Raw genomic sequence first — 115,343 nt, forward strand, 5'->3', positions numbered from 1 at the left:
GCTATACTATTTTCTACAAAAAAAGCATTGAAAATAAATTGACTCTATTAAACATGCAAACGCCTTTCCAAATACTCTCTAAGCCACTTCTAAGTCTTGTTAATTTATTTTACCCAAGACTCTGCTTTGCTTGTCAAAAAAACCTCATTTCTGAGCAAACTTCAATCTGCATTCATTGCAATTACAAATTAACACCTACTAACTACCACTGTACTTCCCCTAACCCTGTACTAGAACGTTTTTGGGGAAGAGTAGAATTAGTCCATGCAACAACAGCCTACTCTTTTTCTAAAGGAGGAATATTGCAACATTTGATTCATCAACTTAAATATGAAAACAAGCCTCAAATTGGCATAGAGCTGGGCAAAATGTATGGGAGTATCCTAAAAGATAGCCCTCTTTATAGTACGGTTGATTATATTATTCCTGTTCCTCTACATCCCAAAAAGAAACGACTACGAGGTTATAATCAAGCTGCAATGATTGCCAAAGGATTAGCCATCTCAATGGGTACAAAATGGTCTTCAGAGTATTTAATTCGAACCAATAACACCGAAACGCAAACCAAAAAGTCAAGATTAGATCGTTTCGCTAATGTGGAACATGCCTTTGAGATAGGCAACGGTAACGAAATAGAAGGCAAACATTTATTATTAGTGGACGATGTAATTACAACAGGCGCAACACTAGAAGCTTGCACACAGACATTGCTACAAGTCAACAATACAAAAGTTAGTGTTGCAGCTATTGCTTTAGCCAATTAAGTCCAACAACATATCGCTATAAGAAACAGCCAATAAGTCGTCTTTCTTAATGTTTAGAATATTCATATAGGCATGACATTGCTCTTGCAGCTTAGTTTGTCCTATACTACCATCTTCGTCGATAGCCTCTATTTCTACAAAGGTTCCAAGACCTTCTACTCTATCCAAATGAAATTTGACAGTATCAATAAAAAAGATTTGACGCTTTTTGTCCACAACTACCTTAATTCCTAAAGCAGCTTCTAGAGTAGCTTTTAATGCAGCACTTTCATTGGGTTTGTAATAAGTAATAGAAGATACTTTAGGAGCCGCTTGATTTCCCCTATTGTAATGAATTAAAGCATTTTCAATAGTGCCTTCTCGTAGTTTTAAACGACCTTGGGGTACTTCAAAATAAGTATCTATTTGATGATCCTCTCCTTTATAGTCTGCGTCATACTCTTCAAGTATCTTTCTCAATGCTGCAATATTGGCGCACCTTGCTTTTATTTCTACGTTTGTCCAACTCATAGTCTATTTATTCTTTATACTCCTTTTATTTACTAAAAAGTAATTATTTAGAAAATTTTAAAACCCACTCCAAACTAGTGATTGGCAGTTATATGTTTGTCTATTTCTTCATCCAATCGATAATGTTTTATTCCATCAGCTATTCCATCCATCTCCTTCCTCTTCGTAACGTTCATTATACTCAATTCTAGTCCTTGCTTTTTGTTTTTCTCGTTCAAAAATCAATGCTGCTAGTACTTTGTGGGGAGGTTCAGAGGCTGCTGGATGGAGTGCTCGATGGACTTTTTGTTCGTTAATATCCAAACGATACAACACATAAAACAGCTGTTCCATATTATTATCCAAAAGCTCTAATACAAATTGTTCCAAGAACTGTAACAATTCTTGTTCTGTAACATCTTCGGGGATGTGTTCTACTTCAAAATCTTTTTGTACAAAAGCCGACGTTTGTTGTAGAATGAGTGCCTGTTTTTCTATCATATTTTATCCCTCTTGATTAAATGGCATTGAAACAATAAATGTAGACCCCTTGCCTAGTTCTGATTTTAAGTCAATCGTTCCACCATGAGCCGTTACAATGGCCTGCACATAACTGAGTCCCAATCCAAAGCCTTTAATATCATGTAAATTCCCTGTAGGAACTCGGTAAAACTTATCAAATATATACTTTCTTGCTTCCTTACTAATTCCCAAGCCATTATCTTGAATTTCAAATTGAAAGCCATTGCCAGCATTTCTTGTTCGTATGGTAATAATTGGCTTTTCAGGGGAATATTTGTTGGCATTGTCCAACAAATTGTGAATGATATTGGTAAAATGAGTTTCGTCTGCTTGAATAACCGAATTGTTCGCATTCAGTTCTAGAATAACTTGTCCTCCTTTTTGTTCTACCTGCAAAGCAATTTTTTCAGCAGCATTTAAGATCACATCTTCGGCATAAACTTCCACCAAATTAAGTTTAAACTCTCGCTTATCAATCCTCGCCATTTGTAGAACTTTCCCTACTTGGCTGTTCATCCGTTTATTCTCTTCCTCTATAATATTAACAAAACGCATGGCTTTTTCTGCTCGTCCCTTGTCGATCCACTTTTTGATGGTGTCTGTTGCAATAGAAATGGTGGCAATAGGTGTTTTAAATTCATGCGTCATATTATTTAAGAAATCGTTTTTCATTTCTGACAATTTCTTCTGTTCTACAATGACTTTAATGGTATAATAAAAGCAAAAAATGACAATACCTGTAAAAATAAATGTACTAATCAAATGCAACCACAGTCCACTCCACAAGAAGCTTCCTTTGGCAGGAAAATCCACATAAAGTCGAGCAATTTGTTCGTTAGAATTAGGAAAGAGGCTAATTTTATACCTAAAATTGGAGCGATCTCGATAACGCTCGCCACATTCTTTGGCTACAGGATTGAGCAAAACAAAATCCTCTTCTTTATTCGAATAAACCCCATAAGCGCAAGGTGTTGTAATACCTTTTTCGATAAGTTCCTCTTGTATCAAAGTATCCAAGGACTTCATACTAATTCTTTGTTGTACAGGAATATCTTGAACAATTCCATGGTGTACAAAGAAACGTTCGAAGTGAATCATATACGCCTCTTTATTTCCTTTCTTCCAACTCCTAGTAGTCTCTGTTGTTTTGAAGTTATCCACCAAATGTTCGACTTCTTGCTTGGGCAGTGTATCTACAGAAGAGTATTGTTGTGTAGAATCAGACTCATAATAATCCGAAATTTCATTCACTTCCAAAACCGTTGCAATCTCTCTGGAGTTATTCGTAATAACTGTTGTCAAGCGAGGCAAATCATACAAAGCAGCAGTTTTTTCAATTTCCGTTTGCTCCATTTTAGAGACAATATGGTCTAATGCATTGTTGATATTGCCATCAAAAAGCTCGCTATTCAACTGAAAAGCAGAAATAATAGAATACACTTGCATTCCAAAAATGCCAATCAAAGCACTAGTAACCATTAATACGATTTGCCAAATTGCCTTTTGTGTCATGTTTTGTTTGTTGTTAACGCTAATACGATTTTTAGCAGGCTATAGTAGTTTTTTTGTACAAAAAAATATGCCCTTACTTTGCTTTTAGAGTTCTATTTTCTAAAGTTTGCTTGTACATTAGAATAGCCTTTGCAAGTTGGTCCGCTGCTACTGGATGTTTCCTAAACCACATCTCGGGTTCAATGAGTTCTATCTCAGACAAGACAATTCGGTCATCATTATCCCACACCAAATCTACACGAGCATAAATTGGTTTTTCGGGACAAGCTGCAACTACTTTTTCGGCAAAAGCAATTTCTTCAACATTTGCCTTATAATCTTCTACAGAGCCACCAAAGTCATCCTGAACTCTAAAATCGCCTGCTTTGGCACGTTTTCGAACAGCATGAGTTACCTTTCCATCTATTACCATAAGAGCAATTTCACCCTTCGTAACAATCTGTTTTAAGAAAGGCTGCAAAAGCATCGCCTCTTGCTCAATTAATTCTCTAAAGATTTCCTCATAGGATGCTATTGTTTCTTTTTTGATTCGATATGTATGTCGTCCTCCTGCTGAAACAACAGGTTTTAAAACCATTTCTTCCCACCCCAATTCTTCTTGCCACTCTTGCAATGTTGTTTTAGTTTTTGGCGTAATAATTTTAGTAGGAGGTATCAACACCCCTCGGTCCATCAAATCTTCTAAATAGTGCTTATTAATATTCCACTCAATTTGGGTCGCAGAATTAATTAACTTACTCTGCTTTTTGACGCGTTCTAACCACCTCGAAAATTCCAAATATCGACCAGAATAGTCCCAACAAGTTCTCAGCAATACAAATGTAGTGGCAGACCAATCAAAATCAGGGTTGTCCCAATTCGTTCTGACTACCTTCAAGCCTTGTCTTTCCAATGCTTCTTGCACCAAACGATCTTCAGTCAATACTTGTTCAACATACCAATTAATCTCAGTAGGATTAAGGTAATCAACTGCGGTTATTATTGTAATGTCGTATTGCTTCATAGTATTTTTCTACATTATAACAAAGAGGCTACCCCTTTTGATGCGAAGTAACCTCTACTGTATATATCATAATATTTTTTGATAAGGTTAGATTACTTACACGCCATCGCCTCTTAACTTACGGAATCGTTTTCTAGCTTCAACAATAAACAAAGAACCTGTATGCTCGAATAAGATTTTTTCATACAATTCCATTGCCTTTTTGGAATCCCCCAATCGTTGTTCATAAATTTCTGCCATTCTAAAGATAGCATTATCCACTAATATTCCATCTTCATATTCTTTTGGGATACGCTCCAAATAATTAATTGCTGTTTCATAATCTCGATATTTAAAAGCTATTTCTGCTTTTGCAAACAAAACATCGTCTCCCAATCCATGATCACTATATTGTGTCATAATGCTATCCATAACAGCAATAGAAGCATCAAATTTATTTTGAAAACGCAACAACTCTGACTTTGCAAACATTTCCATAGGACGCGTTGTGGTATCCAAGGCTGAATGTTCCAATATAAATACCGACAAACCAATCGCATCGTTAGAAATCAACTCAGAAGTTGACCCTTTTAAAATATCCAATTGGTCTTGCGCCCATTCAAAATCTCCTTTATAATACGATAATTTTGCATTTTTATAGCGAGCCAATTCACCCAATGGCGCATCTTTCATCTCTTTATCTACTTGAGAGTATAGCAAAGTAGACTCCCAAACTTCTCCTTGCATTAGATAATAATCTCCCAAATCAAGCTTGGCTTCCGATTGAGCTACTCTAGACAATTGAGGCATTTTTACTACCTCTTCTAATACCGTAATAGCCTTGTCTAAGTCATTCAAATAAAACGCTTGCAACTCTGCCATTTCTTGCATGATTGTAGCCGTAGTATAACTACGCCCAAATTCGTCTATATAAGCCTGATATTCGCCTTCTAACAGCACTAATTCTTCTCTAGTATACTTAAATCCTTCTACCAAACGATCTCTTTTGGCTATCAACACAAACCTCTTAGAGTCAATATAATAAGGACTGTCGATTCCTTTTTCGTTGATAATATAGTTATACGCCTCAATTCCTGCATCATATGCTTTCTCACGAATAGCTACTTGTGCCAAACGATAAATTCTATTTCCATTCTCTCCTTGACGCTTATCCAACGCTTTAGCTTGACGTAAGGCATTTTCAAAGTCTCCTTGTTGCTCAAAAACCCAAATCAACATAACAGAGTAAATAGTCACTTCGGGGGCTTTATTTATTCTAGCATACAATTGCTTCTTCAACTCTGTAAAACCATCATTTTGAGACAATTCTCGTTGAAAAAAAGCTTGAATATTGGTCATTCGATTGGGCAAATACTCCAAACAATCCAAGTAACTTTCGATCATTTTAGGAATATCTCCTTTCAAGCGATAAACCGACCCCATTTCATAGGCAAACATATTTTTGATTTTCATCAACTTCGATCCTTTTTCATAGGTCTCTATCGCATATTGGTAGCCTTTGTTTTTGATAAATGAGTTGGCTAGTTTTACGATTTGAACTTGGTTGGGGGCTAATAATTTAATTGCTTTTTGATATTGCTCATTCGCTTTATCTCTATTTCCTTGACGTTCGTACAAAACACCATAACTCACATAACGTTCGACTTTTTCGGGAGAAGCTTTAATTGATTTTTTCATCATTTTCTCAGCTTCTTTGTAATCTTCCAACTCTAACAAGGTGACAAAGTAACGCTCAAAAAAGTAATCGTTGGCTCGATTCTTTTCGTGTAATTCTTTGTACAACGCAGCAGCCTTTTCAAACTCTCCATCAGAAAAATACTTTCGTGCCAATGAAGCCGTTTGAGCTGAAACTTGACTTGTTATCAATAATGTTATAGAAAAAAGAAATAATCTTATCATGTTCATTTTTTTGTATTAATCCTCCTGTTTTCAGCAACAAGAAAGTTTGATGAGGTGTTGGGCTATGTATAAATAGTTGTGATAAAAGCAAGTGCGCTCAATATAACAAGATACGTTTTTAAGCTCAAATAGTTGAAGGCACTTTCTTTCAATAACTAAATTTTAACTTTAGTTTGAACAGCGTTTGTTCCAAAATTTTTCGTTGTGAATCGGCAAACTATCTTGTTGGTATCGCACCAAAGCCTTCTGATAAACAGCACAAGCTTCTACTTCAAGTCCCTTTTGAAATAGAATCTCTGCTCGCATCGATTCATGATTGACAGGGGTTCGATTTTGGTTGATTGCAACAAAACGATCTAGATCATTCAATGCAGCATCGTATTCGCCAGTATTTAGGTAACACAACATTCGATTATAATAAGGGCGTCCTTCTTCATAATCGGCTTGTAATGCAATCACTTTGTTGTAATAAGGAAGTGCCTTTTGAATCGCCTCTACCAAGCTATCCTCCATATATTTTTGATAATGTAATTTGGCTAAGTTATAATTCGTAGCTATGTCATCTGGATCTTTGGCCAAAAAGCTTTCCATTTTTTCTATTATTTGGTTGGATGATTCTTGCGCTGGCATTGGCTGTTGAGACTTCGGATGGTTTTTTATCATTTCTTGCAACTGCTCTTCTGTAAATTCAGGGAATCCATCTGCTCCAATTTTAGGCTCGTCCTTATTATTTGAAGTGCAAGCTGTTAAAAATAACATAAGAAGGAGTAGATAGCCGCTTAATCGTAACATCTTTTTGTAAATTTTAGTATTTTTGTAAAGGTTGCTTTTAACAATTCGTTCGTTGAAGCCATGTAGTAGCAGCGCAGCTAACTACTATTCTAACAGTACTCTATCGAATGGTTACCTTTTGAGGTAAAAAAGCCATTTAAATTTGAGTAACAATTATTCATTGTACAATCTTTATGAATATGGTTAGCAAAAATACTGCTAGAATATTTTTATGACAATATTCCATAACAAAGATAAGTCAAAGTACCAAATTTCTTGGTTTATGTTCTATAAAAAACAAATCGTCTTCTGTTCTCTATGGACTATTTTGCTCCTTTGTGGTCTTCAACTCAATGCACAAATAACAGATAGCACTGCGATCATTTATCCTGCTATTAACGAAAACTTATTTGTTAATACCAAATGGAAATATACGTATACCACTCATGCAGAAAGCAATACAATCATCCATAAGGCAGATGACACCTACGATTACTTTGTTTTTTTTCGATACGACTACGGCTATCAAACCTACTTAAACGGAACACTTTCAGGGGGGCTTTGGCGTTTGAACAAAGAGCAAAATGAGATTATGTACAATTTCCGAAAGGTAGAATGGTGGCGTATTGCTTCTTTTAACGAAGAAGCTTTGATCTTAGAGTTTACCATGAATAGAAAATCTTCTTACCGTTATCATTTTGTACGAGTAGCAGATGCTGATGCTCCTTTTGAGCGCTCTCCCAATGATTTGCCTGACATCAATGTTAACTTTGAAGAAGATGCGATTGTGGCAGAAACAGAAAGTTATACCCAGTTTTTGGAAAAAAGAGGCATCAAATACAACCCCAAAGTCTGGCAACGACGCAAAGAACGCCGCCAACGTCGAGAGGCAAGACGTATTGCTCGCTTGCAAAAAACGGTCAAAGGTCGTGCAAAATTAGCAAAAGAAGAACCTAAGGAAATGATGCAGATTGAATTGGTTGGTGGTGGTTTTTATGGTGGCGTAGATCCTGTTTATCGCAATATGATTTTGATAAAAACCGATGGTCGTGTGATTAAGGAATACCAAAGTCAATTACAAGGTTTGCAGGTTAGCAAACATAATATTTCCAGAGAAACTTTAGAGGAATTAATTACTTTTATAGAAGAAAAGCAGTTTTTTGAATTTGACCAAATCTATACTTGTAATACGCCTGCTTGTATCAAAAGATTGGAAAACAAACCTCGTCCTATTGCCCTTCGAATTGCTATTACCAAAGGAGTTCGCCGAAAAATTATTACCATTCCGATTTGGGATGGTAGAGGCAAGCATAACTCGTTAATTGATTATCCTAAAGAATTAGATGCGATTGTTCAAGCTATTGAAAACATTGCTACGCAACAACCTCAGTAACCTTTGTATTCTGTATTGCTCCAATTCATATTTTTAATTTTAACTTATTTTTCTAGCAATAGCTAGTGCTACTATTTCTAGACGTTGCACCTCTAATTGAACAACAATCATTCTCCCTCTTCATTATAACCACAGCATTTTTCAATAATATCTACTATATTTGCAACTTACTTATTAAACTATATTTCAATGATACGTAAGTGGCATTTAAAAGCTATTATCCAAAAAACCATTTCTTTTATGCCCAATGGGCATAAAATTAACCATTGGTTTCAAAAAAATATTACCAAAGGTGTTTATTTGGGCGATGAATATTTTTATGACCGTCTAGAACATGTAAAACATCATCTTAGTGCCTTTAATAAGCATTGTGGTACGATTGAAGATAAAAGAACATTGGAATTGGGCACGGGCTGGTATCCTGTTATTCCCTTTAGTTTTTTTCTGTCGGGAGCAGCCGAAATTAACACGGTTGATATTTCTAATTTGACCAATAAAGAAAAACTAAAAGATACAATTGGCAGATTTATTGAGTTGATAGAAAACGATACCTTAAAGCAATATATTGATGCCAAACCAGAACGAATTACCGTTCTTCAAGATATTGCCAAAAACTTTGAAACGCTTAGTTTTGAGGATATTTTAGCTAAAATGCACATTAAATATCTCCTTATGGATGCTCGTAATTTAAAGCATTTGGCGGATAATTCTATTGATTTGGTGCATTCTAATAATACGTTTGAACATGTTTATCCAAGTATTTTGAAAGATATTTTGAAAGAATTCAAGCGCATTGTAAAAAAAGAAGGGCTACAGTCTCATTTCATAGATATGTCGGATCACTTTGCTCATTTTGATAAATCCATTAATATCTACAACTTTTTGCAATACAGCAATAAGGCTTGGGACAATGTTATTGACAATAGCATTCAGCCACAAAATAGATGGCGTTTTCCCCAATTTGTTGCTTTATATAACAGTTTGAACATCCCTTTAACAGATCAAGAAATTAGACCTGGAGACATCGAGGCGGTTAAATCCTTGAAAATTCATCCAGATTTTAGTAAATTTAGTACCGAAGAGTTAGCGATTAGTCATTGCTACTTGTATTCAAAAGGGAAATAATCTCAAAAAGTATTTTCTTGCTATCAACGAATTATTAATATTGTCTATATTATGAATAAAAAGATCGTTATTATCCTGTGTGGGTTCTTGCTCTCTGCAAGTATGGTATTTGCTCAACGAGACAGAGCTTCTGCTGAAGCTTTTGGAATGAGTGTTGTTCAAAGCTTTTTTGATCAAAACTGTGACTTTATGTTTGATAATTTGGATCAGCAAATTACCAGTTTTGAAGGAGGTCAAGTGATTCAAATCACTCCTGAACTGCGTCGTTTGTTTTGTTCTGAAAGTCCACTTCGTCCTGATATGGCAGTAACGTTTCAAATGTATCAAGAAAATTACAAACCTGTTGTTTATGACAGAAATGAATTGAGTCAAAAATTTCCTGAATGGGCAAATCATTTAAATTTGCAAGCAGGCGATTTTTTCTTTGATGGAGCCAACCCTATTGCAGCTGGCTATACTCGTGTTTTTAGAGCAGGTGATATGGCACGTTTTGTTATTCGAAAAATTAATGGTGATTGGAAAATTATTGCTCTTTAGGTCGACTACTTCAAACTTATACAACGAACTTTTGTACTTTATAATCCAAAACAATAGAGGGCTGTTCATTTCTTTCACCAAATAGTTATATTGAGTGTTATGTTAGCTTGATAATTCTGATACAAGCATCAAGCCTTCTCTTTTCCAACTTTCTACCTTAATAGACACCGTTTACCCCTCGTCTATTCAACCTTCGTTTGTTTTTATTTTGCTAAAAAGTAAAAAAATGAACAAACTATTCAAAAACTCTTTACTTTTGTGAAAAACACCTCTAAGAATACAAATAAAATAAAAAAAGAGGTGCAAAAACTAGTTTTAAATTATGGGTAGAATCATTGCATTATTAGTCCTTTTCTTGGGCTTAGGAGCTTTTACATTTTGGAAAATCAATAATCCTGGTACTGTAAAAGACACTTATTCAGAAAATCTACATACTATGTTTGCTCTAAAAAACACGGATCAAATACAACGTGTTTTTTTAGTAGATCGCTTTGGCAACGAAGCGTTAGTAGAACGAGTAGAAGAATTAAATTGGACATACACCAATAAAACAACAGGGAAAAAATATAGAGCCAACCCTAGTGCTGTCTATATGCTTCTAGAAACGATCCGAAAGGTTCGTACTAGAGAACCTATCAACAAAGCTGCAATGGATAATGCTGTCAAGTCCTTGGCTGCTAAAGCAACAAAAGTTGAAATTTATGATAAAGATAAAAATAAGCTTCGTGTTTTCTATGTAGGTCCAATGACCAGTGGAGGAACGGGTAATTTGATTATCATGGAAGGCTCTGATCAACCTTATGTCGGGTATATTCCAAATTTCCAAGGAACGATTGACACTCGATTTATTACAACAGAAAAAGACTGGAGGGATAAGGCTATTTTTAGAAATGATGTCGATAAATTAGAATTTGTGCAAGTCGAATATCAAGCTCCCAGTCAAAAGACGCAATCTTTCAAAGTTTCAAAAATTGGATCTGACCAATATACCGTAGATCCTGTTGATCCTTCTTCTCCTGTTTATGATCAAAGTTTGGTCAACCAAGACAATGCGGCTACTTACTTTGAAGATTTTGATGTTATTAGTGCTGAGAAAATTTTTGGTAAAGATTATAAGGAGACTAGAGACTCTATTATTACCACTACACCTTTTGCTGTTGTTACCTACAAAGCAACGTATCACAATGAACCTCAAGTATTCAGATTGTACTCCTTATACAACCCTAATGCAGATCGTGGTGATGGTGAAGTTGGGCATCGTCAAAAAATACAGCGTTATTTTATAGATATTGATGAAGATAACTTCTTCTTAGGGCAACACTTGGTCTTACGTTCTATGCTTTGGGGATACGATTTCTTCTTCCAAAAACAAGCTGTTATCTTAGATGAAGACGAAGCTCAAACAACCCAATCTTTCCCTGAAAACAAAGAGGAAATTCGAGCTGCTCGTGAAAAAAATAAGGAAGCTCAATAATTTTCCTTGCTGTGCTATTGAGCACCATTTAGTCGTTTTGAGCTACTAAAACAATCTTACTCTATCCGTTTTGGTAGCTCAAAACTCCTATGATCTCCTCTATGCCCTCCTATTGTATCAATGGATTTTCACTTCCCCTATTCGACATTTGATCAATATGAGTACTTAAGTTATCCTAAATTTATATCATGAATAGAGAATTTCTTCTAAATTTAGTTTTCCTTATTTTAATCAATTTAATCATAAAGCCTTTTTATGTTTTTGGAATTGACTTGAAGGTACAAAATGTAGTAGAAAATTATAGTCTCTACTTTGCCTTATTGAATTTCTCTTATATTTTTCAAATATTTAGTGATTTAGGTATTCAACAATACAACAATCGCAACATCGCTCAACACGATTATTTGTTTGACAAATATTTTCCCCATATTTTAGGGTTAAAAGGTGGTTTATCACTTGTCTTTTTATTCTTGTCTCTCAGTACCGCATTAATACTAGGCTATGGTTGGAAAGAACTTTATCTATTGTTGTTTTTATTACTCAATCAGATTTTCATCACATTTACCTTCTTTTTTCGCTCCAATATTTCAGGATTACAGTATTATCGCCTAGATAGCATTTTATCCATCTTAGATAAATTGTTAATGATGCTCATTTGTATCCCTTTGTTGTGGGGACCTTGGGTAGCATTTTTTCAAATTGAATGGTTTATTTATGCCCAAACAGCAGCATTTGGTTTAACGGCATTCATTTCGTTTGCCCTTACTCGAAGGTATTTAAAAGGTAAACTGGTCTTATATTGGAATAAACCGCTACTTAGAGCTATCTTAAAACAGAGCATTCCTTTTTCTTTGGTCGTGTTATTAATGAATATTTATACTAGAATTGATGCGGTCATGATAGAACGGTTGCTTTATGATCCTGTTACCAATAAAGGTATTCAAGAGGGCAATATCTATGCTGCGGCCTATCGCTTATTAGATGCTATTAATATGATTTGTTTTTTGTTTGCGGGTTTATTACTACCAATGTTTGCTCGAATGCTAAAAAACAAAGAAGATGTTCAACCTCTTTTGAAACTAAGTAGCAGTATCATGCTAGTTATTACTGTTAGTTTTAGTATTGCTGTTTGTTTTTATGCACAGGAAATCATGCCCTTGTTGTATGTCAATTATAGCCCCTCTATGTCCGAGGTATTGATCTTACTCATGATTGGTTTCAATTCTATAGGTATGATTCATATTGTAGGAACTTTATTAACGGCTAATGGCAACCTTATGTCTATGAACATCGTCTTTGTCGTAGGAATTGTCATTAATATGTGTTCTAATTATTTTTTGATTTTAGAATATGGCGCTTGGGGAGCCGCTATTAGTACCATTATTACACAATCTTTTGTGGCTTTGGCAGAACTAGAACTTGCACGAAGGACCTTCAATTTGTCTACTAACATTCTGTTTTTAGGTCAAATTTTACTATTTGTTATAGGCGTTGGATTAATTAATTGGGGATTGCAAAGGATGGTTATTCCTTGGTTTTGTGGCTTTGTATTGGCAGGGATATGCTCTGTTGGTTGGGCCTTAATAACCAAAATTATAGATGTACGTGGCATTTTAAGAGTTATTAAAACAAAAGCCGCATAATTTTTCTACTTTTGCAAATATAGTAGTTCGTTGATTAGTTCGCTACGCTCATGAGGGCGCAAGCTTAGTTTTTTACTTTTTTACCAAAAAGACAAAAAAGCACATTTATATTAGTTTGATAATCAGAATTTTAACACAAAACACAACAAAGACACAACTTGCTAATTATCAAACTAATAAAGTTTCTCAACGAACTATTGCAAATATTTATCAAAGAGATTTGAACAATGTTCAAAATAGGTTATTCAAATAAAATACAAATACTACAATGAGTAAAGAAAAAAATAGCTATTCTTTATTAGACATTATTGGTATTCTTTACCGATGGAAAAAGCCCTTGCTTATTTTAATTGCTAGCACTACAATTGGGGCTATTGTTGTTACGTTGCTATTAGATGATTATTACACCGCTTATGCTACTTTTGTTCCAACTAATGAGGAACAAAAACTGTTTGACTCTGCAGGTAACTTAACCTTGTATGGTGGCGATGATGCTGTTAGCCGTGTGTTAATTTTTGCCGAATCATCTCCCTTTGTTGATCACATGATTAAAAAATTCAATTTATCAGAGCACTATGGTATTGATGATAGTACTCCCAAAGGGCGCAATAAAATTGAGAAGCACTTTAGAAAACTATATGATATCAAACGAAACAAACATAGTGGTTTAGAGATTTCTATACAAGATAAAGATGCTGAAACAGCTTTTAACATGGTTTTAGCGGCTTTGGATAAAATTGAAGACTTGTATCGTGCTGCTACTTCTGGAAACAAAGGGTTGATTAAAGAAACCTACGAAAAAGCAATCGCTGAAAAAGAAGCAGAATTAATTACGGTAGCAGATACTTTGACAACCTTGCGTAAAAAATTCAATATTTTTGATGTAAACCAACAAAGTAAAACGCTTTCTGGTATGTTGACCGCTTTAGAAGGGCAATTGGCTTATGACCAAGCAAAACTAATTAGTTTTCAAGAAATGAAAGCGCCACGAGATTCTATTATCAACGTAAAAGCTCGTATTGCAGGTGCGTTGCAACAACGTCAATTGATGCGAGGAGGTTCTATTCGAAACCCCGACGTAGAGACTTCTTCTGATATTTATGCCTTTAATGAAGGAAGAGACCCTGTTATTTATTGGGAAACTAAAATTGCTAATTTGAACGAAGAGCTCTCTTTGATTATCACACAATTTGCAAAATTTAAAACCCATGCCTATTCTAATATTGCGGGTATTATTGTCTTGGAGCCCGTGCAAGTTCCGAATCTAAAATCGTATCCAGTCCGTTCTTTTATGGTAGTTGGAGCCATCTTAGTTTCGGTTATTTTAGGAGTCATAGGTGTATTAATATTAGATGCCTACAAACGCATCGATTGGAAAGAAGTCTTATATGAGAAGCCAGTTAGCCATACGTAAATACTCGCACAACTTATTTGTTGGCTATGCTTTTTGTATTGTTGCCTCGATAATGGGGGCGATCTTTCTTGAGACGCCCACTCCATTATTGTTCCCTCTTGCATTAGCATTTGTCTTTCAGGTATTAGTAGATTACGAAAAAATTTATTTTCTATTGTTTCTGTCGATTCCAATATCTACAGAAGTATTTTTGACCGACCATTTAGCAACGGATTTACCAACAGAACCCCTTATTGTGGGGCTTATGTTAATTTATTTCTTAGTTGTCTTAACCAATCCGTTGAGCATAGATCGAAAATACATAAAACATCCTTTATCGATACTAATCTTGGTGCATGTTGCTTGGGTCGCCATTACCACGTTTACATCATCTGCCATTGGTTTTTCGTTTAAATTTTTATTAGCAAAGCTGTGGTACGTCGTAACCTTCTTTTATTTTACAGGTTATTTGGTAAAGGATCAGAAGAAAGTTAATCTCCTACTTTGGTTGATTGCAATTCCGTTGGCTCTTGCAACTACAAAAGTTATTATACACCATGCAACTCTAGAGTTTGGTTTTAAAAAAATCAATGAAGCCTGCCCTCCTTTTTTTAGAAACCATGTTAACTACGCCGCAATTCTTTCGGTATTCATTCCTTTTATGTGTTACCTTTGGAAATGGAGTGTGGGGTTAAAAAAACGCATCTTGGAAATCACATTAGGAGTGCTTGTTTTTGGTGTTCTCACAGCCTATACGAGAGCTGCATATGTAGCCTTAGCAATCATTCCTGTCGCTTATTGGATCATCCGTTTGCGTTTTGTCAAGCTAGCTGCAATTATTGCATCTATTGGTGCTCTTGGTATCTTATCGTTTCTAATTACAGAAAATAAGTTTATGGAACTTGTTCCGACAGATCAAACAATTGCACACACAGAATTGTCAGATATTGTCTCATCTACCTCTGAGCTAAAAGATGTTTCTACCATGGAACGCTATTATCGGTGGATTGCAGGTGCACAAATGATTGCCGAAAAGCCTATCTTGGGTTTTGGTCCTGGCAATTTTTATCATTTTTATAAACATTACACGTTAAATCGCTTTTCGACTTATGTGAGTGATAATCCTGAGAAATCTGGAATTCATAATTATTACTTGATGACAACTTTAGAACAGGGCATTATTGGTCTAATTATCTTCTTGCTCCTTATCTATACAACTATTATTTATGGTGAGCAAGTATACCACCAATCTCCAACAAGAGAGCGTAGGGACCTTGTAATGGCGACTATTTTATCTACCATTGTTATTGATGCCTTCTTGTTGATGAACGATATGATTGAAACGGACAAAATTGGCTCGTTCTTCTTTTTTAATATTGCTATTATTGTCATTATTGACTTAATCAACCAAAAGGAGATAGAACGCTCTGGAATTCATTCCAACGATAAAAAAGATAAAACGTCATAATTATTATCTAATACATAAAATACAAGAGGCTGTCAGAAAATTATCTTTCCTGACAGCCTCCTTTTTTTAGGACGAGACTATACATCTTTAGGGTCGTTAGTAGCTTCCAAAATACCTTCTTAAGAACCACTCCAAAGTCAGCAAACCTAATAGTAAAAAGAAAATCCATTTAAGATGAATCAACGATCGAGTTTTGACAGTATCGTACAAAACTGGTTTTGCAAACCCTTTTGCGGTTATTAATTCTGGCAGCTTCAAGAGTTCGTTAGGCCCTACAACAGCACCACCATTTTTAGTACTAATCAAATTTAGGAGTTGATGATTGGCTGTTGTTTCGAATACCTCTAACTGTATAGATTGTACACTAAAAGCACCTCCTGATTTTAATTCTTCTCCATTAAATACCGTAGAAGCTTCAAACTCGTAACTACCTTCTGGCAATCGTCCTGCATTCAGCGCATAACTAGACTCTGTTTTATTAAATGTAAATGGGAATTTTTCTCCTTTGTCATTTGTAATTACCACCCGTGCTTCGGGGGTATTGATACGTTCGTAATTGCTATTATACAATTCAGCATCAATCGAAATTACTTCATTCTCATTATACAACGTATTGCTAACAAAAGCTCTAAACCTCCGTTTGTCCTCTTTAGTGCTTAAATATTGAATTACCTTGCCCAACAATTCGTCAAATAAATCATGTGACTGATTTTGTACATAATCAAATATACGCCACTTCCAAATTCCTTCACCTGCCAAAACACCTTTTTTAGCCCCTTGTTCTTCTCCCAAGACCAACAATGGATATTCTGTATTAATAGAACCAATTCTTTGACTCAGCATAATGGTTGCATCTGCCTTAGGTTTAAAATCGGCAAAAGGAGTTGTTACAGGTGGAAATTGAGCTATCAAATCCTTGATTCGCTCATCTAATGTAAAAGTATTAAAAGAAGGTTCCAGTACACCTTCTGTATCATTGGTTTGATTACCTCTCCCATTAATCTGAATTAAATCTTGGCTTTGGTTCAAATTAGGCAGATTGGTCAAGGTTCCAACAACAAATAAATGTGGAATCTTCTTTGTTCGAATCGTTGTCAGTACATCTGTAATACTATTTCTAGCACTTGGCAACTGATGCAAGATCACAAAGTCATAACCTGAAACCGACTCCGAAAAATCATCGGCGTATTTTATTTCTACTTCATAATTTTTATTGTTCTTAATCGTCCTCTTAAAAGCAGCCATATCTGGATGGGGTGATTCTGCTAGCAACAAGATTTTTTGACGAGCATCCAAAACATCTATATAAAAGTTTTTAGAATTGTTCGCTTTGGTTGCCTCCCCACCTATTGGACTCAACGAAACGGTGTATTTTTGAACACCACTTCTAGTTGCTTCTAACGTAATTTCTTCTGTTATAAAAAAGTCATTGTTATCAATTGAAATCAATTTTTCTTGTAACTTTTTTCCTCCTTTGGATACCGTTAACTTAGTAGCTCCTGCGCTACAATTAATAGCAGCAACATCTACTTGCACCGTAAACCGATCGCCTAAATAAGTAATTTGATTGTTATATACCTTCTTAAGTACCAAGTCTTTTTTAGGTATAGTATCTCCCAATGCGACACTAAAAACAGGTGTATTTAATTTATTTCCCAAGTAAACAGGATCACTTCCTTGATTATAAATTCCGTCCGAAGCCCAAATAATTGTTCCTATATTTTGGTTGCTATACAAATCATACATTTCTTGCATGAACCCAGCTATATTGGTTGCTTTATCATCAAACGAATAATCAATTCCTTCTCGCACTTCTGCCCCAAAAGAATAGGTTTTTAAGTCATAATCTGCACTTAGTTTTTCTTTAAGTGCTTCCATATCCTTTTGGTATTGCACTTGAGCTTCTTCTGACATGCTTCGCCCTACTGACTCCGAGTTGTCCTGTGCCAAAACGACAATAGGTTGTTGTGTCTGCGTGATCGTTCGTTTAATCACAGGAGCCAACAACAGCAAGCAAATGATTGTTACAGTAACAAAACGCAAGGTTCCAAGCCCTGTATTCAGTTTTTTGGATTGTTCTCCAAAACTTCGGTCTCTATAATACAATGCTAGAGCATACAAAGCTCCCATCAAAACACACAAAAAGATAAACCATGTAGGGTATTGAAATATAATGTTGGATTGCAAGAATAAGTTATTCACTATCTATGGATATATTTACGATCTGTCAAATTAGTTGTCAAATATAGGTTACACCAGACTATTGGGTTCGAAACCAAAAGGAAAAATAAGCATTATATTAGAATAATAGTTCTGATATACACATGCTAAGATACATTTAACACATCAATTTGTTCAAAAAACAACTAAGATTCTCTACTAGGTACTACTTCAAACAAAAAATAACCTTGAAAAGAAGTACGTTTTACGTGAAAGCTCCTTTTCAAGGTTGTTCAATATAACAATAGGACGGCTCAATCTACTTAATTAGCAAGCGCAAAATTTTCATATTTCTTTTCCAACTCACTTTTATTAAACCTAAAAAAGGTATTGTCTTTATAATGTACCAAAACATTAAGTTGCTCATCTAAAAACTTAGTATTAAATACAATACTTGTTTTCTTTAATTTAGCATCTATCTTGTAATATTTCAGTTCCGCAGAGATAGGGCTATAACAAGGGTTCTTAGCAATTGCGCGATAACTACCATCTTTTTCCCGAACCAAATAACTACCACATCCCTCCCCGCAATTTTCTAAATCTGATGGTTTTAGATTATCAAATGGTTCATCTTTTTGCCACTCATAAGCATCTACCTCAACCCCATCTTTTATGCGATAAAACGCAATGAAGGCGGTATCTGGTGAAACCTTGGTAATTTGAGCTATACTGCTAGACAATGCTGACTCGTAGGCTCCTGCCTGAAACCATCCTGAATAAATCCAGTACTCTCCAAAACGGTTCTTTTTCCAAATTCGCCTGCCTATAATTTCTTGTTCTACATTTGTATCGGCATACCCTTTTTCTATAGACATTTTATTAGAAAAATGACCTACCCATAAATTGGTAATGTGCTCTAGCCTATTATTGGTGTTTTTATTAGGATTTTGAGTTAGCTCATCTATATAAATAGATGAATTGGTAGTCGAACAGCTTGCAAAGAAAGAGATGATCGCTATAAATACTAAGCTGGGAATAGATAAAAGCTTTGACATAATGGATGGTTTTAATTGGAACAATGAGGGGTTTTACCAGTAAGTATAAAATAGATACCGTTTAAGTAAACTTAACTTTTTGTTGATATCTATTTCATACTCACTCTATACGGATAACAACCACAAACAAAATTTGTTCTGCTTTTACTTCCATATTTTGCCTTATATAAGACAATTGCATATCTGCAATCATTGTCATCAAAGCTCTATAATTTATGACATCGTTTTTCCTTCTTTTCTCAACTCTCGTTTAATCCCCTCTCGGATGTCCTCCATTGCAACGGCATCGCTGCCTCTTCTCAACGCACTTAAAGAACAATACCGCAAGACATTAATAATACTACCTCCTGTTATTTTATGTTCATTCGCAATAATAGAAAAATCTACATCAGACTCTTTTTTTACAGTTTTAAAACTGTTTTCCCACAACTGCTGACGCTGCTCTACATTGGGGGCTGGAAAGTAAATAATCGATTGAAAACGACGTGTAAATGCAATATCCATATTTGCTTTAAGATTCGTCGCCAAGATAACCACTCCTGAAAAATCCTCTACTCGTTGTAGCAAGTAAGCCACCTCTTGATTGGCATGGCGGTCTTTGGAGTCAGAAGTAGCCGTCCGTTTTCCAAACAAGGCATCCGCTTCATCAAAAAACAAAATCCAATTTTTGTTTTCAGCTTGATCAAAAATATTCGACATATTTTTCTCTGTTTCTCCAATATACTTAGAAACGACCTGCGACAAATCTACTCGATAAACATCTAGCCCCATTTGCTTTCCAATCAAACAAGCCGTTAGCGTCTTTCCTGTTCCTGGAGGTCCATAAAACAGAGCTCGGTAACCTCTCTTTAATTGCTTGCTTAACCCCCAATCATTCATAATAGTATTTTGGTGCTCTAACCAAGCGGATATTTCTGAGATTTCCCCCAACACATACGGGTCCAAAACTAAATCTGACCAATCTAATTTTGTAGACAAATGCTTGGCAGGAAAATTAGTACTAAAGTCTGGTTTATATGGATTTCCAGAAGTAAAAAAGCTCAAATACTCCTCACTCAACTCCAAACCACTACTAAATAGTGGTTCACTTCCTTGATTCAAATCAAGCTTTAATATATTATTTTTGTAAAAATAATGTTGAGGCTTGAATAAATCAATAATTCTAATTCGCTCTTCAATATCTCGTCCTGCAATCAAAAAAGCTGCCGTTTCACCAGTCGGCAAAAAACCACTGTGGTAACGTCCTTTTAAGCCTCCAAATTCCGTATAAACACGATCATATATCTTATTTTTCAGAAAAAAGCGATCCAACAATTGTGGGCGGACATGAGGTGCTATACTCAGTGCCAAAATAACTCTTTCTTTAAAACCGAAATTGCAAAACTTAATAATCTTTGCATAAAACGATTCATCATTTTCCACAGAAGGCATTGGAACCTCATAGACACTCGTATATTCACTTTCTTGCCCAAATCGTAGGTCCATACGGGTCATAATTACTTTATTTAGCCAAGAAAGTTCGGCTTCTAGAGTTTTAGCATTTAATTCTAATGGTGATAATTTCATAGTATTCTATCAATGTGTGTTGTATATAGAGAAGTTTTTAAGCGATTGGTATTGATTCATACTTCGTGAATTTAAAAAATAAATATTCCCTCCCGTTAGTATGGTCATTCACTTAACACAAAAAAGGCAATTTTTACTGCCAAGTTGTTGGTAAGATGTATCGAAGTGTCAAGGCGCCTCTTGCCAAACTAAATCGAGGAAAACCAAAAATAGGCTTCCAATCAATACTTAGACTAACAGGAGCATGTGAAAAAGTATATTCGACTCCCACTACAGTTGTAAAACCACCACCAAAGAAAGGAGTCCGTCCTGTTTCAGTGTAAGCCCCTAAATAACCTCCAGCACCTGCAAAGCCTGAAAAGTTAGTATCAAACCCCAAATCTAAATGAAAGACCCATAGTGCTTCAAAGACATACCCGTTATTTTGAGGCGCATCGTATAATATTCCTGGAAAATAAATCCCTTCATCTATCTGAAAACCTGCCAGACCTTCTATCGCTTGTTGAATATTAGGCGTATAAAAAATAAAACGCTTGTAGCTTAACTCTAGAGATGTGCCTGCTCTAAAACCAAGTGTTTGGTCATAATACTGTCCTTTGACCTCGGTTTGCCCTACAATAAGTAACCCTATGATTAAACAAAAAAAGTACCTCATCATTTTGAATATTTTTTGATGTAATGCCCAAATAGTTGGCAATTTTTTGCCACTGATTTTGGCTTTTTAACAAGGAGATCCAAAGCCATGTTTTGTCCTTCTTGAAAATAGTTCAAATAATTTGCTTTTGTGCGCTCACTCAAGCCCAAGGTATTCTTTTCCTCATCTTCATTAAAATGCAATTGCAAGAAAATAAGTTCTCGACATCTTTGGGTTTGAATTGGAGTAGTGATATAACGCCAAGGCTTACAAATATATTCTAAATCTTCTATATTCCGTAAGTTCAAGCCGACTCGTGGCGTTTTTTTAAATGCTCTGTTTTTTTTGTACGGTAATTTACACAAATAAAAGCCACTTTGTGTTTCTACAATGCCTTTTTGCTGAATCAGCCGCTCTATAGTGTTCCAAGGACCATCAATGTATCCCTCATTGACAGGGATATAGTCTTGATTCAATAACTGAATTCCACGTATCAATATTCCTCCGTAATGTGTTTCATTTTTCAATACAATATCCACTCCTGCCCCATGCAATCGCCAAGTACCATTTTTATATTCCTTTTTTCGATGGTCATGCGCAAAATTATCCATTGTTTGTGATGTATTGTTATAATAAAATTCCAATTCTGTTGCCTGATAAAAGGACGAACCAGTGCTGATTGCATATTCATTAAATAACTGTATGGCAATTTGGTCAAAAAAATGTTCTATATTGTCTGAATCTATTCTTAAATTGAGCATATTTATATTTTGTACTGTATAAAAACTATAAGTATACAATAAAGTAATTGTTCCGTAAAGTTATACAAATAATAGTCACCTCAAATCATACTATAAAACCTTGGCAAAGAAGGAAAATAAACATATCATTGAAACTCAAATCATCAACCTCGAAGTTTTTGGGATGGATGATGAGAAAGAAATTAATCAATTGCAACAAAATTTTCTATACTTCTTCAAAGAACGTATAGGAAAAGCACTAAATGACATTTTTGATAAACTGGCTCCTCCTGGTGTTCACATTCAAATCGATGAACTTGAGTTGGACTTGGGCTCTATCAACTATAAAGAACCTGCTGATTTGGAACGGGCTATTGCCACCAAAATAAACAGCATCATCGAAAAAGCTCTTAAGGAAAAAATGCACCAAATGCGGGCGCAAAGTAGTACGGTTAGTGGTGGTCGCAAACAAAAGTTTTCTAAAGAAAACTTATTGGAGTTCTTTTTGCAAAAGGGCTATTATCCTTCTTGGGCAAGCCCTGAAAACGGTACTATTAGCGATATTTTCGATGACTTAACTAGCCGCAATGCAAGAACTTTTGTACAGCGAATTTTTCAGTTGCGCAAAGATAAAAAAGTCCGAGAAAGGTTGTACCAACAATTTTCTGTCAAACAATTGCAATTGCTTTTTGATTTGATTTATAAAAACAATACAGCTCTTGCCAAAAAACAGATAGAAACCTTAAAAAAACGCTTGGGGAATGCATCTGAAAAAGCCATTATTAGTGCTGCTATTAACTATGCCTTGGATCGCAGCACATCAACGGGGACGGTTCAATACAATGAACGATCATTTACTCAGCAGGTAATTGAGGAAGTACAAAACCGAAAACTACCTAGCAAACAAAAAACAAGGGTTCGAGCTGGATTTGAAACACAACATCAAGACATTCAAATCCTTGAATATTTTCTAGAATTTGGCGCCATTCCAGATTGGGCAGATGTTGATTCTCAAAAATCACTTCAAGAACTTTTTGAGACACTCCTAGAGCATCAATTGGTTCCAATACAGCGAATGATTGAGCGCCTCATTGAGCAGCCCAATTCGATGCGCCGATTGATTTTTCAGTTTCCTTCTGATCAAATATTAGAACTGCTCACCCCAACTCCTAAAGAGAACATACAGTTTATTGCAAATACCATCAATGACTTTAAATTTCTAACTTCTTCTCGCCAAAATGTCAAAAAAACCATTACTAATTCAAAGGTAAAAGAAGTCGTTCTAACAGAAGTTTTAGAGTATTTTTTTCTACAAAAGAAGCATAAGTTTGTCAAAAAAACATTTATAAAATCCGTTTTAGAAACATTCTCTACGGTTACTCAAACAGACTATACAACTCTAGTCAAAGAAAGCTATAAAAATGTTCGTAGAAAGAAGAAAGCAACAGCCATTCGTTCTACGTTAGAAGAGTTAGACAAAAATGTGCAAACCAAATTAGATAAAGAACGTAAGGAACTACGCTTAGCCAAAAAAGAATATCAACAGTTAGAACGGACGTTAAGAAAACTTATTGACAAACAAACGAAAGGTACCCTGTCGGATAATGAGGCAAAAGAGCTCAAAACACTAACAAAAAGCATTCAACAGCTCGAGAAAAACATGGAAGAGCTAAGAGATATAGATATGCCTTTGGAAATTGAGGTCTTACTAAAACAACGTTTGTCTCTAAAAAATCAACTAAACATTGCCAAAGACCACGAAAAAGCCAAACTCGAAAAGCGTCTGAACAATACAGAAAAAGAATTTGCCAAACTACAGGATGTCTTAAAAAAAGAGGTTGCGGCGTTGTTGGCTGATCAACAAAAATTGCACACAGAAGTGCATGGCGTTGCCAAATACAGAATAAAACAAACCAACAACCGAATGAGAAGGCACCATCGTGCCATCAATAATGTATTGCAACAACTCAATTTAGATAAAAAAGATATCGAACTCTTTTTGGCGGATATTAACCGTGCCTTGCGTAGCCCTATTACCTCCGAAGAAAAGCAGCAATTGCGCTTACAAAGAGCTGCCTTACAAAAAGAGTATGTTCAACTAGAAGCTTATATTAAAGATTTAGAGGAACAAGCCAAAGCGCTCGATACGGCTCTAAAAGATACATTGGATGTACTAGAAGGCAATACAGTAGAACCCGACAAAATAGAACCGACAGGAACTTCAAAATTAGATGCCTTGGTTTTTATGCTCAAATATGGCTCTACACCTTGGTGGGCAGAGGATTTACCTAGGCAATCTATCGAAGAATTATTTTTAGAATTTGCCAAACAAGATCCTATAAAATTGCAACGTACTCTTCAAAATATTGGTAAATACCCTGTTGTTTGGGAACGTATTATCAATCAGCTTTCTACTGCTGCTATTCGATCTGTTATCGAAATGCTATATCCAACTGCAAAAAAAACGATCTTTGACCAAGCTAGTTTATTATTTACGTTACATTACTCGCAAGGTTTTGAAAAATTAAAAAATACGGATAGCAAAAAATTTCAGTGGGGTATTATCTTAGAATATTTGCTCAGCAACAAGCAACCGTTTAGCGCTCAAGATTTTAATAAGGAAGTTTTTTTACAGACTGCTCGTTTTTATAACCTATCTCCCACTAAACTAATTGAATATAGTAGCAATATTATTCAAAATAATGGAAATCAAGATAGCGATTGGTTTGAATGGAATCAGGCCTTGGTTGAGGATAAAAAAGTGATCGCTTTAGAGCGGGAACAAATCCTACAGGAACAAGAACAACAACTAAAAGAAGAGGGAATTTATCTCAACGATACGCAAAAGTTAGAGCTATTGGTAGAGTTTCTCTCGACGGGCAGGATCACCAAAAGAGCCAAAGAGTACAAATATGATTTGCCTGAAAAGTTTGAAATGTTGCTTTTGGAACAAATTCAAAATAATAGACAAGATACAGGCTATGTCATTTTTAACCTCTTGCGCCTGTCTAATGCTCGGCATTTTATTATTAATGAAATGCCAGAAGCCATCTTTTGGGAAATTATTCACCTTATTCGTCCCAAAGCGTTGTTGCCTGTACAACGGCACTTCAAAGATTTTGAACGGGTGTTTGGCGACTCTAAATTAGGGCTAGAAAAAGATGTCCTATTCAACCATTTGTTGGCACAGCAACAGGCTAATTTTGATACCATAGATTATGTAAAAGCCATCTTGCTAGCCAAGCATCAGGCTTCGGGTAGATCCCCCCTTGCTATTTTGTCTGAATGGAAACGAAAGGTTAAAAAGTTAAGTAACCCTAGTAGTTCTTGGCTTGTCTCTATTCTAATGTTAGAAGTTGACAGTTTAAAAATGGAACAAAAACAGGCAACGGATATGGAGGTTTTAGTCAATTTAAATGAGCAAATTAATTTTGTTTCTAAAGAATATACCGAGACCTCTGCTCAGTTAATTGATGTATTATCTGAAGAAATGGCAGAAGCACAGGGCATTCCAGAAAAGAAATATACCTTACCAGAATTAAATCAACTGATTGAAAAACATCGTCAAGATTTAAAAGAATTAGAGGAGAGTCGTCAAGATGAAGATGCATTCAAAGCATTGGAGAAAAAGCGAAAAATTGCCCAACATATCGCTCAACTCAAGTTACTAGCCCAGCTTCGTCCTCCATTATTAAGAAAAGTAGAGCGTCAAATTGCAGTGTTGAAAACTGAATTGGCAGCAACTGAAAAATTGGTTAAAGAAAAAGCTGCGAAAAGCAAGTTAGAAGCAAAATTGCCCGCTCCTCCCGTTTTTAAAGCCTCTTTGATTGAACGTCAAATTGAGCTCTTGGAACTGTTGCAAAAAGAAGCTCCAGATGCTTTAAGTTTACTTCCTGATTTATTGGATGATTTAGGAGATAGTTTGCCAGATCATTTGTCCTTTTTCCAAGATTTAGAACGTATTGCTCAAAGTATAAGTGCTACGCTCTACCGATCAACGCTAATTCAGCTTTTGGAACAGGCAAAACCTCAAGTCATTTCTTTGGAAAAACTGAAACAGTCAGTCGATTTGGACCAACAACAAAAAGCTTTGTTGGATGATATTGACCAAACAGCTCCTATCGAACTTTGGCGGAGATGGGATGCCTTGGAAACTCATTATAAGAAAAACCCAACTCTACTTACCCCTGCTAGAAAAGCATTGCAACAACAGATCAAAAGTACCATTCAACGAAAAGATCAACAAAACTTGCGTTCGTATGCTACCTTGCTCAAAACTGCGCAAGATCGCCTAAAAAGACGCCTGCAGAAAGCTGCCAAATTAGAAGAATTAAAAGAAATAGCAGAGGAAATAGAAGTCCTGTGGGAACAGCAAAAGTTTCAAGTCGATGAGATGTACGAGGTGGCAAGAGATGAAAAAACACGCCAAGATTTTAAACAATTAAGAACTAATATTGATGCCATCTTTACAGAATTACAAAATGATCGCATTCTGCGTTCGAACAATCTAATAGATGAAGATTTTCAACTGCTCAAAGCTCAAGAAGCAGAACAGACAGCACAACTAAAAGAACTAGAGCAAGAAAAAGAATTTATCATTGAGGACGTTATCAGAAAAGAAACTCCTATTGAGAAAAAGGAAAAAAAGAAACGAGTTCCAACACCTCCTGCTCCTGCGCCAATTAAAGAAGCCTTGCAAGTCTATAACGCAGGGATGGTATTGCTCTGGCCTTTTGTTGCCCGATTGTTTGATATGCTGGGTTATGTCAAAGACAAAAAGTTTGTAGATGAAGAAGCGCAATATAAAGCCATTCACATTTTGCAATATTTAGTAACTGGCAAAACAGAAGCTCCTGAAAATGAACTTGTCTTAAATAAAATATTCTGTAATTTCCCTATAAGCGATCCGGTTCCATTTAGGGTTGAATTTGATCCCAAAGAACTACAAGCAGCAGAAAGTTTATTGGGTGGTGTTATCAAAAATTGGGCTAAAATGAAAAACATGACTCCCAACTCTTTGAGAGGCTCCTTTTTGATTCGTCAAGGCTCTATTCGAGAAGAAGAAGATAAATGGTTGTTAGAGGTTGAAAAACAAACCTTTGATATCTTGTTAAAAAGTCTTCCTTGGAGCTTTTCCTTTATTCGTTTCTCTTGGTTAGAAAAATCATTGAGTGTAGAGTGGAAATTGATGTAATCAAATAGACATAAGAACAGACAATACCTAAGCAATGAAGCACTGTGGATCTACCACAGTGCTTTTTTTATTTCTACAACGTTAATCTTTTTTTGCTCACGCATGTAACGAACAGCTAAGTGCATTTCTGGAGTCATCAAATCGGCAACGGCTTGTTCTACTTCAAACTCTAAAATAACTTCCATCTCATTCTCTATCTGAACAATCGCTGGGCTATCACTAGAAGGAGCATCTATATTGACAACTCGACCATGAAATACTTGCAGTTCTTTGTCTATAATTGTTTCAAGAGGGGCTTGATACAAAATTAACTCCTGCATAGCTCTAGTTTGATTTATAAGACTTTGAGCATCTAAATCATAAAATACTTCAGGGACTTGTTGCTGTTGGCATCCTGTGATTATAAATAGTAATAATAACAAGCCGTAGATTTGTTTCATAAGCGAATCGAACTTTTCTGACAATTAAAAATGGGTACAATATTGTTGTTAATGGGTGCTACTCAATTTTTTTAGACAATTTTTAGACAAACTATTATAACGTATTTTAAGTACATCTGCTAAGGGAATTTATCCTGTCAACAATAGAAATTCTCTTATTTCCAAGATTTTTCACACAACACAATAAATTAATAATAATATTACATTTAACAAATAAATAACATTTTCCGTGATTGTAGAACTCTAATTTATCTAAAAAAAAGGAACTATTCCTTCTTTTTTGCTGTTTCACGCACTTTAACACCTCTCCCTATAGCTATTTACCAAAATTTAGAGATCATTTTAATACAAATTTATCATGCAAAAATTTTACCAACTTTGGGCAGTCTTAGACAAATGGAAGACCGGGTACTTGATTGCAGGATTGCTTTTAACCTTCTCTTCATTGGTAAGAATGTTAGAACCTAAGGTTATACAAATAGCCGTAGATGGCGTCATAAAATTTTTCGATCCATCTACCACAAACAATGAACCAGACTGGTTGGTTGGTCTTTTTTATAAGGTATTACCAACAATACAATCCGATAATTTGACTTGGGTTTTATTCTGTATTGGTATTTTATTGGTTGGTATTGTCAGTATTAAAGCGATTACTTGGTTTATTGCCAACATATTAGTTGCTAGCAGTACAGAAAAGGCCATTAAAAATTTTAGAGATAAGTTGTTTGCACACATACAAACGTTATCACTCTCCCAAATGAGTAAAATACCTACAGGAGAATTGATTCAACGCTGTACAGGTGATGTTGGAACCATACAAAAATTCATTGGAACTCAAATATCTGAATTAATTCGGTTGTTGGCTATTGCCATTGGTGCCTTTGTGATGATGTGGTTGGTTCATCCAACTTATGCACTTATTTCTGTCGTTTTATTTATCCCTATTATCCTCACGTCTTACTTTTTCTTCAAGAAGGAACAATCGGTTTGGGAAGAACACGAAAATGAACAAGACAAACTAACGGCTATCATCCAAGAGAATTTATCTGGCATTCGAGTAGTCAAAGCATTTGCAGAGGAAACCAATGAAACGATTCGCTTTGCAGCACAAAACAAAGCCAAACGAAGTATTGGTGTTCGACATATCGATTTGCACATGGTCTTTTGGCCTCTATCAGATTGGTTGGTTAACATTCAAATCGCTTTGTCTCTTTTTGCAGGAGGGTATTATTCCTTATTAGGTGAGATTACAATTGGTGAGTACGCCAGCTTTTTCACCTATGCTATTATGGTAACTTGGCCCATGCGAAACCTTGGGAGAATTGTTTCTCAATTGGGTATGGCTGGGGTAGCTATGGAGAGAATTACTCAGATATTACATGCAGATGTTGAAGAGTATCATGCTTCTCCAACATCAACTCCTGTAGAATCTTTAGGAAAAATAGAATTTAAAAATGTTTGGTTTGCCTATCCTCAAAGTAGTCCTGCGTCAGAAAAAGAATTGACTAATGCTGCTTCTAGGCAATGGGCTTTAAAGGATGTCAGTTTTGAAATTAATCATGGAGAGACCTTAGCTATAATGGGACCAACTGGAGCTGGAAAATCTACCTTGATTGCACTATTACTACGATTTTACGAACCAAACAAAGGAAGTATTTGGCTCAACGACAAACCTTTAGAAAGCTATGACAAGCTATTTTTGAGACAACAATTGGGTGTTGTTTTACAAAAACCATTTTTATTTTCTACTAGTATTTATGCCAATATTGCTTATGCTCGAAATGATTTGCATGGAGATTTGAAACTATTATCCCAAGATGCTGTATCTGATAACATAATTGAACAAGCGGCTACCGATGCTTGTGTGACTGATTTTATTGATAAAATGAGTGCAGGATACGATACGTTGGTTGGAGAGAAGGGAGTTACGTTATCTGGTGGTCAAAAACAGCGGGTTGCTCTAGCTAGAACACTACTGAGTAATCCTCAAATTTTAATTCTAGATGATGCTACTTCTGCCGTTGATACAGAAACAGAATTTAAAATACAAGAAGCTTTAAATAAGAGGATGAAAGATAAAACAACGCTCATCATTTCGCATCGATTAACGTCTGTACAACATGCTAATAAAATTCTAATCTTAAAAGAAGGACAAGTTTTAGAATTTGGCAATCATCAAACCCTATTACAAAACAATCTTTTTTACAAAGAGGTTTTCGATATTCAATCTAGTATCGAAGCGTCTATTGAGTAATTTTTCTAAGGTCAATATTATCATGAAAACGACAAAATTAGTTGATCAAAAATTTGACAACAAGAGAGCCCTACTCCCCTTCTTGAAAAGGATTGGTCGATATGCGTGGAAATACCCACGTTGGGTATTGGGCTTACTTTTTTGGGTAATGGTTGTCGCTGTTGCCGATGCCTTATTTCCATTATTACTAAAAGTAACTATTGACGATGCCATTACACCTCAATTAGAAGCCATAAAACTAGCACAAGACCAAGGCTTAACCTATGATTTAGATTTTTATTTAATTTATTATTACACAGGGCTATTTTTATTGGTTGGCATCGTACAGGCTATAGGAGTTTATTTGTTTATTCGGTATGCTGGGCGTATTCAAGAATACGTTATGCACGACCTGCGTAAAGATATGTTTGATCGTCTACAAAAATTATCTTTCTCTTTTTATGATCGTTCGGCTTCTGGTTGGTTGCTGACACGTTTAACGTCAGATACAGATCGGGTTGCGGAAGTTATTTCTTGGGGGTTGCTAGAAGCCTTTTGGGGAGTCTCAATGATTTCTTTCTGTTTAGTAGTGCTATTTTTTTACAGCTGGAAATTAGGGTTAATCGTAGCCCTTTCCATTCCTTTTATGTTACTTATTTCTGTAAAAATAAGAATGCTTGTTTTGGAATATTCTAGAGCTTCTAGAAAAATAAACAGTGAATTAACGGCTACCTTTTCGGAGCATATTAATGGAATTGTTGTTAACAAAAGCACGGCACAAGAAAAACGAGTTAGTCGAGAATTTCAAGTCCTTAGTGGTAGAATGCAACGAGCCTCCTACCGAGCATCATACTATACTGCCATGTATATTCCATTGGTTATTTTAACGGGTTCGTTTGCTGCCGCATTTGTTGTTTACTTTGGTGGAAAAATGGTACTTGCTGTCCCCGCAATTATTACTGTTGGAACTTTGGTTGCTGCCTTGGATTATGCCACTAAAATTTTTATTCCAATTGTAGATATTTCCATGTTTTACGCACGGGCACAAAGTTCCTTGTCAGCAGGAGAGCGTATTTTTTCACTTATTGATGAACCTTTAGACATCAAAGATAGCCCTACTGCTACAGACTTTGAGGCTATTCAAGGTAGTATACAGTTTGATCAAGTAGACTTTTATTACAATCCAGAACAAGCTATTTTAAGTAATTTTAACCTAAATATCAAAGCTGGCGAATCTATTGCATTGGTGGGTGCGACAGGAGAAGGAAAATCGACTATTGCTAATTTAGTCGCTCGATTTTATGAACCCAAAGCAGGAAAACTCAAAATTGATGGCATCGACTATACCACAAAAACATTAAAAAGCTTAAGAAAACAGTTGGGGATGGTTTTGCAAACGCCTCATTTGTTTATTGGAACAATTCGAGACAATATTCGCTATGCTAAAAAGGAGGCAACCGATGCCGAAATTATTCAAACGTTGGATTTGATTGGAGCAACTTATTTTATGGATCGATTGGATGAAGAAGTAGGGGAAGAAGGCGAAAACCTGTCCATGGGCGAAAAACAATTGATTTCTTTTGCTAGAGCAATTTTGCCCAATCCAAAGATTTTGATCATGGATGAAGCTACTTCATCTATTGATACGATTACAGAAGCAAAAATTCAACAGAGCATTCAACAGATGTTGGAGAATAGAACAGCGATTATTATAGCACATCGCCTATCTACCATAAAAAACTGTGATCGCATTCTTGTTATCCAAAAAGGAACGATCCTTGAAGACGGCAATCATCAAACTCTAATGTCAAAAAAGGGCAAATACTATGATCTGTATACCAAACAATTGCGTTCAGAACAAATTCTTTCTTAGTTGATAGTTGTTCGGTATACTACCGATTCCTAAACGCTTTTTGAAGATCTTCAATTTCTAATTGATAGTCATATTGAAGATCTTCATGAAGTTTGGTGACAATTTTTTCAACCATCTTAACTTGCTGAAAATAAATATTTTTGAGAATACTACTGCGTTTTAGAGAAGGGGTCATTCGAACCAATTCATGACAAAAAAATAAACGAATGTCCGCTTCGGTTGTCTTTTTTTTAGAATAACGAATATACTTGATGCACATCCGTAGTATTTTTCGAACACTTTTTTTGATATAATAAAAGCTCTTTCTATCGATGTTGCCAAATGCTTCTACAACCTCTTTTTTTACTTTCTCTATATAAGCATCTTCATTATCCGCTTCAAATAACAGATACGTGAGCAACTCTTTGTTCTCTTTTTTGAACTTTGCCAAATGCAAACATAGTTGGAGCAACTCTTGAGGTTTTCTTTCACTTAATTCTGCCTTAAGTTCTTTAACGGTAGCTGTTTTCATAGAAAAATGGTCAATTTTTTATCCCCCTTTAATAAGCAATATTTTAATATATAAAACCGTACAGATGTTATTTTTTAAGAATAAAAACAGAATCTACTCCAAAAAAAAGCTTATCCCCTGCTTTGCAGGGGCATATTGGAGCTTGGAAAATCGGGATGGCTTGTATTAGTAGTACAAAAGAATAAGCCTACAAAGAATACGTCCGCATTTGTCAGTTGTGACGAAGGAACAATCATTCGACAAATGCAGTATTCGAGTATGAACGCAGTGAACGAGATGCGCTTATGCTGGTAGCACAAAACTAAGCATAAAGCTACGCTGCTAATATAATACGGCTACGGTATAATCATCTCAGTTATGATTATCAAAAAAATTCCTACGATACTGCTTACTTTCTTCTAAATATTAGACATTATCACGAATTAAAACGTACGGGATAGTGTCTATTACACAATAACAATTAAATAATTATCAAGGTTATTATTGTCTGAAAAATCTGATAAATATTTCTTACTATCTTTCAAATTTTCAATAAATTGGAGGTAAAGTGTTTCATCAATAGGATAGTTAAATCTCTTTTTTTTGTCTTCTAATGGCATATTTTCTAAAGCCATAATAACATATTCTATTCTCTCTAAGAAAGAAGTAATGTTTTTTTTATCTAAATCTATTCCTTCTCCAATTTCATAGTCAAAATCTTGTAGTTTTTCATCAGAAGATTCTTCACAAAGAAATTTCAAAGCAGGAGTTCTGCAAAATCCTCTATTCGCAACTAATTCATTTGTATTTTTATTGTGAATTGCTATATCTACACGACTCATAATATGGTTATGGTATAATCATTACATTATAATTATCTAAGATACTGCTTATTTCTAATAAAGCATAAGCAAAAATACGAGCTTTTGTGAGTTGTATTATAAAACAATGTTAAGATACTTCTATTACATACTCTTCAATATTATTATTTACAATGAAGTTCTCTAGATACTTTTTCCCTGTTTCTAGGCGTTTAATAAAATAGTTGAAAATATCTTCATTATATGAATCAAATGATTCAAGACGTTTATCGTTGGGAATATCCTTTAGATACTTAATTACGTATTGTATTCTATTTAAGAAGTCATCAATATTTTCTTTATCTAAAGAAAGACCCATGTTGAGATCATAATCGAAATCTTGAAGTATATCATCCAAAGAATTTTCACAATAAGATTCTAAAGAGGAATCTCTGCATAGAGGTGTTAGACCTACAAATTCATCTGTATTTTTTTTACTAATGCTTATATGAATTGATCCCATAATTTATTTTTATTTATATTCTACATGAATTGTCCAATCAGGATAATCTTCTTTTAGCTGATCTATTGTTTCTTCAATTTTAGTTTTTAGTTTTCCATCATAAGCATCTTCTGTTGCTCTTAACTTATACTTGATAGATTTAATTTGTTGAATATCGGAAATATCGGGTAGGTAAGGTGATGAAAGTTTGTCTGTAGTATCATAAAATACGTGGTCAGACTTATTTTCAATGAAATCAATTTTTTTCTTTGCATTTTTGTATAAGTTTTTATTAATCCAATTATCAATTGCAACATCTATACCTCTAGGATTTCTGTCAAAACCCTTAGCATTTTTGTCTTCAACAATAACTTTATTCTTAATATCAACTCTATCTAATTCTAGTAAATGAGCTTTATCATCTGTTCTAATCCTTTGACCACGATAAATACCTCTATCAGCATCTCGTTTAAATAAATTGTTTCGTTCTTCATCACTCATTCTTCCTAGGTCATGCTCATCCAGTTGGTCGTCTGCTTTATTTTTATTTATTTTTTTGTCTAATTCATTTCCTCCTACTCCATCTTTATCACCATCCATCCGCATATTTTGCGGGCGGTCATTGTCTATTAGATCATTCCGTTTCATATTAAATGGTACACCATCAATAGTACTTAATTGGGGCATTAAATTGGGGTCTATTCCATCCAATAAGTGTTGAGCAGCAATTGCTAAATCATCTCCAAAACGACCAACTGTATTCTTAATTTTACTAGAAGCTGCTATTATTTTTGCCCCTACTCCTGCGGCTTTAATTGCATTAACAGCCCCTACTGTAAAGATAGCTAAAATTACTTCAAATGCAATCATTCCTACGCCTTTCCCTATCGCTCTACCTTGTTCAAAAGGCGATTTTTGTTTGAACTCTTGCCACCAAGTATCTGCTGTTTGAGGTAGGTTTTTAATGAACTCCCAAATAGCCGATATGATTTCTCCTAATTTACTAGCTAAAGTACCTTGGAAATAAGATTTAACAACATCCCAAATCATTTGAAGCAAGTCAGGAACGGCTTGTAATGTGCCAACTAAACCATCCCATAAGCCCTCTAGTAAACCAACACTATACCCTCCATACATATGGAGAAAATCAATTGCTCCTTGAAATTGATCTTTTATAGAACCTGAACTAACTAAGCCTGCTTCTTTCATCTGTAAAATCAAGGCTTCACTAGGCAACATGATATTCATTTCTGAACGAATACCAATGTTTTGATAAATACTTCTTGCTTCTTCTTCGGTAGAATTTAGTAGCATTCGTTCCCACCAAGATAAGGTATGTTCTTCTTCTTTGTAGTAAATAGCAGAACGACCATCATTCATAAAAGCAATGGCTTGTATAATCAGTCGAGCATCATGTTCCTGTACAAAACTACTGCCATATCTATCTTGTACAACATCCCCTAAATTCTTTTGATCTTGGCTAATCATAGTTAATTCAGATTGTGCCAAATTTGGGGCTGTGGCAGTAGTTCCTTGAGTGACATAATTTGAATTTATCCAACCTTCTCTACCGTCAGTTGTTTGTATCAATGACCAACTAGATTCATAAGCATATTCTCCAACTAAGGTTACATCTGTATCATAATGGAGGGTAAACTTCATTTTAGATTCCTTGGTTGGGTCTGAATAAATACGAACGCCACTCACCTCTTGGTTATGATGTATTCCTTTATCTTCGCTTTGATCTTGATGAGTTAATGTCTGTTGTCCTTGAGCAATAGCTAAGTCATTAGCCGTAGCAGATATTTTGGCAGGGCGGTTAATTTCCTCTTGCACTTCAAAACCTTCAACACGTTCTACTTTACTTCCTTCTTCATTAATAACAATTCTAGGAAAACTATATTGATCTAAAGCTAATAAGGTTTGTCGTCCAAAATCTCCATCATTTCCTAAGCCCTCTTCTTGTTGAAATTTCTTAACTAAAGTAATCGTTTGTTTTCCATAAATTCCATATTGCCCAATAGTTGCCTGTGGATATAATTTTTTCAAGGCTTGCTGAATAGCAAAAACACCTTCTCCACTTGAACCTTTTGTGAAATGATCTTGTGGATTTACTAAAAGGCTTCGGAGTCGTTGATGTTGTTTGAATAAAGGAGATTTTAAAGTAGGGGGAGGATTAGAGTTATTCGATGTTGAAGCAGTTGTATTGGTTTCTTCTTCTGTATTTAGTCCTGCTATCCATTCTATCATAGCAAGATTATCTAAACTATTATCTGCGATATCTTGAAGTTTTCTAGCTTCAATAGCTTCTGGACTATTATCTACAAATTCTTGCTCTTTATTGGTATTATTTTGTTGAACAGTTTGTTGGTTAATACTTTCTTTTTCTTGTCCTTCTTTATAATACTTCTCTAAGCCCATTATGTCATGCGTTTTATGTTCTAGTCATTTTATTCCACATTCAAATTACTAAAAAATATAAAACCGTACAAATTTTATTTTTTAAGAATAAAACAAAGTCTACCCCGAAAAGAGCTTATGCCCTACTTTGAAGGGCATATTGGAGCTTGGAAAATCGGGATGGCTTGTACTAGTAGTACAAAAGAATAAGCCTACAAAGAATACGTCCGCATTTGTCAGTTGTGACGAAGGAATTGTTTACGAAGCACTACATAGTAATACCATAGCTAACTATTATAGAAATGGTAATATGCTTTCCTATCTAATCTATACTTCCTTAAGCTTTTTCCCCATAAGGATAGAAACTCCCCCATGCAAATAAGGCTCCTGTTGCCAATCGTTTAAATAGAGCTATTTTTTCTGCGGCGACAGGATCACTTTCGTCCTTAGGTACATCGTACTCAATTTCAACATTATCAAGACTCAACACTTGGAAATTGTTTTGGCGAAAAATAGCAATTACTTTTGCTTCAAATTCTTCTGCATCATTTGCCCTAATCGCAATGTACGTTTGTGCTCCATCTCCATTTCCAACGCTTCTGTTGACCCCCATGTTTTTTACATGTGCCAGCCCTATCCATATATCTTGATCTTTTTTTGCCATATCATTTTATCTTTTTTAGATTAATACTTAGCTCTGCTGTTACTCCGTGGTTATGGATTTTTATTTATCAACCTCCCCCCCCCCGAAGTTCGTGCAAATGAAGTTACAAAATATCCTATAGAAGATGCTGTATTTAGAAAAAAAATCCCACACCAGTAACCAATTAATGGTTACCAATGTGGGCATACACCTCTTGTACTGTACTTAATCAAATGATCATCCGCTAAAACCAAACTATGGCAGCAAAATCAAATTAATTCTAAGGTAATGAACAAACTACTGTACACAATCAAAATTTATTGTGCTACAATTTTTCCAGAACTAATAGCTTCACCATTTCCTAATAATTTAAACACATAAACACCCTTTTCTAAATTATTTCGAGGCAATTCTATCTGATTCGTGGCATCTTTTGACAACGTTGCTACTTGTCGTCCCATAACATCGTAAACAACTAAAGTCAAATTATCATACTCAGCTCCTTCCACTTCAATAGTTGTTCCGTAAGTAAATGGATTAGGATAAGCATTGACCGTTACCTGTGGTGCATCTTCTAAAGGCACAACCGTTAAGATGTAAAAATTCACTCCAATTTCATGGTAAGTAGTATTCGTACGCACTGGAGCATTCAAATCAAAGTAGATATCAGCAAAATTATTGATAATTGTTCCTGATGGATTATTGGCGTTCTGCTGGATTCGGAATTTCACAAAACCATGAGATGCTGGTTCGTTGACATTACTATCTGGCAGCATGATATAATCAAATTTTACTTCTAGTATTCCATTTCCTTTCAAGCTCCAAGTATAAGGATGACTAGCACTAGTTACCTGAATACTTGATGGGTCCAAATGTGGCGATAAAGTATCGATCAAGGTAACAAAGAAAGCAGTATCTGTTCCTGTATTTTGAAAATTAATCTGATAATCTATGTACTGATTAGGGGCAATATAATGCGATGAATTGTACCCTGCTGGTTGTGCTTCTTTGTTGTTCGGATCGTAAGAACCGTTGTTTTGTCGACAGCTAATAGCTCTAAAAGTAGGTGAGTGACCATTTGGAAATTGAGTAGGATAACCAACATTAAACAAACCACTTCCGTCTGGCACACAGCCCTCTACAAAAGCGCTGACAATCGGATCTGAAACAGTCCAAGGAATACCAGACTCTTGTTCTACTTCAATTCTATAAAACTTTCTTGGTAATGCGGGCACAGAAACAACAGCTGTACCTCCATTTGGAACGTTTACCGTACCTGTTCTCATAATAATATTATCTTCAAACACCCAATACGTTCTAGGGGTAAGCGTGCTAGCTGAACTCATATTTTCGATTACAAAAAAGACACTATCATTCTGACACTTTCCTTCCACATCTAGCAGCATACCTGTCCAATTGTTGGGCAGACACAAAGAATCAGGTGTAATCGAAACTTCAATACAATGCGTTTGTCCTAAGATAGCTGAAGTATCTACTTGAACAGTAATATTAATGGTACCACATTCGCCAACCTCTACTGTTCCTACATTAAAGACGTACGTATCTCCTACTTGACTAACTGGCGCTTGAGAAAACCCTAGTATATTTAGAAACGAATCTAACTCAACAGTTACTTCTACGTTTTGAGCACTATCCGTTCCTGTATTACAATACTCTACGGTGTAAACACTTGGCATAATTGCTCTTAAAGCAGGTACAGAAGCATCGACCTCCATAACAGGACAAGAAATAGTTGCTTCTAGAGCAAAATCTATCGTATCATAAGATTGAGCGATAATTGTTCCTGAATTTTGAGGGCAATTCAAATCATAATACGGATGCAAGTTTGGAATTGTCACTGTGTATGCTCCTGGCTGACATGGAATAACATAGTGTCCAGCAGTATCTGTAGTAGCATAATAATTAAAATTTGTTGCCCCATTTAAAGAGGCTTGTACAACAATACCCGCCAAGTTAATATCTCCTATTGTTTGCGTACAACTCACATCAGCATCTTGATAAACGGTTCCTTCGATGTGTCCACCTAAATAATTTCCAAGACTATCGGTTAAGATAACATACATCTCATCTCCCCCCATGCCATAAGCATCGGTTTGCCCTACTACAATGATTTGACCATTCGCTGTCTCTTGAAGATCGTATCCATAATCTCCATTGAATGTTCTAGTCCAAACCAAATCTCCCGCAGCGTCTCTTTTTTCTAAAATAAAGTGATAATCAAATCCTACAAATCCTTGTCCAGTATTAAAAATAGCTTCTTGTTCTGTTCCTGTCACGATATAGCCACTATCTGCCGTAGGATAAACAGCATAAAAGGACTTGTTAGGCATTCCTATCCCCAAAGAATTAGCCATCCATATAGCAGAACCTGTTGCACTTAATTTTAACATCAAACCATTATAAGGAGCATTAGGAGCGTGTTGGCTTAGGGTCTGACCTACTACGATATAGTTGCCATCTAGTGTTTCTTGTATATCATGGATATTGGTATGATAACCTATTGCTGCACGATATGTCCAAAGTGTATCTCCATTCATATCTGTTTTTACAATCCCACAAATATTTACGCCCGACTGCTCATAAATTCCTCCTAAAATATAGCCTCCATCTATTGTTTGACGTACCACTTTTGCTTCTCCTCCTCCATCTCCATATGTTTTTGTCCATGAGGCATTTCCATTGGCATCCGTTTTTATTAGATATGTATTTACAGATGGGTAGTTTCCTCTTCCTCCTATTATGTAACCGCCATCGGTTGTTTGTTGTACCGAGTATGCATTATCATAAGCACCAAAACTATTATAACTTTTTGTCCAAAGCGTATCTCCGTTTGCATCTGTTTTTACTAGAAAAATATTTTCTGAAGATACTCCAGATGGCATTCTTCTTTGTCCAGCTAAGATGTATCCACCATCTGATGTTTGTTGAAGGGCATTAATTTCTTCTTCCCAAACACTTTGCCCATACGTTCTTGTCCACAAGGTATCTCCCAAAGCATCTAGTTTCACCAAATACATATCAGCATCACTCCCACCAAAACTATTGGTATATCCTCCTACAATATATCCTCCATTGGTTGTTTGTTGTACTGATTTTGCAGATTCGTTGCCTGCTCCTCCATAAACTCGTTCCCATGTCTGTTGACCAAAGCTAGCTGTGTGACTAAGACAGCTGCATAAAATTAGCAAACAGATCGATTTCCATTTTTGATTAATTAATCTCATATTGTAACTTAATTTTTAGTTTTTTAATCATTGACTATTGATTGATAATTACTAGTATCGAGTACTCTTCAACTGTTTAATCCAAAGATAAAGTTATAATCAAACGAATAAAAAAACATTATTACCTATTTATCAGAAATCAAATGTATTTTTTACCTTTACAAAATGTATAAAAGTAAAGTCATAGAAATATTCCAAAGCTTCAACAAAGCAGAAAAATCTGGTTTGAGACGGTGGGTCTATTCCCCCATTCACAATGAGCATAAAGATGTGACTAAGTTGGTTGTTTATTTGTTATCTAAACGTAAAATAACGCCAACTTCCGTTAAAAGAGAACGCGTTTTTCAACACCTATATCCCGATACGCCATACAATTTATACCGTTTAAATCATGTCTTATCTTTCACGGTAGAAGTAATGGAAGAATATATCAGCTATCTAATGTCTAAAAACACTCGTTTTTTAGATTTTTTTTCTGTTGCCAATTACTACAAAAGCAAATCCTTGCCTCATTTGGCGCAGAAAGCTTTAAAAAAAGCCCAGTTGAGCCTAGAAAACAGTCTTTATCAAAATGATAATTATTATCATTCCAGTTTTTTGCTAGAACAAGCAATTTTTGGCTTAAAAGGCACTGAGTTGCGACAACAACAAACCAATTTGCAGGCTATCTTTAGTGATTTGACTACGTTTACTATTGTAGCGACACTTAAAAATGCTTGTACAGCTATTTCTCATCGAAGCCTCTACCAAACAGAATATCAAGTGCCTCTTTTAGATGCCATTCTTCAAGAAGCGCAATCGGTCACCTATCAAAACAATTTTGTCGTTCAAAGTTACTACCACAGTTACATGGCTTTGGCAGAACCTGAAAATGAAATCCATTTTAAGGCCTTAAAAAAATTATTGCTCTCTCAACACATACCACTTCCTATTGAAGAGCTAAAATACCATTGTTTGTTAATGATTAATTATTGTATCAAGCGGTTGAATATGGGGGCAGAAGCATACGTACAAGAAGTATTTGATATTTACCGTTATGGATTGGAACATAACATATGGATTGAACAGGGACATTTGAGTCACAGTACATTTAAAAATATCGTCACAGCTGCTCTGCGCTTGAAGGCTTATCCTTGGACACAGAAATTTATCGAAACCTATGGTTCCAAGTTGAGAAATAGCCACCAAAAGGATTATACGAATTACGCAAAAGCTAAGTTATTTTTTGAACAAGGTCTATACACCGAAGCTCAGGAGGTATTAGTCGAAACAGATTTAATTGACTTATTTATTAGTCTAGATATCAAGCTTTTATTACTAAAGATTTATTGGAAACTCAATGAATTTGATTTATTAGAAGCGCACTTAGATAGTTTTGCTGTTTATTTAAATCGAAAAAAGGTACTTGCCTATCATCGTCAGATTTATGGGAATACCATCTCTTTGGCTCGAAAAATGATGGCTACCAACCTAAGTATAACAACAGAAAGAGAAAAATTGCGTCAACTGATTCTTAAAACGACTCCACTAACAGATCGACCTTGGCTGTTAGAACAATTGACATAACTTTCTCAAAAATAGTGAGAGGTACCACTTTTTACAGCAGTACCTCCTATCCCTAATTTTACCCATTCAGTTCCCCTACTGATGAATAATACGTTTGGTTGATACCCCTCTGGCTGTTTGGGCTGTAACTACATAAACACCTGTTGGCAAGGCACTAATATCAATCGTATGATGTTCTTCTAAAACACTCATACTTTGGTGATGATAAACTACACGACCAGAAATATCTGTTATTATATATTGAATGGCTGCCGATTCCTCTAATTCTACATCTATAGTTAGATAGTTGGTGACTGGGTTGGGATAAACCTCTAGCTTTATACTAGATACAGGTACAGGGGGCAATGGAGTAGGTTGCTTAGAAGCACTCAAATGTATACCTATAGCTGGAACGGTATTACTTTCTCTTATACTGTCATAAAAATCTACATTTCCTGTTGCACTCACCGTTTTCGATGTCGTTGCACTAATCGGACTTGCACTAGACGATCCATGTCTGTTCATGGCATAATTCAATCTCGTTTCAGCTAAAAAGGGAGACGTGCTTCTGTTAAAAGTTGCTGCTCCACCTGTTTGGGATGGATTTATTTCTAGCGCTATATAATAAAAAGCATTGTCTTTTAATTGAATTGCATTTCCTGAACCTGTTGGGTCTATAAAATTGGTTGCTGTCGCACGATTATAACTAGGTGTAGAAATTGTCGTACCTAATCCTGTTAGTTCAACAGGAGTGAAAGCAATTTTTGTCAACTCTACGGCTTCTATGCTACCGTCCGCAGCACCTCCGTTAGCCCCGTCTACAAACTCATAGATATTCATAAAAACAGTCTGTGTTGCAGGACCTGAAAAAGAGCTGTGCAAGTGATAAACAAAATCTATCGAGTCTATTTTGACAGAATCTCTTGCTCCATTTGGAAAACTAAAAATAGAACCGTACTCAAAAGCAGCAAGATTAGCTGGTGTAAATCTATCTTCGCCAGATACTCTATTGTCAATTGGAGAGACTTTTGATTTTGTTAAGTAATACGAACCTGTGCCATTTTGGTCATCTGTAATCACAAAAGAATGCTTGACAGTATCATTAGCAGCGCTTCCGTCCGCATGATTATGCTCCACCCAATAGGTCACCTCATACGTTCCTGCCTTGTGGGTCATAATAAAATCTAAATCACGCACTTGAGTCACCATTGTAACACCTACAAAGTCATTAGTAGGAATAGAATCCGCTCCACCTCCAACTAAGGTATCCGAATACACTCCATACGTTGTGTTTCCCATTGCATCTGTATAATCTATAGAGCATCGTATTCTTGGATTATCTGCTGCTTGAATGGTTTTTGTACCATAGTTAACAACTTTAGCCCCCCATATCCAGTCTCCTAAGTTATTTGGATTAACATTAACCAATGGTCGATGCGTGTTGTTGCTAAAGCGAACAATATCCCCTATTTCTCCATAAGTAGCACTGCCAGATACTTCTTTTGCGAATCCAATAGCAATATCATAATCTGGAGCAATTTCTACCGAAACATCGTCTATTATTGTAAAATAATACCTCCCATTAAATGTAAATTTCAAACGACATTGTGACAAATTTGCAACGCCTGCTGTTACATTAGGAAATAGAATGCGTAGTGTTCCATCTACGGGGTTGTTTCGAACAGAAAACTGTAGCGACTTAATATCAAAAGGAGTACTCCAAGTGGCGCCATCATCGACAGAAATGGCAACCGAGTATTCTGTTACATCAAAATGACGATAATAAGAATAAAACTCGACCACAAGTGCCGAATCGGTTGCCCCTGTTAAGTCCATTCTTGGAGAAATTAAAGCTCCATGTTGATGATTAGGAGAAGTTCCCGTTCCACCTGGTCCGCCTGTATGTAAAAAATCCGAATCAAAGATAGCAACACCATTAGCTACAGAATTGGAGCTTGCAGATTGGGCAATAGCATATGTTCCCTGTGATACTCCTGTGGTATTTCTAGTCCAATACGCTGCTCCAGGTACATTAACACCACTTGCGTCGCTAATCGACAATGCTGTCCAAGCCGTAGGGGAATAATTGGAAGCTGTTGTTGATTGTATAAAATTGTTTTGGAATTCAGCTTCTGCTTGACCGCTAGTAGCACCGACTCCCCAAAGCTTGGTCTGACCATAACAAGACGCTACTCCTCCCAAAGTAATAAGTAGCAAAATGCTTTTAAGAAAACTTAAATTATTCATTGTTATTTTTATTTGTTGAAGTTTTAATTGTTTCATTTATGGCATGGGTTTGCCATTCTTGCACAAAGGTATTTTTTGTACAACACGCTCTAAATATTTAATTTATCGAAGGGTAGATACTGAAATTCTATTGGGCTATAATTCTTCCTTTTCCTATAACTTTACCTTCTGCAAATAGGTTAAATACGTAAACACCAGATTTTAAATTATTAGGGGTCCAAACCATTCGTGTTGTGTTGCTTTCTTGGATACGAACCATTTCTCGACCAATAATATCGTACACAACTAAAGTCACTTCTTGCGGTTCTCCCCCCATTTCTATTGTTACCCTATCCTTAAAAGGGTTAGGATAAACCTTCATTTGAGGAACTACTTCTGGGCAGATAGTAATTATAGGAGTAATAAAAAAGTCAGAGGCAGTTTCGTGAATAGTAAGGTTCGTTTGAATGGGTGGCTGTTGATCCATATAAACATCTGCCAAGTTCTCAATAACATTTCCTATTGGACTAGGAAAGTTTTGTTCTATTCTAAATTTTACAAAACCATAAGATTGAGATATATCAACAGAACTGCTAGGTAAATTGACACTATCCAATTGAATTTCTAGTATGTTCTGATCTTTTATACTCCAAGTATATGGATGACTAGCACTTGTTAGTTGAACACTAGATGGGTTTAAATAATTAGATAGGGTATCTATTATAGTTATTTTATGAACAGTGCTTGCTCCTGTATTTTGAAAATTAATTTGATAATCAATAAATTGCCCTACATTAATATAATACCCTGCTCTATATCCTTGAGGTTGTGCCATTTTACGATTCGCTAGAGTAACAGCTGTATTTTGTTGACAATCTACAGCATCCCAAGATACTCTATTGGCATTATTATATTGAGTAGGAAAACCTGTATTAAATTCGCCATTATTATCAGGAACACAACCTTCTACAAAAGCACTAAAGATAGAATCTGGAGCATTGCTAATATCTCCCACCTCTATACGGTAAAATTTTCTAGGCAATGCCGATAGACCTATAATTGTATCTATTCCATTCATCACATTAACATTTCCTGTACGCATAATAATATCATCCTCAAAAACCCAATAAGGCTTGCTAATTGCTGGTAGTGCGGATTGATTTCTAATGGTAAATAAAACACTATCGTTCCGACAAGTTCCCTCTATGTCTAGCCACCAGTCCATCGCACTATCTGAATAACAACTAGAATCAGGAGTAATATATGCTCTTACACAATGTGTTTGCTCATCAATAGCAGTAGATTTTACCTGCACCTCCATATCAATAGTTCCACTTTGTGCAACTCCAACCGTTCCTATATTAAATAGGTATACATTGCCCAACTGGCTCGCAGGAGGAATTGAAAAACTTTGTACATTCAAAAAAGAATCAACTTCTAATTCTATTTGTACTTGGTTAGCTGTAGCCGTTCCTCTATTACTATATTCTATCGCATAAGTACTCGAAAAAGCTTTGGTCAAGATGGGAGCAGAAACATCTACGTTCATCGCAGGACAAGAAATATATACTTCCAAAGGAAAATCAATTGTATCCGATGCTTGTGTTGTCACTACTCCTGAAAAAGGCGTGCAATTGGGCTGTGTATAGGGTGTTCTTACAGGATAAACGGTGTAGGTTCCTGAAGGACAGGATATAGAGTAATGCCCATCAGCATCCGTCGTCCCATAATAAAAAATATTATTGCTACCATTAAGCAACGCTTTTACCGTAATTCCAGATAAATTAATATCTCCGTTGGTAAATGTGCAATTTGCATCTAAATCTTGATAAACGCTCCCTTCTATATTTTGTTGACCAACAATAACAGTACAACATAAGTTGAGCCACAAGAGAATAAAAAATATGTCCTTCATTTCTTTAACTTATTAAAATTTAATACTGCACTGCTACCTACGGCATGGTCGTGGCTTTTTATCAAATAAAAAATAAGAAAAGTCATTCCCTCTTACCAACTTAATTATCAATACTTTAAAACTCTATATAGCAATTCAGTTTTTTTACTTAAAACGATTATATTTTAGATACATTTTTACGCTAACGAATTATGTCTAACACACAACAAAGGTAAATTCAATATCAAGTAAATAAAAAAACATTATTCTATATTTATCATATTTTAGTTGTAATTCTTATCTTTAAGATATGTATAAGAGTAAATTAATAGAAATATTTAAAAGCTTCAATAGAAAAGAGAAATTAGGGTTTCGTCGATGGGTAAATTCACCTATCCATAATCAGCATAAAGATGTCATTAAACTCACTAATTTTTTGTTTTCTAGAAGAAAGTTAACCCCTATTTCAATTCAGAGAGAACGTGTTTACAAGCACCTCTACCCTAATTCCAAGTATAATCTACATCGACTCAATCATGTTCTTTCTTTTACGCTTGAAGTAATGGAAGCCTATATTCAGTTTATAACCCTTCAGGATAAACCCATTGAAGAACTTTTTTTTCTATCAGAATTTTACCAAAAAAAATCCCTACCACATTTAGCACAAAAAAATTTAGAAAAAGCTCAAGATGCTCTCAACGATAGTCCCTATCACAATGATTTTTATTACCATCATTCTTTTTTGCTAGAACAATCATTATTCGAACTAAAGGGCACAGAATTGCGGCAACATCAGACCAATTTACAGGCTATTTTTAGTGACTTAACAACGTTTACGATTGTGGCTACCTTAAAAAATGCTTGCACAGCGATATCTCATGGAAGCTTATATAAGAATGATTATCAGATTCCATTGTTAGATGCTATACTAGAGGAAGCTCAAACAGATACTTATAAAAACAATACTGTTGTTAAAAGTTATTATCACTGTTATAGAGCTTTGACACAACCTAATGAGGAAATTCATTTTAAAATTGTAAAAAAGCTGCTTTTAGAAGGGCAGATTCCATTGCCGATTAGTGAGTTAAAATATATATACTTGTTAGTCACTAATTATTGCATCAAACGGCTCAATACCGATGCAGAGATGTATGTTAAAGAAGTTTTTGAAATTTATTCCTTAGGCTTGGAACAAAACATATGGTTGGAAGGAGGTTATATAAGCCATAGTACATTTAAAAATATTGCAACAGCAGCACTGCGACTCAAGGCTTACCAATGGGTCGATAATTTTGTTCAGAAATATAGTCCTCAAATTAAGCCTTACTACCGAAAAGCTTATACTAATTATATTAGAGCTAAAATTTTATTTGAACAGGACCAAATCTTAGCCGCACAACAAATTTTAATAGATACAGATGCCATAGATTTATTTATAAGTCTAGCTATCAAACTTTTATCATTAAAAATATATTGGCAGCTCAATGAATTTGACCTATTAGAAGCGCATCTAGATAGTTTTTCTGTTTTTTTGAATCGAAAAAAAGTGCTCGCTTACCATCGTCAAATTTATGGGAATATCATTTCCATTACTAGAAAGATGATTTACGCCAAAATGGAGCTACCTGCTGAACGAGAAAAGTTGCGCCAACTTATTTTTAAAACTTCTCCTTTGACAGAACGTCCTTGGTTGTTAGAGCAACTCCATTCTAACACTTAGAGCTTTAAACCAAACTTCTTAAAAAGGGGCATTTGGGGGATTTACTCATAATCCCCTAAGCCTAAAGTTTGAAAATCATCCCAAAACTTAGGATACGACTTGCAAACTACTTTTTTATCTTCCATGCTTACTTTATCCAAAATTAAAGCAAGCGGCGCAAAAGCCATTGCCATTCGATGATCATCGTACGTATTTACTTTTATAGACTGTTGTTGATTGGTAATTCCTTTTCTTATACTAAGTGAATTTTCCGTTGCATCGACCAAACAACCTAACTTTTCAAGCTCTACTTTTACCGCATTAATTCGATCGGTCTCTTTGATGGTTAGGGTTTCTAGCCCTGTTAACTCCGCCTCTACTTTTAATGCAGCACAAACCACGGCTAGGGTCTGTGCCAAATCAGGACAATCAGAACAGTCGTATTTAAATTCTGTTATACTACAAGGGATTTTTTCTAACAAAATACCTCGTTCGTTAAATGTTGTTTTGACTCCAAACGACTCCATAATATCAACCAGCACAGCATCGCCTTGAACAGAATTTTGTTGTAAGCCATTTAGTTGAATCGTAGCTTCATCGGCAATAGCCACCAAACTATAATAATACGATGCTGCCGACCAATCTGCTTCTACCACAAAAGGCTTGGGAACATATTCTTGATTTGGCACTTTAATCATATCGTTGTGCCACAAAGCCAATATTCCAAACTCTTCCATCAAGTTCAAGGTCATTTGGATGTATGGTCTAGAAATAATTTTTCCTTCCAAGATCAGTTCCATCCCATTTGGCAAGACTGGTGCAATTAACAATAAAGCAGAAATAAATTGACTACTAACATGGGCACCTATGGTAATACGTTGTCCCCATTGATCAATTTTATGCTCTTTCATATGCAAAGGCGGATAGCCTTGCTTACCTACATAACAAATTTTTGCCCCTAATTCATTCAGGGCATCAGCCAAGACGCCAATAGGGCGTTCGCACATCCGTTTGGTTCCCATCAAAACTTGGTTGTTTCCCTTCCAAGCTAAATAAGCAGTCATAAAACGATACGCAGTCCCCGCTTCTCCAGCATCTAATATGGGCTCATTTAATTTTTCCAAAAGACTCTTCAATGTTGTCGTATCCTTGGCATTGGATAAGCCACTAATAGAAAACTCTTCTCCTGAAATGGCTTGAATCATCAAAATTCTATTGCTAATACTTTTAGAACCATTCAGTGTAATTTCTCCTTTAATATTTGTTTTTTTAGAGACCATTGGCTTTTGATTATAAATCATGAAAAAGAATCTCTCAAACGTACTGTCTGTTCGATTTTTTGATACAACACTTCTGCTTCAGCAAAAGAGAGGGTTTGTTGTCCATCCGAAAATGCTTTTTCGGGTTGACGATGGACTTCTACTATTAGCCCATCTGCACCAGCCATAACACCTGCCAAAGACATTTGTTCAACATATTTGCGTACACCTATACCATGAGAAGGATCAACAATAACAGGTAGGTGCGATTTGTCCTTTAATATAGGAACTGCATTCAAGTCCAAAGTATTTCTATAACTTGTTTCAAACGAACGGATGCCTCGTTCACACAACATGATTTTTTCATTCCCATTTGAAAAAACATACTCTGCGGCTTGCAGTAACTCGTCAATTGTTCCAGAAATACCTCTTTTTAGCAAAACAGGTTTATCTACTTTTCCTAAAGCATCCAAAAGGTTAAAATTTTGTGCATTCCTAGCCCCCACTTGCAGAATATCTACGTAATCTAGCATCGCCTCTATTTGTGAAACTTGCATGACTTCTGTGATAATTTTAATTCCTTCTGCTTGACAGGCCTTATAAAATAACTTTAAACCATCTAAACCCATTCCTCTAAATGAATACGGAGAACTTCTTGGTTTATACACACCACCTCTCATTACCCGAACATTATTTTTTACTAAATGTTTAACTGTTTCCTCTATCTGTTCCTCTCCTTCGATAGAACAAGGACCAGCCATAACCGTAAAATGACCTCCACCAATCTTTACTCCATCTCCCAAATCAATCATAGTATCTTGTACTTTCCACTTACTAGAGACAAGTTTATAGTTATCACTTACACGATGCAAATCCTGCACACCTGGCATTACACCAATACTTCTAATATCAAATTCTTGTTGCCCTATGGCCACTAAATATTCCTGAAACTGTGTTTTAACATTGGTATATTTATAGTTAATCGCATCCAATTTTTGAGTTAATTTTTGATACTGATCAGCTGCTATATTTTTTTCTAATTGAATAATCATAATGACTTGTTTCTTTTTACAATAGTTAGCTGCGCTGCTACTATTTTTATAAATAATAAACTTATTTAGCGACAGTAGAAACGTTAAGACCTTCTACAAACGCTACAACATCTCGCTCTATATGCTGGCTCTTTTCCAACATTCTAATAAAAGCACTTCCTATAATTGCTCCATTCGCATATTGGCAAACGGTCTGATACGTTGCTTGATTAGAAATCCCAAAACCAATCAAAATAGGGTTCTTTAAATTCATTGCTTGAATTCTTTTGAAATAAGCTATATTTTTTGCCTCAAAACCAGCTTGTTTGCCTGTTGTTGCTGCCGAAGAAACGACATAAATAAAAGCATTGCTTAATGCATCAATTTTTCGAATGCGTTTGGTCGATGTTTGTGGCGTAATCAAAAAGATGAGTCGAATGTTATACTTCTTAAACAAACCTTGATAATGCGTTTCGTATTCATACAAAGGTAAATCTGGTAGGATCAAACCATCTACGCCCACTTCTTGACAGCTTTTTAGAAATGCTTCAAAGCCATATTGCAAGACAGGATTAAGATAGCCCATTAGAATAATTGGTAACGTTGCTTGATCTCGAACTGTCTTAATTTGTTCTAAAACTTTTCGAATCGTCATCCCATTCTGCAAAGCAATAGTACTGCTCTTTTGGATGGTTGGTCCATCTGCCAAGGGGTCAGAATAAGGCATTCCAATTTCGACCAAATCTACACCTGCTTTATCCAAAGATAAAATGATCTCTCCAGTTGATTCTAACTGAGGATAACCAGCTGTACTGTATATATTGAGTAGATTTTCTTGCTTTCGCTCAAATAATTGATTGATTCTATTCATTGTTTTTATTTTTATAGTAGTTAGCGATGCTGCGACTTCGTGTTTTCAACGACCACGTAGTAGCAGCGCAGCTAACTATTGTTTTTAAGTAGGCTATTAAATTTTTTTTAACAGCTTAGAGGAACTTCATATAGGTTTCTAAGTCCTTATCTCCTCGTCCCGATAAGTTCAAAACCGTTACCTCATTGGGTTTAAAATTGACTTGCTCCAAAGCAGCAATCGCATGTGCACTTTCTAATGCGGGAATAATTCCTTCCAATTTAGTTAGCCTATAAGCAGCCGTTAACGCTTCTTGATCGGTCACTGCTATTGCTTGGGCTCTCTTACTAACAATCAAATGCGCATGCAAAGGACCGATTCCTGGGTAATCTAAGCCCGCAGAAATTGAATGAGGCTCTACAATTTGACCGTCTTTTGTTTGCATCAACAGAGTTTTGCTAGCATGGATAATTCCTTCTGTTCCCAAAATGCTTGTTGCTGCCGACTTGCCAGAATGAATCCCTTCTCCTGCCGCTTCTACTGCAATCAGTTCTACGTCTAAGTCATTCAAATAATGAAAATAAGCCCCTGCAGCATTGCTTCCCCCTCCAACACAAGCAATAATTCGAGTCGGATTCTCATTTCCAGTTTGTGCTTTTAATTGTTCTTTTATTTCTTGACTAATCACAGATTGAAATCGTGCCACCATATCAGGATAAGGATGAGGACCTACAACAGAACCAATGATATAATGTGTATTTTCAGGATGATTAATCCAATCCCTAATGGCCTCATTGGTAGCATCTTTTAGTGTTTTACTACCACTATAAACAGGAATAACCGTAGCCCCTAACATTTTCATTCTAGCGACATTGGGTGCTTGTCGCTCTACATCTAGAGCCCCCATATACACCACACACTCTAGTCCCATCAATGCGCAAACTGTTGCTGTTGCAACGCCATGCTGTCCAGCTCCTGTTTCAGCAATTATCCTTGTTTTATTTAGTGCTTTGGCTAATAAGATTTGCCCTATGGTATTATTAATTTTATGTGCACCTGTATGGCATAAATCTTCTCGTTTTAGATAAATTTTTGTCTGATATTGCGCACTCAATCTCTGTGCAAAATACAAGGGGGTTGGGCGTCCAACATAATCTTTTAATAGAGCTTGATACTCCTTTTGAAAAGTTGCCGTTTCCGTTATTTGTACGTATTGTTTTTTTAATGTTTCTATATTAGGATAGAGCATTTCAGGGATAAAAGCACCTCCAAAAGAGCCATAGTACCCTTGTTCTGTTACTTGATATGTTGTCATTATTTATTCCTTTATTTGTTGTACTAATTCTTTGATTTGAGCCAAATCTTTTAGGGCGGGTGCTATTTCAAACCTGCTGTTTACATCAATTCCATATAATTGAGGATGTGCTAATCTTAAAACTTGAGGAATATCCGTTAGCCCAATTCCTCCGCTCAAAAAAAAGGGTTTTGAGCTAGTATACTGTTCCAAAATTTGCCAATCAAATTGAACACCATTCCCTCCATAAGACTTTCCTTTGGCATCCAATAAGAAATAATCACAGTAAGCTTCATACGCCTTTAAGGTATCAAAATCGAATTGCTCGTCTACAGCAAAAGCTTTGAGCACAACGATTCTCTTTTGTTGCAATTGCTTGCAAAAATCAGGTGATTCATTTCCATGCAGTTGGATACAATCCAATGCAAATGCCTCTATACGTTGCTCTATCTCAGATATCGTAGCATTGACAAAAACGCCCACTCGTTTAATCCTTGGCGAAATATCTATTGTTGGTAGTTGTTGCACATATCTAGGTGATTGGGAATAGAAAATAAATCCTACAAAATCAATATTCAGTGCTCTCAAAGCCTCAATATTAGCAACTTCTCTCATTCCGCAGACCTTAATTTTCATAGGAGAACTTTTTAGTGTTTTTTAAGCTTACCTGTTGAATAAATCTCGCACAAGCATCTTGAGGTCTAGCGTGTTGCATAAAATATTCTCCAATTAAAAAACCTTCAAATCCATGTTCTTGGAGCAAGACTACTGTATCGGGGACATTGATGCCGCTTTCTGCAACTTTGACCACGTTATTGGGTAATAAGGAAGCAATCCGCAAAGAGTTTTCAATATCTACCTCAAAAGTTTTTAAATTTCGATTGTTAACACCAACTAAATCTACCTCTGGACACAACTTATTCAATTGATCTTCGGTGTGCACTTCCATCAATACTTCCATTCCCAAACTTTTAGCAAATTGTGCCAAACGTCTTAACTCTTTAGCATCCAAACATTCTGCAATCAACAAAATCACATCTGCTCCTATTGATTTTGCTTCTATAATTTGATACGCATCAATCACAAAGTTTTTATTTAATATAGGGGCATAATTAAACCGTCTGGCTTCTGTTAGATCACTAGACGAACCTCCAAAAAAATGCGTATCGGTTAATACCGATAAAGCCGAAGCACCTGCTTGCATATAACCAATAGAAACTTCTTCGACTTTTGCATATGCATTGATGTTTCCCTTGGAAGGAGATTGACGCTTAAACTCTGCAATAATACCTTGCATGGTTGGTCGTTTCAAAAATTCTACTAATGATACGATAGGTGTATCAAAGTAGATGCTTTGTTCTAGTAGTTGAGCGGGATATAAGGTTTTGCGCTGTTCTACCTCTTTTCTTTTGTAAGCGGTTATTTGGTCTAATATCGTTTCCATTTTTATTGATTGATTAGCTGTTTAAAATTTTGATATGCTCGTTTGCTGAATAAAGCCTCCTCTGCTTCCTTGATGCAGTCTTCTAGTGCTTTTTGAGGATTAAAGCGTTGAATGGCAATCCCTGCATTGGTACAAACGACTTGATTTTGGGCAGTACTTCCTCTCCCTTCTAATATGGTTGAAAATATTTGAGCAGCCGCAGCAATGGTGCTTCCTCCTTCTAAATCTTTAGCATACTGCTGTTTTTGTCCAATTCCATGAGGCGTTAATAATGCTTCCGTTGTAGGTGTTATCACTTTGAACGCTCCTGTTAAAGAAACTTCGTCATAACCGTCCAAGGCATGAACGATGGCAAATTCTTTATCTGTTTGTTGCAATACATATTGATACAGCCGAACAATCTCCAAATTAGAAACTCCAACCATCTGTTGTTTGGGTTGCACTGGATTGACTAAAGGACCTAGTAAATTAAAAAAAGTACGCAGCCCTAAATCTTTGCGAATAGTTCCTACTGCTTTCATGGCAGGATGAAATAACGGAGCATGCAAAAAACAAAGTTGATGTTTCTCCAATTGATTTTTTAACACAGCTTCCTTATTCGTAAATTTATACCCTAATTTTTCAAGTACATTAGAAGAACCGCAAACAGAAGACACTCCATAATTACCATGCTTAGTAACCATATATCCAGCTCCTGCTACAACAACAGCTGCCAAAGTAGAAATATTAAAGGTATCTTTTCCGTCCCCTCCCGTTCCACACAAATCCACACTATTATAATCTGACAAATCAATTTTTAAGCACAATTCTAATAAGGCTTCGCGAAAGCCTTGCAGTTCCTCTGTAGAAATCGGTCGCATTTGAAATACCGTCAAAAAAGCAACGATATGAGATGGATTAAATTTTTCTTGGGCAATGTCAATTAAGATTCTTTTGGCTTCTGCCCGAGTCAAATATTCTTGTTGAAACAAGCTTTGCAATATTTTTTTCATTGGTTGTGTTTTATTTATTGTTTTACCAATTTTTTTCTTAGAAAAGTCTGAGCCTCTTTGACAAAGTTCTGAAGCAGTGCTTTGCCTTGAGGCGTTAGTACAGATTCTGGATGAAACTGCATGCCCATTACAGGTGCCGTTTGATGTTTTATAGCCATAATTTGCCCTGTTTCATCCTGAGCCAAGATTTTCAAGCAATCTGGAAGTTTTTTGGTATCTATAATCCAAGAATGATAGCGTCCGACCACCAGTTTATCGGGTTGCCCCTCAAATAGACCAGTCCGATCTAAAATTTGAATAGGTGTAGCAATTCCATGATAGACTTTTTTGATATTTTTGAGCGTTGCCCCAAATGCTTGACCAATAGCTTGATGCCCTAAGCATATTCCCAATATTGGCTTTTTGGTGTGATACGTCTTAATGATATCTAATATAATCCCTGCGTCTTTGGGCAGACCTGGACCTGGGGAAAGAACAATAGCGTCGTAATTAGCAACTTCTGCTAAAGAAATTTGGTCATTTCTATAAACTTCAACGCCCCCGTGCAGGATTTCTCGAAGATATTGCACCAAATTGTAGGTAAAGGAATCGTAATTATCTATAATTAGTAGTTTCATCTTATTTCTATTATGGTTATGAATACTTGGTAGATTGTGAGCGAACCATCTACAGCACCTGATTTAGTTATACTTCAATAGCCTGATTTAGCGCCTTTTGGAGAGCAGCTAGTTTATTATTGACTTCTTGCAATTCTTTTTCTTCTTCTGAATCTATCACAATACCAGCCCCTGCTTGATAATACAGACAGTTGTCTTTGCTCATAAAGGATCGAATCATTATCGCCTGATTTAGCTGACCTTTGGGATTAAAAAAGCCAATAGCACCTCCATAAAAGCCCCTGCTTTGGTTTTCGTATTCATTAATCAACTCTAGTGCTTTATATTTAGGTGCTCCTGATAAGGTTCCTGCTGGAAAAGTATCGCCAAAGACCTGAAAAATATTTGCGTCAGTGGGTAAATCTCCTTTCACTTTAGAGACAAGATGAATAACATGACTGTAATACTGAATTTCTTTATACTCTTCTACCGCTACATTTTGTGTGTGTCGATTCAAATCATTACGAGCTAAGTCTACCAACATCACATGCTCTGCATTCTCTTTTGGGTCAGCGAGTAAAGCAATAGCATTTTCTTGATCTAATTTTGCATTACCTGTTCGTTTATAGGTGCCTGCAATGGGCGTTAGCGTTACTTTGCGGTCTCGAATAACTAGTTGAGCTTCTGGGGAAGATCCAAATATTTTGTAAGCTCCATAATCAAAATAAAATAGGTATGGGGAAGGATTAATAGAACGCAACGCTCGGTAAACATTAAAATCATCTCCTTTGAAATGTTGCTGAAATTGGCGAGCAAAAACAATCTGAAAAACATCTCCAAGGGCACAATGTTCTTTCCCTTTTCTAACCAAATCTTTGAATGCTTCATCACTTAAATTGCTAGTCCTTTTTCCATCTAATTCAAATTGATAAGTGGTCAATGCTCCTTTTTTTAAATAACGCTCTACTTTATCCAATTCACTTTCCTGACCTTCTAACAGATTTTCCAGTAAGTACATCTCACTCGTATAATGATTGATAACAATGACATAACGATAGACCGCATATCTCAAATCTGGCAAATCATGTTGCCGTTTGGTCGCATCTAATTCCAATGTTTCAAAATACTGAACGGCATCAAAATTAGTATGACCAAACAATCCATTAAATCGTTGATAAGCAGCTGCTCCTTCAAACTGAAATCGATTGCAAAATTGCTCCAGTAAATTAGAAACATTATTCTTGGGCGGTATCTGAAAGTTCTCTACCGTTCCATCTGGAAAATGATATTTCAGCACTCGGTCTTGTATCATCAATTCGGCAATTGGTTCTGCACAAATAAAAGAATAGCTATTTTCTTTTGACTGGTAATCAGAGCTTTCTAACAATAAACTGTGCGCCATTTTGTCTCTTAATTGCAGGTAAATGCTGACAGGAGTATGCAAATCTGCTAAGCGAGTACGACTAATCGTCCTAAACTTCATTAAATTCATCGGATAAGTGATTTTGTAAAAAGATTGGTATTAGACAAAAAAAAACTTGCAAATCTACGAGAGATTTGCAAGTTCTATATATGAGTTGTTATCTGAAAATGGATATATAGGAGGTCTGCTACTCTCGCCATCGAAGGGAAGTAGTCCACCACCAAGCAACAAGAGCATTGCTAGATTTTTGTCCAAAATTTGATATGTTTGTTTCTTTTTGCATTGATACAAAGATTAGACGTTTTATTTTAGAATGCAAGTTTTTTCAGATTTTTTTTTCACTTTCTTATTTTTTTGTTAACAAAAAACCATGCTCTTTGACATAATCTAAGCCCCAGCACCGAATTAATCCATGATTAGGAATAAGTGGTGATTTTAAATGCTCTACGTCAAATGAATTCCCATAATAAGCCATTAAATCTTTAGGTGATATACTAAAAGGAGGCTCTTCTTTGATGGGGGCATATTCTAATGTGTTGATAAATTGTTGTGCATTCAAGGGCAATATTTGTTGTATCTTTGCTACATACTTCAATCTCATGGAAAGAGGCAATGCGACCAAAGCAGCTCTATCATAGACCAAATCAATCTCTCCAACAGCTTCTGTACTGAGCGAAAAAAAATCAGCATTGATAATAGTCAACTGATTGCTTTCAAAGCGATTTCCTTGTTTTTCAAATGCTAGTCCTTGTTCTTCAAAAAACTGATAAATAGCCTTTTCTGCCAACTCTACCCCAATGACATGTTTGGCATATTGACTAAAGTAAACCAAATCAATGCTCTTGCCACAAAGCGGGACTAAAATTCTCTTTCCTTCTATTTTTTCTGGCGTTAGGTACTCCAAAATATAGGGGTGTATGTCCTTTCTATGAAAAGAGGTTTTAAATCCTCCTTCATTCCAGGAATCAATCCAAAATTGTTTTTCCATTTTTTGAATATGTTTTGGGCTGACTATTCTTACAAGCTCAATATAGTCGGGAATAAGAGCAATAATTATAATAATTATGACAATGATAATCAGCGGGGTTATAATTCTTACTTTCAATATACAATATTGAAAAAATATATCAAATAGTAATATTTTTCTTGTTAATATTATTATAAAAACAACTTTATTATCCTATCTGTCTATCTATTTCAACGTGTATGCTTGAATAGAAGTTCTATCACATGAATCAAAAAACAAACATCACCCAGTTGGGAAAGGCTTAAAAATTACGCAAAAACATCTTCTAGTAAACTTGTTGGTTCTTAAGCAGCTTCACATTTAATGATGAAACACAATTTTAGTATTGGGTAACCATGCTTTTATTTTTGCTTGTTCTTCTTCTGTCAACTTATTGCGTTCCAACTTCAATAGTTTCAATTTTTTTAAATTCTGAATAGATGCTGGCAATGTTTTAAGTTGATTGTATCCCAAATCCAAATGTTCTAGGCTTTCTAAGTTGCCAATTGATTCGGGAAGTTCTTTCAAGTCATTATAACGCAATTCTAGTCGTTTCAAAGTTTTGAGATGACCAAAGTCTTCTGGTAGACGTGTCAATTTATTATCCCTCAAATTCCAGTACTCTATAGCAGGAAGTGTTGTTAATATATCAGGCAACGACTTATGCTCATTTTCTATCATTTCTAAGTGTTTTAGACTCGTCAATTGTACCAATTCTTTAGCTGCGCGAGAAATACTTAGATAGCGGTTAAATGCTATGTTCAGATGCGTTAAATTTTTTAATTCGCCAAATCCACTTGGTAGGTTTCTAATTCCTGTATTGGCTATATTTAGTTCTTCTAGTTGTGCAAGTTTCCCGATACTCTTTGGCAATGCTGTAATTCTATTAGCATCCAATTTTAGAACCAACAATTTCTTAAAATTAGAAAAGATATCAGGTAGTTCTGTAAACTCATTTCGCTCTAAGTTTAAATAAGTTAAGTTACTTAGCTTACCCAATTCGTTTGGAAGGGTATCTAAAAGGTTAGAACCAATATCTAATCGCACTAATTGCTTCATTTTATACAACTCATAAGGCAAACGCTTGATTTTATTTAACTGCACACTAAAGTCTGTCAATTGTTCCAACTCATTAACATCAGAAAACAATTTGCTTAGTCCTAAACCATCTAAATTTAAGCTTTCTAATTGTTTTAAATTTCCCAACCATTTATAAATATCATTTGCTTTTTTAACAGGATTGTTTCCTAGAGACAATTTTCTAATAGCCGTCAAATGACCTATTTGACTAGGGATTTTTGTTAATTGATTGTGGCTAATATCCAAGACCTCCAATGCTGTTAGATCACCAATTGATTCTGGCAATTGTTCCAAACGGATTTTACTAATTTCTAAACGCTGAAGCTGCTTTCTTGTAAAAATTTCAGAGGGAAGACTTGTTAACTTTTCATTTTGACTCAAAACTAACCACTCTAATTGGTTCAATTGTGCAAAGTTAGTAGGTAAAGAGGTCAAGTGATTTTTGGAAACATCCAACCGACGCAAGTTTTTCATCTCGCAAAGTGCTTCTGGTAACTTCTTTAATTTATTGCCACGAATTTCTAAAACCTGTAGCATTTTCATTCCCGTAATAGCATCAGGAATCGTTTCCACTAAGGTATGATTCATATTTAGCCATTGCAGCTTATCCATTCTTGGAACAGCCGTTGGAAAAGTATATGCCCTGCGCAAAACTTTCAATCGCAATGCTTTATCCGCTTCTCGAACAGCTTGATCAATAGAATAATAAACGGGCTTTTTTTCCAATTCTTGTAAAGGCAATAATTGGGCAAACGTTTCTAATCCAACTAAGAGTAGTATTCCTAGTACACTATATTTCATTGATTCCATATTATTCATTTCGTAGTCCCCATTTTTTACTATGTTTTTTGATCACTTACTTAGGATGAAAAAACTATTCCAAATCGATAATCAGCAAATTTCCTTCGTGTCCAGTAAGGTAAGCATTTCCATGTTGAATTCGAATAGCATTAAAATCTGCATACCCATCTAAGTTACTAATCCTTTTCCATAGCTTTCCGCCATCTGTTGTACGATAGACTAAATTATTGGTTCCGACCAAAAAACCTGTCGATTCATTCAAAAAGGCAACATCTCTCAACAATTTACTTTGGTCTGCAAACACAGAATTCCCCCCACGACAAGTCTTCCAAGAATTGCCGCCATTTGTTGTTTTGTAAACAGTTCCATACTCTCCTACAACATACCCGATGTTATCACCTACAAAATCAACCCCTTTGAAAAAATCACCTGTAATTGAACTTAGTATCCAAGAATTTCCCTCATCCGTTGATTTTAAGATCAAACCATAACCAACTGCGTGTATCGTGCGATTACCTGTAACAGCAATATCTGCTATTTCATGATTAAACGTATCTTTAATTGTTATATTCCCTTGCGTAGGATCATATATATGAATGTATCCACTTCCAAAATTTTCGCCACCAACCAATAAGACTCGATTATCCATTAAACGAATGTGCTTTTGCCAATTCCACCATCCCAGATTAGCATTATTAAACGTCCAATTGGAAAAGTCGGGACTACTATACATTCGTTGTCCACAAAGACTTGCCGTAAATATTCCATTTTGATACGACAGGCTATTCACTCCTCTTTCATAAGCTACTATGGTATCCCAAGTTATTCCTCCATTGTATGTTCCCAATACCAACCCTGCTGTAAATAAGTTTCCAGCACTCACATAACCTGTGTCTTGATTTAAGAAATAGACATCTGATAAATCTAAGTCGGTTGGTAATTGATGCATTTTAGAAGTATAAGTCACGTCTTCAACGTCACAGCCTCCGATACCTAGTATTGTCCCCCACAGCACCAGCCATACCACACCATATTTTAATTCTTTTTTCATTATCGAACTCCGTACTTATCTATTAAATAAACCAAGGCAGCCATAGCACCTCCTCCCAATAGCAACTCTCTTTTGTGCACATTTTCAAACACATCGTTTGCCGAATGATGAAAATCAAAATAGCGTTGACTATCTGGGCGGTATCCAAACAATACCGTTCCTTGATCTTTGAGTCTAGAAATATCAGCTGCTGAACCACCCGCTTGTATATCCCATACTCCTACCGAAGCAAAAATTGTTCGCCATTTTTTCACTTGATCATAACTTGCGTTTGCAATGTCTGAAGCAGCATCCATTCGAAACCCACTTGGAGTATGTCCTCCTGCATCCGATTCTATTGCTGCAATGTGTTTTTCTCCTTTTAATTTAGCTTGTTTGGCGTATTCTGTTGCGCCAAACAAACCATTTTCTTCATTGGCAAACAACACACAACGAATGGTATGTTTCGGACGAATCCCCATACGTTTGAACACGTGCAAAACTTCCATAGACTGAACACACCCTGCTCCATCATCGTGTGCTCCCTCTCCAATATCCCACGAGTCTAAATGTCCACCAACAAGAATAATTTCATCTGGCTTTTCTGTTCCCTTAATTTCGCCAATGACAGTATGTGCTATCCGCTTTCCCATATGTCGACAACTCAATTGAATGTTTACTTTTACCTTCGGTTCTTTTTCTAATAATTCACTCAATAAATCTGCATCTTGCAACCCGATACCCACCGCAGGAATTGGCTCTTGGTTATTAAAAGAAGTAACGCCAGAATGAGGCGTATTATCTTGTTTAACTGTCATAGAACGAACAATCGCTCCTACAGCACCCAATTCAGCCGCTTTCCTAGGACCAGCAGTACGTTGATTTACGGCAGCTCCATAAGCATGAAAAGTATTTAGTTTGGTAATTTCCATTGGTCGGTTAAAAAAGACAATTTTTCCTTTCACATTATCTTTTCCTAATGCTTCCAACTCCTCAAAGTTTTTCACTTCTACCACTTCCCCTGTAATACCCAAAGCACCTGTACCACCTGAAAAACCTAAAGCAGTAACGGCCAAATCAACCGTTCCAATATATTCAGAATTTACAATCTTAGCCTTTTCAACAGCGCCCCTTCTCCAATAAGGTACTTCGACAGGTTGCGTCCATACTTTATCACACCCCAACGTATCCAACATATGAGAAGTGTAAGAAACGGCTGCTGCATATTCGGGCGAACCACCTAATCGTCCACCTGCTTGTTTGCACAAATAATGCAACCAATCATGAGCAGGGCTTTCTGTTAGTATATTACTGTACATTTTTTTTATGTACTTAATTTCGGCATCTTCATCCAAGATTTGAGCAAAAGAGCCAGTTGCCATTAAACATATCAACAACAGTACACTTATTTTTTTGTAAATCATGTTTATTATTTTTAATTGGAAATCGGATAACTAACGTGCTAGTAGCAAAAAAATCGTTGGTCGTTTATGTAAATTAGGAATATTGATTTTCTTCCATTTTTGAATAGTCTGCGTACAAATGTATTCTGAGGGAAGTGTAATATCGGTGGCAATGCCAAATAAAGTGTTGTTTTGAAGTACTGATAAGGCATCCTCTACAAAGCCATCATTTCTATAGGGGGTTTCTATAAAAATTTGTGTTTGATTATTTTTAGCAGAACGGCGCTCCAAATCTTTTAAAGCTTTCTTTCGATCAGGTGTTTTGATGGGCAAATATCCATGAAAAGCAAACTGTTGTCCATTCATCCCCGAAGCCATCAAAGCTAATAAAATAGAAGATGGTCCCACCATAGGAACTACTCTGATGCCTTTTTTGTGCGCCAATTGAACCACCTCAGCACCTGGATCAGCCACCCCTGGACAACCAGCTTCGGACAATAGACCTATGTTTTTTCCCTCTTTTATAGCAGGCATCAAAAACGAGTGTATATCCTCAGGATCTGTACGTTTATTCAGCTCAAAAAAGGTCATTGATTGCAAAGGAATAGGTGTCTTGATTGCTTTTAAAAATTGACGTGCTGTTTTCCCTCTTTCTACAATAAAGACATCAATTTCATGAACTTTCTGAATCATATATGCAGGAAGTGGCTCAATAACACCATCTCCTAAAGGGGTCGGAATTAAATATAATGCTCCTGCCATTCTTTTTTTATTTAAATTTAAGATACTTTTATTTATTATTAACTTATATAGAGATATTATACGAATAGCACTATAACATATAATCACTATTCTATAGTACATTTCCTTTATTCATCCTAATCAAATTAGCAACCCCTATCAACATGAAAACATCCTATCTAATTTCTCAACGAATCGCTCTAGTCTCTATTGACAATAGATCTAGGTGCTTATTAAAGCAACAAAAAAACAAATTTATATCCAAAGTTAGGTACTAATACCTAAGTCTATTCTAAAAATAGTACAATCTAGTTATCAGGCTTCTAGTTCTTTTATCCTACTTTTGAATATAAATTTTAGTCCGACTAGCATTTATTCTTCTCGAAACAACAGAATTATAGTTTTTTTTCCGTTTTTTCGTTACCATAGATTATATTACACTAAACTCAACAAACCAAATCATCTGATGGCAAGTATTATAAAACCACCTCAAAATTTGGAAACCATACCGAATAAAAGAAGCTTTTTTTTAGCAGGAAGCATAGAAATGGGTATGGCAACAGATTGGCAAACCTTGGTTGGTAACAAATTTGATAGTTTTGACATAATAATATGGAATCCAAGGAGATTATCTTGGGATAGTTCTTGGGAACAATCCATTGACAATCCTATTTTCAAAGAACAAGTAGATTGGGAATTGGACGCACTAAATCGAGCCGAAGCTATTTTTTTTCACTTTGAACCTCAAACTAAGTCGCCAATTACTTTAATGGAATTAGGATTATTTGCTCAGTCTGGCAAGTGCTTGGTTCATTGTCCTAAGGGTTTTTGGAGAAAAGGTAATGTTGATATTGTTTGTCATCGTTACAATATTCAACAAGTAAACTCTATTGACCAAGGTATTGCGCTGTTGCAAAAACAGTTTAGTGACTGTCAAAAAAATATCATCTGATCCCCCATTTTTAACGTTATCATGATTAAATTAACGCACCATGAATACTTTCACCATCGATAATAAACACCTATTAGGATTACTAATCATTGTTTCTCTTGCCTACCACAGTTGTACTACTGAAGCAGATTATAACACAACTCGAAGAGCTCCTTCTGCTAGTGACCTCATGATGAAAAGTTCTTCTGCTGCTGTCAAAGAAACATTAGCTGAATTTGATCGACACCTCAAAGAATACCAAGAGGGCTTGTATCTCAAAAACTGGCAGTACGACCCTGTTACCAATAACATTACTTATGGTAAAAACGAAGAACAAAAAGCTAGAGAAGAAGCCTTGAACCATAAACTGGGCTTAGGTTTTAAAGATTATATTGCCAAGGAAAATAAGAAAACTCTAAAATATCAAGCCGTCTCCCCTTTTGCCAATATGGAAGATATTGGTCTATATGGTCAACCGCTATTACTTAATGGAAAACCGTTTTCAGGAGTATTGGTTGGTACACATATAGAATCGGGTAGTAGAATTCTAGAAGCACGCTTCTATCAAGGCAACCGTCTAGGTACCTTTAATGTTTGGACTAATTTAGGTCGCTTGTATACAAAATCATTTAAAGAGAAAAACCAAATTGCTATAGACCCTGAAGCTGTTCGCAAGCCTGTTATTTATTTGTACCCTGAAACAACACAAGACATTAATGTAAAGGTTCATTTTGCGGGTGTATTAACCCATACCTATCCCAAGTACAATTTGTCAACAGGATGGAATGTATCTGCGACTCCTGATGGAATGCTTACCGAACAGACTACTGGTAAAGATTTTAGTTACCTATTTTGGGAAGGACAAAGCCCTTTTCAGTATACACTAGACAAAGGTTTTGTTGTAAAAGGAACCGAAGTAGCCGACTTTTTGGATGAAAAACTAGCATTAATGGGCTTGAACAGAAGAGAAGCTACAGACTTTGTATCTTATTGGTTGCCAGAGTTAGAAAAGAATAGATTTAACTTAATTCATTTTTCAACAGAAGAATACACACAAAATGCAAGGTTAGAAATTACACCAGCTCCCGAATCGTTGATTAGAGTATTTATGGTTTATCAGCCGCTAGAAGCTCCGATTGATATACCTACGCAAGAACTTCAAAGAACCTCCAGAAAAGGATATACGGTTGTAGAATGGGGTGGCAAAAAAGCTAATTCAGTCAACTGGGAATCATAAAAAATATATGTCCCAAAAGGCATTATCTTTGATTTAGAAAGGATTGTTTGGTAATTTAGACTGAGCAATCTTTTTTCATGAAGTTATTAATGGCAACGCAGCTAACTAAAAACGCAGCGCTAACGAAGTAAACTTTATTGCCCTAACAACAATCAACAAGTTGTAATTTTATTGTATTTTGCGTTAATTTTTTGATTATCAATTGTGCAACAACGCAACTAATCAACGACCACGAAGTAACAGCGCCCCCAACTTGCTGGCTCATGACATGACCGCAGGGAACTAGCCTTGCGCTCTCATGAGCATAGCGAATAATAACAAAGCTAATTACTATAATGATTATCACCTACCCAATTATGAAATACTTTTTTTCTCTTTTACTAAGCCTTATTACTTTGATTGCTTTCGGTCAAGAATTACCACGTGCCGTTAAAAAAGTAAATCCCTCTCTGTTTATTAACAATATGCAAAACGAACGTGTTTATCAACAAGCAAATATTCGTGAGAATTTAGTCGTTTTTTCTAGGGGATTTGAAAACCGCCCCGTAGAGGAGGTGCAACAGAGCTTTCACTATTCTTTTTTGGATGAAAAGGACAAATCTTGGTTGCTTGAATTTCAATTTGACCAGCATGATATTAAATTGTACAAAGGGTTAGACATGGAACCTGTTGGTTGTAGTGATTGGGGATTCAAAATTTATACAAAAAAAGAAAATAAATGGAGAGATTGTACTTTGGAATGCCTTCCCGATAATTTCTTGATTATGGTCAACAAACACCTTCAGACCTTACAAAAAGGAGGTATGGGGATGTATTTTTATAATCAAGATCCAGAACAAGCTGTTTCGATGGATTTGGAGAAAAATAAATTAACGTTTAGGCAAAACGGTAAAGTGGTCTTAGCTCTAATCTGGAAGAAAGAAATGTTTGTTTGGAAACATAAAATGACCAATTAGTTTCGCTGCCCCAATAATGCTACTATTCCTTACAGAATACTTATTTTTTGATATATTGAACAATAAAGTAGTAGACTTTGTTTTATTTTTAAAATAAGGGAACTATTTTTGCTAAATCTAAGTTTTAGTGTTAAGATTCAACTTAGTTTAAAAATAAAACAAACTATATATTATATAACTTAAGTAAGCACTTTAAAAATTAAAGGGATTTACTTATAAATCAAAAATGTTATGCAAGGTTTAACACAAGCAAAAGAAAACCTAGAACAAAAAGGATTTCTTGATGTAGAAGTGGACCCAATGCTTGACTTGGTCGCTGCCATTGAGCAGTTAAAAAAAGAAAAAAATGCCATCATTTTAGCGCATTATTACCAAGAAAGTGAAATCCAGGACATTGCCGACTATATCGGAGATAGCCTGGGACTGGCTCAGAAAGCCGCCACAACAGATGCTGATATCATTGTCTTTGCAGGAGTACATTTTATGGCAGAAACAGCTAAAATGCTCAATCCGTCCAAAAAAGTATTGTTACCAGATTTGAAAGCAGGTTGTTCTTTGGCAGATTCATGTCCAGCTCCTGTTTTTAAGAAATTCAAGGAAAAATATCCAGATCATGTAGTTGTTAGTTATATCAACTGTACAGCAGCATTAAAAACCATGACAGATATTTGTTGTACTTCGACCAACGCTCAGCAAATCATTGACAGTATTCCAGAAGATCAACCCATTATATTTGCACCAGACAAAAATCTAGGAGCTTATCTTCAGAAAACAACAGGTCGGGATATGATTCTTTGGAATGGTTCGTGTATGGTACATGAAATCTTTAGCAAAGAAAAAATTGTAAAGTTGCAAGTTCAACATCCTAAGGCTAAATTGATTGCCCACCCTGAATGTGAGGCTCATTTATTGGAAATTGCGGACCATATTGGTTCTACTAGTTCTTTGTTAAAGTATACCAAAGAGAGTGCGTTTGATGAGTTTATTGTGGCTACCGAGCCTGGTATTATTCATCAAATGGAAAAAGCGTCTCCAAACAAGACCTTTTATCCTGCTCCTCCTACCAATACTTGTGCTTGTAACGAATGTCCGCACATGAAATTGAATACAATGGAAAAACTATATCTGTGCATGAAACATGAGTTGCCAGAAGTTACTCTAGAGCAAGAAATTATTGATAAAGGTCGTGGTTGTATTGACAAAATGTTAGAGATTTCTGCTAAAGCAGGGTTATAAATCTTTTATAAATCAACTAAAGAAGCGATTATTTTCAATTGATTTGAAAATAATCGCTTCTTTATATTCAAGCTATTTTACTTTTCTAATTCTTTTAACATCTCCTCTTTTTCTTGGGGCGTATAATAGTTGTACCGATTCAAACAAGCATTAAAGGACTGAATGGTTGATGTCGTGTCTATCTTCAACTCTTTTTGAGCTTCAATTATTCCCCAATAAGCATCTGCAAAGTTAGGGTATTCTTGCAACAACAACTCCCATGCTTCAATAGCCTTTTGATATTCTTTTCGCTCTAGTAGCCCCCAGCCTTTCCCATTCAAAACACCTATTGAAAGGCGCATTTTTGCGCCATAATGCGTTTCTATTTGGGTTTCAATTGTATCCAATTGAGCTGCATTAAAATGCGTATTGCTATAATACAAGTTCTGCTGATTCGCCCAAAAGTAAAAGACTTCGTACAAAGCTGGCGCAATCGTTAGCCCTGGAATAACATTATGATCAGCCGTTTTAAATTCTATTCCTTTGATATTAATATGATTTCGATTGACTTGATTTTCAAGATGATGATAATCTTGCATATAATCACTTTCTATTCCTGCTCTGTAATATTTTACAGGTTGGTGTCCATTCGGATAATAATGAACCACCGAATCAGCCCAATTGACGCCCTTTTGTTGGTAAAAGGGGCATAGAGCAATCACGGCACTCAGGTCTTTAATTCTATTAATAAATAAAGAAGTGGTATAATATCCGTATCTAGAATGCCCAATCAACATTCGAAAAGTACTCGCACGAAGTTCTTTTTCTGCCAAAGGCAACAATTCATCAAAAATAAATTGCTCATTCTCTTTAGCTTTCCCTTTTGAGGTTGTTGGCTGGTGCACGGTTTCGGCATATCGCTTTTCAAATGAGCTAGCTACACTAATCACCACACAAGAAGGCATTTGATAATTCGTTGTCATGTAATCAATCGTATTGAGAATATACTGATTACTTCGTTTGTTTTGTTTATCAAAAATTAAAATAACGGGAAACTTTTTGGCGATGGCAGTATCCCACTCTAAAGGAACGACAATAGAAAGCTCTTTGGCATAGCCCAAGTGATGGGAATAAAATGTCGTATCCTTTAATTTTTGATAACTTTCATAATGTTGGGCAGTAATATTTTCCATCGTAATTAAGGAAAAAATCACTAGCAAGAAAATATTCATAACAACTCTATTTTTGTATTTGCAAACAAGTAATACTGGCTCGTTTTTGTTCCAATTTCGTTTTACTCTCTACTTTTTTATAATCCGCCAAGACCTTCCATTCTTGGTAATAATCCTTGTAATGATAAGCATATGTCTGAAAAAAGACCATTACAAAAGGCAAGAGCAAAGCCCACCAACCTACCATAAAAGCACCAATTCCTATCGCCAATATTCCCCAAACAATCCATACAAAAAAAGCAGCTGTAAAAGCAAAGCTTGTAGAAAACTCGGCAAAAGGAACAAATTTATTGCGTAAATCACGAGCAACTATATGCGGAATACGACCAAATAATGTCCCTAATAACCAAAAAGGGAATCCAATCAATAACCAAAATAAGGAACGTTTATTTTTTCCTGCAACAGCATAATCCTTGACTCCTTCTTCGTCTAATGCTGCTTGGTAGGCATCGACTTGTTTTTCTAAAGCATTTTTCTCCGCTGTATTTAGGGCATTAACATGGTTGGCAATAGCTTGCTCGGCATGACAAACCTCTGGATTGGCAGAATACATTGGAAAAATATTTCTAGTAAAATTATTTCGAACCAAAACTAATAACTTTTCTGTCAAGATCTCGTTTCCCTCTTCTATATAAACCATTTGCGCTCGTAGTGCAACTCGCATGTCTTGTGTCAGGGTCGTAATAGCGGCTTCTTTATCTTCTAAGTATTTTTCTTTATAATCCTGTACAGACAATGGCTTTCCTAACTGTGTATACACTTCGCTTCTAAATTTATCATGATACGTATAATTCACTCCAGCAGGCAAAATTTTAACGTCTATTCCCCAATTCTTTTCCTCCATCATTTTAAAGGCCAATCGAGCACATCCTTTTTTAAATGGAAGCAATTTTTTTTGCAGGACGCAGTTTCCCTCTGGCGCAATAAAAGCACTATCCCAACCTGTATAAAGCAGTTCTCTTGTTTTTTTGAAAGTCACCTCATTTTTGTACATATTCTCTGTGCCTTCCTCTACCCTATAAATAGGCAAACCATGCAACTTATACATCAACCACCCTTTCAAATTATTAGGAAACTCCGTAGCCCTAGCCCAAAAATAAACAGGACGTCGTTGCATCGCTGCAATTAGTATGGGATCCATAAAACCATTTGAATGATTCGAAATGAAAATTAAAGGCTCGTTGGCAGGAATATGTTCTGGATTTATATAATAGACTCTCCTAAAGAAACAGATATACATTACCCACAAAAACAATCGAAATAAATTATACAGAATCATATCTTTATAGTACGTTATTTTTCTTAGTAGTTCGTTGATTTTTTATCAATAGAATTTTTATAGTTCAACAACACGACCAAGATAAAAGTCTTTGTTCAAAACAAAGCAATTTAAGTAAAGAAGTCAACTTTTATTAGATTTTGATTATCTTGTTTTTGGTAAAAATGCCCTATTCTTATACAGATTACAATCTATTATCATGCATTTATCTAAAAAGAAAACCCAATTAAATCAATTTTTAGCGTTACTCTTTTCCGCCATTATAGGCGCTTGTTATCTGCTTGTCATAAGCAGCTTGGACAATCTATCTGATACTATTTACTATATTTTGTTAGCTATAGGAGCATTAGTCTGTTTTAATACGTATAGCATTTTTACAAAAAAATACAGAGAACGAAACGCCTTAGTCAAAACTCCTTTTCCCGAAAATTGGCGTAAAATACTAGAACAATATGTCGTTTTTTATCAAGCATTAACACCAGAAGAAAAGAAACGTTTTGAAACAGAAATTCAAATTTTTCTACATGAAACGAGGGTAACAGGAGTTCAGACAGAGGTGGATGATATGACTTTGGTATTGGCAGCAGCTAGCGCTGAAATTCCTGTTTTTGGCTTTCCTGAATGGGAATATGATAATTTAGGGGAAATTTTAATTTATCCTGGTCCCTTTACCAAAGATTTTAGAACAGATGGTCCAGGGAGAACAGTGACAGGAATGGTGGGCACAGGGCTTATGCAAGGTATTATGATTCTTTCCAAACCTGCATTAATTGCGGGTTTTACCAATCCTAACGATAAAAAAAATGTGGGCATCCATGAGTTTGTTCATTTATTAGATGCTTCAGATGGGAAATATGATGGCATTCCAGAACGTTTTATGGAACATCAATATATTGCTCCATGGTTGGAGATTATTCGCAAAGAAACCGAACGCATACAAGAAGGAAAATCGAGTATGAACCCTTACGGTGCTACCAATCGAGTAGAGTTTTTTGCAGTCGCTTCTGAGTATTTCTTTGAACATCCAAAGGCTTTGCAGAAAAATAAACCTGAGTTGTATGAAATCTTGAGCCATGTATTCCAACAAGACACCAAGAATAGGCTTAAAACTGCTTTTAAATCCATGCTAAATTATACGGGAAACAAAGTTGGTCGCAACGATCCTTGCCCTTGTGGTAGTGGAAAAAAATATAAACAGTGCTGCTTGAAGAATGCTCGTATGTATTAGAACAACTAAGGAACACTCAAAACAATGAACAAACAATCAACCATTGCACGTATCAGTTGGGCAATTTGTCTTTTAATAGGCATTGTACTTAGTCTCAAAGCCTTGAGAGAACCTGACCTTTGGTGGATGTACCGCACAGGAGAATGGATGTTGGAACATGGGCAAGTCACCAAAACAGATCCATTTTCTTATACTTTTGCAGGTACAGAATGGATTAATGTAAAATGGTTGTTTGAAATTCTAATTACAGTTGGTAAAAATTGGTTTGGGGTGGAATTTATTTTTGTATTTCAAGCCTTGGTTACTATTTTGATCTTAACCTTTTTCTATAAAACGACCAACTTAATCCACCAATACACTTCCAACCAACCAAGCTATCAAAACAGACCATTTGCTGGGCTTATTTTTACAGCATTATTAATGCTTTTTACAATTGACTATCGTCTGATTGGTCGTCCAGAAATGACGAGTCACGCTATGGTTGCCATTTATTTGTGGTTGTTTTGGAAACAACATTACCGCCCTTCTTCGACATTAATTTTGTTGCTAATTCCCTTACAGGTACTTTGGACCAATATGCACGAGGCTTTTGGAATAGGAATGGTTTTGATGCTAGCTTATTTGGGGGCTACATGGCTACATTATATCTATGCTCAAAAAAAACAATGGCAGGTAGATACTCCCAAACTGTTATCTATAGCCGTTTTAGGGGCATTATTAGCTGTTTCATTCAACCCTAGAGGAATTCAAATGTGGTGGCATCCATTTGAAATTTTTAACCAGTTGGGAAAAAACCAATACACCACAGAACTAGCTTCTATTTGGAAATTGAGCTACTGGGAAAAACAAGCTTATCTCAATTTACTTTTCTTAGGTGTTAGCTTACTATTTATCTTTTTCTATCCCTTTATTCAGAAAAAAAAGCGCTTACCTCAAGAAGTTAAGACAACACCCGTTTCTCAGAAAAAAACAAAAAAAACTAAGAAAACCAAAAAAAAATCAACGCCACAAAAGCACAACTCAAAGCTTGGTTTAGTCCCTTGGTTTGACAGTAATGTGCAGAAGTTTGGTTTGGGTAATGGCTTGCTCTTTTTTATGCTGTTCTATTTAAGTATCACTGCTTATCGGAACATTCCATTTTTCATTTTAGCGGCAGCCCCTCTTTTTGCAATTGGGATGGAATATTTGTTTAGAAAAATAAATGCAGCCAAATGGATTTATCCTGTATTATTAGTTCTTGGTATATGTTTTTACGGAGCTGTTATAACAGGCAAGTATCATGAATGGTCTAACTCTAGAGACACTTATGGTTTGCAGGTATTGTCCAGCCACAATCCTATTGGTGCTGCGGAATTCATTCAACAACACGAGATCAAGGGCACTTGTTTTTCAGATTATCTAACATCAGCTTATCTATTGTGGAAATTACAACCTGATTTTAAAACCTATATAGATTTGCGAGATTTGGATATTTTTCCAACAGATTTTTTTACCGACTTTGCAAAAGTTACCAATATTCCTTCTGAATTTGAAGCAAAGGATGATTCTTTGAATTTCAACTATGTCGTTTTGTTTAGACCTAAATTTCAGTCCTTGCACCAATATCTACTAACTTCCACCAACTATGAATTAGTCTTTGTCGATCCTGTTGCCTCTGTTTATTTGAAAAACACCCCTCAAAACAAAGCCTTAATTCAGCAATATGGATTTACAAGAAATGGGTTTAAGGACTTATTTTCAGATTTAAAGCCTGTCGCAGCTTCTAGCACCTCTTATTTTATTAGCAAAATTTTTAATCCTCTTTATACCCCTACCAATTACTCAGAGACAGACGAAGATGCAATTGCAGGATCTTACTATCTGAGTTTGCAACAAACTAACTTAGCTTTTGAACGCGCCAAAGCATCTGTTTTGGCCGGTGTTGAACCTTGGAAAGGCTATGAGCTTTTAGGTAATATTTATAATAATGCTGCATTCAATAGCGCAATAGAAGATTCCTTAAAACAGAGCTATATTCAGCAAGCAGCCTATCAGTATACTCAAGCGATTAAAGCAAAACCTGATTATGTTAGTGCCATTGTAGGGCAAGCAACCTTATCTTTGCAACAACAAGATTTTCCTGTGGCTATCCATCTCCTCAACCAAGCTATTGCCATTGATTCAGACTATGCCCCAGCAATTCAATATTTAGGTCTATGTTATAAAATTTTAGCCAACCAAAATGGGCAAGATAGAGCCAATACTCAAAAATGGTTGGATTATAGTTTGCAACTCAATCGCATTACTCCTGATAACCCTACAATTTTACTAGATATAGGCATTGCATATTGTTATTTGGGCAACTGTTCTAAGGCTGTAGAATACTTAAAAGGTATTATGACCATACCTGGACTCCCCCCCGAAGAATTTAAAACTGCAACACGTTGTATTAAAAACTGCGGCAGTTAATTTTTATATTTTAACACTTTTTCGTTTATTATTTTTAAATCTATTCCAACGACTAGCTTACACCAAACGTCTGTATTATACCAATACTGTAACTGTGAAAGTTTAATACTCCGTGGATTTTTTCGTTTTTTACAAAAAACAAAAAAACATCTTTGCATCTGTTTACGTTGTGAGTGCTTCTCTTTTGATTATCAATCTTTTCAAAGCTTTTAGCTTCAAAACACACCCTATTGATAATCAAAATAATATGATTCACCCACGAAGTAAAGAAAGTTATAACACTATGAATTTGTACAAAAAACTCCAAGAAAAGCCTTTTTTGATTGCAGGACCTTGTGTCATAGAATCAGAAGAATTGGTCTTGGAAGTAGCAAGATTTTTAAAAAAAATACAAGAAAAGTTTTCTGACTTCGTTATTATTTTCAAAGCATCTTTTGATAAAGCCAATAGAACATCTGTAGACGCTTTTAGAGGACCAGGCTTAGAAAAAGGATTGGCTATTTTAACAAAAGTAAAAGAGGTGTATGGGTTACCTATTTTGACAGATATCCATGAACCTAAACAAGCCAAAGCAGCTGCAAAGGTGGTTGATATTTTGCAAATTCCAGCGTTTCTTTGTCGACAAACCGACTTGCTATTGGCAGCGTCTGCTACTAATTGCATCGTTAATATAAAAAAAGCACAGTTTTTATCAGGCAAAGACATGATGCATGTTGTTAACAAAGTAAGCTCTACTGGCAATCACCAAATTCTATTGACCGAAAGAGGCACAATGTTTGGCTATAATAACTTGGTAGTAGATTATACTGGTATTTTGGATATGATGGAATATGGCTATCCTGTTGTAATGGATGCTACCCATTCGGTACAAAAACCAGGGGGAGCAGGAGGCAAAAGCGGAGGCAATCGTGCTTATGCTCCTTTGTTGGCTCAAGCTGCTGCTGCTATTGGTATTCGGGGCTACTTTGTGGAGACACACCCTTCTCCTGACCTAGCCTTATCGGATGGACCTAATATGCTAGCATTAAATGATTTAGAAAAATTATTAATCAACCTTCAAAAAATACATCAACTTCAACTCTCCTAATTTAACTACTTATAAAAACCACTCATAGACACATTTGAAAGCAAAAATGATGCTTTTGAAACACTCCCTTATTCTCAAAAGAATACTGGAGAAAAAAGCAACTCTACAAAAAGAAAATGTTAGAAAAATAACTATTTAAGGTTTTCTTAACAAAGAGCTTACACTGGTAAGATTTTTGCTATAAATAACACACCAATTTAGATTGTTCAACTAGTCAACTTAACCAACAATTTAAATCAGTGCAAAAGAGAGTTATATGAATACTAGTCAAAGAATTTGGAACCCAAGTGCCATGTTATTAAACAAAGTTTCTAACGATACCAACACGATTATACGTTACGTCAATCCTGAATCAACTTTAGAGCAAACAATTGTTCGAGACAAGTATTGGCAGGTAGGAGCTTTTTGGGGCGAACCTCGCCCTGGTCATCCAGAAGGCAAAGTAATTTACCATATCCATGAGGTTCTACAAAATGTAGATAAGGCGACCCAGCATAAAAAGATGCGCCAACAACTCCGCTTAATAACCATTATCCACGATACCTTCAAGCACTTAGAAGAACAAACTCGTCCTCGTACCGATTGGTCTAAACATCATGCTATTTATGCCTTAAAATTTGCAAAAAAATACATCCATGACCAAGCAGTTTTAGATGTTATTGAACTCCATGATGATGCTTATTATGCTTGGTGTGCGGCTTGTGCAGGCTATGAAGAAAAATCAAACCAACTGCTCAATCGTCTAAGAACTCGTTTGAAAGATAATTTGCAATTATTTTATCTGTTTTTTAAATGTGATACACAAACTGGCGATAAATACCAAAGCCCTGTTACTTGGTTTGAAGAAATCATGCAAGGTGAAATTGAAGTTTGTAACTTTTAGTTGAGTTTGTCTCAACACGACTATATATTATTGGTAGCTTTGAAGACTGCTTCATTTTTAGGGGATTACTTTTTTTTAAAATAAACAAGTACAATAAATATCTACTTGATTTTTCATTAAAAAAAGTATATATTTCCCTTTTACATTATTTTTATTTCGCAATAAAAACATAAAGCATTGATGATAGGTCAATATGCTTCTTTAAAGTCTGCGAAGTATCATTTTTTAATAAGTTATCAATAAATATGTACCAAGAATTAAATGAGCTAACCCTACTTATTCAGCAGTTCACAACAACGTATAAGAACGCTAATCTAGCAATTCAAGAACAGTACCAAGCCAACATGGTTTTTTATCAAGACTTTACAACGTTTCATCGTACTAGTATTCCTCCTAGCTCTCTCGAACTTGCTCGTAAAAAGCTAAACCTCGTTATTGCCAAAATACTAGAAACACAGCAGCAACTTGCCTAATCTATTTAGCAATTAAAGTATGAAAATTTTACTACTAACCATTATTTTACTAAGTGCTTCACCTATGCAACAAAAAAAACTAATTCAGCTTGACTCCTATTTCAAAACTTTAGATACCATATTAACAGCTTACCCACTATTAAAGCATCAAATCGATTCTAGCACGTTGCAACAACTAGATCTAGCTCGTCAAACACTAAGTATTCCTGAAAACCAAAGATTTCTAGATAATTATTACAAGGCAAAAGTAGAGCATTTAGATAAATCAAAAACTAATGTATCATCAGATATAAATCTTGATGAAGAGGTTAATTTGGGGATTTTTGCAGCAAAATTATCTAATAAGTTAAATGGTTTTGCCATAGAATTAGAAACCTTAGATGGCGATAAAACTCCAGTTTTAGTTTCTAAATTTAAAGTAATGCTAGAGAGTGCTCTAATGGCAAAACTCTACTTAATTAATCAATATATATACGATGATATAATTAATTCATTACCAGATAGTCTAACACCCCCTTCTCGTGAACATTTAGCAATTAAAATTATTGAAGTTTTAAAAAAATATACCTTAAACAATATCATTAATCTGCTTAAAGACAAAAATAATATTGCTATCAAGAGAAATCTAAAAAAAGCAAAGTCTCTTGATGATATTTTACCATCTTCAGATAAAGCCATTCTTAATGTTTTATTAAGGCAAAACATAGAAGATACCAAACACCCCAATCATCCAGGTGCTGCCCCTAACCAAGGAGTATCTAAGCAAGAATATGTTGAATCTGTAAAAGATTGGGCTTGGCTTGTACAAGATTCTATGCAACATTATAAAAATCATAAAAAAATTAATACCGTAAAATTATTAAAAACCATTGAGGCTGAATTCTCAGATGAAAAATATGACCCTGCCCTTTATAACCATATTTATAAGGTTCTTCGCAATTATCTCCGAAGTTTTGATGCAGTAGAAATAGAAGGAACAATCGTTGCCTCTACAATTGCAGATGCCTTCTCTAGTATCAAACCTAAAGATATTGTTGTTTATTATAATTACGACTTGTATAAAAACATCAATGATAATGATTTTGATGGTAGCCTATTTCCTCCTGCTGCTACATTTGCCCATTGGCTCAACGAGGCAATAATTGAGGTACCTTATAATGATGCCCCAGAGTATAGAATCTTCCAAGAAAAACTTTCTGCTTGGACAAAGGACGTAATCAAAACAATCAATAGTGTAGAAAATCAAGATACCTTATTCTACGCTGGCAGTTATCGTCAAAAATTAGGTATTCTCTCTAGCAATTATGGAGATATTGATCCGCTTATGAGTCTAGTCATGTATCATTTAAAATCTGCTACGACTAAAATTGAGCGAGGAGACTTACTTTCAGATTTAATTGGAGCATCAATTGACGAGTTAGATAGTTTAGCACGAAGCCATAATTATAGAATGGCTGATCAGTGGCAAGAGCAAAAATTTTCCTTTCCACTTAAGTTCAGCAGCCAATTAAAAAGTTTGTTTGAAGAAGTAAAAGCTCAAGCTAGTTTTGATGATTATCAAATCAAAATAGATCAGTGGACAACAGCGTCTAAAGACTTAGTATTGGATGCAAAATCTTCTAGTTGGTCGGATAATACTACTTTTAAAACTAAAGATTTGAGCCAAGAATTAGAATACTTATTTACTAAAGATATTAATGGATTAGAAGGGCTTCGATTTATTTATGAACAATTCTTAAAAACGTCCTTGGCAAAAGAAAGCAATACCGTCACATTCAAAAATATCCAAAACATATGGAGGGATGCCATGGAAAATGCACAGCTGGATAAGATTTTGAAAAAACAATATACTTCTTATACTAAAAATTATTACCCTGAAGATGTGGAAGAATTGATTGATTCTATGGAATTTATTTTTCCTAGCACCAAAGATTTAAAAGCTGCTTTAAGTGTCAGTAGAAATAGTGCTAAACGACGCCCTCTGAGCATCGATACCAGTACATTAGTGGTTAATTATCAACTCAACTGGGAACCACGAAAAACATTGGTTGAAATCGCAGCAACAGAAGTGCATAATGAAATTCCTGGAGGAGATGACTTAACGGAGAAAACAAAATGGTTATTAGACTGGTTCAATGACAAAATTCAAAGCGGTACTCTCGATGAATTAAAAGAATTAGGGGGCAACCTTTTGGCGGCAACTTTTCGTACGAATGTGGCGCCTGATGATATTCAGCTACACTTGCCATTTAAGGTTAGCAAAACATATAAAAATGGAAAATCAATTGTATTTGCTGATCTTGAGCCAATCAATAATGGAACAATTAGATTTCAAAAAAATAGCCCCTATTCTCTAGATAGAATAGATATCAGTAAAGTTGGTCAAACTAAATTTGAAAATAACACCGCCATACATCAAATACGAATGGTACTTGATGTAGATGATATGGCATTAGCAAAAAATATTTCTGCTAATGCTCAGGTTGCTGGGGCTGAGGTTGGTTTAGCGATAGCCCCCCAAAAACACACTTTAGCCTTTGAATTATTTATACACTCTACTCTCGAAAATGAAGTATTGAATATTCAAGTTGTACCAAGAACAAGTACTGTTCCTAGTACTGAAGATTGTCCATTATTAGAAGGCTGTACAGGTCCTGGTTCTAATATATTAAGATTAAATCCATTTTCAGAATAGATATACCTTATATCAAGTTAAAAAAAAGCTCTTTCCCACTAACTGTACGGAAAGAGCTTTTTTTTCTTCTTCTTATAACAAACCTAAATAATCATACCAGCACCAACTGTCTCGTTGGTTCCTTCATCGACAAAAATCAAGGCCCCTGTCACTCGGTTTTTTCGGTAAGAGTCTACAAATAAAGGCTTCATGGTACGAACAACGATTCTAGCAATATCATTCATGCCAATATCTTTATCCTCTTCTTTTCTTTTTAAGTTGTTAATATCTAGCTTATAACGGATATCTTTCACCAAACAACGAGCCTCTTTAGTTGTATGCAAGATGGTATACTTGCCACGCAATTGCAATGGTTTTGGATTAAACCAACATACCATTACTTCCAAATCTTGAGTAACCGTTGCTTGATTATTTTCGCGAACAATCATATCTCCTCGGCTAACATCAATGTCATCTTCTAATAATATAGTAACCGACATAGGAGGGTATGCTTTGTCTATTTCTCCATCAAAGGTGTCAATTTTCGCAATTTTTGACGAAAACCCTGAAGGATGAACAACAACCTTATCTCCCTTTTGAAAAACACCTCCCGCTACACGCCCTGCATAGCCTCTATAATCGTGGTGTTCGTCTGTATTAGGGCGGATAACATGTTGAACAGGAAAACGACAATCGATAAAATTGTGATCGCTAGCAATATGTACGTTTTCTAAGGTATACAACAAGGTAGAGCCACCATACCAAGGCATATTCTCTGATTTTTTAACAACATTATCACCATATAGCGCAGATATAGGAATAAAATCAACATCACTGATAGCTAATTTGGAAGCAAAATTTGCAAAATCACTCTTGATTTTATCGTAAGCTTCTTCTTTATAATCTACCAAATCCATTTTATTGACGCACACAATTAAGTGAGGGATTTGTAATAAAGATGCAATAAAAGAGTGGCGGCGCGTCTGTTCCACGATACCATGTCGAGCATCTACCAAAATTAGTGCAGCATTGGCTGTTGATGCCCCTGTCACCATATTTCTTGTATACTGAATATGTCCTGGGGTATCAGCTATAATAAATTTACGTTTTGGCGTTGCAAAATAACGATAGGCTACATCTATGGTAATACCTTGTTCTCTTTCTGCCTTTAGACCATCTGTTAACAAAGCTAGATTAATCCCTTCTTCGCCTCTACGTTCACTGGTTTCCTTTATCAAATCATACTGATCTTCAAAAATAGATTTACTATCATATAACAAACGCCCAATAAGCGTACTTTTTCCATCATCTACACTTCCTGCTGTTGTAAATCGCAAGAGTTCTGTTTTTTGTTCTTTCATAATTATTATCATTGAATAATTGCAGCAGCGCCACAATTAAGAATTGTCTTGATTCCTTATTTGATTAAACATTACTTGGTGAGAACCACGCAGTAGCAGCACAGTTCAATCGCATTCCTTAAAAATAACCATGTTTTTTTCTATCTTCCATGGCTGTTTCTGAACGTTTATCATCAGAACGACCTCCTCTTTCAGTAATACGAGTAGCCGCTACTTCCTCTACAATTTTTTCCATTGTATCGGCTTCAGAACTTACGGCTCCCGTACAAGTGATGTCTCCAATTGTACGGAAACGAATCATACGTTCCTCTACAGATGCTTTTTCTTCAGGTTTCATGTTAATATAATCTGATGCTGCTAAGATAACTCCGTTGCGTTCAAAACATTTTCTCATATGTGCGAAATACAAGCTAGGCAAAGGTACTTTTTCTAACATAAGATATTGCCACACATCCAACTCTGTCCAGTTGCTAATTGGGAATATTCTAAAATGTTCTCCAAATTGTTTTTTACCATTAAAAATATTCCACAGTTCAGGACGTTGGTTTTTAGGATCCCATTGACCAAACTCATCCCGATGAGAGAAAAAGCGTTCTTTAGCTCTTGCTTTTTCTTCGTCGCGTCTAGCGCCCCCCATTGCAGCATCAAACTGTCCTTTTTCCAATTCTTCTAACAAGACAGCTGTTTGCAAGCTATTTCTACTAGCATTATAGCCTTTTTCTTCGGTGACCAAGCCTTTGTCTATTGCTTCTTGAACAGACCCCACGATAAGTTTGACACCTAGGCGCTCTACCAATTTATCTCTAAACTCTATTGTTTCGGTAAAGTTATGCCCTGTATCAATGTGCAACAACGGAAAAGGAATGTTTGCAGGATAAAATGCTTTTTGAGCCAAGTAAGTCATTAATATAGAATCCTTACCGCCAGAAAACATCAGTACAGGCTTCTCAAATTGAGCGGCTACTTCTCTCAAGACGAAAATAGATTCTGCTTCTAATTCTCTTAAGTGGCTTAGATGATAGTTCATAAGTTACAAATTATAATTTATAAAGATAAGATAGCCTGCGTGGGGTATTTTAATACAGATTGTATTAATGCACAAACTAAGAAAATAAATAATTGATTGTTTGTTGGATTATTTTAACGGTTATTGATGAATGCGTTGTTCATAGTAGAGCATCTCCTATTTTTTCCCATTGACCAATACAACTCTAATCAGATTAGAATAGTTAAGATACAACCAAAATGAGTTACTCAAAATACCAGAACAATTACAAAGTAATAATATCCAACAAATAGTTATAAATAACATCGACAGATTCGTCAATAGTCATATTATGCGTTTTTACTTCGATATCGGGATTAATGGGAGCTTCATAAGGAGCATCTATCCCCGTAAACCCCTTAATTTCACCCTTTCTAGCTTTCTTGTACAAGCCTTTCACATCTCTTGATTCACAAACCTCTAAAGGGGTATTAATAAATACCTCGACGAAATCGTCTACACCAATAATTTCTTTTGCCATTTGTCGAATGGCAATGGTTGGGCTTATAAAAGAGTTTATAGTTACAACACCGCTGTGCAAGTATAGTTTTGCAATTTCTGAAATTCGGCGAATATTCTCCATTCTATCTTCTGGGCTAAATGACAAATTATTATTGATTCCAGAACGAATATTATCTCCATCCAAAACTTGCGCAAAAAAGCCTTCGTTATAAAGCTTGCGCTCCAAATGCTGTGCTATTGTGCTTTTTCCAGAACCTGATAATCCTGTTAACCATAGTACTTTGCTGCGTTGTCCCAATCGCTTTTCTCTATCTTTCCGTTGTAGTAGTCGATCGAATATTGGGTGGATATTATTTTCCATTACATTTGGATTAAAATAAAGTATTGAAATTGATGTCTTTTTATAGCCGTAAAGATAGAAAAGTATTTAGACTTTTGAAGTCTAATGCTTAGAATTGGAAGAACTCAATTTTAGAATTATACGCCTATCTTTTAAGTACCTTTTACGTTAGAATATACTTTGCTAATTATTTCTAATATTTTATTCCCAACTGGAACTATTTTCTATCCCAAGAATGTTTCATCGCTATAAAATTTAAAAATCATGAAACGAAGCACACGCGCCCTAATTGCAAAAGATACTTTGAGCATCTTAAAAAAAGGAAGTTATCAAAATAACTTAGGTAAACCTGTTTATTTGTCAAAGGCTTTAAAGACAGCCAAACAACAAACAGTATTGTATGAACCAAAACAATTGCTTGAGCTAATCCAACAACCGCTTCCTATTGCTCAACATTTGGAAACGGAATTTGTTGTCAATTCGCTTACAACATTAGATGCTGTCCGAAAAGAATATCCAACAGATCAGCGCCTTGCTTGCCTTAACTTTGCCTCTGCTAAAAATCCTGGGGGAGGTTTTCTCAATGGAAGCCAAGCACAAGAGGAAAGTATTGCTAGAGCAAGCGGCTTATATCCTTGCCAATTAAAGGCAGAACATTATTATAAAGAAAATAGAACCGTTAACTCTTGTCTGTACACAGATCATATTATTTACAGTCCTAATGTTCCTATTTTTAAAGATGAAAATGGCAACTTGCTAGATGAATTGACCTATAGCGCTATTATCACAGCACCTGCTGTAAACGCAGGAGCAGTGCAACGTAATGAGCCTAATAATGTAAATAGAATCCATGAAACGATGCAGCGTCGTATGGATATGGTTTTAGCTATTTGTAAACAAAATGGGCACGAAACATTAATCTTAGGAGCTTGGGGTTGTGGTGTTTTTCAAAACGATCCTGTAGTGATTGCCGCTTTGTTCAAAGAGCTCTTATTAGGTAAATATAAAAACCAATTTAAACGAGTTGTTTTTGCTATTTATGCTAAAGAGGAGCATTTTATAAAGCCCTTTGAGGCAGAATTTGGCAAGTAATAGCCTTAAGAAAAAAATACGTTGAGAATCTGTATAAATACTAGTTTTGCTCAGATTTTTAACGTATTTTATATTGGCTATAGTTGTCTATATAACCGTGCACATTCTACTGTCAAGTACTTTACTTAACTGCACTCATGAAGTAATGACTGCTATGAACTAATTGATACTTATAGTAATAATTTTATCTCCCACTTCTAATTTGTGTACCACATCCATACCTTCTGCCACTTTTGCAAAAATAGTGTAATTATCATCTAAGTGGGGAGTTGGGGCATGCGTAATAAAGAATTGTGTGCTCTCTGTATCTTTTCCTGCCGAAGCCATACCAACCCAACCTTCGTCATGGTAACGTACTTTGGGACTGAATTCCGAAACAACCGTTACATCAAAACCACTATAACCATCTCCCCTAGAGCAACCGCCTTGTACCACAAAATTAGGCACGACTCGATGGAATGGTTTGTTGTCATAATATTTGGCTTTTGCCAAATGCACGAATTGCGTCACTGTAGCAGGTGCTACTTCTGGGTGCAATTTGAGGACAATATTTCCTTTTGTAGTTTGTATAATAATTTTGTGGTTATCTTTAAGGACACGAATTAAGGGCCAATCTATTTCTGTAAAAGAATTCGATTTTTTATGAACAGAACGATTGGGATTTCCTTCAAAATAATTGATTGCTTTTTGGAGAATGATATATGTCTCAATACTTCCTGGTAAAGAGAGCTTTTCCTGTGCCTCTTTTAGGAATTGATAATCAGAGAATACTGCTTTAAAATTTAACGTTTCATCTGCCAAAAAATCGGCAACAATAGCTTGCATAGCAGGATCACCTTCTTCTATGGCTCGTTTTAACAGCACATTAATCTCATTGGTTACACGAACCTTTGAAAGCGCCAACTCTCTATCAAAGGTTTCCGAGCCCCTCAATAGGGTTAGTGCTTCGGTTCCACTTGATCGAATGACTTCTGGAATGATAATACTATCTGCTTTGGGGAATATTTCACTTGCAATAAAACGATAATTCCAACTATGGTTGCCCAAAGCTTTTAACAAGGCTGCTTTTTCGTATACATTGTTCGATGCCTTATACAAACTAATAATTTTAGAGCTAAAAAAAGCTTTGGTTTTTGATTTGAAATAAGACAAATTATGTACAGCTGCTCCCAACAAGATGGAGCGTACTTGCCAATCGGTGTGTTTGTCTGCTAAGGTATAATATTTGCCAGCATCCAAATCATTTCCATTATGGTATAAGTATTCTGCTGCTGTGATATTTACATGCAAATTCTTATCATCTAAGGCATCAAACGCTAAAGTTTTGACTGAATCATAAGGAAAATATTTTAGCCCTCTCAGTATATTACATTTTACTCGATAATCTTTTTGTTGAGGATAAATGCGTTCTAGCATATCTTGCGCACGTTTGGTCTTACTTTTTGCCAATGCCGTAACTAGTGACATTAAGGTATTGGGATTTTTTTCTTCCGAGACGTTGTTCATCAATACATTCTCATAACCACTCAAATCAATTCCTTTTGTTCGAGCCAAATAATTGGCAGCAATAAATCGTGCCTTAGAAGACATTAATGAATTGGCCATAAAGTCATTCATAATCTTGGTTGTTCCCTCTTTGTGTACCAAGCCCCTCAATGCAAAACGATACAACGCTGTTGCCTGTCCTTCTAAAAGAATACTATCTTGGATAGGATATGGGCGTGTTACAGAAAGGTTTTTTAGATGTTCTTCTGTCCCACAGCGTCCGATAGCCTCTAATATTCCTGCTTGGACGAGTCTAGATGAATCCTCTCTAAAGGCATTTGTTAGGTAAGTAGCAGCTTTGATATTCCTTGTTTGCCCCAAGGCATAAGCAGCAGCATATCGCACTTCTTCATAATCATCTTTCAACAAATCAGCTAAATCTTTTATTGCTGCTGTATCTTGAACCGAACCAAAGGCTAAAGCTGCCAAGTATCGGTGTGTAGGATTAGGAACGGTCAGGTAAGTCAATAAGATGTCTGTTTTTCGCTCATTTTGATAATTAAATATCAATTGCACAACAGGGTCTTCAAGATTGACATTTATAATCTCTTTTACTTTATTCGTATCTTGTTTGCAGGCAGAAGCAAATAGAAATAAAATGGTAACAGCTATAGTTGTATATTTCATTGATGGCTATAATATAGTATAATAGTAGTTCATCACTTTTTTAACAAAAGATAAAAAGGCAACAAACTATTGTAATATAAATAATCGTTCAAAAAATGATAAAAACCTTGAACTAAGGTAAGTAAAAGTAATACATCGGTTTTGGTTCTCCTTATTTTTGACAAATAAATTCTTCCATACAGTTAATATCCCCTCAATAAATAATCTACAAGCAATTGGTCTACTCTACTATTCATGAAAAATATCTTCCTAAACGAAAAAAACAACTACTCTCAAATCAAGTAGTTGTTTTCTTTATCTAGTTATGTTTTCCTAGGTTTCTTTTTGGCTGCTGGGAACAAAACATTATTCAAAATAAGTCGATATCCAGCAGATTGCTTGTGCAACTCTAAATCGGTTGGCGGGTCGTGTACAAAATGACGATAATCTTCAGGGTCATGACCACCATAAAAACTCCAAAATCCTTTTTGAAAGGTTCCGTGAATGTACCGTGCTTCATTAGCCGGTTTGTTTTCTCCCAAAATCAATACATTAGATTTAATTTGATCTTTTCTAAATGCCGTTGTCTGTCCCATAAAACCTTTTACGGTCTTAGTATGTGACTGTGTCAACATCGTAGGAACAGGATCCCATTTTGCAGAAAAATCAAATAAAGTAAAATAATCCACATCATCCTTTACCCTTCTAGAGGGTGATGTCAAGGGAGAAGCATCTATGGTAGAAAATTCATACTTCAAGGGATCTCTTACCAATTTAAAATCCTTAAAAGCAAACGTATTGTTATAATTCAACTTCTCTTGTGCCTGAGGGTCGGGAGCATCTCCATCGTACATATAATCACATATATCAACGCCATCAGCAGCCAAAGTAATATCATAAGTATCAGTAGCAGAACACATTGCAAACATAAATCCACCACCAGAGACAAATTCCCGAATTTTCTTAACAACGGCTAGTTTCAGTTGAGAAACTTTGCTATATCCGTGTTTTTCGGCCAAAGCTTCCATACTTCGAACATGGTCTTTATACCATTTTTGACTGCTATAATTGGCAAAGAATTTTCCAAATTGTCCTGTAAAATCTTCATGATGCAAATGCAGCCAATCGTATTCATTAAGTTTGCCATCTAATACCTCGTCATCATACACCAAGTCATAAGGAATTTCTGCATAAGTTAATACCAGCGTAACGGCGTCATCCCAAGGCTGTACCTCTTTTCCTCTCACATTAACAGTAGGACTATAAACAGCCACCTTAGGAGCCACCTCCAACTTCATTGCCTCCATGTTAACTTGAGGATCGTTTATTTCGTTCAAGATACTATTAAACGAGGCAGTTGGAATAACTTTGAAGGAAACACCTCTACGCATACATTCTTTTTTGAACACATCATTGTATTGAAATGCAAAACTTCCTCCATGATAATTCAGTAACCAATACGCTTCTTGTTTCGCAGAAAGGACTTGGTAGGTAATGCCATACGCTTTCATATGATTGGTCTGGCTCTCATCCATTGGAATCAAGATATATCCCTGACCTAGCACACTTCCTGCTCCTGCCAGCAAGGCAAGATAAAAGAAAATATGTTTAAGCATATATTATTATTTTCATGATAAAATATATTTTAAATTTAACGATCTATTTCTCTTATTGGTTGAGCATTAGATCAACTTTTAGCCTCATTTTTGTAATAGTCGTGTAATTGATCAACAAGAGGCACTGATTAGTTTATAGATAAGACTAGAATTAAGCCAAAAATTATAATTTTAAGCACTATCAAATCAATTGTCCATAATGTAGGTATACAAAGTAGGGCATTAAATCTATAAAAATAATTTCTTAACAGTAATTAACACCAAATGTTATTTATGAACCAAGCTATTTTTCTTACTTATTCGACCTTATGTTAATCCCAAAAACGCCAAATAAATCAAATCATATAGCGTTCAAAAAGCAATAATATTCTGCCTGAAAATGAATGAAGAAGCTCAACAGATTAAAAAAAATAGCAAAAACTTTGGTTATACAATTGTAAATATCCATCTTTGCCACTGATTATAAAACAAATTACCGAAAGGTTTTTTTATTGATTATTCAAAATAATACAAGTTATGTCAACTATAACTGAACGCGTAACCAAAATTATCGCAGACAAACTAGTTATCGATGCATCTGAAGTAACTGCAGAAGCAAATTTTAAGCAAGATTTAGGTGCTGATTCAATTGACTTAGTAGAATTGATAATGGAGTTCGAAAGAGAATTTGAACTTTCTATCCCTGACGAGAAAGCAGAAGAAATCCAAACTGTGGGTAATGCCATAGAGTTCTTGGAAGCAGCTATAAATAGCTAACCAAAAAGAGCTTATGTATAAGCGTTGAAGCATAATGCTTCAACGCTTGTTCTTTTTTATAGACTATGTACTATTTTTCTTCAATCAAGTTGATTTAGAACGATAAATTTAATCTTTAATCAATTGATTTAAGCTTTCAGCTAACTCTTATACAGTTAGCCTTTTTTTAATAAAAAAATTATCTGTTTAACATATCAATCCCAAAAATACTATGCAAAACAGAAGAGTAGTTGTTACAGGATTAGGTGCCTTGACTCCTATTGGTAACACCGTTGAAGAATTTTGGTCTGCTTTACTAGAAGGCAAATCTGGTGCAGGACCAATTAAAAATTTTGATGCATCAAAGTTTAAAACACAATTTGCTTGTGAAATAAAAAACTTTAATGTGACAGAGGTCTTAGGAGACCGTCGTTTGGAAAGAAGAACAGACAAATTTGTCCAATACGCCTTAGCAGCTAGTGATCAAGCGGTTAGAGATGCTAAGTTAGACACTATTAGCCAAGACATCAAAGATGAAATTGGTGTACTTTGGTCTTCAGGTATTGGAGGATTGGAATCTTTGCAAGAGGAAATTGAAAAATTCAAAGATGGAGATGGTACGCCTCGTTTCTCTCCTTTGTTGGTTCCCAAAATGATTGTAGATGCCGCAGCAGGTAACATTTCTATTCGCAATAATTTTAAAGGAATTACAGCAGCAGTAGTAACAGCTTGTGCTTCAACTACTCATGCTTCTAGTATTGCTTTTGATTTGATTCGTATAGGGCGCGCAGATGTAATATTGGTCGGGGGCTCTGAAGCTTCTGTAACTACCGTTGGAGTGGGTGCTTTTGGTGCTTTAAAAGCGCTGTCCAAAAGAAATGAAAACCCAACAGCTGCATCTAGACCTTATGATAAAAATCGCGATGGTTTTGTTTTAGGCGAAGGTGCTGGTGCTATTGTATTAGAAGAATACGAACACGCCAAAAAACGTGGTGCAACCATCTATGCAGAATTGGTAGGAACAGCTATGACTTCTGATGCTTATCATATTACAGCGCCAGATCCTGAAGGTGCAGGTGCAGCTAAAGTAATGCAAAAAGCATTAGATTGTGCTGGATTAACATCTAAAGATATTGACTATATCAATACACATGGTACCTCTACTCCACTAGGAGATGTGATGGAAATTACAGCCATAGAAAAAGTTTTTGGAGAAGATGCTTATAACTTAAATATAAGTTCTACTAAATCTATGACAGGACATTTATTGGGTGCCGCTGGTGCTATTGAGTCTGTCATTTGTATCAAAACTATCTGTGAAAGTATTGTTCCTGCAACCATCAATCACGAAGAAACCGATCCTGAAATTAATCCTCGATTAAACCTAACGCCTAATACTCCTCAAAAAAGAGAAGTACGTGCTGCGCTAAGCAATAGCTTTGGTTTTGGAGGACATAATTCGACAATCATTTTCAAAAAGTTTGAAGAATAATTTTATTCTTGCTATATTGACAAGGTATTAAGGGATAATGCATTAATAATAGAGTGTATTATCCCTTCTTATTTTATGTTAAGACAGTAGAAATCAAACAACTACTCTTAACCAATGAAACTTCTATTTGTCTATCAATCAACGCACTAATATATTTAAAATGGTGCAAATAGAGTTTTGTTAACAAACTCCCCTTGTTATCAACCAATACAACACAAACACCCAAATAAACAAACTTTGGTCTAAAATCACTTAGATAGATTCACAAGAAGAACTAAAAAACTATTGGGGAGGGTTTTATAAATAATATGTTGTGGTAAGAAAAATTTATAATCTAACTTTATCTACGGATAAAGCTTTTGTAAAAGAGTTGCGAAAAATACTGGGTTTTACTCCCAAACATGTACATTTCTACAAACGAGCTTTTACGCATAAATCATTAACATCCAAGGAAGAAAACACCAAAACTCGTTATCCTACTAATAACGAACGACTTGAGTTTTTGGGAGATGCCATATTAGATTCTGTAACAGCTGAATACTTGTTTCGAAAATATCCTACTCAAGACGAGGGCTTTTTGACGCAGATGCGTTCCAAAATGGTCAACAGAAAAGCACTAAACAAAATTGCCGAACACATGGAATTGGATATCTTTTTGCGCCAATTGGGAGCAACTAGAATTAGCCAAACAATGATGGGGAATACTTTTGAGGCATTTGTAGGAGCTGTTTATTTGGATGTTGGCTATCGCCAAACGAAGTCTTTTATTATCAATAAAATGCTTCGTCAATATATTGATGTGCATGAATTAGAAAGCGTCAATACTAACTATAAAAGTCAATTGTTGGAATACAGCCAAAAAAATCAAAAAACTATTTCTTACGATGTTCTGGATCATTATAGAACCAAAAACAACCGAGAACGTTTTAAAATTGCCGTATTATTAGATGGCAAAGCTTTGGCAACGGCTGAAGACTACAGCAAAAAAAGTGCAGAACAAAAAGCTTCCGAAAAAGCATTAATTCAAATGGGAGTACTAAAAAAAGAAGGCAAGAACAAACGATAATGAGATCCTAAACAATTGTTAAGGGAACAACTATACAGATAATTTTTCTGTTGAAGTGAGAAGGCAAAAGCTTTACTCACTTTCTTATTTTTGTTAACACCTATCTCATCAATAGTATAACTTTTCAGAACGTATTACATATGAAAAAACTAAAAGAACTATTATTTATTCCTCTCATTATTTTTTTGGTTTGGGGAGCTATCAAAATTTACCGAATGCCTGGGCAAAGCAATGGTTCTATTGCTCCAGATTTTGTAGGGTATATGCCTAACGGTGACTCTCTTCGTTTATCGGATTTTAAGGGGCAATTGGTCTTATTAGATTTTTGGGGAAGTTGGTGTGGTCCTTGCCGCCAACATAATAAACAACTGGTGCCATTGTATAAAAAATATCAAGGAGTTCGATTTAAAAATGAAAGTAGTTTTACCATTATTTCTGTTGGAATTGAAACAGATCGAAACCGTTGGTTAGCAGCTATAGAAAAGGATAACTTAGAATGGCCCAACCATGTTTCGGATATTAAACGCCTAAACGATCATGTTGCTTTGGCTTATGGCATCAAAGAAATTCCAAATACTTTTTTGATTGATGGCACGGGTAAAATTATTGGTGTCAATCTGTTAACCGAAAAAATAGACGAAATATTGGCAAATAGACGCCAAAATTAAGACTATTTTACATTCGTTAAACTGGTTTTCTGACAAATTGTCTTTATTTTTGCGCTGGCAAACATTTTGACTAGCCAAAAGTAGCTCATTTTTTTAAAATGAGTGGGATTATTTATTTTCTAAAATTAGAAGATTTTAAATAGAATACATGAACAAGAAAGAAATTCCTGTTGACGGTCCTGAAAATGAGGAAAACCTAGACAACGTGACAACAGAAGAAACAAACAATACAACAGAGGATTCTACTGTTGATAATACGTCAGAAGAAACTACACCAGAGCAAGAGCAAAACGCAGAGGAAGTAGCATCGACCAAAGAACATGAGGAAAAAGAGGAGAGTAAACTTTCTGAAACAGAGCGTTTGCAAAAGGAATTAGGAGAGATGAAAGATAAATACTTGCGTATTTTTGCTGAGTTTGACAACTATAGAAAAAGAACGATCAAAGAGCGCCAAGATATTATCAAATTAGCCGCAAAAGACTCTCTAGCAGCTTTATTGCCAGCAGTAGATGATTTTAGTAGAGCAATTGATAATGAAGAAAGTATGCCTGAAGGTGTTATTTTGATTTACAATAAGTTGTACAAAGCTCTAGAGCAACAAGGCATCAAAGAAATGGAGACAACAGGTCAAGATTTTGATCCAGAATTGCATGAAGCATTAACCAAAATACCTGCTCCTTCTGAGGAACTAAAAGGAAAAATTATCGATACAATTGAGAAAGGTTATTATCTAAATGATAAAATTATTCGTTACGCTAAAGTTGTTGTAGGCGAATAAACTTTCTTTCTCACAAACTCATCTTATATCTTTATTAAAATAAGATGGATGCTGGTTTTGTGGCTAATCTGTAAACACAAAATCCTCGAACTTTTAATTAAAACAAAATGGCAGAAAAAAGAGATTATTACGATATTCTAGGTGCTAGCAAAAGTGCGTCTAAAGATGAGCTAAAAAAAGCTTATCGAAAGGTAGCCTTAAAATATCATCCAGATAGAAATCCTGATGACAAAGAGGCGGAAGCTAAATTTAAAGAAGCAGCTGAGGCTTATGAAGTCCTCTCGGACGACCAAAAACGTGCTCGCTATGACCAATATGGCCATGCTGGGGTAAACAACCAAGCAGGAGGCGGTCATTATGGCGGTTTTGGCAATATGGAGGATATTTTCTCTCAGTTTAGTGATATTTTTGGTGGCGGATTTAGTAGCAGCAGAGGTGGCAGACAGCAACAACAACGTGGACAAAGAGGTTCTAATTTGCGTATTAAAGTAAGTTTAACCTTGGAGGAAATTAATGAAGGAGCTACCAAGAAAATAAAGGTTAAAAAATATGTGGGTTGTAAGACCTGTAACGGTTCTGGTGCCAAGGACAAAAATTCGGTAAAAACTTGTCATACTTGTAATGGCTCTGGATATGTACGCCGTGTTCAACAAACATTCTTAGGGCAAATGCAAACAACTGCTGCTTGTCCTACTTGTCATGGCTCTGGTGAGATGATTACCAATAAATGTGGCTCTTGTAAAGGCGATGGTCGTGTTTATGGTGAGGAAATGATTAACTTAGAAATCCCTGCGGGGGTGAGCGAAGGCATGCAGTTGTCTATGAATGGCAAGGGAAATGCAGGGGTCAACGGGGGCGGTCCTGGTGACTTGTTGATTAACATAAAAGAGAAAGAACACGAGCATTTTACCAGAGATGGTAATAATATTTTGTACGAGCTGGATGTTAATTTTGCAGATGCTGCCTTGGGTACAAGTCTAGAAGTCCCCACTCTAACAGGTAAGGTTAAAATTACCTTGCCGCAAGGAACACCTTCTGGTAAAATTTTCCGCTTGCGTGGCAAAGGCTTGCCTTCTATCCAAAGCTATGGAAAAGGAGATCAATTAATTCATGTTAATATTTGGGTACCTAAAACCTTTACAGCTGAAGAGAAAAAAGCATTAGAAATTATCCGAAAAGGCAAAAACTTTCAACCCAACGATGCAGAAAAAAGAGATCGTAAAGGATTGTTTGACAAGATGAAAGACTTTTTTGGTGGCTAAAATAGCCTATCTAAATATATAAATCTATTTGGTATAGATAAGAAAAAGACTTTGGGGCTATCTTCAAAGTCTTTTTTTATTCCTTTTTTAAACTTGTATTATTTTTTTGGGGATGCAACACTATATACTCTATTGTAATTATAAAAAGACTGCCTAAAATTTAGACAGTCTCATCTTATATTCCCAAAACCCACCATTATAACATCAACTAACTGTTGTTTTGAGCAATATCATCACTTGTAGTAGGAACTTCTTTATTACATTTTCCTTTCCCATGATCTACTCGCTCCTCTTCCAAATCTATTTCATAAGTATCTCCATCCTTTGTCACGGTAGCTATAGCATCACAATTGCCATCTCCAAAATCGATACTAGAAATCATTCCATTTTTATCCAACTCTACGATACCTTGCTTGATATATTCACAAGAACGGTCTACCAATAAGGGCTCTACAACTGTACGGGTCATTACTTCATTATTTACCTCTACGGTAGCTGTCCCTTTCATAACAAAGACATCATTAAAACGGTCATCATCTCCAAAACCAGCTCTCCAAGTATTGGTTCCTGTTGCAATTTTTGTAATTGTAGTCCCTTTTTTATCGATCATGGTGAGATTGGTTTCTACCAAAAACTCAGGCTGTCCTTCCGCAGATACAGAAACCGTTGTCATAACTTTGGTTCCTGTTATTTGACGCCCTTTAACCGAAAAATCCTTAAACGTCGTTGTTCGTTTGGCTCCTATCACAGCCATATCTTCTGACATTTCGACAATAATTTGTCCCTTTTTACGACATTTTTTACGATCCTCTACCCCATCTCCAAAATCAATGGTCAAAGCCCTAGGAAAAGCATCCTTGCCTGTATCATCTATTGTAGCTCCTGCGGGTAATCGTTCTTGCAAAGCAGTCGCTTCCACCCCTTTACTATTAAACGAAACAGCATCTACCTCGTCATCTATACTCCCCTCGCTATTGGTTAATTCTACGTCACTTTCTGTACTAATAAAATCAACGGCTGTCAACCAACTTGAGTGACTACAAGATGCTACACCAATTCCCATTCCTAGCATTACAACTAAATTCATTTTCCAGTTCTTCATTTTTTCTGTTTTTGTGTGAGTCAAAAAATCAGAGTAAGTGGTGTAAAGAAGTCTTGCTACTTCTTATTACTTTGTCGTGCATAGACAACGTAATCCCCTAAAAATGATTTTGAAAAATGGCTCGATTAGGAGCGGCTTTGTATCTTTTGTTCTAATTTAGTCGTAGAATAACCTTCTATAAAAGTTAGGCTTTTGACTTGTCCTCCATTGGCTAAAACACATTTGCTACCCACAATTTCTTCAATAGACCAATCTCCCCCTTTGACTAAAACATCTGGTTGAATTGCTTCAATTAATTGCAATGGAGTGTCTTCTTCAAAAAGCACGACTAAATCAACCATTTCTAAACTAGCTAACAAATGCGCACGGTTGGTTTGATCCTTGATAGGGCGATGTTTGCCTTTTAATCGGCTTACAGATGCATCGGAGTTTAAACCAATAACTAATTTTTGTCCTTGCGCTGCCGCCTCAGCTAAATAAGCAAGATGTCCTAGATGAACTAAATCAAAACAACCGTTGGTAAACACGACTTCTAAGCCATTATTTTGCCATTTTCGGACAGTTTGTACAGCTGTTGACCAATCTTGTATTTTATTGCTGATCTTCTGGAAGAGTGGGTTCATAACCTTTGTTGTATAGAGGTAAAACAATGTAGGCAAGTAGACCAAAAAACAGGTTACCAAATATTGTTATTGTAAAGAACATTATATTGGAAAAAGCAAAGGCATCCGCTTCTGCAACTCCATAAATAACTAAAGCTGCGGTTACGGCTATTTGATAGGTGCCCATCCCTCCAGGAGAAGGAATAACCATCCCAAACGTACCAAAAGTAAAGGCTAACAAGGCGGCTAATGGAGACAAACCTACGGTTGGTCCATAAGCAAAAAAGCACAGGTACAACATTAAATAATACATTAGCCAAATAATGAGTGTGTGCACGACAAATAAGCCTGGACGTTTTAGTTGTAAGACAGTTTTTACGCCCGAAATAAAACTAGCAATTAGAGCGATTACTTTTTGGGCAACGGCTGTTTCTTTTATTGTTTTCCAACGAACAAGTATATAAATACAAACCATTAATCCAATCCCCATTAGTCCAAGTAGTAACCCCAACCAAGGAATTGCAAAAGCAGCCTCATTTTCAGCCATTGGATGCAGACATTCTGCGGTAGGTTTTCCTGCTCCAAACAAGAAATTGTAAAGGTGATTGAACTGTGTTAGAAATGTTAATCCAGTTACAAGTAACAACATCATAACATCAAAAATACGATCAACGACAATGGTTCCAACCAGTTTTTCTAATGGAATTTTTTCATATTGAGCTACGGTTGCTGGTTTTGCAATTTCGCCTGCTCGTGGCAAGGCTAAATTGACCATGTAACCGACCATTGTTGCAAAAAAAGTATTAAATACCTTAGGCTGATAACCTAAAGGCTCTATCAGTTGATTCCAACGCAAGGCTCTGCTTAGATTGCTAATCATAAAAGCCATTAAAATGACAAATAACCAAAAAAAGTTGGCGTCTTTAAAATCGTTGACAATTTTTTGAATTAGTGTAATTTGACAACCTGTTCCTGTTTTACAATGGCATTCTAATTCATAGGCAGCCGCTTGATTAACATACACAAAGTACAACAGGGTTAGCCCAACACCCAAAAAGACTAAAAACTTAAAAAAAGATTTCAAAATAATTTATTTTGGTAAATTCAATAGTTACTTCATTTCTATTGCGTGGTCGTTGAAACCATGTAGTAACAACAAAGCTAGCCAATACGATTTTTCACACAGTAATGATAATGGGTAATTTGAGAATAAGAATACTAGCTCCTATAACTTTAAGTAACTAACACTCAAATTCTCAAATCAAGTTATATTTATTATTAGGTTATCTAGTTGCAGCTGTAAACGACTCTAAATACGGTTACTAACACAACAAGAATCAATAACTAATTATTATAACGCAGGAAGTAGCTTACCTGTACACTCACCAAAACCAATTCGCAAACCATTAACTTCTCCCCAACCTCTCATAATAACCGTATCACCATCATTAATGAATCGACGTTGAGTTCCGTCAGGCATATCAACAGGTTTAGTTCCTCTCCAAGAAATTTCTAACATAGAACCATAACTATCTGGAGTTGGTCCTGAAATTGTTCCCGAAGCGCACATATCTCCTACGTTGACATTACATCCATTCACTGTGTGATGTGCCAATTGTTGTGTCATTGTCCAATACATATGTTTGAAATTTGAATTACACACAACTTTCTCTTCTCCTCCATTGGGTTGAATAGCTACTTGTAGCTTAATATCATAATTCTTCTTCCCTTCATACTTCAAATAAGGCAATACTTCTGGATCTTGTTCATATCCTTCTGTACGGAATGGTTCCAATGCATCAAGTGTTACAATCCAAGGAGAAACAGTTGAGGCAAAGTTTTTAGCCAAAAATGGTCCTAAAGGAACATATTCCCATTTTTGAATATCACGTGCCGACCAATCGTTAAACAAAGCCAAACCAAAGATATAGTCGTCTGCTTCAGCAGTAGATATACTTTGTCCCATTTTGGTTGATTGACCGACCACAAACGCCATTTCTAATTCAAAATCTAACAACTTACAAGGTCCATATACTGGTGGTTGGCTATCGTCTGGACGCTGTTGCCCTTTAGGGCGGTGTATTTCAGTTCCCGAAACGACAATAGAAGAGGCACGGCCATGATAGCCAACAGGCAAGTGTAACCAGTTTGGCAATAAAGCATTGTCTGGGTCTCTAAACATCGTCCCTACGTTTGTTGCATGCTCTCGACTAGAGTAAAAATCAGTATAATCTCCTACTTGAACAGGTAATAATAATTCTACTTCATTCACATTGTGTAATACCTTAGCCAAGACTTCCGTCTTTCCTGCTAACTCGGTATTATTTTTTTCAAATAAATCGGAGATTCTATCTCTAACAGCACGAGTTGCTGTTTTGCCCAATGCCATAAAGTCGTTGATGTACATTTGGCTAAAAACAGCTGCATCTACTTCCAAATCCGAAAAATATCCTGCTTTTGCCAACTCTGCTAAATCAATAACAGTATCTCCAATGATTGTTGCTACTCTAGGACTCTTTTCGGCAGTTTTAAATACTCCAAAAGGGATATTTTGAATTGGGAAATCACTGTCTGACGATACAGCAATCCAAGAACTTAATGCTGGATTATTTGCTTTTAACATGGTGCAATATAATTTATTATTTGAGAATTGAACTTACTAGTTTTTTACTAGCAAGATTCTTTTTAATCGTTTTCTGGTTGGTCTAATATTTCATCGTTTTGTACCTTAGATTTTTGGAAAAAAACTCCAAGTTTATTGTAGAACAACAACAAGCTTAAAATAATAAACAAGCCTCCCTTAAAGAAAATCCAACCGATATGTAAGCCTATATTAGGCTCACCAAAAATGTAATTTATGGCGACTATAATCCCCAAAAGTACAACATATTTTAATATTCGTCCTAATGGTAATGGAGGCAATTTTAGAATATACTTGGTTACAAAGATGGAAAAGAGCATCATCAAAAAATAGGAAGCCAAGGTCGTATAAGCTGCTGCTTTATAACTGTATTCTTTAACTCCTATAAAATAATAATTTAGCAAAATATTAATTATTCCACTGACCAAGACGATTCCTGCTAGATAGCTATTTTTTTTACGGAAGTAAATACCTCGGTTGGCAAAGCTGCTCACTCCATAAAATACATAGGCTCCAACAATAACAGGTGCTATTGGCAACGCTTCTAAAAATACAGGGCTAGAAGATAGTAATGTTCCGGCATCGACAGCAAATAATATTAGAAAACTAGCCCCCAAAACCAATAACTTTGTCATACTATCTACTTGTTCTCCAACTTTTTTGTAATCCTTTTTATTCATATAATCATAATAAATAGGACTTGCTCCATTTAACAAAGCCATGACCAATCCTTGATAAATCATCCCTATCTTGTAGGCAAATGCGTACTGTCCTGCCGCAGAATGCCCTACAGATGAATTGATAAACCATTGATCAAAAGAAGTAAGAATGTGATTGCTTAAGGTAAATGGAATTAGTGGGATTGAGTAAATCAAGGCGTATTTGACATAATCAAGTGATAAGTGGTCAAAAGACATATACTTAGATAAGTTGCGAAAAGCATAAGTAGCCAACAAAAAAGTAGCCAAACACTCTCCTACTATCTTTCCCATAAAAGTATAACTTGTTTCCTCTCCGTTGTACCAATAAACGGCTCCTGATAAGTAAATCAATCCTATCATTGTCAATCCAAACTTGCTATATTGCCATATCACTTGAATCGTGGCATACTCTTTACTTTGCTTGGTTGCGATAAGCACGTTGTAATAAAAGAGAATAAGTATCGTTCCATAAGTTGTTAGAATGAGCCAAAAGATCAATTCTAAAGGAATATTCATATAAGAGGCGATCTGCTCCTTAAACAAAAAAACGGCTCCGCTCAAACTCAAAAATATGACATTAAAAGCGACAAAGATAGTTCCTAAAAACTCTTTAAAATCGGTCTTTCCATCTTCAAAATAATACCTAGGAATAGCACCATGTATCGCAAGTGTCAATAAGACAGAAGTAACACCTATATAAGTAGTAAATACATTAATAATTCCATATTCTTCAGCTGTTAGGTAAGCTGTAAAAATTGGTAGGGTAATAATCCCTAAAAGGTGAACAAAGATGGTTCCTGTAAAATAAGTACTAGCATGTTTAAAGGTATCAAAGAAAGAAAACTGTTGAAGTTTTTTGAGTAAATTGTTAACTCCCATAAACTTGATGATCGTTTGTCGATTATTTTATCCGCACTCTTAAAATTTTTTAAAGGTAGTTTAATTTTTCTTCTTTTTAATCCTTAAATGTACTAGATATGCTTCTTTGTGTTTTTGTTTGATTATTTTAGTATTTTTTTAAGTATAATTGCTAGTAGTTCACTAATTTTTAAGGAACTGCTGATTGAAACTTCATGAAACTTTGTATTGTGTTTTTTTGAAGTTTACAAAGCCAATTTTACCACACCGTATTGAGACAGACCGAGCACACCAATGGCAAAAGACAATTACAACAAACACTTCCAATCAATTCTTTCTAAGTTAAACCCTGCTCAAATGCAGGCTGTTACAGAAACAGAAGGTCCCGTTATTGCTATTGCAGGTCCAGGAACAGGCAAAACGCATATTTTAACTGCGCGAATTGGTCAGATTCTATTGACAACCGATACTCAAGCACATAATATTTTATGTTTAACTTTTACGGATGCGGCAGTTAATGCTATGCGTCAACGACTCTTGGATTTTATTGGTCCTGATGCTCATAGAGTCCATATTTATACGTTTCATTCTTTTTGTAATAAGGTCATACAAGAAAATCTAGAGATTTTTGGGCGACACGATCTAGAACCACTGTCTGATTTAGAGCGCATTGAAATTATCAGAAGCATTATCAATGATTTGGATGTTGAACATCCTTTAAAGATGAACCAGCGGGATCCTTATTATTATGAGCAACATCTAGCCGATTTGTTCAAACAAATGAAAGCTGAACGTTGGTCTCCTCAATTTATCCAGAACCAAATAAAAAATTATTTGGAATTCTTGCCAAAACGCCCAGAAATGCGCTATAAGCGCAATGCAGGACAGTTTCAAAAAGGGGACTTAAAAGAAGCTCAATTTAATAGCATTTCTAAAAAAATGCAACGCTTAGATCAAGCAGTCTTACTTTTTGATAAGTATCAAGCTGTTCTAGACGAGCGACAACGATATGATTATGAGGATATGATTTTGTGGGTTTTAGAAGCATTTGAAAAAGAAGAATTTTTGCTGCGTTCTTATCAAGAGCAATATCTGTATTTATTGGTCGATGAATTTCAAGATACGAATGGTTCTCAAAGTGCCATCGTGCATCAACTCGTAGCTTATTGGGGAGATAATCCTAATTTATTTATTGTTGGAGACGACGACCAATCCATTTATGAATTTCAGGGGGCTAGAGTTAAAAACATGACAGACTTTTATGAGCAATATCATAAAAACTTGTTGCTAATTATGCTTCAAGAAAATTATCGTTCGTCTCAAAATATCTTAAATGCAGCAAAAGACGCCATCGAGCATAATGAAATTCGCATTATCAATCAAATTGAAGGGCTAGAATTAAATAAAGTGCTGATAGGTGCAAATCCTGCCTATGCAGCGCTTCAAACGCCTGTAGAAATTGTTGCTTATCCCAATCAATTGCAAGAAGAAATTGCAATTGTTCAACGCATTGAGCAACTTCAAAAAGAAGGGGTACTACTCAAAGAAATTGCCATTATCTACGCAAAACACAAACAAGCAGATAATATTATTCAACTCTTTGAAAAGAGACAAATTGCCTACCAATCCAAGCGCCGAATCAATATCTTAGAACTGCCCCTTGTCCACAACTTGCGCAAATTGATGGGCTATATCGCCAATGAATATGCCAAGCCCGATAGTAACGAAGATGTTTTCTTTGAATTTTTGCACTATGATTTTATTGGTGTTAGTAGCAAAGATGCTGCTGTTTTAACTGCTTGGATGGCTCGAAAAAAGAAGGCTCTAATTATGAAAGGAGACTTTGAAAATATTCCTATGTGGCGAGATACAATTCGCAATGCCCAACTATTGGAGTCCATTGGGCTAGATAGTGTAGAGCAGTTGACTAATTTTGCTGCTTTTTTAGATGAAAGCATTCATTATTACAAAGATTATAGCCTTCCCCAATTCTTTGAGTTATTAATCAATAGAAGCGGATTAGTAACTTTTATTGCCGAGCACGAACAAAAATCGTGGTTGGTTCAAGTTGTTGGGACACTCTTTGAATTTGTGAAGCAGGAAACTGCAAAAAATCAAAAATTAACTTTGGGAGCTTTCTTGGTTTTATTGGATCAGATGGAAGCGAATAGAATTGGCATGGGACTATTCCAATTAAATCAAGCAGACGATGGAGTAAATTTGATTACAGCACATTCTGCCAAAGGTCTAGAATTTGAGTATGTGTTTATTATTAATGGCTTAAAGGATTATTGGGAACCACGCAGTAGCTCTGGTAAGCATTTTACGTTTCCTGATACCATTACCTACTCCAATGAAACCGACGCTCAAGAAGCTGCTCGACGATTGTTTTATGTTGCCATGACTCGTGCCAAAAAATCACTTCAAATATCTTATTATCAATACAATACTAGTCATAAGATACAAACCAAAGCAGCCTTTGTTGACGAACTTTTACAAGCCCGCAATCCTGCTATTGTATTTAGTGAACAAGAAGCCTTTTTATCAGAAGAATGGCAATTGTTACAACTAGAAAAAGCGGATGAAAAACCTAAAATTAGGTTATTGAGCACCTCTATGCTCAATGCTTTATTAGAAGGATTCCGTTTAAGCATTTCAGCTATGAATAATTACCTTAGCTGCCCTTTGAGCTTTTATTATGAATATATTTTGCGGGTTCCATCTTTGTCTAGCGTAGAAGCTGCTTATGGAACGGCTATTCACAACTCCTTGAATCGCATCTTTAACTTAGCTCTAAAAAATGACAACCAACTACCTGATACAGAGACGCTCTTAGATATTTTTAGGTTTGAAATGAAAAATCAACGTATTTTCTTAACGCATAGAATCTACAAAGAACGTTTAGAATTAGGAACAAGGCATTTAAAAGCATACTACAGCGCTCGAAAAGAGGAATGGAACCAATTGTTACAAACAGCAACAGTAATGACTGAAAAACCGCTTCGAAATGTCGAATGGAAAGGCATTCCCATGACGGGGACTATTGATAAATTACTTTTGTTGCCCCATACCTCTGGTAAAAAGGTTCATATTGTAGATTACAAAACAGGAAAACTGCAAGATAAACGAATGGCTTTGCCTTCTAACTCCAATCCCTATGGGGGGATTTATTGGCGACAATTAATTTTTTATAAAATTTTATTAGAAAACTCTAGTTTAACCTCTTACAAAGTACGTTCTGCCGAGATAGATTACTTAACCCCTAATGAAGAAGGGCTATTTCCAAGTAAATCCATCGAATTTAAGACCAAACAGGTTAACATGGTCAAAAAAATGATCGAACAGGTTTATTCCAATATCATGAATCATCGTTTTTCAGAGGGCTGCGGTGAATCTCATTGCAAATGGTGTAATTTTGCTCAACGAAATGTTGCTCCTAATGAATTTTCTAATGCTGAGGTAGAATTATTGGATGATTAGTATCAAATATACCTACAAGGCTCTTAATAATTCATAACGCAAAACACTAGCTATGATATGAGTAGGACACACTTTTTTATCTACGTATCTAAAGAAATCTCATTCCATTCAAACTCTGAATAACATATAAATTCAAGCGTTTTCCTTCTTTCCATTATTATATCAAGGTCTACAAAATCTGATTGTTTACCTTTTAATTTTATACTTCTAGCATACCAATGTGCTCTGTAAAACTTATCAAGCATTTCGAAGATTGTTATGTCCTGCCTAAGTCTATATTTTTGTATAAATACTAGAGCTAACTCACCGTCTTGAATATTAGGAAGCATGGATGCTAGAGAATCTTCAACGCCTGTATTTAAAGTAAGATTCTCATGTAGATTTCCAGCCCAAGCAAAAGCCCAAACAGCTTCAATATACCAATAAAGATCAATCTGATCTTGCTCTGGCAGATCCTCATAATTTGTATGTAGGTACTTTGTTTCTTTATTTGTAAGCTTCCCAATTAAATTATTTTTCTCAATCCAATCTTCAATAGTTTTAATCGGAGCTCCTAGATGTAATTGAAATAAGGCCAAAGACACCATCATTCTTTCTGCAACGTCCTTAGATCTTCTAAAATTGGCTTTATCCAATATAGGCAACCCCATACTAACCTTTACCCCTATAGAAATCAATTCTTTAGTATTATTTTCTTTTATTTTATAAGGATTTATTTTCTTTTTGAACCACATATAATATTTAGATTTCGGCTCTTCACTCAGTCACAACAATATAATAATCAAACAACTAAAGTTTTAGTGTTTTTTTTCATTATCCATTATATCATAATATAACTTCTAATTTAAACAAGGGCAAACATATTAATTTTTCCTTTCAAAAAGACGAAAGGAAATTAGCAGAGAAGTAGATAAACCTACCAAACATTAAAATAAATAATCAGATAAGTATAAGCAAAAGGAATAACAAATATAAACGCATCAAAACGATCCAAGAAACCTCCGTGTCCAGGCAATAAATTACCAGAATCTTTAATGCCTAAACTTCGTTTGAACATCGATTCTACCAAGTCGCCCAATATTCCAAAAAAAGTACAAATGCAAGCTAATCCAATCCAGAATGGCATAGGCAAGTTGAGAGGCACAAACACCAAAGAACACAAATAACCAGTCAAAATAGCTCCTGCTACGCCGCTAAATGTACCTTCCCAAGTCTTGTTAGGAGAAATACGTGGAAACATCTTATTCTTGCCAATTTTTGAACCTAAAAGGTATGCAAAAACATCACTTGCCCAAACCATAAATAAGATGGCTAGTATAAATTGGTTGCCAACACCTCCTAGTTGAGAAATCGGGGAACTACAAATCCAAATTAATAGGGAAAAAGGTAGTCCAATATACAATACCCCTAAAGCAGTATAAGCTAAATTGTGAAAGGGTCTTAGAGATTTTCCAAATAACTCAAACAAGAACAAGGAAAAAGCAATAGCAGGAAATAAATACAACAATCGAATTGCTTCGTCATAGCCTCCATGATACTTTAATGCCGCTAAAAGTGGAAAACAACTTCCTATAAAAATAAAACTTATCGTTCTAATCCAATTGACAACAACTGTCCCATCCTTCGTCAAAACATGTCCTCCAAACTCCCAAAGACAAAGTACTGTAATCAATAAAAATAGAAGGGTGCAACTAAGAGGATGAAAGATACATCCTCCTATCATTACAGCACCAAATGTAAGTCCTGTAATTGTTCTAGTTTTTAAACTCATTAAAATTATTATTATTTAATTTATTTTAATATATTTATATTCTTGGTTTATTTTCTTAAAAATAGCTAAAAATAGAAGAAATATCAAACTACTAATTCCCGCTAACAAAAAAGGTACTGACTCTATGTCATTAATGTTTCCCGCTAGATTAGGAGAAAAATAGGGTATTATAACCTGGAAACTATTAAAAAATACATGAACAAGCACTGTTATCCATAAATTTCCTGTAAAAATAAGCAAATAACAGAATATTACTCCTAAAAGGAACCTTGGAACAAATCCTTCTAATTGAAAGTGCATTAAAGAAAAAATAAATCCTGTCAAAATAGCTCCATAATGAATATTCTGAGTCCACAAGGTTAATAAACGCTGCAATATTCCTCGAAATAAGAACTCCTCTCCAATTCCAGCAGCTAAGCCTAGCAATAATAAATTTAGGATTAAATCCTTGGGAGTATTCATTTCTAAGAAAGCACTTTGTATATCTAGTTTTTCTTGAGAGATGATACTATCTGGCAATAACTGCGTATTCCAATAATAAATAAAAGAAATAAAGGGATATATGGATGCTACCAAAAGAAGACTCCAAAATATATTTTTAATCATTGGAGTTTTATTCGCATAAACAATTTTTAAAGCATTCTTTTTATGGTATAAAAAAATAAAAACCAGTGCAGGAATTAAATATTGAAATAAATGAACAATCAATTGCAGAACTTTTAAAGTATCTAAATACTCTAAGTACTCCCCTTTTGCAATTCCATTTAAAATTTTAGAGAAATCTGGCAATCCAAATAATGCAGCTAATAATTGAACAACAATCATCCCTACTACATAAAATCCAAACCAAATAAATAAGAATAAAAAAGTCTCATTTTTTAGCTGCTCCCTTCGATCAATATAATTATTTTCCATTCTCATTTTCACATACTTTATCAATAGCAGCTGTCAAGATAGAACAAGCTTTTATTATTTCATCTTCTGTAATTGTTAAAGGAGGAGCAATTCTCACAGCTTCTGCATTGAATAAAAACCAATCTGTTATCAAACCATTTTTAAGGCATTCGTGAATAACACCCAAAACTTGATCAAAAGAACTTAATTGTACTGCCATTAATAAACCAGCACTTCGAACATCTAAAATAGCCTCATGTTGCAACATTTTTCTAAACAAAGCTTCTTTTTCAAATACTTGTTCTACAATGTCCTTTTGTTCTGTCAATATTTTTAAAGAAGCCAATCCTGCTGCACAGCAAACAGGATGCCCACCGAAAGTTGTAATATGTCCCAAAAATGGATTATTGGTCAATGAATCCATTATTTCTTTTGAAGAGATAAAAGCACCTAATGGCATTCCTCCTCCAAATGCTTTTGCCAATAATAAAATATCTGGCACAATTCCATATTGCTCAAAAGCAAATAAGGTTCCTGTTCGACCACACCCCACTTGAATTTCATCCAAAATTAATAAAGCTCCAACTTCAGTACATCGCTCTCTTACTTTTTTTAAATAATCATTAGAAGGACGCATCACTCCTATTTCGGCACGAACAGTTTCCATAATAACACAAGCTGTATGTTCATCTATTGCTTGCAGATCTTCTATATTATTGAATTCTATATGGTGTATTTCTGGCAATAAAGGTCTGAAAGGCGCCGTGAAAAAAGATTCGCTCATCAAACTCAAGGAACCATTTGTTGATCCATGATAAGCTTTTTTGCAAGAAATTATTTTAGGGCGACCAGTATATCGTTTGGCCAATTTTAATGCTCCTTCAGTGGCTTCTGTTCCCGAATTAACAAAGTAGGTACAATTCAAATTATCGGGCAAGTGCTTTTGCAATAAGTTAGCCAGTTGAACTTGTGGTGACAAAATAAATTCCCCATAAACTAATGTATGCAAATATTGATTGGTTTGTTTTTGTATGGCATCAACAATCTGGGGGTGGCTATGCCCCAAGCTACTCACACTAATTCCTGCAATTAAATCAATATAAGATTTCCCCTCTTTATCATACAAATAAATACCTTTTCCTTTTTCTATTTCCAAAGCCAAAGGAGCATCACTTGTTTGAGCCACATGATTTAAAAACATTTGACGTTGTGTTATCATTTTTTTATTTTAAATTTGTGCTGAAATTTTGTTTTAGATATAAGGCAAATTTAAACAAATTAATTCTACATCTCTGCAATTATATATATTCCTTACAAAGATTATGAAATTCAAATCAAATTTTAAAGTTATAGCACCTGCTACTATTGCTAATTTAGGTTGCGGATTAGACACCTTAGGCTTAGCATTAAGTGCTCCTTGTGATGAAATTATTGTCAAACCCAATACAGAATCGGGCATTCATATTTCGTCTATACTAAACAACAAAACTAAAATTCCTCTAACAACAGACCAAAACGCAGCTGGTGTTTCTGCACAATTGGTTTTGGATCATCTCAAAAATAATTTTGATTTAGATTCTAACGCTGGGTTGGATTTAACCTTAAACAAAAAAATAGGCGTAGGCTATGGTTTAGGTTCTAGCAGCGCAAGTGCTGTAGCTGGGGCCTATGCTGTAAACGAAGCATTTGGTTCTCGGCTCTCAAAGAGGGAACTAATTCCTTTTATTATAAAAGGTGAAGAAGTGGCAGAAGGAAGGCAGCGAATCAACAGCCTTATTCCTTCTCTACTTGGAGGTATTATATTAACAAGAGATCATCAGAATGTAGATTTCCATCGTCTTCCATTAATAAAAGGATTGCATATTGTTGTTATTTATGCTCGCAATCAGAGGTTAACTCAGCGCCAAGTTAGAAATAACTTAACGCATAAAACAGACATAGACAATGCCATTCAACAATCGGCTAACTTAGGAGCATTTGTACAAGCTTTGTATACGACCAATCTTGATTTACTATCCAATACATTAACCGACTATATTGCTGAAAAACATTGGTGTGATCTTGTTCCTTTTTTCAAAGAATTAAAAACAGCAGCATTAGAGCATGGGGCTCTTGGAGCAGGTCTAGCAGGTACAGGTTCGGGTGTTTTTGCTTTATGCAAAAATAGTTTAGAAGCAGAAAAGGTAGCTAATTCTCTAGAGCATATTTATTCATCTAAGAAAATTCGAAATACGGTTATTTTATCTCAAATAGACCACGAAGGAGTACGCATTGCATAATGTTCCACGTGGAACATCTCAACCCAAACGAAACAAAAAAGGACAATGTTCCACGTGGAACATTGTCCTTTTTTGTACATATTTTGCTTACTTCAAAACAACTTGCTCATGTCCTTTGCTAGTAACTTTTCTAATGTAAGTCCCCTCTCCTGAATCTCGAAACTTAATATGATTTTGTTGACCATTATTGAAATCAATGAGGATGTTATTTTTTAATACCAGTGACTTTAAACGATTAACTTTAGGAACTTGTATCAACACCCACATAGCAAAGAAATCATCTTTTATTAGTCTTCTATTGACATATTCAAAATCCGTATTCTTCCCATTTATTTCAATTTCAAAATGAGTTTTTAAGTATTCTATAATATACTCTGTGGCTTTAGCATGCTCTCTATCTGTTCCTATTTCGACATCTTCTCCCTTCTTAGCACTAAGCACTTTTTCTAGATCATCACTAAATATTTTGATAGCAATTTCCAGTCTTTTTTCTTCTTTGTTATAATCAATTTCTGATGTAGAAACATAAATAGGGTGCGCAAAAAAAGACATTAAAGTCATTGTTAGCAACACTAAAAGAATGTATATTTTTTTCATTATAAACTATATTTACCTAACGTATATTAACTGAATTAATCTTATTAAAACAGAGGTTTATCTAAGTAGTCATTTATTTAGTACAAGAAAACTTCAAAGCATCTTTTTTAAGAAATTTAGTTTGTATTTTTAGTTCATTATTTCACGTTTAAAACATTATTAAAAGCATAAAGATGAATGATTTTATTTTTTTCTTTAAGCAAGGACTGAGCCATATTTCTGATTTAGGAGCTTATGATCACATCCTTTTTATAGCTGCTTTAGCTGCAGCTTACACAATAAGAAATGCCAAAAAACTTATACTTTTGGTTACAGCATTTACTATTGGTCACTCTATTGCACTAGCTCTAGCGACATTAGAACTTGTTAAAATCAATAGCAGTCTAATTGAGTTTCTAATTCCTGTCACGATCATTGCAACTTGTTTAATTACTATTTTTAGAAAAAAAGATCAACTTCAAACAAATACGGAAACAACAAAGATAGAAGATTCTGTTCAAAAAGGAATGTTCCACGTAGAACAAAGTACTTTAAACTACATCATAATAACAGCTTTTGGGATTATACATGGCTTGGGGTTTTCCAACTATTTGCGTTTTATTTTATCAAAAAACGAATCTCTGTTCACTCCTCTCCTAGCATTTAACATAGGGTTAGAAGTTGGTCAAATTTTAATCTTGGCTATCGCTTTAATAATAAATTTTGTACTTTTGAAGTATGCAAAAATCCCACAAAAATATTTACCAATCATTCTTTCTGTAATAATTATAGCTATTACTATTCCAATTCTTTGGGAGACTGGACAAGCTTTATTTTTACAAGATTAATTTTATAACAACAATCAGATAAAACAACAAATCATGCTAAAAAAATTTCTTTTTGGTTTGCTTGGTATGAGTATTCTGTTTAGCACAAATGCTCAGAATTCAAATCAAGGCGCTACGAAGTTTCAGCAATTGTATCAAGAGTTACCAACACCTAATACCTATAGAAATGCGGCAGGTGCACCTGGTCATGAGTATTGGCAGCAACGCGCCGATTATGATATGAAAATCGAAATTGATGATGAAAAGCAACGTATTTTAGGTGAAGAAACCATTACTTATTATAATAATTCACCAGATGCCTTAACATATCTTTGGGTTCAATTGGATCAAAATGTCCGAGCCAAAGATTCTGATTCTCACAAAACACGCCCAGGAAAAGTCTATTCCGAAATGGGGTATAGAGAAATAAAATCTGCTTGGCACAATGATTTTGATGGTGGTTTTAAGATAGAAAAAGTCACGAACAAAAAAGGTAATCCATTAAAATACACGATCAATAAGACTATGATGCGTATTGACTTGGAGCAACCTTTAAAACCCAAGGGCAATTTATCTTTTAACATCAAGTGGTGGTATAACGTAAATGATGGTGGTAATTATGGTGGTCGTTCTGGATATGAATATTTCCCAGAAGAAGACAACTACATGTATCACATTGCTCAGTTCTATCCTAGAATGTGTTCTTATAATGAAACAGATGGATGGCAAAACAAGCAATTTTTAGGTCGTGGTGAATTTACTCTTTCTTTTGGTGATTTTAAAGTTGCTATTACAGCACCTGCTGATCATACTGTTGGTGCAACTGGTGTTTTACAAAACAGCAAAGAGGTGCTTACAACAACACAACTAGAGCGATTAGAAAAATCTAAGAAGTCCGATAAGCCTCTTATGATTATATCACAAGAAGAAGCTGAAAAAATTGAAAAAGGAAAGGTAAAGGAAAAGAAAACTTGGGTCTTTAAAGCAGAGAATGTCCGTGATTTTGGTTTCTGTTCTTCTCGTAAATTTATCTGGGATGCTCAAGGCGTGCCTTTTGGTGACCGTACGGTCATGGCAATGTCGTATTATCCCAAAGAAGGAAATCCTCTTTGGGAAAAATACTCTACTCGAGCAATTGTTCACACTTTAAAAGTTTATTCTAGACATACTTTTGACTATCCATACCCTACTGCAATTTCTACTCATGCAAACTTTACAGGAATGGAATATCCTATGATTTGCTTTAACTTTGGAAGACCTCGCCCAGATGGCACCTATTCTGAACGCTTAAAGTATCGTATGATTGGTGTTATCATTCACGAAGTAGGTCACAACTACTTTCCTATGATTGTTAATTCAGATGAACGCCAATGGACTTGGATGGACGAAGGGTTAAATACGTTTTTACAATATATAACTGAAACAGAGTGGGAGCGTGATTTTCCATCAAGAAGAGGACCTGCTGCTAATATTGTAGATTATATGCGTGGAGACAAAAATAATATTGTTCCAATTATGTCTAATTCGGAGTCTATCTTGCAATTTGGAAATAATGCTTATGGGAAACCTGCAACTGCTTTGAATATTTTGAGAGAGACGATTATGGGCAGAGAATTGTTTGACCATGCGTTCAAAGAATATGCCAACCGTTGGAAATTCAAGCACCCCTCTCCTGCTGATTTTTTCCGTACAATGGAAGACGCTTCTGGAGTTGATTTAGATTGGTTCTGGCGAGGATGGTTCTATACAACAGACCATGTTGATATTTCTATAGATGGTGTCAAATGGTTTCAACTAAACAGCCACGATACAGAAAAAGAAATCATGGTTCAGAAAAAGTGGGATGCTAAAGCTCCTCGTGGTATTTCTGAGATTAGAAACAATGATCAGAAAGCAGTAAAAGAAACCTTGATGGAGAAATACCCTGAACTAAGAGATAAATACAACGACCGTGATAAATACAGAGTATCTGAACGTGACAAAAAGCTGAACGAACAATATATTGCTGGTTTGAGTAAAGAAGAAAAAGAATTAATTGATGGAGCTTACAATTATTACGAGGTTGCTTTTAGCAATGTAGGTGGTTTGGTTATGCCAATCATTTTGGAAATGAAATATACAGATGGAACTTCTGAAGTTATTCATATTCCTGCCGAAATTTGGAAGCAGCGCGCTGATAAGGTGTCAAAAGTTTTTGTAAGCAAAAAAGAACTTGAAGAAATCATCTTAGATCCTTATTTAGAAACAGCAGATACTGATCGTAATAACAATTACTATCCTGCTAGAAGACAACCCACACGCTTTGAATTGTATCAAAGATAAGCTTAGCAAATTAAGCTGTCACAATAAAAAAAAGTCTGTTCCACGAGGAACAGACTTTTAATTTTTTAGAGCCGATGGAGGGACTCGAACCCACGACCTGCTGATTACAAATCAGCTGCTCTAGCCAGCTGAGCTACATCGGCAAAAAATTCTTATTTGCATTTCAGCGATTGCAAAACTACAATCTTTTTTTTTATTTCCAAATAAAAACATTAAATACTTCTTGAGCAACTAAAAAAAAACAGCAAACAACACATAATGAACTAATAATCAATTAATTAAACTAGGAATAAAAAATAAAAAATCAACCCATTAATTAACAAACCAATAACAGTTGACAATAAAGAACTCAATGCCAACAGGTTAGATTGCTCAATTCTTCCAAAACGATCAATTTTAGGGGCTGCTCCCATCGCATCATACACGATATTTAGCTCAGGATTCTTTTTATCATAAAGAATTTTTTCTGCTTCTTCGTCCTCTACTTGTGCTGTCAAATGGGTTTTGCAAGTAGCTATATAAAGCTTATTATTGGCATAAAACTCAAATTCATAAGCATAGACCGTTTCTTCATTAATACTAGTATTGGTGGCTTTATAACTCTTCATTTTCCCTCTTGTAAACATTCCATTTTTTAATAACCTCAATGCTTTTATATTTTCTTTGAATCCAAAGAATAAAAATCCAAAGCCAATAGCAGGAAAAATAAGCACTAAAAAGAGGACCCACCCAGGAAAAATTTCAGTCCTCATTCCGACAATTCTAGAACGTAGATGATTTCCCGATTTGTATTCAACTGCTACTATCTGTCCTTCTTTTTCTCCTCCAAATACAGCACTAGAGGTACCGAGTAACGATTGACCGTTGGCATTATAAGAAAATACATATTCATAGATAATTTGATCGTTCACTTCTGTGGATGTCTCATTAATTTCTAATAACAAACCTTCTGTTTCTTTCCATTCTCCGTCAAAACTAAACCAATGTATGGCACTAGATTGCCCTCCAAAAACTAAGAGAAAAATCATTCCAAACCAAAAGAAAATAGAGCCAAATTGAATGGAAAAACCACCAAACAACACATTGATACAAGTAAGTGGGCTCAAGTAGCGAGGTGGCTGTTCTCGCAATGTTTCCTGACCTAATATAGTTTTCATTCTTTCATGTGTTTTATTAATTATTCTTTATATCAACTCAATAATAGTTAGTACACTCCTATTCATGCTTTTTGCGAATTATTAAAATTAAACCTCTGTAGATTTATTTCCCTAGCCTTTAAAAAATTTGGTTGACAATCGTTCGCTTATAGGAATAACCAATAGGAATGTACTTATCTCCTACTGCCAATTGATTACCAAACATATTTGACACTTTATTTTTATTAACAATATAAGATTTATGTACCCTCAAAAAAGCATCTTGAGGCAATCGAGTTTCTAAAGACTTCAAAGAAGCATGAATAACTAGTTTTTGTACTTCTGTATAAAATACCACATATTCTTTCATTCCTTCTATATATAGAATGTCATTTAATTGGACTTTGTGAAGCTTTTGATTCGATTTTAGTGCTATATAGTCTTTTTCTGTAGAAATACTCTTAGAAGGCAAATTTTGGTGTTTGTATTCCATCCATTGTTTGTGCTCCAAAACTTTTTGGATTCCTTTTAAGAAACGATCAAAGCTAATTGGCTTTAACATATAATCAACAACGTCCAACTCAAATCCTTCTATAGCATATTCCTGATAAGCTGTAGTGAAGATAACCAGTGGTTGTTTTCCCGTAATACATCTCAGCAACTCAGTTCCCTTCAAGTCTGGCATTTGAATATCTAACAACAACAAATCCACTGATTGTTCTTGAATAATGCTTAAAGCATCCAAGGGACTTTTGCAAGCACCAATTAACTCTAAGTCTGGTACTTTAGAAAGGTATTTTTTTAATAATTCTCTTGCAGGTTGTTCGTCATCAATGATTAGACAAGTTATACTCATTACTTATTTTTAAGGTAATCTCAAATACATCTCTATCCTTATTAATCGTTAGCTGATGCCGATTAGGATAGTTTAAAGTCAATCTTTTTTTTACATTTTTTAATCCTATTCCAGAAGCGGTGTCTTTCATTTGATTGCTATTACCTATAGAATTAAGGCATTTAAATACTAGCTCCTTGGAATTAGTGTGTAGTTCAATCCGTATCCAACCTCCTTGCCATATATTCCCATGTTTAAATGCGTTCTCCACAAAAGAAATTAGCAACATAGGAGCTATTTTAACTTGGGTTATATTTCCCTCTACTCGAAACTCGATCTGCTCCAAGGCATCTTCTTTTAACTCTTGTAAATCAATATAGTTATCAATATACTCAATTTCACGGACTAAAGATACTTCGTCCGTATCACAATCATATAGCGTATAACGCAGTAAGCCAGATAATTTATGGATAGAATCAGCAACGTTGCTTTCTTCAAGTACTGCTTGTGCATAAATATTATTCAGTGCATTGAACAAAAAATGTGGGTTAATTTGCATTCGTAACAACTTAACTTCTGCTTGTACTTTTTCGTGTTCCAATGCCCACATACGCTGCTGTAATGACTTTTCTTGTTCTGCGTAAAAATAAAGAATGCTGATAAAAAATACATTCAAGCCACTCAAACTAATTCGTCCAGTCCACAGATATTCTACCTTTGGAATAGACTTCGAATACTCTATGGCACTAAATTCAATTGGTGATGTCCAATACCCTGATTGGAAAGCATAACGAAACACCCAATAAGTTAAACCAGCCCATATTGTTATAAAAATTATGCTTCCGAAAGTAAACCATAAATACCTCTTTTTGGCAAATGTCAATGGCATCAAGACATAGTAATTTCCATAAAAAATAACAAAATGAACAACAACCATAAATAAGGAGACTTCTGCCCCATTTTGAATCGTTCCCCAATTGTCATGTGCAACAGAGAATAACAAAAGGAAATACGCTACCCAAACTAGAATCTCTTTATATTTTTTTTTTATAAAATTCATTTAGAGGAGAATCATTCGTTAATGTTGAGGAATTTTGCCTATTAATAGATGAAAAAAGCTAAGAAATAGAATTTATTTGTTTCTAGATAAAAAAAGTAAGACTTTTGCACCAAACCTATTTTGGGTTTTGCTTGTTTATGAAAATGTTATACTTCATAATACTCCATGTTTTTTTACTTTGTTAACGCAAAAACAAAAAAGCACCTTTGTATCAACTGCGAAGCACTTATGAAGTAATTTGATTATCAGCATTGTAGCACGTTGAACATTTAAAACATATTTCACTGACAATCATACCAATACAATTTCATCACAAAGTATTGACCTCAATAAAAATTCAAACAATCCATTAGTACTTAAGTATGAAATCACAATTAGTTTATAATATCTTTAAGAGACATAAATCCTAGATAAATCTGATTTAAACCAATTATAACTTCATACTTATCTGTAATGACTTTGAATGATTTATCCATTCATTTCTGATAATGGCTACTATTATAATCTCTATTTTTCAAATTAAAATTACTATGAAAATCTGGTTAACACTAATATTCTGCTGTCTGATTAATATTGGATGGCTTTCTGCACAAGGAGATAAAGCAACCCTTAGTGGCTATGTCAAAGATGCCGACTCTGGGGAGGAACTCATTGGGGCAACTATTGTTGTTGATGGCACTAGTCTTGGCACAGCTACAAATATATATGGTTTTTACTCTCTCACTTTGGACAAAGGAAAGTACAAATTAATTGTAAGCTACATTGGTTATCAAGCCCAAGAAATAGAAATTGATTTGCAAGAAAATGAAACCATGACACTAGAACTAGGAACCGGTGCCAAAGACATGGAAGAAATTGTTGTCAAGGCTGAAAAAGATGACGATGTAATGATGCAAGATGCAGGTGTTGGTACTACTAAAATTAATGTCAAAAAGCTAGAAACACTGCCTGTATTTATGGGCGAAAAAGATATCCTTAAAAGTATTCAGCTCCTGCCAGGTATTAGTGCTTCTAGTGAAGGTAGTACAGGACTGACTGTTCGAGGAGGGAAACCAGACCAAAACTTGATTTTGTTAGACGAAGCTGTTGTTTATAACCCTTCCCATTTTTTGGGCTTTTTCTCTGTTTTCAACTCTGATGCACTCAAAGATTTAACGGTTTACAAAGGAGGTATTCCTTCTCAATATGGCGGTCGTGCTTCTTCTGTTCTAGATATTTATATGAAAAATGGAAACAAGAAAAAATTTGGCTTATCTGGAGGATTAGGACTTATTTCATCTCGCCTAACATTTGAAGGACCAATTGTAAAAGACAAAGGCTCTTTTATTCTTTCTGGACGTGCGACTTACTTGGATCTATTACTAAAAGTATTTGACAACGAACGTTTTGGACAACTAGGACTCGGGTTTTGGGATTTAAATCTAAAAGCCAATTACAGTTTTGGAAAAAACGATAGAATTTTTGTTTCTGGATATGCAGGTCGAGATAACTTTAGTTTTGGAAATTTTGGTCTCAATTATGGAAATTATACCGCTACTGTCCGCTGGAATCACACTTTCAATGAAAAGCTATTTGCCAATACTTCTTTTTTCTTTAGTGATTATTACTATGGTTATAAAATTGGTCGTTCTGGCGATGACTTTACAATTGAAGCAGGAATTAGAGACTATGCATTAAAGCAAGACTATAGTTACTATTTAAATCCTAAAAATACCATTCGCTTTGGGTTTAATACTACCTATCACGAATTTCAACCTAGTCAATTACGCTCCTCCAATGATAACATCAATAGCTTAATTGCGGACAAAAAACATGCTATTGAAAGTGGAATTTATGCGGGACATGAAATTCAGTTTACCGACAAATTTAAAGCCGTTTATGGTCTAAGAGTTTCTCTTTTCAACCAAATTGGTCCTGGAGATATTTTTACTTTTGATGAGTCAAACAGAATAACTGATACAACGACTTACAAACCATTTGAGCACGTGCAAACTTATTGGGGGCTAGAGCCTCGCCTTGCTCTCACTTATCAGACCTTCCCTACAACTGCCTTTGAGTTCGGGTATCACAGAATTCATCAGTACGTGCATTTATTGAGCAATAGTACTGCTGCTGCTCCGAACGATATGTGGATACCAAGTACCAATAATGTAAAGCCTCAAATTGCGGATCAAGTTAGTTTAGGAGTCAAACAAAGCTTTTTCAAAAATAAGTTAACAATTGGCTTAGAAGGCTATTATAAATACCTACAAAATCAAGTTGATTA

At 35.4% G+C, this 115,343-nt stretch carries 89 protein-coding genes and 1 tRNA gene (1 of these 90 only partly in view); 35 read left to right on the top strand and 55 right to left on the bottom strand.

The genetic code is table 11. From position 1 onward, the window contains the following. Positions 1-53: 53 nt before the first annotated feature. Entirely contained in the window at positions 54-764 is a 711-nt protein-coding gene (locus CG11_RS11565) for a ComF family protein (protein WP_052596342.1), read from the top strand. Here the strand turns inward: CG11_RS11565 and CG11_RS11570 are convergent. The 6 genes from CG11_RS11570 to CG11_RS11595 all read right to left on the bottom strand — a co-directional run bounded on the left by CG11_RS11570 (position 753) and on the right by CG11_RS11595 (position 6,981). Continuing rightward, the gene (locus tag CG11_RS11570; RefSeq protein WP_052596343.1) at positions 753-1,274 is read right to left on the bottom strand and encodes a class IV adenylate cyclase; all 522 of its coding nucleotides are present in this window, start codon (positions 1,272-1,274) and stop codon (positions 753-755) included. The genes CG11_RS11565 and CG11_RS11570 overlap by 12 nt on opposite strands. A gap of 135 nt (positions 1,275-1,409) precedes the next feature. Then, positions 1,410-1,754, bottom strand: coding sequence for a hypothetical protein (locus CG11_RS11575; RefSeq protein ID WP_052596345.1), 345 nt, complete (start codon positions 1,752-1,754; stop codon positions 1,410-1,412). 3 nt (positions 1,755-1,757) lie between these two features. Beyond that, positions 1,758-3,287 (bottom strand): sensor histidine kinase KdpD, encoded by a 1,530-nt coding sequence (locus CG11_RS11580; RefSeq protein WP_052596347.1) that lies wholly within the window; start codon positions 3,285-3,287, stop codon positions 1,758-1,760. A gap of 73 nt (positions 3,288-3,360) precedes the next feature. Next, a complete protein-coding gene (locus CG11_RS11585) occupies positions 3,361-4,290 on the bottom strand; it encodes a RimK family alpha-L-glutamate ligase (protein WP_052596350.1) in 930 nt (309 codons plus the stop codon). Between the two features lie 96 nt (positions 4,291-4,386). After that, entirely contained in the window at positions 4,387-6,189 is a 1,803-nt protein-coding gene (locus CG11_RS11590) for a tetratricopeptide repeat protein (RefSeq protein WP_063833088.1), read from the bottom strand. Between the two features lie 168 nt (positions 6,190-6,357). Next, the gene (locus CG11_RS11595; RefSeq protein ID WP_156039749.1) at positions 6,358-6,981 is read right to left on the bottom strand and encodes a tetratricopeptide repeat protein; all 624 of its coding nucleotides are present in this window, start codon (positions 6,979-6,981) and stop codon (positions 6,358-6,360) included. 262 nt (positions 6,982-7,243) lie between these two features. Here CG11_RS11595 and CG11_RS11600 point away from each other — a divergent pair, with 262 nt between their 5' ends. The 7 genes from CG11_RS11600 (at position 7,244) to CG11_RS11630 (ending at position 15,993) form a co-directional block, all read left to right on the top strand. Beyond that, positions 7,244-8,353, top strand: coding sequence for a hypothetical protein (locus CG11_RS11600; protein ID WP_052596358.1), 1,110 nt, complete (start codon positions 7,244-7,246; stop codon positions 8,351-8,353). 189 nt (positions 8,354-8,542) lie between these two features. Further along, a complete protein-coding gene (locus tag CG11_RS11605; RefSeq protein ID WP_052596360.1) occupies positions 8,543-9,478 on the top strand; it encodes a class I SAM-dependent methyltransferase in 936 nt (311 codons plus the stop codon). Between the two features lie 51 nt (positions 9,479-9,529). After that, positions 9,530-10,015 (top strand): hypothetical protein, encoded by a 486-nt coding sequence (locus CG11_RS11610; protein WP_052596362.1) that lies wholly within the window; start codon positions 9,530-9,532, stop codon positions 10,013-10,015. A gap of 322 nt (positions 10,016-10,337) precedes the next feature. Beyond that, positions 10,338-11,489 carry a DUF4340 domain-containing protein gene (locus CG11_RS11615; RefSeq protein ID WP_052596364.1) on the top strand — a complete coding sequence of 384 codons (1,152 nt, stop codon included), beginning with the start codon at positions 10,338-10,340 and terminating at the stop codon, positions 11,487-11,489. Positions 11,490-11,677: 188 nt separating this feature from the next. Continuing rightward, positions 11,678-13,132 (top strand): polysaccharide biosynthesis C-terminal domain-containing protein, encoded by a 1,455-nt coding sequence (locus tag CG11_RS11620; protein ID WP_052596366.1) that lies wholly within the window; start codon positions 11,678-11,680, stop codon positions 13,130-13,132. 268 nt (positions 13,133-13,400) lie between these two features. Beyond that, entirely contained in the window at positions 13,401-14,546 is a 1,146-nt protein-coding gene (locus tag CG11_RS11625; RefSeq protein ID WP_052596368.1) for a hypothetical protein, read from the top strand. Beyond that, complete coding sequence (locus tag CG11_RS11630; RefSeq protein WP_052596369.1) at positions 14,521-15,993, top strand: O-antigen ligase; 1,473 nt, start codon at positions 14,521-14,523, stop codon at positions 15,991-15,993. The genes CG11_RS11625 and CG11_RS11630 overlap by 26 nt, the downstream gene beginning before the upstream one ends. Before the next feature lie 96 nt (positions 15,994-16,089). Here CG11_RS11630 and CG11_RS11635 read toward each other — a convergent pair whose 3' ends face one another. The 5 genes from CG11_RS11635 to CG11_RS11655 form a co-directional block, all read right to left on the bottom strand. Next, positions 16,090-18,195 (bottom strand): hypothetical protein, encoded by a 2,106-nt coding sequence (locus tag CG11_RS11635; RefSeq protein WP_231512786.1) that lies wholly within the window; start codon positions 18,193-18,195, stop codon positions 16,090-16,092. A gap of 281 nt (positions 18,196-18,476) precedes the next feature. Next, positions 18,477-19,208 carry a hypothetical protein gene (locus tag CG11_RS11640; RefSeq protein ID WP_052596373.1) on the bottom strand — a complete coding sequence of 244 codons (732 nt, stop codon included), beginning with the start codon at positions 19,206-19,208 and terminating at the stop codon, positions 18,477-18,479. A gap of 213 nt (positions 19,209-19,421) precedes the next feature. Further along, entirely contained in the window at positions 19,422-20,774 is a 1,353-nt protein-coding gene (locus CG11_RS11645) for an ATP-binding protein (protein ID WP_052596375.1), read from the bottom strand. Between the two features lie 133 nt (positions 20,775-20,907). Further along, entirely contained in the window at positions 20,908-21,432 is a 525-nt protein-coding gene (locus CG11_RS11650; RefSeq protein ID WP_052596376.1) for a hypothetical protein, read from the bottom strand. After that, a complete protein-coding gene (locus CG11_RS11655; protein ID WP_052596379.1) occupies positions 21,429-22,169 on the bottom strand; it encodes a hypothetical protein in 741 nt (246 codons plus the stop codon). The genes CG11_RS11650 and CG11_RS11655 overlap by 4 nt, the downstream gene beginning before the upstream one ends. 100 nt (positions 22,170-22,269) lie before the next feature. On the opposite strand from CG11_RS11655, the gene CG11_RS29730 reads away from it, so the two are divergent. Further along, complete coding sequence (locus CG11_RS29730) at positions 22,270-27,342, top strand: contractile injection system tape measure protein (protein WP_052596380.1); 5,073 nt, start codon at positions 22,270-22,272, stop codon at positions 27,340-27,342. A gap of 50 nt (positions 27,343-27,392) precedes the next feature. Here the strand turns inward: CG11_RS29730 and CG11_RS11665 are convergent, their stop codons facing one another. Beyond that, positions 27,393-27,782 (bottom strand): hypothetical protein, encoded by a 390-nt coding sequence (locus CG11_RS11665; RefSeq protein ID WP_052596382.1) that lies wholly within the window; start codon positions 27,780-27,782, stop codon positions 27,393-27,395. Between the two features lie 358 nt (positions 27,783-28,140). On the opposite strand from CG11_RS11665, the gene CG11_RS11670 reads away from it, so the two are divergent. Beyond that, positions 28,141-30,036 carry an ABC transporter ATP-binding protein gene (locus CG11_RS11670; RefSeq protein ID WP_052596384.1) on the top strand — a complete coding sequence of 632 codons (1,896 nt, stop codon included), beginning with the start codon at positions 28,141-28,143 and terminating at the stop codon, positions 30,034-30,036. Positions 30,037-30,058: 22 nt separating this feature from the next. Then, a complete protein-coding gene (locus CG11_RS11675; protein ID WP_063833090.1) occupies positions 30,059-31,888 on the top strand; it encodes an ABC transporter ATP-binding protein in 1,830 nt (609 codons plus the stop codon). Positions 31,889-31,907: 19 nt separating this feature from the next. Here the strand turns inward: CG11_RS11675 and CG11_RS11680 are convergent, their stop codons facing one another. The 6 genes from CG11_RS11680 to CG11_RS11705 form a co-directional block, all read right to left on the bottom strand. After that, positions 31,908-32,399, bottom strand: a complete 492-nt coding sequence (locus CG11_RS11680; protein WP_052596388.1) for a hypothetical protein — start codon at positions 32,397-32,399, stop codon at positions 31,908-31,910. Between the two features lie 446 nt (positions 32,400-32,845). Beyond that, the gene (locus tag CG11_RS11685) at positions 32,846-33,220 is read right to left on the bottom strand and encodes a hypothetical protein (protein WP_052596390.1); all 375 of its coding nucleotides are present in this window, start codon (positions 33,218-33,220) and stop codon (positions 32,846-32,848) included. Positions 33,221-33,329: 109 nt separating this feature from the next. Further along, the gene (locus CG11_RS11690; protein WP_052596392.1) at positions 33,330-33,701 is read right to left on the bottom strand and encodes a hypothetical protein; all 372 of its coding nucleotides are present in this window, start codon (positions 33,699-33,701) and stop codon (positions 33,330-33,332) included. 9 nt (positions 33,702-33,710) lie between these two features. Further along, a complete protein-coding gene (locus CG11_RS11695; RefSeq protein ID WP_052596395.1) occupies positions 33,711-36,101 on the bottom strand; it encodes a peptidoglycan-binding protein in 2,391 nt (796 codons plus the stop codon). Positions 36,102-36,417: 316 nt separating this feature from the next. Then, positions 36,418-36,744 (bottom strand): hypothetical protein, encoded by a 327-nt coding sequence (locus CG11_RS11700; protein WP_052596397.1) that lies wholly within the window; start codon positions 36,742-36,744, stop codon positions 36,418-36,420. Between the two features lie 296 nt (positions 36,745-37,040). Next, a complete protein-coding gene (locus tag CG11_RS11705; protein ID WP_052596403.1) occupies positions 37,041-39,968 on the bottom strand; it encodes a T9SS type A sorting domain-containing protein in 2,928 nt (975 codons plus the stop codon). A 165-nt stretch (positions 39,969-40,133) separates the two neighbouring features. Between CG11_RS11705 and CG11_RS11710 the strand changes: the two genes are divergently transcribed. Beyond that, the gene (locus CG11_RS11710) at positions 40,134-41,534 is read left to right on the top strand and encodes a hypothetical protein (RefSeq protein ID WP_052596405.1); all 1,401 of its coding nucleotides are present in this window, start codon (positions 40,134-40,136) and stop codon (positions 41,532-41,534) included. A gap of 75 nt (positions 41,535-41,609) precedes the next feature. On the opposite strand, the gene CG11_RS11715 is transcribed toward CG11_RS11710, so the two are convergent. Both CG11_RS11715 and CG11_RS11720 read right to left on the bottom strand, forming a co-directional pair. After that, positions 41,610-43,796, bottom strand: coding sequence for a T9SS type A sorting domain-containing protein (locus CG11_RS11715; protein WP_081909534.1), 2,187 nt, complete (start codon positions 43,794-43,796; stop codon positions 41,610-41,612). A gap of 91 nt (positions 43,797-43,887) precedes the next feature. Further along, positions 43,888-45,654: a T9SS type A sorting domain-containing protein gene (locus CG11_RS11720; protein ID WP_052596410.1), complete on the bottom strand. Its 1,767-nt coding sequence runs from the start codon at positions 45,652-45,654 to the stop codon at positions 43,888-43,890. A 289-nt stretch (positions 45,655-45,943) separates the two neighbouring features. Between CG11_RS11720 and CG11_RS11725 the strand changes: the two genes are divergently transcribed. After that, complete coding sequence (locus CG11_RS11725) at positions 45,944-47,353, top strand: hypothetical protein (protein WP_052596412.1); 1,410 nt, start codon at positions 45,944-45,946, stop codon at positions 47,351-47,353. Positions 47,354-47,394: 41 nt separating this feature from the next. Here CG11_RS11725 and CG11_RS11730 read toward each other — a convergent pair whose 3' ends face one another. The 14 genes from CG11_RS11730 to CG11_RS11795 all read right to left on the bottom strand — a co-directional run bounded on the left by CG11_RS11730 (position 47,395) and on the right by CG11_RS11795 (position 62,303). Next, on the bottom strand, positions 47,395-48,633 hold the full coding sequence (locus tag CG11_RS11730; protein ID WP_231512787.1) for a 3-phosphoshikimate 1-carboxyvinyltransferase: 1,239 nt from the start codon (positions 48,631-48,633) through the stop codon (positions 47,395-47,397). After that, complete coding sequence (aroF, locus tag CG11_RS11735; RefSeq protein ID WP_052596413.1) at positions 48,630-49,643, bottom strand: 3-deoxy-7-phosphoheptulonate synthase; 1,014 nt, start codon at positions 49,641-49,643, stop codon at positions 48,630-48,632. Before aroF ends, CG11_RS11730 begins: the two co-directional genes overlap by 4 nt. Before the next feature lie 61 nt (positions 49,644-49,704). Further along, positions 49,705-50,493 (bottom strand): tryptophan synthase subunit alpha, encoded by a 789-nt coding sequence (gene trpA, locus CG11_RS11740; protein ID WP_052596414.1) that lies wholly within the window; start codon positions 50,491-50,493, stop codon positions 49,705-49,707. A 115-nt stretch (positions 50,494-50,608) separates the two neighbouring features. Further along, positions 50,609-51,787 carry a tryptophan synthase subunit beta gene (gene trpB / locus CG11_RS11745; RefSeq protein WP_052596415.1) on the bottom strand — a complete coding sequence of 393 codons (1,179 nt, stop codon included), beginning with the start codon at positions 51,785-51,787 and terminating at the stop codon, positions 50,609-50,611. Positions 51,788-51,790: 3 nt separating this feature from the next. Beyond that, a complete protein-coding gene (locus CG11_RS11750; protein WP_052596417.1) occupies positions 51,791-52,402 on the bottom strand; it encodes a phosphoribosylanthranilate isomerase in 612 nt (203 codons plus the stop codon). Beyond that, positions 52,392-53,210: an indole-3-glycerol phosphate synthase TrpC gene (gene trpC / locus CG11_RS11755; protein ID WP_052596419.1), complete on the bottom strand. Its 819-nt coding sequence runs from the start codon at positions 53,208-53,210 to the stop codon at positions 52,392-52,394. The genes CG11_RS11750 and trpC overlap by 11 nt, the downstream gene beginning before the upstream one ends. Positions 53,211-53,212: 2 nt before the next feature. Beyond that, positions 53,213-54,202 (bottom strand): anthranilate phosphoribosyltransferase, encoded by a 990-nt coding sequence (trpD, locus tag CG11_RS11760; RefSeq protein WP_052596420.1) that lies wholly within the window; start codon positions 54,200-54,202, stop codon positions 53,213-53,215. Between the two features lie 14 nt (positions 54,203-54,216). Continuing rightward, positions 54,217-54,819, bottom strand: a complete 603-nt coding sequence (locus CG11_RS11765) for an aminodeoxychorismate/anthranilate synthase component II (protein ID WP_052596422.1) — start codon at positions 54,817-54,819, stop codon at positions 54,217-54,219. Between the two features lie 67 nt (positions 54,820-54,886). Then, a complete protein-coding gene (locus CG11_RS11770; RefSeq protein WP_052596424.1) occupies positions 54,887-56,290 on the bottom strand; it encodes an anthranilate synthase component I family protein in 1,404 nt (467 codons plus the stop codon). Between the two features lie 277 nt (positions 56,291-56,567). Next, a complete protein-coding gene (locus CG11_RS11775; protein ID WP_052596426.1) occupies positions 56,568-57,209 on the bottom strand; it encodes a thiopurine S-methyltransferase in 642 nt (213 codons plus the stop codon). A gap of 339 nt (positions 57,210-57,548) precedes the next feature. Then, positions 57,549-59,108: a leucine-rich repeat domain-containing protein gene (locus tag CG11_RS11780; protein WP_197043830.1), complete on the bottom strand. Its 1,560-nt coding sequence runs from the start codon at positions 59,106-59,108 to the stop codon at positions 57,549-57,551. A 73-nt stretch (positions 59,109-59,181) separates the two neighbouring features. Then, the gene (locus CG11_RS11785) at positions 59,182-60,159 is read right to left on the bottom strand and encodes a YCF48-related protein (RefSeq protein WP_052596430.1); all 978 of its coding nucleotides are present in this window, start codon (positions 60,157-60,159) and stop codon (positions 59,182-59,184) included. After that, positions 60,159-61,562: a M20/M25/M40 family metallo-hydrolase gene (locus tag CG11_RS11790; protein ID WP_052596433.1), complete on the bottom strand. Its 1,404-nt coding sequence runs from the start codon at positions 61,560-61,562 to the stop codon at positions 60,159-60,161. Before CG11_RS11790 ends, CG11_RS11785 begins: the two co-directional genes overlap by 1 nt. A gap of 30 nt (positions 61,563-61,592) precedes the next feature. Next, on the bottom strand, positions 61,593-62,303 hold the full coding sequence (locus tag CG11_RS11795; RefSeq protein ID WP_052596434.1) for an SAM-dependent methyltransferase: 711 nt from the start codon (positions 62,301-62,303) through the stop codon (positions 61,593-61,595). Between the two features lie 445 nt (positions 62,304-62,748). Here CG11_RS11795 and CG11_RS11800 point away from each other — a divergent pair, with 445 nt between their 5' ends. From CG11_RS11800 to nadA, 4 genes are all read left to right on the top strand, one after another. Continuing rightward, a complete protein-coding gene (locus CG11_RS11800) occupies positions 62,749-63,234 on the top strand; it encodes a nucleoside 2-deoxyribosyltransferase domain-containing protein (protein ID WP_052596437.1) in 486 nt (161 codons plus the stop codon). A gap of 40 nt (positions 63,235-63,274) precedes the next feature. Beyond that, positions 63,275-64,450, top strand: a complete 1,176-nt coding sequence (locus CG11_RS29735; protein ID WP_052596439.1) for a hypothetical protein — start codon at positions 63,275-63,277, stop codon at positions 64,448-64,450. A 356-nt stretch (positions 64,451-64,806) separates the two neighbouring features. Beyond that, positions 64,807-65,406, top strand: a complete 600-nt coding sequence (locus CG11_RS11810) for a hypothetical protein (protein ID WP_156039750.1) — start codon at positions 64,807-64,809, stop codon at positions 65,404-65,406. A 231-nt stretch (positions 65,407-65,637) separates the two neighbouring features. Further along, entirely contained in the window at positions 65,638-66,642 is a 1,005-nt protein-coding gene (gene nadA, locus CG11_RS11815; RefSeq protein WP_052596443.1) for a quinolinate synthase NadA, read from the top strand. A gap of 77 nt (positions 66,643-66,719) precedes the next feature. Here nadA and CG11_RS11820 read toward each other — a convergent pair whose 3' ends face one another. Both CG11_RS11820 and CG11_RS11825 read right to left on the bottom strand, forming a co-directional pair. Next, on the bottom strand, positions 66,720-67,853 hold the full coding sequence (locus CG11_RS11820; protein ID WP_052596445.1) for an alpha/beta hydrolase-fold protein: 1,134 nt from the start codon (positions 67,851-67,853) through the stop codon (positions 66,720-66,722). A gap of 7 nt (positions 67,854-67,860) precedes the next feature. Beyond that, complete coding sequence (locus CG11_RS11825; RefSeq protein WP_052596447.1) at positions 67,861-69,132, bottom strand: 1-acyl-sn-glycerol-3-phosphate acyltransferase; 1,272 nt, start codon at positions 69,130-69,132, stop codon at positions 67,861-67,863. Positions 69,133-69,331: 199 nt separating this feature from the next. On the opposite strand from CG11_RS11825, the gene CG11_RS11830 reads away from it, so the two are divergent. From CG11_RS11830 to CG11_RS11855, 6 genes are all read left to right on the top strand, one after another. Next, the gene (locus CG11_RS11830) at positions 69,332-70,360 is read left to right on the top strand and encodes a zinc-dependent peptidase (protein WP_052596449.1); all 1,029 of its coding nucleotides are present in this window, start codon (positions 69,332-69,334) and stop codon (positions 70,358-70,360) included. 24 nt (positions 70,361-70,384) lie between these two features. Beyond that, positions 70,385-72,808 carry a tetratricopeptide repeat protein gene (locus CG11_RS11835; protein ID WP_052596451.1) on the top strand — a complete coding sequence of 808 codons (2,424 nt, stop codon included), beginning with the start codon at positions 70,385-70,387 and terminating at the stop codon, positions 72,806-72,808. Between the two features lie 283 nt (positions 72,809-73,091). After that, positions 73,092-73,895, top strand: coding sequence for a 3-deoxy-8-phosphooctulonate synthase (kdsA, locus tag CG11_RS11840; protein WP_052596542.1), 804 nt, complete (start codon positions 73,092-73,094; stop codon positions 73,893-73,895). Between the two features lie 256 nt (positions 73,896-74,151). Next, positions 74,152-74,778 (top strand): hypothetical protein, encoded by a 627-nt coding sequence (locus tag CG11_RS11845; RefSeq protein WP_081909535.1) that lies wholly within the window; start codon positions 74,152-74,154, stop codon positions 74,776-74,778. A 245-nt stretch (positions 74,779-75,023) separates the two neighbouring features. Then, the gene (locus tag CG11_RS11850; RefSeq protein WP_052596454.1) at positions 75,024-75,251 is read left to right on the top strand and encodes a hypothetical protein; all 228 of its coding nucleotides are present in this window, start codon (positions 75,024-75,026) and stop codon (positions 75,249-75,251) included. Between the two features lie 19 nt (positions 75,252-75,270). Then, the gene (locus CG11_RS11855) at positions 75,271-77,946 is read left to right on the top strand and encodes a hypothetical protein (protein ID WP_052596456.1); all 2,676 of its coding nucleotides are present in this window, start codon (positions 75,271-75,273) and stop codon (positions 77,944-77,946) included. A gap of 83 nt (positions 77,947-78,029) precedes the next feature. On the opposite strand, the gene cysN is transcribed toward CG11_RS11855, so the two are convergent. From cysN to cysC, 3 genes are all read right to left on the bottom strand, one after another. Then, positions 78,030-79,286: a sulfate adenylyltransferase subunit CysN gene (cysN, locus tag CG11_RS11860; protein WP_081909536.1), complete on the bottom strand. Its 1,257-nt coding sequence runs from the start codon at positions 79,284-79,286 to the stop codon at positions 78,030-78,032. A 118-nt stretch (positions 79,287-79,404) separates the two neighbouring features. Then, the gene (gene cysD, locus CG11_RS11865; RefSeq protein WP_052596461.1) at positions 79,405-80,313 is read right to left on the bottom strand and encodes a sulfate adenylyltransferase subunit CysD; all 909 of its coding nucleotides are present in this window, start codon (positions 80,311-80,313) and stop codon (positions 79,405-79,407) included. 244 nt (positions 80,314-80,557) lie between these two features. Beyond that, on the bottom strand, positions 80,558-81,154 hold the full coding sequence (gene cysC, locus CG11_RS11870; RefSeq protein WP_052596463.1) for an adenylyl-sulfate kinase: 597 nt from the start codon (positions 81,152-81,154) through the stop codon (positions 80,558-80,560). Between the two features lie 243 nt (positions 81,155-81,397). On the opposite strand from cysC, the gene CG11_RS11875 reads away from it, so the two are divergent. Beyond that, the gene (locus tag CG11_RS11875; protein ID WP_052596465.1) at positions 81,398-82,225 is read left to right on the top strand and encodes a TIGR02452 family protein; all 828 of its coding nucleotides are present in this window, start codon (positions 81,398-81,400) and stop codon (positions 82,223-82,225) included. Between the two features lie 159 nt (positions 82,226-82,384). Here the strand turns inward: CG11_RS11875 and CG11_RS29195 are convergent, their stop codons facing one another. Together CG11_RS29195 and CG11_RS11885 are read right to left on the bottom strand one after the other, a co-directional pair. Continuing rightward, positions 82,385-84,397: a peptidylprolyl isomerase gene (locus CG11_RS29195; RefSeq protein WP_072010996.1), complete on the bottom strand. Its 2,013-nt coding sequence runs from the start codon at positions 84,395-84,397 to the stop codon at positions 82,385-82,387. Positions 84,398-84,699: 302 nt separating this feature from the next. Continuing rightward, entirely contained in the window at positions 84,700-85,992 is a 1,293-nt protein-coding gene (locus CG11_RS11885) for a hypothetical protein (protein ID WP_052596467.1), read from the bottom strand. A 516-nt stretch (positions 85,993-86,508) separates the two neighbouring features. On the opposite strand from CG11_RS11885, the gene CG11_RS11890 reads away from it, so the two are divergent. From CG11_RS11890 to dnaJ, 6 genes are all read left to right on the top strand, one after another. Continuing rightward, entirely contained in the window at positions 86,509-86,748 is a 240-nt protein-coding gene (locus CG11_RS11890) for an acyl carrier protein (protein ID WP_052596470.1), read from the top strand. A 211-nt stretch (positions 86,749-86,959) separates the two neighbouring features. Further along, the gene (fabF, locus tag CG11_RS11895; protein WP_052596472.1) at positions 86,960-88,219 is read left to right on the top strand and encodes a beta-ketoacyl-ACP synthase II; all 1,260 of its coding nucleotides are present in this window, start codon (positions 86,960-86,962) and stop codon (positions 88,217-88,219) included. A gap of 313 nt (positions 88,220-88,532) precedes the next feature. Further along, positions 88,533-89,285 carry a ribonuclease III gene (gene rnc / locus CG11_RS11900; protein ID WP_052596475.1) on the top strand — a complete coding sequence of 251 codons (753 nt, stop codon included), beginning with the start codon at positions 88,533-88,535 and terminating at the stop codon, positions 89,283-89,285. Positions 89,286-89,425: 140 nt separating this feature from the next. Beyond that, positions 89,426-89,953 (top strand): TlpA disulfide reductase family protein, encoded by a 528-nt coding sequence (locus tag CG11_RS11905; protein WP_052596478.1) that lies wholly within the window; start codon positions 89,426-89,428, stop codon positions 89,951-89,953. 148 nt (positions 89,954-90,101) lie between these two features. After that, the gene (locus CG11_RS11910; protein ID WP_081909537.1) at positions 90,102-90,731 is read left to right on the top strand and encodes a nucleotide exchange factor GrpE; all 630 of its coding nucleotides are present in this window, start codon (positions 90,102-90,104) and stop codon (positions 90,729-90,731) included. Positions 90,732-90,838: 107 nt separating this feature from the next. Further along, positions 90,839-91,993 carry a molecular chaperone DnaJ gene (gene dnaJ, locus CG11_RS11915; protein WP_052596480.1) on the top strand — a complete coding sequence of 385 codons (1,155 nt, stop codon included), beginning with the start codon at positions 90,839-90,841 and terminating at the stop codon, positions 91,991-91,993. Positions 91,994-92,201: 208 nt separating this feature from the next. On the opposite strand, the gene CG11_RS11920 is transcribed toward dnaJ, so the two are convergent. The 5 genes from CG11_RS11920 to CG11_RS11940 form a co-directional block, all read right to left on the bottom strand. Continuing rightward, positions 92,202-93,095, bottom strand: coding sequence for a hypothetical protein (locus CG11_RS11920; RefSeq protein ID WP_052596482.1), 894 nt, complete (start codon positions 93,093-93,095; stop codon positions 92,202-92,204). A gap of 125 nt (positions 93,096-93,220) precedes the next feature. Next, positions 93,221-93,718 (bottom strand): D-glycero-beta-D-manno-heptose 1-phosphate adenylyltransferase, encoded by a 498-nt coding sequence (rfaE2, locus tag CG11_RS11925; RefSeq protein WP_052596484.1) that lies wholly within the window; start codon positions 93,716-93,718, stop codon positions 93,221-93,223. After that, complete coding sequence (locus CG11_RS11930; RefSeq protein WP_231512789.1) at positions 93,687-94,781, bottom strand: lysylphosphatidylglycerol synthase transmembrane domain-containing protein; 1,095 nt, start codon at positions 94,779-94,781, stop codon at positions 93,687-93,689. The genes rfaE2 and CG11_RS11930 overlap by 32 nt, the downstream gene beginning before the upstream one ends. A 267-nt stretch (positions 94,782-95,048) precedes the next feature. Further along, the gene (fahA, locus tag CG11_RS11935; RefSeq protein ID WP_052596488.1) at positions 95,049-96,320 is read right to left on the bottom strand and encodes a fumarylacetoacetase; all 1,272 of its coding nucleotides are present in this window, start codon (positions 96,318-96,320) and stop codon (positions 95,049-95,051) included. Between the two features lie 62 nt (positions 96,321-96,382). Beyond that, entirely contained in the window at positions 96,383-97,918 is a 1,536-nt protein-coding gene (locus tag CG11_RS11940; protein ID WP_052596490.1) for a lipopolysaccharide biosynthesis protein, read from the bottom strand. 273 nt (positions 97,919-98,191) lie between these two features. Here CG11_RS11940 and CG11_RS11945 point away from each other — a divergent pair, with 273 nt between their 5' ends. Continuing rightward, on the top strand, positions 98,192-101,377 hold the full coding sequence (locus CG11_RS11945) for an ATP-dependent DNA helicase (RefSeq protein WP_052596493.1): 3,186 nt from the start codon (positions 98,192-98,194) through the stop codon (positions 101,375-101,377). 80 nt (positions 101,378-101,457) lie between these two features. On the opposite strand, the gene CG11_RS11950 is transcribed toward CG11_RS11945, so the two are convergent. The 4 genes from CG11_RS11950 to CG11_RS11965 all read right to left on the bottom strand — a co-directional run bounded on the left by CG11_RS11950 (position 101,458) and on the right by CG11_RS11965 (position 105,261). Beyond that, positions 101,458-102,111: a DUF4272 domain-containing protein gene (locus tag CG11_RS11950; protein WP_052596495.1), complete on the bottom strand. Its 654-nt coding sequence runs from the start codon at positions 102,109-102,111 to the stop codon at positions 101,458-101,460. 182 nt (positions 102,112-102,293) lie between these two features. Further along, positions 102,294-103,148: a phosphatidate cytidylyltransferase gene (locus tag CG11_RS11955; RefSeq protein WP_052596498.1), complete on the bottom strand. Its 855-nt coding sequence runs from the start codon at positions 103,146-103,148 to the stop codon at positions 102,294-102,296. Between the two features lie 15 nt (positions 103,149-103,163). Continuing rightward, entirely contained in the window at positions 103,164-104,069 is a 906-nt protein-coding gene (locus tag CG11_RS11960; RefSeq protein WP_052596500.1) for a CPBP family intramembrane glutamic endopeptidase, read from the bottom strand. Beyond that, positions 104,053-105,261 carry an aspartate aminotransferase family protein gene (locus tag CG11_RS11965; RefSeq protein WP_052596502.1) on the bottom strand — a complete coding sequence of 403 codons (1,209 nt, stop codon included), beginning with the start codon at positions 105,259-105,261 and terminating at the stop codon, positions 104,053-104,055. The genes CG11_RS11960 and CG11_RS11965 overlap by 17 nt, the downstream gene beginning before the upstream one ends. 103 nt (positions 105,262-105,364) lie before the next feature. Between CG11_RS11965 and CG11_RS11970 the strand changes: the two genes are divergently transcribed. After that, on the top strand, positions 105,365-106,321 hold the full coding sequence (locus CG11_RS11970) for a homoserine kinase (RefSeq protein WP_052596505.1): 957 nt from the start codon (positions 105,365-105,367) through the stop codon (positions 106,319-106,321). An 87-nt stretch (positions 106,322-106,408) separates the two neighbouring features. Here CG11_RS11970 and CG11_RS11975 read toward each other — a convergent pair whose 3' ends face one another. Then, on the bottom strand, positions 106,409-106,918 hold the full coding sequence (locus CG11_RS11975) for a DUF6702 family protein (RefSeq protein ID WP_156039751.1): 510 nt from the start codon (positions 106,916-106,918) through the stop codon (positions 106,409-106,411). Between the two features lie 173 nt (positions 106,919-107,091). Between CG11_RS11975 and CG11_RS11980 the strand changes: the two genes are divergently transcribed. Together CG11_RS11980 and CG11_RS11985 are read left to right on the top strand one after the other, a co-directional pair. After that, a complete protein-coding gene (locus CG11_RS11980; protein ID WP_052596508.1) occupies positions 107,092-107,745 on the top strand; it encodes a HupE/UreJ family protein in 654 nt (217 codons plus the stop codon). A 33-nt stretch (positions 107,746-107,778) separates the two neighbouring features. Beyond that, a complete protein-coding gene (locus CG11_RS11985) occupies positions 107,779-110,046 on the top strand; it encodes a M1 family metallopeptidase (protein WP_052596510.1) in 2,268 nt (755 codons plus the stop codon). Between the two features lie 69 nt (positions 110,047-110,115). On the opposite strand, the gene CG11_RS11990 is transcribed toward CG11_RS11985, so the two are convergent. The 4 genes from CG11_RS11990 to CG11_RS12005 all read right to left on the bottom strand — a co-directional run bounded on the left by CG11_RS11990 (position 110,116) and on the right by CG11_RS12005 (position 113,077). Beyond that, positions 110,116-110,189 (bottom strand) — tRNA-Thr (locus tag CG11_RS11990). Positions 110,190-110,324: 135 nt separating this feature from the next. Then, on the bottom strand, positions 110,325-111,203 hold the full coding sequence (locus CG11_RS11995) for a hypothetical protein (protein ID WP_052596512.1): 879 nt from the start codon (positions 111,201-111,203) through the stop codon (positions 110,325-110,327). 118 nt (positions 111,204-111,321) lie between these two features. Continuing rightward, entirely contained in the window at positions 111,322-112,038 is a 717-nt protein-coding gene (locus CG11_RS12000; protein WP_052596513.1) for a LytTR family DNA-binding domain-containing protein, read from the bottom strand. After that, positions 112,013-113,077 carry a sensor histidine kinase gene (locus CG11_RS12005; protein WP_052596515.1) on the bottom strand — a complete coding sequence of 355 codons (1,065 nt, stop codon included), beginning with the start codon at positions 113,075-113,077 and terminating at the stop codon, positions 112,013-112,015. The genes CG11_RS12000 and CG11_RS12005 overlap by 26 nt, the downstream gene beginning before the upstream one ends. Positions 113,078-113,607: 530 nt before the next feature. On the opposite strand from CG11_RS12005, the gene CG11_RS12010 reads away from it, so the two are divergent. Beyond that, positions 113,608-115,343, top strand: the 5' portion of a protein-coding gene (locus CG11_RS12010) for a TonB-dependent receptor (protein ID WP_052596516.1). Its footprint extends 586 nt past the window's final position; 1,736 of the gene's 2,322 nt are visible here — the first part of the coding sequence; its start codon is at positions 113,608-113,610; its stop codon lies beyond the right edge, outside the window.

The organism is Aureispira sp. CCB-QB1 (assembly GCF_000724545.1).
Classification (GTDB): Bacteria; Bacteroidota; Bacteroidia; order Chitinophagales; family Saprospiraceae; genus Aureispira.

Coding starts and splice junctions, on each gene's coding strand:
- CG11_RS11565 (WP_052596342.1), top strand. CDS start 54: ATGCAAACGCCTTTCCAAATACTCTCTAAGCCACTTCTAAGTCTTGTT.
- CG11_RS11570 (WP_052596343.1), bottom strand. CDS start 1,274: ATGAGTTGGACAAACGTAGAAATAAAAGCAAGGTGCGCCAATATTGCA.
- CG11_RS11575 (WP_052596345.1), bottom strand. CDS start 1,754: ATGATAGAAAAACAGGCACTCATTCTACAACAAACGTCGGCTTTTGTA.
- CG11_RS11580 (WP_052596347.1), bottom strand. CDS start 3,287: ATGACACAAAAGGCAATTTGGCAAATCGTATTAATGGTTACTAGTGCT.
- CG11_RS11585 (WP_052596350.1), bottom strand. CDS start 4,290: ATGAAGCAATACGACATTACAATAATAACCGCAGTTGATTACCTTAAT.
- CG11_RS11590 (WP_063833088.1), bottom strand. CDS start 6,189: ATGATAAGATTATTTCTTTTTTCTATAACATTATTGATAACAAGTCAA.
- CG11_RS11595 (WP_156039749.1), bottom strand. CDS start 6,981: ATGTTACGATTAAGCGGCTATCTACTCCTTCTTATGTTATTTTTAACA.
- CG11_RS11600 (WP_052596358.1), top strand. CDS start 7,244: ATGTTCTATAAAAAACAAATCGTCTTCTGTTCTCTATGGACTATTTTG.
- CG11_RS11605 (WP_052596360.1), top strand. CDS start 8,543: ATGATACGTAAGTGGCATTTAAAAGCTATTATCCAAAAAACCATTTCT.
- CG11_RS11610 (WP_052596362.1), top strand. CDS start 9,530: ATGAATAAAAAGATCGTTATTATCCTGTGTGGGTTCTTGCTCTCTGCA.
- CG11_RS11615 (WP_052596364.1), top strand. CDS start 10,338: ATGGGTAGAATCATTGCATTATTAGTCCTTTTCTTGGGCTTAGGAGCT.
- CG11_RS11620 (WP_052596366.1), top strand. CDS start 11,678: ATGAATAGAGAATTTCTTCTAAATTTAGTTTTCCTTATTTTAATCAAT.
- CG11_RS11625 (WP_052596368.1), top strand. CDS start 13,401: ATGAGTAAAGAAAAAAATAGCTATTCTTTATTAGACATTATTGGTATT.
- CG11_RS11630 (WP_052596369.1), top strand. CDS start 14,521: ATGAGAAGCCAGTTAGCCATACGTAAATACTCGCACAACTTATTTGTT.
- CG11_RS11640 (WP_052596373.1), bottom strand. CDS start 19,208: ATGTCAAAGCTTTTATCTATTCCCAGCTTAGTATTTATAGCGATCATC.
- CG11_RS11645 (WP_052596375.1), bottom strand. CDS start 20,774: ATGAAATTATCACCATTAGAATTAAATGCTAAAACTCTAGAAGCCGAA.
- CG11_RS11650 (WP_052596376.1), bottom strand. CDS start 21,432: ATGATGAGGTACTTTTTTTGTTTAATCATAGGGTTACTTATTGTAGGG.
- CG11_RS11655 (WP_052596379.1), bottom strand. CDS start 22,169: ATGCTCAATTTAAGAATAGATTCAGACAATATAGAACATTTTTTTGAC.
- CG11_RS11665 (WP_052596382.1), bottom strand. CDS start 27,782: ATGAAACAAATCTACGGCTTGTTATTATTACTATTTATAATCACAGGA.
- CG11_RS11670 (WP_052596384.1), top strand. CDS start 28,141: ATGCAAAAATTTTACCAACTTTGGGCAGTCTTAGACAAATGGAAGACC.
- CG11_RS11675 (WP_063833090.1), top strand. CDS start 30,059: ATGAAAACGACAAAATTAGTTGATCAAAAATTTGACAACAAGAGAGCC.
- CG11_RS11680 (WP_052596388.1), bottom strand. CDS start 32,399: ATGAAAACAGCTACCGTTAAAGAACTTAAGGCAGAATTAAGTGAAAGA.
- CG11_RS11685 (WP_052596390.1), bottom strand. CDS start 33,220: ATGAGTCGTGTAGATATAGCAATTCACAATAAAAATACAAATGAATTA.
- CG11_RS11690 (WP_052596392.1), bottom strand. CDS start 33,701: ATGGGATCAATTCATATAAGCATTAGTAAAAAAAATACAGATGAATTT.
- CG11_RS11695 (WP_052596395.1), bottom strand. CDS start 36,101: ATGGGCTTAGAGAAGTATTATAAAGAAGGACAAGAAAAAGAAAGTATT.
- CG11_RS11700 (WP_052596397.1), bottom strand. CDS start 36,744: ATGGCAAAAAAAGATCAAGATATATGGATAGGGCTGGCACATGTAAAA.
- CG11_RS11705 (WP_052596403.1), bottom strand. CDS start 39,968: ATGAGATTAATTAATCAAAAATGGAAATCGATCTGTTTGCTAATTTTA.
- CG11_RS11710 (WP_052596405.1), top strand. CDS start 40,134: ATGTATAAAAGTAAAGTCATAGAAATATTCCAAAGCTTCAACAAAGCA.
- CG11_RS11715 (WP_081909534.1), bottom strand. CDS start 43,796: ATGAAACAATTAAAACTTCAACAAATAAAAATAACAATGAATAATTTA.
- CG11_RS11720 (WP_052596410.1), bottom strand. CDS start 45,654: ATGAAGGACATATTTTTTATTCTCTTGTGGCTCAACTTATGTTGTACT.
- CG11_RS11725 (WP_052596412.1), top strand. CDS start 45,944: ATGTATAAGAGTAAATTAATAGAAATATTTAAAAGCTTCAATAGAAAA.
- CG11_RS11730 (WP_231512787.1), bottom strand. CDS start 48,633: ATGATTTATAATCAAAAGCCAATGGTCTCTAAAAAAACAAATATTAAA.
- aroF (WP_052596413.1), bottom strand. CDS start 49,643: ATGATTATTCAATTAGAAAAAAATATAGCAGCTGATCAGTATCAAAAA.
- trpA (WP_052596414.1), bottom strand. CDS start 50,493: ATGAATAGAATCAATCAATTATTTGAGCGAAAGCAAGAAAATCTACTC.
- trpB (WP_052596415.1), bottom strand. CDS start 51,787: ATGACAACATATCAAGTAACAGAACAAGGGTACTATGGCTCTTTTGGA.
- CG11_RS11750 (WP_052596417.1), bottom strand. CDS start 52,402: ATGAAAATTAAGGTCTGCGGAATGAGAGAAGTTGCTAATATTGAGGCT.
- trpC (WP_052596419.1), bottom strand. CDS start 53,210: ATGGAAACGATATTAGACCAAATAACCGCTTACAAAAGAAAAGAGGTA.
- trpD (WP_052596420.1), bottom strand. CDS start 54,202: ATGAAAAAAATATTGCAAAGCTTGTTTCAACAAGAATATTTGACTCGG.
- CG11_RS11765 (WP_052596422.1), bottom strand. CDS start 54,819: ATGAAACTACTAATTATAGATAATTACGATTCCTTTACCTACAATTTG.
- CG11_RS11770 (WP_052596424.1), bottom strand. CDS start 56,290: ATGAATTTAATGAAGTTTAGGACGATTAGTCGTACTCGCTTAGCAGAT.
- CG11_RS11775 (WP_052596426.1), bottom strand. CDS start 57,209: ATGGAAAAACAATTTTGGATTGATTCCTGGAATGAAGGAGGATTTAAA.
- CG11_RS11780 (WP_197043830.1), bottom strand. CDS start 59,108: ATGAAATATAGTGTACTAGGAATACTACTCTTAGTTGGATTAGAAACG.
- CG11_RS11785 (WP_052596430.1), bottom strand. CDS start 60,159: ATGAAAAAAGAATTAAAATATGGTGTGGTATGGCTGGTGCTGTGGGGG.
- CG11_RS11790 (WP_052596433.1), bottom strand. CDS start 61,562: ATGATTTACAAAAAAATAAGTGTACTGTTGTTGATATGTTTAATGGCA.
- CG11_RS11795 (WP_052596434.1), bottom strand. CDS start 62,303: ATGGCAGGAGCATTATATTTAATTCCGACCCCTTTAGGAGATGGTGTT.
- CG11_RS11800 (WP_052596437.1), top strand. CDS start 62,749: ATGGCAAGTATTATAAAACCACCTCAAAATTTGGAAACCATACCGAAT.
- CG11_RS29735 (WP_052596439.1), top strand. CDS start 63,275: ATGAATACTTTCACCATCGATAATAAACACCTATTAGGATTACTAATC.
- CG11_RS11810 (WP_156039750.1), top strand. CDS start 64,807: ATGAAATACTTTTTTTCTCTTTTACTAAGCCTTATTACTTTGATTGCT.
- nadA (WP_052596443.1), top strand. CDS start 65,638: ATGCAAGGTTTAACACAAGCAAAAGAAAACCTAGAACAAAAAGGATTT.
- CG11_RS11820 (WP_052596445.1), bottom strand. CDS start 67,853: ATGAATATTTTCTTGCTAGTGATTTTTTCCTTAATTACGATGGAAAAT.
- CG11_RS11825 (WP_052596447.1), bottom strand. CDS start 69,132: ATGATTCTGTATAATTTATTTCGATTGTTTTTGTGGGTAATGTATATC.
- CG11_RS11830 (WP_052596449.1), top strand. CDS start 69,332: ATGCATTTATCTAAAAAGAAAACCCAATTAAATCAATTTTTAGCGTTA.
- CG11_RS11835 (WP_052596451.1), top strand. CDS start 70,385: ATGAACAAACAATCAACCATTGCACGTATCAGTTGGGCAATTTGTCTT.
- kdsA (WP_052596542.1), top strand. CDS start 73,092: ATGAATTTGTACAAAAAACTCCAAGAAAAGCCTTTTTTGATTGCAGGA.
- CG11_RS11845 (WP_081909535.1), top strand. CDS start 74,152: ATGAATACTAGTCAAAGAATTTGGAACCCAAGTGCCATGTTATTAAAC.
- CG11_RS11850 (WP_052596454.1), top strand. CDS start 75,024: ATGTACCAAGAATTAAATGAGCTAACCCTACTTATTCAGCAGTTCACA.
- CG11_RS11855 (WP_052596456.1), top strand. CDS start 75,271: ATGAAAATTTTACTACTAACCATTATTTTACTAAGTGCTTCACCTATG.
- cysN (WP_081909536.1), bottom strand. CDS start 79,286: ATGAAAGAACAAAAAACAGAACTCTTGCGATTTACAACAGCAGGAAGT.
- cysD (WP_052596461.1), bottom strand. CDS start 80,313: ATGAACTATCATCTAAGCCACTTAAGAGAATTAGAAGCAGAATCTATT.
- cysC (WP_052596463.1), bottom strand. CDS start 81,154: ATGGAAAATAATATCCACCCAATATTCGATCGACTACTACAACGGAAA.
- CG11_RS11875 (WP_052596465.1), top strand. CDS start 81,398: ATGAAACGAAGCACACGCGCCCTAATTGCAAAAGATACTTTGAGCATC.
- CG11_RS29195 (WP_072010996.1), bottom strand. CDS start 84,397: ATGAAATATACAACTATAGCTGTTACCATTTTATTTCTATTTGCTTCT.
- CG11_RS11885 (WP_052596467.1), bottom strand. CDS start 85,992: ATGCTTAAACATATTTTCTTTTATCTTGCCTTGCTGGCAGGAGCAGGA.
- CG11_RS11890 (WP_052596470.1), top strand. CDS start 86,509: ATGTCAACTATAACTGAACGCGTAACCAAAATTATCGCAGACAAACTA.
- fabF (WP_052596472.1), top strand. CDS start 86,960: ATGCAAAACAGAAGAGTAGTTGTTACAGGATTAGGTGCCTTGACTCCT.
- CG11_RS11905 (WP_052596478.1), top strand. CDS start 89,426: ATGAAAAAACTAAAAGAACTATTATTTATTCCTCTCATTATTTTTTTG.
- CG11_RS11910 (WP_081909537.1), top strand. CDS start 90,102: ATGAACAAGAAAGAAATTCCTGTTGACGGTCCTGAAAATGAGGAAAAC.
- dnaJ (WP_052596480.1), top strand. CDS start 90,839: ATGGCAGAAAAAAGAGATTATTACGATATTCTAGGTGCTAGCAAAAGT.
- CG11_RS11920 (WP_052596482.1), bottom strand. CDS start 93,095: ATGAAGAACTGGAAAATGAATTTAGTTGTAATGCTAGGAATGGGAATT.
- rfaE2 (WP_052596484.1), bottom strand. CDS start 93,718: ATGAACCCACTCTTCCAGAAGATCAGCAATAAAATACAAGATTGGTCA.
- fahA (WP_052596488.1), bottom strand. CDS start 96,320: ATGTTAAAAGCAAATAATCCAGCATTAAGTTCTTGGATTGCTGTATCG.
- CG11_RS11940 (WP_052596490.1), bottom strand. CDS start 97,918: ATGGGAGTTAACAATTTACTCAAAAAACTTCAACAGTTTTCTTTCTTT.
- CG11_RS11945 (WP_052596493.1), top strand. CDS start 98,192: ATGGCAAAAGACAATTACAACAAACACTTCCAATCAATTCTTTCTAAG.
- CG11_RS11950 (WP_052596495.1), bottom strand. CDS start 102,111: ATGTGGTTCAAAAAGAAAATAAATCCTTATAAAATAAAAGAAAATAAT.
- CG11_RS11955 (WP_052596498.1), bottom strand. CDS start 103,148: ATGAGTTTAAAAACTAGAACAATTACAGGACTTACATTTGGTGCTGTA.
- CG11_RS11960 (WP_052596500.1), bottom strand. CDS start 104,069: ATGAGAATGGAAAATAATTATATTGATCGAAGGGAGCAGCTAAAAAAT.
- CG11_RS11965 (WP_052596502.1), bottom strand. CDS start 105,261: ATGATAACACAACGTCAAATGTTTTTAAATCATGTGGCTCAAACAAGT.
- CG11_RS11970 (WP_052596505.1), top strand. CDS start 105,365: ATGAAATTCAAATCAAATTTTAAAGTTATAGCACCTGCTACTATTGCT.
- CG11_RS11975 (WP_156039751.1), bottom strand. CDS start 106,918: ATGAAAAAAATATACATTCTTTTAGTGTTGCTAACAATGACTTTAATG.
- CG11_RS11980 (WP_052596508.1), top strand. CDS start 107,092: ATGAATGATTTTATTTTTTTCTTTAAGCAAGGACTGAGCCATATTTCT.
- CG11_RS11985 (WP_052596510.1), top strand. CDS start 107,779: ATGCTAAAAAAATTTCTTTTTGGTTTGCTTGGTATGAGTATTCTGTTT.
- CG11_RS11995 (WP_052596512.1), bottom strand. CDS start 111,203: ATGAAAACTATATTAGGTCAGGAAACATTGCGAGAACAGCCACCTCGC.
- CG11_RS12000 (WP_052596513.1), bottom strand. CDS start 112,038: ATGAGTATAACTTGTCTAATCATTGATGACGAACAACCTGCAAGAGAA.
- CG11_RS12005 (WP_052596515.1), bottom strand. CDS start 113,077: ATGAATTTTATAAAAAAAAAATATAAAGAGATTCTAGTTTGGGTAGCG.